This is a genomic window from Magnetospirillum molischianum DSM 120 (assembly GCF_000294655.1).
Classification (GTDB): Bacteria; Pseudomonadota; Alphaproteobacteria; order Rhodospirillales; family Magnetospirillaceae; genus Phaeospirillum; species Phaeospirillum molischianum.
This window is the reverse complement of sequence record NZ_CAHP01000021.1, coordinates 1-113,075: the sequence shown is the minus strand read 5'-3', so window position 1 is coordinate 113,075 and position 113,075 is coordinate 1. Positions and strand designations below refer to the sequence as shown.

General features: G+C 62.5%; 104 protein-coding genes, 1 tRNA gene and 1 rRNA gene (1 of these 106 running past the window's edge). 58 read left to right on the top strand and 48 right to left on the bottom strand.

The window, feature by feature from the left end; translation table 11 throughout:
- From PHAMO_RS09510 to ddpX, 7 genes are all read right to left on the bottom strand, one after another.
- On the bottom strand, positions 1-488 hold the 5' portion of the coding sequence (locus tag PHAMO_RS09510) for a hypothetical protein (RefSeq protein WP_002728793.1). 271 nt of this gene lie to the left of the window's left edge; the window shows 488 of its 759 coding nt (coding positions 1-488); its start codon is at positions 486-488; its stop codon lies beyond the left edge, outside the window.
- A 96-nt stretch (positions 489-584) separates the two neighbouring features.
- A complete protein-coding gene (locus PHAMO_RS09505) occupies positions 585-1,805 on the bottom strand; it encodes a tyrosine-type recombinase/integrase (RefSeq protein WP_155801658.1) in 1,221 nt (406 codons plus the stop codon).
- A 302-nt stretch (positions 1,806-2,107) separates the two neighbouring features.
- Complete coding sequence (ybaK, locus tag PHAMO_RS09500; protein WP_002728789.1) at positions 2,108-2,584, bottom strand: Cys-tRNA(Pro) deacylase; 477 nt, start codon at positions 2,582-2,584, stop codon at positions 2,108-2,110.
- Positions 2,585-2,651: 67 nt separating this feature from the next.
- On the bottom strand, positions 2,652-3,341 hold the full coding sequence (locus PHAMO_RS09495; RefSeq protein WP_002728787.1) for a DUF7168 domain-containing protein: 690 nt from the start codon (positions 3,339-3,341) through the stop codon (positions 2,652-2,654).
- A 52-nt stretch (positions 3,342-3,393) separates the two neighbouring features.
- A complete protein-coding gene (locus PHAMO_RS09490) occupies positions 3,394-3,891 on the bottom strand; it encodes a MucR family transcriptional regulator (protein ID WP_002728786.1) in 498 nt (165 codons plus the stop codon).
- Positions 3,892-4,198: 307 nt separating this feature from the next.
- Positions 4,199-4,273 (bottom strand) — tRNA-Gly (locus PHAMO_RS09485).
- A gap of 128 nt (positions 4,274-4,401) precedes the next feature.
- The gene (ddpX, locus tag PHAMO_RS09480; protein ID WP_002728784.1) at positions 4,402-4,971 is read right to left on the bottom strand and encodes a D-alanyl-D-alanine dipeptidase; all 570 of its coding nucleotides are present in this window, start codon (positions 4,969-4,971) and stop codon (positions 4,402-4,404) included.
- Here ddpX and tsaB point away from each other — a divergent pair.
- A complete protein-coding gene (gene tsaB, locus PHAMO_RS09475) occupies positions 4,952-5,677 on the top strand; it encodes a tRNA (adenosine(37)-N6)-threonylcarbamoyltransferase complex dimerization subunit type 1 TsaB (protein WP_235720824.1) in 726 nt (241 codons plus the stop codon). The genes ddpX and tsaB overlap by 20 nt on opposite strands.
- A complete protein-coding gene (locus PHAMO_RS09470) occupies positions 5,674-6,183 on the top strand; it encodes a GNAT family N-acetyltransferase (RefSeq protein ID WP_002728780.1) in 510 nt (169 codons plus the stop codon). The genes tsaB and PHAMO_RS09470 overlap by 4 nt, the downstream gene beginning before the upstream one ends.
- A gap of 1 nt (position 6,184) precedes the next feature.
- Here PHAMO_RS09470 and PHAMO_RS09465 read toward each other — a convergent pair whose 3' ends face one another.
- Complete coding sequence (locus PHAMO_RS09465; RefSeq protein ID WP_040566614.1) at positions 6,185-6,433, bottom strand: sulfurtransferase TusA family protein; 249 nt, start codon at positions 6,431-6,433, stop codon at positions 6,185-6,187.
- Between the two features lie 99 nt (positions 6,434-6,532).
- On the opposite strand from PHAMO_RS09465, the gene PHAMO_RS09460 reads away from it, so the two are divergent.
- The 5 genes from PHAMO_RS09460 to PHAMO_RS09440 all read left to right on the top strand — a co-directional run bounded on the left by PHAMO_RS09460 (position 6,533) and on the right by PHAMO_RS09440 (position 11,675).
- Complete coding sequence (locus tag PHAMO_RS09460) at positions 6,533-6,952, top strand: MucR family transcriptional regulator (RefSeq protein WP_002728776.1); 420 nt, start codon at positions 6,533-6,535, stop codon at positions 6,950-6,952.
- Positions 6,953-7,047: 95 nt separating this feature from the next.
- The gene (locus PHAMO_RS09455; protein WP_002728774.1) at positions 7,048-7,479 is read left to right on the top strand and encodes a Fur family transcriptional regulator; all 432 of its coding nucleotides are present in this window, start codon (positions 7,048-7,050) and stop codon (positions 7,477-7,479) included.
- Between the two features lie 43 nt (positions 7,480-7,522).
- Positions 7,523-8,332, top strand: coding sequence for a GNAT family N-acetyltransferase (locus PHAMO_RS09450; RefSeq protein ID WP_002728772.1), 810 nt, complete (start codon positions 7,523-7,525; stop codon positions 8,330-8,332).
- A complete protein-coding gene (locus PHAMO_RS09445) occupies positions 8,310-9,137 on the top strand; it encodes a lysophospholipid acyltransferase family protein (RefSeq protein ID WP_235720823.1) in 828 nt (275 codons plus the stop codon). The genes PHAMO_RS09450 and PHAMO_RS09445 overlap by 23 nt, the downstream gene beginning before the upstream one ends.
- A gap of 66 nt (positions 9,138-9,203) precedes the next feature.
- Positions 9,204-11,675, top strand: coding sequence for a PBP1A family penicillin-binding protein (locus tag PHAMO_RS09440; protein ID WP_002728769.1), 2,472 nt, complete (start codon positions 9,204-9,206; stop codon positions 11,673-11,675).
- A 41-nt stretch (positions 11,676-11,716) separates the two neighbouring features.
- On the opposite strand, the gene PHAMO_RS09435 is transcribed toward PHAMO_RS09440, so the two are convergent.
- The 3 genes from PHAMO_RS09435 to PHAMO_RS09425 form a co-directional block, all read right to left on the bottom strand.
- A complete protein-coding gene (locus PHAMO_RS09435; RefSeq protein WP_002728767.1) occupies positions 11,717-11,947 on the bottom strand; it encodes a helix-turn-helix domain-containing protein in 231 nt (76 codons plus the stop codon).
- Between the two features lie 114 nt (positions 11,948-12,061).
- Complete coding sequence (locus tag PHAMO_RS09430) at positions 12,062-13,375, bottom strand: methyl-accepting chemotaxis protein (protein ID WP_002728765.1); 1,314 nt, start codon at positions 13,373-13,375, stop codon at positions 12,062-12,064.
- Positions 13,350-13,874 (bottom strand): PAS domain-containing protein, encoded by a 525-nt coding sequence (locus tag PHAMO_RS09425; RefSeq protein WP_002728763.1) that lies wholly within the window; start codon positions 13,872-13,874, stop codon positions 13,350-13,352. The genes PHAMO_RS09430 and PHAMO_RS09425 overlap by 26 nt, the downstream gene beginning before the upstream one ends.
- Positions 13,875-14,023: 149 nt before the next feature.
- Between PHAMO_RS09425 and PHAMO_RS09420 the strand changes: the two genes are divergently transcribed.
- Positions 14,024-14,875, top strand: a complete 852-nt coding sequence (locus PHAMO_RS09420) for a 23S rRNA (adenine(2030)-N(6))-methyltransferase RlmJ (protein WP_002728760.1) — start codon at positions 14,024-14,026, stop codon at positions 14,873-14,875.
- A gap of 24 nt (positions 14,876-14,899) precedes the next feature.
- Here the strand turns inward: PHAMO_RS09420 and cobS are convergent, their stop codons facing one another.
- Positions 14,900-15,685: an adenosylcobinamide-GDP ribazoletransferase gene (gene cobS / locus PHAMO_RS09415; protein ID WP_002728758.1), complete on the bottom strand. Its 786-nt coding sequence runs from the start codon at positions 15,683-15,685 to the stop codon at positions 14,900-14,902.
- Between the two features lie 77 nt (positions 15,686-15,762).
- Between cobS and cobT the strand changes: the two genes are divergently transcribed.
- The 5 genes from cobT (at position 15,763) to PHAMO_RS09390 (ending at position 19,190) form a co-directional block, all read left to right on the top strand.
- Positions 15,763-16,755, top strand: a complete 993-nt coding sequence (cobT, locus tag PHAMO_RS09410) for a nicotinate-nucleotide--dimethylbenzimidazole phosphoribosyltransferase (protein ID WP_051002410.1) — start codon at positions 15,763-15,765, stop codon at positions 16,753-16,755.
- 103 nt (positions 16,756-16,858) lie between these two features.
- Positions 16,859-17,125, top strand: coding sequence for an accessory factor UbiK family protein (locus PHAMO_RS09405; RefSeq protein ID WP_002728754.1), 267 nt, complete (start codon positions 16,859-16,861; stop codon positions 17,123-17,125).
- A 165-nt stretch (positions 17,126-17,290) separates the two neighbouring features.
- A complete protein-coding gene (locus PHAMO_RS09400; protein ID WP_002728752.1) occupies positions 17,291-17,797 on the top strand; it encodes a type III secretion system chaperone family protein in 507 nt (168 codons plus the stop codon).
- A gap of 21 nt (positions 17,798-17,818) precedes the next feature.
- On the top strand, positions 17,819-18,613 hold the full coding sequence (proC, locus tag PHAMO_RS09395; RefSeq protein WP_002728750.1) for a pyrroline-5-carboxylate reductase: 795 nt from the start codon (positions 17,819-17,821) through the stop codon (positions 18,611-18,613).
- Positions 18,614-18,749: 136 nt separating this feature from the next.
- On the top strand, positions 18,750-19,190 hold the full coding sequence (locus PHAMO_RS09390) for a phasin family protein (RefSeq protein WP_002728748.1): 441 nt from the start codon (positions 18,750-18,752) through the stop codon (positions 19,188-19,190).
- 39 nt (positions 19,191-19,229) lie between these two features.
- Here PHAMO_RS09390 and PHAMO_RS09385 read toward each other — a convergent pair whose 3' ends face one another.
- From PHAMO_RS09385 to PHAMO_RS09375, 3 genes are all read right to left on the bottom strand, one after another.
- Entirely contained in the window at positions 19,230-19,838 is a 609-nt protein-coding gene (locus tag PHAMO_RS09385) for a TetR/AcrR family transcriptional regulator (protein ID WP_002728741.1), read from the bottom strand.
- Between the two features lie 78 nt (positions 19,839-19,916).
- The gene (locus PHAMO_RS09380; RefSeq protein WP_002728738.1) at positions 19,917-20,567 is read right to left on the bottom strand and encodes an MlaC/ttg2D family ABC transporter substrate-binding protein; all 651 of its coding nucleotides are present in this window, start codon (positions 20,565-20,567) and stop codon (positions 19,917-19,919) included.
- Positions 20,564-21,358: an MlaA family lipoprotein gene (locus PHAMO_RS09375; protein WP_002728736.1), complete on the bottom strand. Its 795-nt coding sequence runs from the start codon at positions 21,356-21,358 to the stop codon at positions 20,564-20,566. Before PHAMO_RS09375 ends, PHAMO_RS09380 begins: the two co-directional genes overlap by 4 nt.
- A gap of 206 nt (positions 21,359-21,564) precedes the next feature.
- Here PHAMO_RS09375 and PHAMO_RS09370 point away from each other — a divergent pair, with 206 nt between their 5' ends.
- Complete coding sequence (locus PHAMO_RS09370) at positions 21,565-22,041, top strand: bacteriohemerythrin (RefSeq protein WP_002728734.1); 477 nt, start codon at positions 21,565-21,567, stop codon at positions 22,039-22,041.
- Here PHAMO_RS09370 and ccmB read toward each other — a convergent pair whose 3' ends face one another.
- Together ccmB and ccmA are read right to left on the bottom strand one after the other, a co-directional pair.
- Positions 22,042-22,707 carry a heme exporter protein CcmB gene (ccmB, locus tag PHAMO_RS09365; protein ID WP_002728732.1) on the bottom strand — a complete coding sequence of 222 codons (666 nt, stop codon included), beginning with the start codon at positions 22,705-22,707 and terminating at the stop codon, positions 22,042-22,044.
- Positions 22,704-23,381 (bottom strand): heme ABC exporter ATP-binding protein CcmA, encoded by a 678-nt coding sequence (ccmA, locus tag PHAMO_RS09360; protein ID WP_002728730.1) that lies wholly within the window; start codon positions 23,379-23,381, stop codon positions 22,704-22,706. Before ccmA ends, ccmB begins: the two co-directional genes overlap by 4 nt.
- A gap of 147 nt (positions 23,382-23,528) precedes the next feature.
- Between ccmA and PHAMO_RS09355 the strand changes: the two genes are divergently transcribed.
- A complete protein-coding gene (locus tag PHAMO_RS09355; RefSeq protein WP_002728729.1) occupies positions 23,529-23,831 on the top strand; it encodes a hypothetical protein in 303 nt (100 codons plus the stop codon).
- Positions 23,832-23,877: 46 nt separating this feature from the next.
- On the opposite strand, the gene PHAMO_RS09350 is transcribed toward PHAMO_RS09355, so the two are convergent.
- Both PHAMO_RS09350 and PHAMO_RS09345 read right to left on the bottom strand, forming a co-directional pair.
- Positions 23,878-24,372 (bottom strand): bactofilin family protein, encoded by a 495-nt coding sequence (locus PHAMO_RS09350; RefSeq protein ID WP_040566610.1) that lies wholly within the window; start codon positions 24,370-24,372, stop codon positions 23,878-23,880.
- Positions 24,353-25,549 carry a M23 family metallopeptidase gene (locus PHAMO_RS09345; protein ID WP_002728726.1) on the bottom strand — a complete coding sequence of 399 codons (1,197 nt, stop codon included), beginning with the start codon at positions 25,547-25,549 and terminating at the stop codon, positions 24,353-24,355. The genes PHAMO_RS09350 and PHAMO_RS09345 overlap by 20 nt, the downstream gene beginning before the upstream one ends.
- Positions 25,550-25,814: 265 nt before the next feature.
- Here PHAMO_RS09345 and PHAMO_RS09340 point away from each other — a divergent pair, with 265 nt between their 5' ends.
- The 4 genes from PHAMO_RS09340 (at position 25,815) to PHAMO_RS09325 (ending at position 30,901) form a co-directional block, all read left to right on the top strand.
- Entirely contained in the window at positions 25,815-27,398 is a 1,584-nt protein-coding gene (locus PHAMO_RS09340) for a lysine--tRNA ligase (protein WP_002728724.1), read from the top strand.
- A 94-nt stretch (positions 27,399-27,492) separates the two neighbouring features.
- Positions 27,493-29,070 carry a hypothetical protein gene (locus PHAMO_RS09335; RefSeq protein ID WP_002728722.1) on the top strand — a complete coding sequence of 526 codons (1,578 nt, stop codon included), beginning with the start codon at positions 27,493-27,495 and terminating at the stop codon, positions 29,068-29,070.
- Positions 29,071-29,073: 3 nt separating this feature from the next.
- Positions 29,074-30,360 carry an RsmB/NOP family class I SAM-dependent RNA methyltransferase gene (locus PHAMO_RS09330; protein ID WP_002728720.1) on the top strand — a complete coding sequence of 429 codons (1,287 nt, stop codon included), beginning with the start codon at positions 29,074-29,076 and terminating at the stop codon, positions 30,358-30,360.
- Positions 30,326-30,901, top strand: coding sequence for a D-glycero-alpha-D-manno-heptose-1,7-bisphosphate 7-phosphatase (locus PHAMO_RS09325; RefSeq protein ID WP_002728718.1), 576 nt, complete (start codon positions 30,326-30,328; stop codon positions 30,899-30,901). The genes PHAMO_RS09330 and PHAMO_RS09325 overlap by 35 nt, the downstream gene beginning before the upstream one ends.
- A gap of 19 nt (positions 30,902-30,920) precedes the next feature.
- Here PHAMO_RS09325 and PHAMO_RS09320 read toward each other — a convergent pair whose 3' ends face one another.
- The 8 genes from PHAMO_RS09320 to PHAMO_RS09285 all read right to left on the bottom strand — a co-directional run bounded on the left by PHAMO_RS09320 (position 30,921) and on the right by PHAMO_RS09285 (position 39,621).
- Complete coding sequence (locus PHAMO_RS09320) at positions 30,921-31,544, bottom strand: NMCC_0638 family (lipo)protein (protein WP_002728716.1); 624 nt, start codon at positions 31,542-31,544, stop codon at positions 30,921-30,923.
- The gene (locus PHAMO_RS09315; protein ID WP_002728714.1) at positions 31,541-32,137 is read right to left on the bottom strand and encodes an NMCC_0638 family (lipo)protein; all 597 of its coding nucleotides are present in this window, start codon (positions 32,135-32,137) and stop codon (positions 31,541-31,543) included. The genes PHAMO_RS09320 and PHAMO_RS09315 overlap by 4 nt, the downstream gene beginning before the upstream one ends.
- Positions 32,138-32,268: 131 nt before the next feature.
- Positions 32,269-32,670, bottom strand: coding sequence for an ATP synthase F1 subunit epsilon (atpC, locus tag PHAMO_RS09310; RefSeq protein ID WP_002728713.1), 402 nt, complete (start codon positions 32,668-32,670; stop codon positions 32,269-32,271).
- Between the two features lie 17 nt (positions 32,671-32,687).
- Positions 32,688-34,112 carry a F0F1 ATP synthase subunit beta gene (atpD, locus tag PHAMO_RS09305; RefSeq protein WP_002728712.1) on the bottom strand — a complete coding sequence of 475 codons (1,425 nt, stop codon included), beginning with the start codon at positions 34,110-34,112 and terminating at the stop codon, positions 32,688-32,690.
- Positions 34,113-34,132: 20 nt separating this feature from the next.
- A complete protein-coding gene (locus PHAMO_RS09300; RefSeq protein WP_002728711.1) occupies positions 34,133-35,017 on the bottom strand; it encodes a F0F1 ATP synthase subunit gamma in 885 nt (294 codons plus the stop codon).
- A gap of 147 nt (positions 35,018-35,164) precedes the next feature.
- Positions 35,165-36,694, bottom strand: coding sequence for a F0F1 ATP synthase subunit alpha (atpA, locus tag PHAMO_RS09295; protein WP_002728709.1), 1,530 nt, complete (start codon positions 36,692-36,694; stop codon positions 35,165-35,167).
- The gene (locus PHAMO_RS09290) at positions 36,694-37,248 is read right to left on the bottom strand and encodes a F0F1 ATP synthase subunit delta (protein WP_002728708.1); all 555 of its coding nucleotides are present in this window, start codon (positions 37,246-37,248) and stop codon (positions 36,694-36,696) included. Before PHAMO_RS09290 ends, atpA begins: the two co-directional genes overlap by 1 nt.
- A gap of 168 nt (positions 37,249-37,416) precedes the next feature.
- Positions 37,417-39,621, bottom strand: a complete 2,205-nt coding sequence (locus PHAMO_RS09285) for a primosomal protein N' (protein ID WP_002728707.1) — start codon at positions 39,619-39,621, stop codon at positions 37,417-37,419.
- 99 nt (positions 39,622-39,720) lie between these two features.
- Here PHAMO_RS09285 and PHAMO_RS09280 point away from each other — a divergent pair, with 99 nt between their 5' ends.
- Positions 39,721-40,434: a DUF484 family protein gene (locus PHAMO_RS09280; RefSeq protein ID WP_002728705.1), complete on the top strand. Its 714-nt coding sequence runs from the start codon at positions 39,721-39,723 to the stop codon at positions 40,432-40,434.
- Between the two features lie 31 nt (positions 40,435-40,465).
- Here PHAMO_RS09280 and PHAMO_RS09275 read toward each other — a convergent pair whose 3' ends face one another.
- Positions 40,466-41,224 (bottom strand): FCD domain-containing protein, encoded by a 759-nt coding sequence (locus PHAMO_RS09275; protein ID WP_002728703.1) that lies wholly within the window; start codon positions 41,222-41,224, stop codon positions 40,466-40,468.
- A 149-nt stretch (positions 41,225-41,373) separates the two neighbouring features.
- Between PHAMO_RS09275 and PHAMO_RS09270 the strand changes: the two genes are divergently transcribed.
- The 7 genes from PHAMO_RS09270 (at position 41,374) to PHAMO_RS09240 (ending at position 51,546) form a co-directional block, all read left to right on the top strand.
- Positions 41,374-44,835: a pyruvate carboxylase gene (locus PHAMO_RS09270; protein WP_002728701.1), complete on the top strand. Its 3,462-nt coding sequence runs from the start codon at positions 41,374-41,376 to the stop codon at positions 44,833-44,835.
- Between the two features lie 386 nt (positions 44,836-45,221).
- Positions 45,222-46,682, top strand: a complete 1,461-nt coding sequence (locus PHAMO_RS09265) for a hypothetical protein (RefSeq protein WP_002728699.1) — start codon at positions 45,222-45,224, stop codon at positions 46,680-46,682.
- Between the two features lie 132 nt (positions 46,683-46,814).
- Complete coding sequence (gene rpmI, locus PHAMO_RS09260) at positions 46,815-47,018, top strand: 50S ribosomal protein L35 (protein WP_002728697.1); 204 nt, start codon at positions 46,815-46,817, stop codon at positions 47,016-47,018.
- A gap of 3 nt (positions 47,019-47,021) precedes the next feature.
- Entirely contained in the window at positions 47,022-47,378 is a 357-nt protein-coding gene (gene rplT, locus PHAMO_RS09255; RefSeq protein ID WP_002728693.1) for a 50S ribosomal protein L20, read from the top strand.
- A 93-nt stretch (positions 47,379-47,471) separates the two neighbouring features.
- A complete protein-coding gene (gene pheS / locus PHAMO_RS09250) occupies positions 47,472-48,548 on the top strand; it encodes a phenylalanine--tRNA ligase subunit alpha (protein ID WP_002728690.1) in 1,077 nt (358 codons plus the stop codon).
- Positions 48,545-50,941 carry a phenylalanine--tRNA ligase subunit beta gene (gene pheT, locus PHAMO_RS09245; RefSeq protein ID WP_002728688.1) on the top strand — a complete coding sequence of 799 codons (2,397 nt, stop codon included), beginning with the start codon at positions 48,545-48,547 and terminating at the stop codon, positions 50,939-50,941. Before pheS ends, pheT begins: the two co-directional genes overlap by 4 nt.
- Positions 50,938-51,546, top strand: a complete 609-nt coding sequence (locus PHAMO_RS09240; RefSeq protein ID WP_002728687.1) for a histidine phosphatase family protein — start codon at positions 50,938-50,940, stop codon at positions 51,544-51,546. Before pheT ends, PHAMO_RS09240 begins: the two co-directional genes overlap by 4 nt.
- A 60-nt stretch (positions 51,547-51,606) precedes the next feature.
- Here the strand turns inward: PHAMO_RS09240 and PHAMO_RS09235 are convergent, their stop codons facing one another.
- The 6 genes from PHAMO_RS09235 to PHAMO_RS09210 all read right to left on the bottom strand — a co-directional run bounded on the left by PHAMO_RS09235 (position 51,607) and on the right by PHAMO_RS09210 (position 58,243).
- Positions 51,607-52,089, bottom strand: a complete 483-nt coding sequence (locus PHAMO_RS09235; RefSeq protein WP_002728685.1) for an RNA pyrophosphohydrolase — start codon at positions 52,087-52,089, stop codon at positions 51,607-51,609.
- Positions 52,090-52,111: 22 nt separating this feature from the next.
- Positions 52,112-53,503, bottom strand: a complete 1,392-nt coding sequence (locus PHAMO_RS09230; protein ID WP_002728683.1) for a divergent polysaccharide deacetylase family protein — start codon at positions 53,501-53,503, stop codon at positions 52,112-52,114.
- Positions 53,504-53,524: 21 nt separating this feature from the next.
- The gene (locus PHAMO_RS09225; RefSeq protein WP_002728681.1) at positions 53,525-54,907 is read right to left on the bottom strand and encodes a S41 family peptidase; all 1,383 of its coding nucleotides are present in this window, start codon (positions 54,905-54,907) and stop codon (positions 53,525-53,527) included.
- On the bottom strand, positions 54,904-56,406 hold the full coding sequence (locus PHAMO_RS09220; protein WP_002728679.1) for a murein hydrolase activator EnvC family protein: 1,503 nt from the start codon (positions 56,404-56,406) through the stop codon (positions 54,904-54,906). The genes PHAMO_RS09225 and PHAMO_RS09220 overlap by 4 nt, the downstream gene beginning before the upstream one ends.
- A 16-nt stretch (positions 56,407-56,422) precedes the next feature.
- The gene (gpmI, locus tag PHAMO_RS09215) at positions 56,423-57,970 is read right to left on the bottom strand and encodes a 2,3-bisphosphoglycerate-independent phosphoglycerate mutase (RefSeq protein ID WP_002728678.1); all 1,548 of its coding nucleotides are present in this window, start codon (positions 57,968-57,970) and stop codon (positions 56,423-56,425) included.
- A gap of 93 nt (positions 57,971-58,063) precedes the next feature.
- Positions 58,064-58,243, bottom strand: coding sequence for a hypothetical protein (locus PHAMO_RS09210; RefSeq protein WP_002728677.1), 180 nt, complete (start codon positions 58,241-58,243; stop codon positions 58,064-58,066).
- 196 nt (positions 58,244-58,439) lie between these two features.
- Between PHAMO_RS09210 and PHAMO_RS09205 the strand changes: the two genes are divergently transcribed.
- The gene (locus tag PHAMO_RS09205; RefSeq protein WP_002728676.1) at positions 58,440-58,925 is read left to right on the top strand and encodes a YajQ family cyclic di-GMP-binding protein; all 486 of its coding nucleotides are present in this window, start codon (positions 58,440-58,442) and stop codon (positions 58,923-58,925) included.
- A gap of 46 nt (positions 58,926-58,971) precedes the next feature.
- Here the strand turns inward: PHAMO_RS09205 and PHAMO_RS09200 are convergent, their stop codons facing one another.
- Positions 58,972-59,559 carry a glutathione peroxidase gene (locus PHAMO_RS09200; protein ID WP_002728675.1) on the bottom strand — a complete coding sequence of 196 codons (588 nt, stop codon included), beginning with the start codon at positions 59,557-59,559 and terminating at the stop codon, positions 58,972-58,974.
- Positions 59,560-59,741: 182 nt separating this feature from the next.
- On the opposite strand from PHAMO_RS09200, the gene PHAMO_RS09195 reads away from it, so the two are divergent.
- The 9 genes from PHAMO_RS09195 to grpE all read left to right on the top strand — a co-directional run bounded on the left by PHAMO_RS09195 (position 59,742) and on the right by grpE (position 70,810).
- Positions 59,742-60,521, top strand: coding sequence for an SDR family oxidoreductase (locus PHAMO_RS09195; protein WP_002728674.1), 780 nt, complete (start codon positions 59,742-59,744; stop codon positions 60,519-60,521).
- A 1,019-nt stretch (positions 60,522-61,540) separates the two neighbouring features.
- Positions 61,541-63,439, top strand: coding sequence for an excinuclease ABC subunit UvrC (uvrC, locus tag PHAMO_RS09190; RefSeq protein WP_040566663.1), 1,899 nt, complete (start codon positions 61,541-61,543; stop codon positions 63,437-63,439).
- Positions 63,440-63,529: 90 nt separating this feature from the next.
- Positions 63,530-64,117: a CDP-diacylglycerol--glycerol-3-phosphate 3-phosphatidyltransferase gene (gene pgsA, locus PHAMO_RS09185; protein WP_002728671.1), complete on the top strand. Its 588-nt coding sequence runs from the start codon at positions 63,530-63,532 to the stop codon at positions 64,115-64,117.
- A 152-nt stretch (positions 64,118-64,269) separates the two neighbouring features.
- Positions 64,270-64,800, top strand: coding sequence for a DUF3576 domain-containing protein (locus tag PHAMO_RS09180; RefSeq protein ID WP_002728669.1), 531 nt, complete (start codon positions 64,270-64,272; stop codon positions 64,798-64,800).
- A 40-nt stretch (positions 64,801-64,840) separates the two neighbouring features.
- Positions 64,841-67,435: a leucine--tRNA ligase gene (gene leuS, locus PHAMO_RS09175; RefSeq protein ID WP_002728667.1), complete on the top strand. Its 2,595-nt coding sequence runs from the start codon at positions 64,841-64,843 to the stop codon at positions 67,433-67,435.
- Positions 67,422-68,012, top strand: coding sequence for an LPS assembly lipoprotein LptE (gene lptE, locus PHAMO_RS09170; protein ID WP_002728666.1), 591 nt, complete (start codon positions 67,422-67,424; stop codon positions 68,010-68,012). Before leuS ends, lptE begins: the two co-directional genes overlap by 14 nt.
- The gene (gene holA / locus PHAMO_RS09165; protein ID WP_002728665.1) at positions 68,009-69,031 is read left to right on the top strand and encodes a DNA polymerase III subunit delta; all 1,023 of its coding nucleotides are present in this window, start codon (positions 68,009-68,011) and stop codon (positions 69,029-69,031) included. Before lptE ends, holA begins: the two co-directional genes overlap by 4 nt.
- A gap of 86 nt (positions 69,032-69,117) precedes the next feature.
- Positions 69,118-70,179, top strand: a complete 1,062-nt coding sequence (gene hrcA / locus PHAMO_RS09160; RefSeq protein ID WP_002728664.1) for a heat-inducible transcriptional repressor HrcA — start codon at positions 69,118-69,120, stop codon at positions 70,177-70,179.
- A 16-nt stretch (positions 70,180-70,195) separates the two neighbouring features.
- Positions 70,196-70,810 carry a nucleotide exchange factor GrpE gene (grpE, locus tag PHAMO_RS09155; protein ID WP_002728663.1) on the top strand — a complete coding sequence of 205 codons (615 nt, stop codon included), beginning with the start codon at positions 70,196-70,198 and terminating at the stop codon, positions 70,808-70,810.
- Between the two features lie 93 nt (positions 70,811-70,903).
- Here grpE and clpB read toward each other — a convergent pair whose 3' ends face one another.
- On the bottom strand, positions 70,904-73,492 hold the full coding sequence (clpB, locus tag PHAMO_RS09150; protein ID WP_002728662.1) for an ATP-dependent chaperone ClpB: 2,589 nt from the start codon (positions 73,490-73,492) through the stop codon (positions 70,904-70,906).
- 215 nt (positions 73,493-73,707) lie between these two features.
- The gene (locus PHAMO_RS09145) at positions 73,708-74,619 is read right to left on the bottom strand and encodes a hypothetical protein (RefSeq protein ID WP_235720822.1); all 912 of its coding nucleotides are present in this window, start codon (positions 74,617-74,619) and stop codon (positions 73,708-73,710) included.
- Between the two features lie 276 nt (positions 74,620-74,895).
- On the opposite strand from PHAMO_RS09145, the gene PHAMO_RS09140 reads away from it, so the two are divergent.
- The 11 genes from PHAMO_RS09140 (at position 74,896) to PHAMO_RS09090 (ending at position 86,768) form a co-directional block, all read left to right on the top strand.
- A complete protein-coding gene (locus tag PHAMO_RS09140) occupies positions 74,896-75,927 on the top strand; it encodes an HlyD family secretion protein (protein WP_002728660.1) in 1,032 nt (343 codons plus the stop codon).
- Positions 75,924-77,498 (top strand): DHA2 family efflux MFS transporter permease subunit, encoded by a 1,575-nt coding sequence (locus PHAMO_RS09135; RefSeq protein WP_002728659.1) that lies wholly within the window; start codon positions 75,924-75,926, stop codon positions 77,496-77,498. The genes PHAMO_RS09140 and PHAMO_RS09135 overlap by 4 nt, the downstream gene beginning before the upstream one ends.
- A gap of 92 nt (positions 77,499-77,590) precedes the next feature.
- Complete coding sequence (gene miaB, locus PHAMO_RS09130; RefSeq protein WP_040566598.1) at positions 77,591-78,907, top strand: tRNA (N6-isopentenyl adenosine(37)-C2)-methylthiotransferase MiaB; 1,317 nt, start codon at positions 77,591-77,593, stop codon at positions 78,905-78,907.
- 17 nt (positions 78,908-78,924) lie between these two features.
- A complete protein-coding gene (locus PHAMO_RS09125) occupies positions 78,925-79,875 on the top strand; it encodes a PhoH family protein (protein ID WP_040566596.1) in 951 nt (316 codons plus the stop codon).
- Positions 79,872-80,387: an rRNA maturation RNase YbeY gene (ybeY, locus tag PHAMO_RS09120; protein ID WP_002728652.1), complete on the top strand. Its 516-nt coding sequence runs from the start codon at positions 79,872-79,874 to the stop codon at positions 80,385-80,387. Before PHAMO_RS09125 ends, ybeY begins: the two co-directional genes overlap by 4 nt.
- On the top strand, positions 80,384-81,295 hold the full coding sequence (locus PHAMO_RS09115; protein WP_002728651.1) for a hemolysin family protein: 912 nt from the start codon (positions 80,384-80,386) through the stop codon (positions 81,293-81,295). The genes ybeY and PHAMO_RS09115 overlap by 4 nt, the downstream gene beginning before the upstream one ends.
- Before the next feature lie 22 nt (positions 81,296-81,317).
- Complete coding sequence (gene lnt / locus PHAMO_RS09110; RefSeq protein WP_002728650.1) at positions 81,318-82,886, top strand: apolipoprotein N-acyltransferase; 1,569 nt, start codon at positions 81,318-81,320, stop codon at positions 82,884-82,886.
- Between the two features lie 116 nt (positions 82,887-83,002).
- Complete coding sequence (locus PHAMO_RS09105) at positions 83,003-83,512, top strand: helix-turn-helix domain-containing protein (RefSeq protein WP_002728648.1); 510 nt, start codon at positions 83,003-83,005, stop codon at positions 83,510-83,512.
- A 163-nt stretch (positions 83,513-83,675) separates the two neighbouring features.
- The gene (purH, locus tag PHAMO_RS09100; protein ID WP_002728646.1) at positions 83,676-85,256 is read left to right on the top strand and encodes a bifunctional phosphoribosylaminoimidazolecarboxamide formyltransferase/IMP cyclohydrolase; all 1,581 of its coding nucleotides are present in this window, start codon (positions 83,676-83,678) and stop codon (positions 85,254-85,256) included.
- Between the two features lie 86 nt (positions 85,257-85,342).
- The gene (locus PHAMO_RS09095) at positions 85,343-86,155 is read left to right on the top strand and encodes a hypothetical protein (protein WP_002728644.1); all 813 of its coding nucleotides are present in this window, start codon (positions 85,343-85,345) and stop codon (positions 86,153-86,155) included.
- Positions 86,156-86,180: 25 nt separating this feature from the next.
- Positions 86,181-86,768, top strand: a complete 588-nt coding sequence (locus PHAMO_RS09090; protein ID WP_002728642.1) for a Smr/MutS family protein — start codon at positions 86,181-86,183, stop codon at positions 86,766-86,768.
- Between the two features lie 42 nt (positions 86,769-86,810).
- Here PHAMO_RS09090 and PHAMO_RS09085 read toward each other — a convergent pair whose 3' ends face one another.
- The gene (locus PHAMO_RS09085; RefSeq protein ID WP_002728640.1) at positions 86,811-87,578 is read right to left on the bottom strand and encodes an NAD kinase; all 768 of its coding nucleotides are present in this window, start codon (positions 87,576-87,578) and stop codon (positions 86,811-86,813) included.
- Positions 87,579-87,659: 81 nt separating this feature from the next.
- Between PHAMO_RS09085 and budA the strand changes: the two genes are divergently transcribed.
- The 3 genes from budA to PHAMO_RS09070 are packed head-to-tail and all read left to right on the top strand — an operon-like array spanning position 87,660 to position 89,796.
- Entirely contained in the window at positions 87,660-88,424 is a 765-nt protein-coding gene (budA, locus tag PHAMO_RS09080) for an acetolactate decarboxylase (protein ID WP_002728638.1), read from the top strand.
- On the top strand, positions 88,421-89,119 hold the full coding sequence (locus tag PHAMO_RS09075; RefSeq protein ID WP_002728636.1) for a cyclic nucleotide-binding domain-containing protein: 699 nt from the start codon (positions 88,421-88,423) through the stop codon (positions 89,117-89,119). The genes budA and PHAMO_RS09075 overlap by 4 nt, the downstream gene beginning before the upstream one ends.
- A complete protein-coding gene (locus tag PHAMO_RS09070) occupies positions 89,116-89,796 on the top strand; it encodes a helix-turn-helix domain-containing protein (RefSeq protein WP_002728634.1) in 681 nt (226 codons plus the stop codon). Before PHAMO_RS09075 ends, PHAMO_RS09070 begins: the two co-directional genes overlap by 4 nt.
- An 87-nt stretch (positions 89,797-89,883) precedes the next feature.
- Here the strand turns inward: PHAMO_RS09070 and PHAMO_RS09065 are convergent, their stop codons facing one another.
- On the bottom strand, positions 89,884-90,246 hold the full coding sequence (locus PHAMO_RS09065; RefSeq protein WP_002728632.1) for a hypothetical protein: 363 nt from the start codon (positions 90,244-90,246) through the stop codon (positions 89,884-89,886).
- A 186-nt stretch (positions 90,247-90,432) separates the two neighbouring features.
- Here PHAMO_RS09065 and purU point away from each other — a divergent pair, with 186 nt between their 5' ends.
- Positions 90,433-91,293, top strand: coding sequence for a formyltetrahydrofolate deformylase (purU, locus tag PHAMO_RS09060; RefSeq protein WP_002728631.1), 861 nt, complete (start codon positions 90,433-90,435; stop codon positions 91,291-91,293).
- Between the two features lie 41 nt (positions 91,294-91,334).
- Here the strand turns inward: purU and PHAMO_RS09055 are convergent, their stop codons facing one another.
- From PHAMO_RS09055 to lsrF, 3 genes are all read right to left on the bottom strand, one after another.
- Positions 91,335-92,357: an SGNH/GDSL hydrolase family protein gene (locus tag PHAMO_RS09055; protein ID WP_155801654.1), complete on the bottom strand. Its 1,023-nt coding sequence runs from the start codon at positions 92,355-92,357 to the stop codon at positions 91,335-91,337.
- Between the two features lie 72 nt (positions 92,358-92,429).
- Positions 92,430-93,644 carry an argininosuccinate synthase gene (locus tag PHAMO_RS09050; RefSeq protein WP_002728629.1) on the bottom strand — a complete coding sequence of 405 codons (1,215 nt, stop codon included), beginning with the start codon at positions 93,642-93,644 and terminating at the stop codon, positions 92,430-92,432.
- A 155-nt stretch (positions 93,645-93,799) separates the two neighbouring features.
- Positions 93,800-94,681, bottom strand: coding sequence for a 3-hydroxy-5-phosphonooxypentane-2,4-dione thiolase (gene lsrF, locus PHAMO_RS09045; protein ID WP_002728627.1), 882 nt, complete (start codon positions 94,679-94,681; stop codon positions 93,800-93,802).
- Between the two features lie 128 nt (positions 94,682-94,809).
- Between lsrF and PHAMO_RS09040 the strand changes: the two genes are divergently transcribed.
- A complete protein-coding gene (locus tag PHAMO_RS09040) occupies positions 94,810-95,496 on the top strand; it encodes a phosphoribosylanthranilate isomerase (protein ID WP_051002412.1) in 687 nt (228 codons plus the stop codon).
- 73 nt (positions 95,497-95,569) lie between these two features.
- On the opposite strand, the gene PHAMO_RS09035 is transcribed toward PHAMO_RS09040, so the two are convergent.
- Together PHAMO_RS09035 and metH are read right to left on the bottom strand one after the other, a co-directional pair.
- Positions 95,570-96,478, bottom strand: coding sequence for a SphA family protein (locus tag PHAMO_RS09035; protein ID WP_002728625.1), 909 nt, complete (start codon positions 96,476-96,478; stop codon positions 95,570-95,572).
- A gap of 200 nt (positions 96,479-96,678) precedes the next feature.
- Positions 96,679-100,146: a methionine synthase gene (gene metH / locus PHAMO_RS09030; protein WP_002728624.1), complete on the bottom strand. Its 3,468-nt coding sequence runs from the start codon at positions 100,144-100,146 to the stop codon at positions 96,679-96,681.
- Between the two features lie 292 nt (positions 100,147-100,438).
- On the opposite strand from metH, the gene PHAMO_RS09025 reads away from it, so the two are divergent.
- Positions 100,439-101,638, top strand: coding sequence for a hypothetical protein (locus PHAMO_RS09025; protein ID WP_002728623.1), 1,200 nt, complete (start codon positions 100,439-100,441; stop codon positions 101,636-101,638).
- 199 nt (positions 101,639-101,837) lie between these two features.
- On the opposite strand, the gene PHAMO_RS19410 is transcribed toward PHAMO_RS09025, so the two are convergent.
- A complete protein-coding gene (locus PHAMO_RS19410) occupies positions 101,838-101,975 on the bottom strand; it encodes a hypothetical protein (protein WP_002728622.1) in 138 nt (45 codons plus the stop codon).
- Between the two features lie 366 nt (positions 101,976-102,341).
- On the opposite strand from PHAMO_RS19410, the gene PHAMO_RS18990 reads away from it, so the two are divergent.
- Positions 102,342-102,575, top strand: coding sequence for a TraR/DksA C4-type zinc finger protein (locus PHAMO_RS18990; RefSeq protein WP_002728618.1), 234 nt, complete (start codon positions 102,342-102,344; stop codon positions 102,573-102,575).
- A gap of 117 nt (positions 102,576-102,692) precedes the next feature.
- Here the strand turns inward: PHAMO_RS18990 and PHAMO_RS09020 are convergent, their stop codons facing one another.
- Positions 102,693-104,399 carry a methyl-accepting chemotaxis protein gene (locus tag PHAMO_RS09020; protein WP_040566593.1) on the bottom strand — a complete coding sequence of 569 codons (1,707 nt, stop codon included), beginning with the start codon at positions 104,397-104,399 and terminating at the stop codon, positions 102,693-102,695.
- A gap of 487 nt (positions 104,400-104,886) precedes the next feature.
- On the opposite strand from PHAMO_RS09020, the gene PHAMO_RS09015 reads away from it, so the two are divergent.
- Together PHAMO_RS09015 and PHAMO_RS09010 are read left to right on the top strand one after the other, a co-directional pair.
- The gene (locus PHAMO_RS09015) at positions 104,887-105,573 is read left to right on the top strand and encodes a response regulator (protein ID WP_002728616.1); all 687 of its coding nucleotides are present in this window, start codon (positions 104,887-104,889) and stop codon (positions 105,571-105,573) included.
- 78 nt (positions 105,574-105,651) lie between these two features.
- Complete coding sequence (locus PHAMO_RS09010; protein WP_002728612.1) at positions 105,652-106,986, top strand: ATP-binding protein; 1,335 nt, start codon at positions 105,652-105,654, stop codon at positions 106,984-106,986.
- Here PHAMO_RS09010 and PHAMO_RS09005 read toward each other — a convergent pair.
- Together PHAMO_RS09005 and PHAMO_RS09000 are read right to left on the bottom strand one after the other, a co-directional pair.
- Entirely contained in the window at positions 106,928-110,290 is a 3,363-nt protein-coding gene (locus PHAMO_RS09005; protein ID WP_002728611.1) for a PAS domain S-box protein, read from the bottom strand. The two genes, PHAMO_RS09010 and PHAMO_RS09005, sit on opposite strands and share 59 nt — an antisense overlap.
- A gap of 136 nt (positions 110,291-110,426) precedes the next feature.
- Positions 110,427-111,809: a M23 family metallopeptidase gene (locus tag PHAMO_RS09000; RefSeq protein WP_002728610.1), complete on the bottom strand. Its 1,383-nt coding sequence runs from the start codon at positions 111,807-111,809 to the stop codon at positions 110,427-110,429.
- A gap of 641 nt (positions 111,810-112,450) precedes the next feature.
- Between PHAMO_RS09000 and PHAMO_RS08995 the strand changes: the two genes are divergently transcribed.
- Positions 112,451-113,075: ribosomal RNA gene (locus tag PHAMO_RS08995) — 16S ribosomal RNA — on the top strand; the annotation flags it as partial.

Sequence of the window (113,075 nt, the reverse complement as noted above, 5' to 3'; positions counted from 1 at the left end):
ACAGCCTTCAGCATGTCCTCGCGGACATAGACCCAGCCGACAGATATTCCTAGTCCGGGAGGAATACGACCGCTCGTGAGGACTATTGTTCCATCCCGTGAAGCCCATAGACTCCGGTTTAATTTATATTCATCACCAGTTTTTTCGTCGATGACGATAGAGGCGTCATTGAGCGAGTGCAGAAGCTGTCTTGTCCATTTGACTGCCTCTTTGATCATTTCATTGTGAATAGGGTCAAGGCTTGGGGTCGGTTTATGTTGTCCCATCCCCACAGATCCCAATCCGCCAAGTAAAATTTTTGGGGAACTCTCTGATGGAGTGCTTATAGGCTTCGTGATGTCGGGCCAAGCTGCACCGAAGATGTGACGTCCTTCATGGTCAATTACGTCCGTCAGGCACAGCATTCCGACCGGAATAAACGACGGACGAATGAAGACGGGCCAAGACCACTCTTTTCCCGCGCCTCTGATTTCAGGAATCATAACCATCTGCACCCTCCGTGGTGCCTCCGAAGTGGTCGGTGGAGAAACCCGGTCGGAGTTCCGGGCTTGTCAGGCCGTCGCCCTATCCCCACCGATTGGTATTTACGCCCCCCTGGTGAGGGGCGTCACATTGGTACCGGGCGTTGCCAGCCGCTCAAGGTAGTCGGCCCATTGCTGGAGTGCGGCGCGGCGCTCGTCCATGCGGTCGTGCTGGTCATAAACCTTCACGATCCCTTGGGGGACATGGCCGATCACCAATTCGGCGGTGGTCTCATCCACACCGAGACGGGCGAGGCCGGTTCGCAGGGTGCGGCGGATATCGTGAAGGGTGAAGTCGCCCTTGCCGCCGACAATCTCCCGCAGCCGACGAAGCGCGCTCAGAGTGCCGTTGAATGGTTTTCCATCGGTCCGTCCGAGCAGCACCGGGCCGGTTGCTCCTTCGGCCCACCGCGCCCTGAGAATTGTCATTACCTGGGACGACAGCGGAACGGCCTGGGGGATGCGCGTCTTGTATTTGGTGGCGGGGATCGTCCAGACGGCAGCGGCAAGATCAACCTCTGACCAGTCTATCAAGCGCACCTCGTCGCGGCGCTGGCCGGTCAGCATCAGCAGCCGGATGTAATCCCGCGACAAGTCGCCCATGTCGGCGGTTCCGATCCATGCGGCGGTAAGCTCGGCTTCGGTCAATGTCCGGCGGCGGGCCTGTTCCTGGGCCGTTCCCGCCACCTTGTGCATGTCTTTCTTTCGCGCGGATGGCACTCCGTCGAGATAGTCCTTCTGTTCGCACCAGCGCAGCAGGGCCATCAATTCCGAATAGACCCGGTTGGCCTGGACCGGAAAGCCCTTGGCGGTGACAGCGGCAACCACCTCGATCAGGTCGGCTTTGCGGATGGTCCCGATCATCCGCTTGCCCAGGGCGGGGGCGACGTGATCGCGAAACATCGATTCCTTCAGATTGATCGTGCTGGCGCGCAGAGCCGGGCGCATGGCGTCAAGATACTCGGTATGGGCTCCGGATACGGTCAGCGTTTCAGCGCGGCGGCGGGCGTCGAGTTCGGCGGGGGAAGCCCCGGCTCTTGCCTCAGCGGCATAATCCCGCGCCCGATCCCGAGCTTCGGTCAGCGACATCGCCGGATAGGCCCCCAGGGTGTGGCGCACCCGTCGCCCATGGATAGTGACTTTGATTGCCCAGACTTTCTCGCCGGTCGGAGAGATTCTCAGCCGTAGCCCTCGGCAGCCCCCGTCAGATACTTCGCGCCAGTCGGTCGCGTCACGTTCCGGCTTGAGGGTCCGCACAACGCTGTCGGTGAGGGCTTTTGTCATGGCGCTGAATTCCATGGGCCGTTCTTGGGCCGTTTTTATCCGGCTGATAGCGCATCATCGCGAACGATGGCAAACGGCATCATGGGCCAGTCCGGCCAAATTTCCAATGAATATCAGTGGAGTGATGGTTTCGCCTGTGTGCGCCTGCGGTCGTCATTGTTCACGAAAAAGCCTAACATTTCCAGTCTCCTAGACGTGAAGCCTCCCTGTTTGACTTTGCCCCGGAAACCGAGTGTTTCCGGGGTTTTTTTATCGAAAAGTCGGTCGTCCTTGAGGGGGCTTACGTCATTGAGGCAGCAGGATTATTTTGTTGCGATTGAAGCCACAATCGCCCCGGTTGCTTCGATCAGATCGAGCGGGGCAGCCTTGATCTGAAGTCCGCGCTGGCCGCCATTGACGACGATGAAGGGCAGGAGCAGGGCGCTCTGGTCAAAGGTCGTGCGCAGACGCTTTTTCTGGCCCAGGGGCGAGATCCCGCCGACTTTGTAGCCAGACAGGCGCTCGGCATCGTGTACCGCCATCATCTGCACCGATTTCTTATCGGTGGCATGGGCCAGTGCCTTTAGGTTCAACTCGTGGTCCGATGGCACCACCGCGATCATCGCTTCGTCCCCGGCGGTGACCATCAAGGTCTTGAATACCTGCGACGGCGGCAGCCCCATTGATTGGGCCGCGTGCAGCCCGATCGAGGCGGCGTTGGGATCGTACTGATATTCCAACAGCTCGAACGGCTTTTTGGCCTTATCCATCGCGGATGTGGCGGGGGTGCGTTTACTCATATCGTTCGTCCCGAAATGGAAATGTCGTTAGTACGTCAAAACGACAGGTCGAAAATCGGTGCGGAGGTCAACCGGCGATGCCGGGGCGAATCGTCACCGCATGGCCTGCGGTCTGTCCAGCCTCGAAGGCGGCGGCGGCGACTTTCTTTCCCGATGCCCGGCCCCGCCGCAGCGACAGGTCAAGTTTGGCGAATTCACTCTCGACGATGGCCTGACGGACGACAACAAGGTCGCGACCGCTGGTGCGACGGTTTGATTCGTCGCGTTCGGCCTTCATCGCGCCAAGCTTCTCGGCAATCGATACCGCCATGCCGAACAGGAACGATCCCCGTTCGTCATGGCCATAGCGGATGAAGCGTTGGTCGCGCGCATAGGCCTCCCAGGCGGTCTGCATCGCGGTCGCGATCACGTCATGAACGTAGCGGGCCATCTCAAGGCTGGGCCGCAAGCCAAAAAAGACGTAGCGGATTTTTCCAGCTTCGTCTTTCTCGCGCCAGACCTTGCAATCGCAATACTCGGCAATGGCGGGGATGCAGGCCGAGATCGGCTGACGCTGCTTGCGATTGGTTTCAAGCGCGGCCTGTTCGCACAATTCTTCGCGCAGGTCGAGATCGCTGAGAGACAGATCGTGCCGGTCCAGCAGTTCGGCGACCTTTGCCGCCGCCGCGAGTGCTTCGTCCTCGGTGCAGCCGTTGGCCGTGGTTTTCGCCCGCAACGCCTGAAGTCGTGATTTGAGCTTGTCGAGATCGCTCGCCATAGGCCCCATCCTTCCTTATTCGGTTGGCGTCGGCTACGACGTCCCTATTCCCTTAGCCGACCGGCTTCGACCAGCGCGAGGCGGGGTAGCGGTGCTGCGGCTGGGATTCGGGCGTTGCCGCTTCCACTGGTTCTACCGTTTCGGCCTGTTCGGCGGCTGATTGGGCGCGGTCCTGTCTCGGTTTGGTGCCGAGGCCGATCGACTTGGCCAGTTCCGAGCGGCGAGCGGCATAGGTCGAGGCAACCATCGGATAATCGGTCGGCAGCGACCATTTGGCGCGGTATGCGTCCACCGACAGATTGTGAGCGGTCTGAAGGTGTCGTTTCAGCATCTTCTGAGGCTTGCCGCACTCCAGACAGTACACCGCATCCGGTGTCACCGATTTACGAACCGGCACGGCGGGCTGCTGCCGTTCCTGCGCTTCGACGGCGGGGCTGTCGATATTGGTCAGCGTTGCGTGAGTGCTGCGGATCAGTTCGGGAAGATCGGCCGTCGCGACGACGTTGTTCCGAAGGAAGGCGGCCACAATTTTCGATGTCAGGCGGATCATACAGACAGACTCCAATCAGGCGGTCACGGCGCATTGCGTACCGTGAATTTCGCGGCTGGGCTGGCGGGAAAGGCATCGACGCCAAGTCCGGGCCTCTGCTCCTGAAGACTCAAATGTTCCGCGCGTCAGGAATCGCCGCATCAGTACAGTCATGTACATGACTTATTTCTGTAGTTAATTACAAGGCTTACCGACACCTTGGTGCGTTCTCCGGCGTCAGAGCCAAGCACACGAGCGGGAAGACAGCAAAAAGGCCGGACCCACAAGGTCCAGCCTTTTGATGATGCTCTCACTTTCGTGAGAGACTTGGAGCGGGCGAAGGGATTCGAACCCTCGACCCCAACCTTGGCAAGGTTGTGCTCTACCCCTGAGCTACGCCCGCTCTGTCTTGCGCCCGGTGCCGGAAAGTCCCGGCGTCCGGAGGTCCGCATATTACGAAAAGATTCGATGGGCGCAAGCACTTTTTTCATTTTTTTGCGAAGAGTCTCACGGATCTCCTAATCGGGGAGATTACGGCATCATCGATCGATCCCCGAGAACGGTATCGGAGAGTAACGGATAGAAAGAACGGGCGTCGTCTATCTGATAGTGCCACCATTCAGAGTGATAATGGCCCCAACCGGCGGCGGTCATGACTCCAAGCAGGAGCGCGCGGTGACGTTGCGCCTCGGGCGGGATGTCGAGGCGACCGTGATGAGAGAGCGGGGTGAAAGCGTCGAACCCGGTTCCCATGTCGAGAGGCAGACCGCTGACGATATCGATCAGATCGACATCGACCGCGACGCCCATTGAATGGGTCGATCCCTGATGTGGATCAGCCAGAAATTCAGGATCGGGGCAGATGCTCCACAACGCCCATTGCGCTTCGGCCGGGCGGAATGCATCGCGGATGCGCAGTCGTAATCCCAGCGGATGGGCCAGCGCTGCCGCCTGGGTCAGCAATGGGGCGGCGTCGGCATGAAGCCAGCAATCGGCATCGGTGCGATAGACCGGGTTGCCGGTGAAATTATTGGCGGTGGCATAGGCCAGGGCCAACTCGATATTGAAGGCGGATGGGGAAATGGGTACCAGAGGCGACATCTTAGGTCTTTCCTTGATTGGCCGGGCGCAGTATAGCCGCCTGATGAATGTTCTTGCCATCGACACCTCGACCTCTGCCTGTTCGGCGGCGCTGCTGCTGCGCGATGGGCGGGTGGCCGCCCATCGCCTGACCGTGATGGCTCGCGGCCAAAGCGAAGCCCTGATGCCGATGGTGAAGGCCGTGCTGGATGAAGCCGGTCTAACCATCGCCGAACTCGATCTGTTGGCCGTGACGGTCGGGCCGGGAGCGTTTACCGGCCTGCGTATCGGTCTGGCTGCCGCGCGTGGCTTCGCCCTGGCTTCTGGCCTCCCCCTGGCCGGAGTGCCGACGCCGCTGGCGGTCGCAGCGGCCATTCCCGAAGCGGAACGAGTCGGTCGTACCGTAGTGGTTGCGCTCGATTCGAAGCGGGACCATCCTTGGATTCAGTTTTTTCGCTCCGACCTGACCCCGTTAGGCGCGGTCGAGGCGTTGGCCCCAGACGAGGTTTCGGCTCGGCTGACCGGCCCGGTTCTGGTCGCTGGCGATGCTGGGGCGCGGCTGCTGGCGGTGTTGCCCGATGCGGTGGCGGCCTCGTCGCCCGGATGGCCGGATGCCGTTTTCGTCGCCCGGTTGGGGGCGGAACTCTGGCGCGAGGGGCGAGCCTGGCCGCCCGAACCTTTGTATCTCCGTGCCCCGGACGTTACCCTTCCCGGATCGAAGTCATGATCGAACTGGTGCCGGCGGCGATGCTTCATGCCGAATTGCTGGCCGGTATGCATGCGATCTGTTTTGTCGAATCGTGGAGTGCCCGCTCGATGGCCGAGGTGCTGGTGATGCCCGGCTCCAGCGCTCTGATTGCCGTCGATGGAGGCCAGTTGCAGCCCAGCACGACCCCGCCGGGACCGGCCGGGTTGGTGATGTGGCGGCGCACGTTTGACGAAGCCGAGATTCTGACCCTGGCCGTGTTGCCGCCCTGGCGGTGTCAGGGGGTTGGGGGGCGGCTGCTTGAGGCGGCGATGGCGGACTCGGCGGCGCAAGGGGCGGCGACGATGTTTCTGGAGGTTGCCGACGACAATCTGGCCGGTCAGGCGCTCTATCGCCGCCACGGATTTGCTCAGGTCGGACGACGTAAGGGATATTACGGAGGTGTTGATGCATTGACCATGCGTCGGACACTGGATCAATCTCAATTTAGAGAGCTGTCCTCTGAGTATCCCGGCAAGACTACCTAAACTATTTCTTGCATATCAAAAGGCGATGTAGCCCAAGCGGGTCATTGTCAGCGATCCGAGTCATATTCAGAATTTCGTGCCCCAGTTCCCGGATCGATCTCGGCACATTTTCGATAGGTTCCCAGCCTTTTAGCCATATTTCGGCTGTTTCGCCGGGAGCCATCCGTTCGATCAGCAACTTGGCCTTAACGAAGGTCATCGGGCAGACCTCCGCTGTGATGTCAAGGCAGTAGTTCGGGTTTTCAGTCATGTGATTCCAGTCGTCTTGCTTTGTCATATTGGTTATTGCTTCCCCCGATTTAAGGAATTATATAGAGCCAATCGTTAGGAAATGGGAGGGGTGCTCTAAATGTCGGAGCGTTCGAGTAACAATGAACTTCTTGCGCTCACCACCGAGATCGTGTCGGCGCATGTCGGCAATAACAGTGTGGCGATCGGAGAGCTGCCCCACCTGATCCAGGAGGTCTATCGTACCCTGTCGTCGGTTGGGACGACTCCGGCAGTTCCCGAGCGGCCCCAGCCCGCGGTTCCGGTGCGTAAGTCGGTGACTCCCGACTACATCATCTGCCTCGAAGACGGCAAGAAACTGAAAATGTTGAAACGGCACCTCAAGACCGCTTACAACATGACCCCTGAGGAATATCGCGAGCGTTGGGGCCTGCCTGCCGATTACCCGATGGTGGCTCCGAATTATGCTCAGCATCGGTCCAGCCTGGCCAAGAAGATCGGCCTCGGGACCAAGCCGCGGACGCGCAAGCGGGCGGTCTGAGCGAACGCAAGTGGTATTCGGGCGCCGGCGATCAAGGTGCGGCGGCGCCCGCTTGTGGGTAACAGGCGCCCCCGTCGCCGGTCAACGGATACGCCATGGTCTCGCGCATCGAACAGCGCTGTATCGACAAGGGAATGAAGATGACCGAGCAGCGGCGGGTGATTGCCCGTGTGCTGTCGGATTCGGCTGACCATCCCGATGTCGAGGAAGTCTACCGTCGCTCGACCCACATCGATCCGAACATCAGTATCGCGACGGTTTATCGGACCGTGCGCCTCTTCGAAGAGGCGGCGATCCTTGAGCGCCACGACTTTGGCGATGGCCGGGCTCGCTATGAAGAAGCGGCCGGGGATCATCACGACCACCTGATCGATATGCAATCGGGCGCGGTCATTGAGTTCACCAGTAGCGAAATCGAAACGCTTCAGCGCGAGATCGCTCGCCGTTATGGCTTTCGACTGGTGGGTCACCGACTGGAACTGTACGGAGTTCCGTTGACTTCCGACGACGAACGGGCAGAAAAATAGACGGCGCGGCCCATCCGCGCGTCCCGACGGACTCAGAGGAATCATGCCATCCGCTCTTTCGGCAGATGAACCTACCGACCGCCTCGACGTCAGGCTTGCCGAAGGCCCGGATGAAATAGCCGCCGCCCAGGCTCTGCGCTATCGCGTCTTCTACGAAGAGATGGGAGCCCATCCCACCGATACGACCCGCGACCGTCGTCGTGACATCGACGATTTTGATGCCGTTTGCGACCATTTGCTGGTGATCGACCGTGCCCGCGGCACGGGTGCGGCGGGAGTGGTTGGAACCTATCGCCTGATGCCCCGTGCGGCGGGAGAGGCGTTCGGTCGGTTCTATACCGCCGGTGAATACGACATTTCATCGATTTTGGCTGACGGTTGCCGGTTCATGGAACTGGGACGGTCCTGTGTCGATGCCGGCTATCGCAACGGCGCGACAATGAAGAAGCTGTGGGACGGCATCGCCGCCTATGTCTTCGAACACAATATCGAACTGATGTTCGGCTGCGCCAGCCTGCCGGGAACCGATCCCGGACGTTTGGCCGGGCATCTCGGTTATCTCTATCACTACCATCTGGCGCCCGAACGCCTGCGCCCCCGTGCCTTGCCTCACCTCTATGTCGATATGGATCTGATGGCAAAGGAAAGCCTGAACCCCCGCCGCGCCCTGGCCGAGTTGCCACCGTTGATCAAGGGGTATCTGCGCCTGGGCGGCTTTGTCGGCGATGGCGCGGTGATCGATCACCAATTCAACACCACCGACATCTGTGTCCTGGTCAAGACCGACCTGATCACCGACAAGTATCGCAGCCACTACGGACGCAACGTGCGTGACGCCACCTCTGAAGTCTGAGACCGTGATGGTCTCGCCAGTCCTTGCCCTGGCGCGTTTCGCGGCCTTCAGTGTGTGGACACTGCTGCTGGTCCCCCCCTATCTGATGATGCGTCTGGTATCGCATCGGGTGGCCGGTCGGGTTGTCCTGTTCTACTGGCAGGGCGTAATGCGCCTGATTGGCTTTACGGTGGTGGCGCGCGGTACTCCCGATGTGGGAGCCGGGCCGGCCCTGTTTGTCTCCAATCATGCCAGCTATCTCGATATCATCGTTCTGGGCAGTCTGATCCCCGCCTGCTTCATCGCCAAGGCCGAGGTGGCGGGATGGCCCGGCTTTGGATTGCTGGCCCGTCTGGCTCGTACCGTGTTCGTCGATCGCCGCCCGTCGGCGACGGCGCGCGAGCGTGATAGCGTTCGTCATCGGCTTGAAAGCGGCGATTCTCTGATTCTGTTCGCCGAGGGCACCAGCAACGACGGCAATCAGGTTCTGCCGTTCAAAAGCGCGTTGCTGTCGGTTGCCGAAACAGGTTTTTCCGGGGCAGACGGTACCATCCGGCCTTTGCCGGTCCAGCCGGTGTCGCTTGCCTATACCCGGCTCGACGGATTGCCGATCACGCGGGCGATGCGTCCGTTTCTCGCCTGGTACGGCGATATGACGCTGGTCGGTCACCTGCTGGGCGCGCTGGGGCTGGGCCGGGTTACTGTCGAGGTGACGTTCCATCCGGCGACTTCCCTGGCGTCGTTTCCGTCGCGCAAGGAGTTGACGGTGCATTGCCACGACCTTATCGCCAACGGTGTCGCCACGCTGTTGGCTGGCCGAGCCTGACGCCCGGCGGACGCCAAGACCGATCGCTCCCTTTCCTCCGTGTCCGGGACATGTTCTAGAACAGCCATGGCCGCTCCCTCTTCTCCCCGAGTCGTGTCCGAGACCAGCTCTCGCGCCGTGACGCCGCCAGCGCCGCTGTCGGTCGATCCATCCGACCGCCTGATGTCGAGCGAAGCCGACGCGCCGCCGAAGCCCTATCCTGCTTTGGCGCGCGATCCTCAACGGGAGCCGCGCTTTTATCGCGAGGCGCAGCAGCAGCCTCGTCAGCCGATTCCGCCATCGGCCCCTGTGCGGCCCGAGCCGGAAGCCGTCCGTGAACCGCGTCTCTCGCGGCCCAAGTCGGAGGCCGACCGCGAGCCGCGCCTCTCGCGGCCCAAGTCGGAGGCCGACCGCGAGCCGCGCCTCTCGCGGCCCGAGCCGGAAGCCGTCCGTGAACCGCGTCTCTCGCGGCCCGAGCCGGAGGCCGTCCGTGAACCGCGCCTCTCGCGGCCCGAGCCGGAAGCCGTCCGTGAACCGCGTCTCTCGCGGCGATCGGCGGCGAAACCTCAGGAAGGACGGTTGCGGCCCGAGCCGCTTCCTCCCGCTCCGCCTCGACTACCTAAGGAACCCCGACGCCGTTCGGGCGGCGGTGGCGGTGGCTGGGCGAAGCGGCTGCTGATCTGGGGGTTGACCCTGGCGATCTGGGTCGGGGTCGCCATCGGCGGTGTCGTGGCCTATTACGCCATCGATTTGCCCGATATCGACAAGATGACCGCGACGACCAGACGGCCGAGCGTGGTGTTTCAGTCGGTCGAGGGCGAGGTATTTGCCGCATTCGGCGATTTGTACGGCGAGGCGCTGACCCTGCCGGAAATCTCGCCCTATCTGGTTCAGGCGGTGCTGGCGACCGAGGATCGGCGCTTCTTCAGCCATTTCGGAATCGATCTGTTCGGTCTGGCCCGTGCGTTTTATACCAATATCCGCGCCGGACATGTGGTTCAGGGCGGCTCGACCGTTACACAGCAGCTTGCCAAGAACCTATTTCTGACGCCCGACCGGACGATGAAGCGCAAGATGCAGGAAGTGCTGATGGCGCTGTGGCTGGAGCGGCGTTTCAGCAAGGAGCAGATTCTCGCGCTCTATCTCAACCGGGTCTATCTTGGTTCCGGCACGTTCGGTGTTGATGCTGCGGCGCGGCGCTATTTCGACGTTTCCGCCCGTAAGATCGGGCTGTATCAGTCGGCTGTGATTGCCGGTCTGCTGAAGGCTCCGTCGCGTTACAGTCCGATCAACGATCCCGAGGCATCGCGGCGTCGTACTTCCAATGTTGTGCAGAACATGGTCGAGGCCGGGTATATCGACCAGAAAACCGCTGATGCCGCCGAAATCACCGGCGCGGCGCAGCTGGTTCACCGCGCTCCGGCTGCCGGGCGCTATTTCGCCGACTGGATGATGAGCCATCTCGACCAGTATCGCGAAGTCGCCGGTCGCGACATCGTGATCCAGACCACAATCGATCTTGGGCTGCAACGTAAGGTCGAGGCCGAGTTAAAGGCGCTGCTGACCGGGCCGGGGGCCAAGGCCAATGTCAGCCAGGGCGCGGTGGTGGTGATGACCCCCGACGGCGCGGTGCGGGCCATGGTTGGCGGCCGTGACTACGACGAAAGCCAGTTTAACCGGGCGGCTCAGGGGCTGCGCCAGCCTGGGTCATCGTTCAAGCCGTTTGTCTATCTCACCGCGATGGAACGGGGCTACACCCCGGACGACACCATCGAGGATGCACCGATCACGTTGGGCAATTGGAGTCCGGGAAACTATACCGGCCGTTATCTCGGGATGATCACCTTGCGTCAGGCGCTGGCCGAATCGGTCAATACCGTGGCGGTGCGGTTGGTCGAGGCGGTCGGTCCCAAACGAGTGATCGCGACTGCTCGCCGCCTGGGGATTTCATCCGATCTGCGCAAGGACGCCACCCTGGCCTTGGGGACTAGCGAGGTCACTCTGCTGGAAATGACCAATGCTTTTGCCGCCTTCGCCAATGGCGGTCAGGGCGTTACCGCCTATGGCGTCGCCCAGATCACCGATCCATCCGGCCAGGTCCTGTTCAAGCGCCAAGGCGGAGGATTCGGGCAGGTGATTTCGCCCGTCGCCTTGGATCGGATGTTGGACATGATGACCGCCGTGGTCCAAAACGGTTCGGGTCGTGCGGCCCGACTTGATCGCCCCGTGGCGGGAAAGACCGGGACCACTCAGGATTACCGTGACGCCTGGTTCATGGGCTTTACCGCCGATTACGTCACCGGCGTTTGGCTCGGCAATGACGATTACCGCAACGAGATGAAAAAGGTGACTGGCGGTGGCCTGCCAGCCCAGTTGTGGAAGAAGGTCATGGTCGCTGCGCACCAGGGACTGCCGCCTCATCCGCTGACGATGCCCGCGATGGAATCAACGGTTCCGGCTGAATCCCCCGGCGATTCTACCGGGTCCAGTCCCCAGGATTCCGGTGGTAGTCTGGGCAATACGATCGACGATCTGCTGAAGGGAATTTTCGGGCAGTGAGCGGATGCGCCCGCCCGGCGAGGGGCACGGTTAATTCGGAATTACAGCCGTGCCGCCTTGCGGGTGAGGTCGATGCGGAGATCGTCGGGAAGGGTTTCGAGCAGGCGGAGCAGGGCACCAATCCCGATAGGAACGCGCGATCGGCCATCGGCCCAGCGCCAGACAGTGGTTGGAGCGGGTTGGCGTTCCCCCAAATCGTCGAGCAAACGAGCAAAAGCCGCCTGGGACAGTCCCAGGCGGGCGAGTGTTTCGGTGAATTCAGTTTCGGTCATGATTCGGCCCCAAGCCCCAACCAGGGCGCGAACAGCACAAATTCGAAAAGTGCTCTCGCGACGGGGTTGCTGTCAATTACAGGACGGTGGAAGCGGTTAAATCAGCCGATAGCCCTATTTCTGGCGTAGACCGGAGCAAACACGAGTGACGAAAGCCTCGATGTCGTCATTCATCGAAACGGTTCGTCCCGCCAAATCCCCGGCGGCGATCAAGACCTGACCGGCGGCATCGGTGGCGGTGCCTGCGGTGTCGGCAACCTGACCGATTGTGTCGGCGACGGTTTGGACATCGCTGGCGACGTTGCGAATCGAGGAACTCATTTCGGCAACGGCAGAGCTTTGTTGTTCGGTCGAGACGGCGATTCCGATGGCGTCGTCATTGATTTCGCGAATCTTGCCGGCGATCGTGCGGACAGCGGAAACGGCGTTCTGGGTCGCTTCGCGCATGCTGCCGATCTGGGTCGAAATCTCTTCGGTGGCCCGCGCGGTCTGGTTGGCGAGGTGCTTGACCTCGTTGGCGACGACGGCAAAGCCCTTTCCGGCCTCTCCGGCGCGGGCGGCTTCAATCGTGGCATTGAGGGCGAGAAGGTTGGTCTGGCTGGCGATTTCGGTGATCAGATTGACCACCTCGCCGATTTTTTGGGCCGCTTCGTTGAGGCCGTTGATGGCGGAATCGGTGGAAACGGCGACATGCATCGTTTCTTGCGCCATATGGGCGGAGCGCTGGATGCGGCTGGCGACCTCGCGGATGCCTGCCGAGACCTGCTCGGCGGCGGAGGCAACCTGTTCGACATGCACCGAGGCATTTCCGGCCGCGGTGGCGACCCGGCTCGATTGATCGCTGGTCTGGGTGGCGATCAACGACATCTGCTGGGCGGTTGCCTCTAACTCGGTGGCGGTCGAGGCGACGACGCTAGTGACATGCTTGATGGTGTTGCCGACGCCGGTTGCCTCGACCGTGAACTCGCGTGAGCGGCGCTCCATTTCGGTTAAGGCCCGGTTGATCAAGCGGGCGTGATCGGCGAATTCGCCGACCATGCCTTCGGTGCGGATATGGCGGAAATAGCGGCCCTCGGAGGTCAGAGCCATCGCGGCGTCGGCTTCCTTGGTGAACACTTCGGTCAGATCGAGCAGGCGGTTGATCGAGTGTTCAAGTGCTCCGATCTGACCGCGTTCGGTGATGCGGATCACCCGAGAATCAAGACGCCCCCCCGCCGCTGCGTTCAGGATCGCAGTGGCGCGGTTGATCTCTTTGTTGGCGCGCATCAACAATAGGACCGCAACCAGACCACAGGCCATTGATGACGATGTGATGGCGCTGTCGATGATTTGACCGTGGCTCATGGTCAGTACAACGTCGATCGCGCCGATCGCCGAGGCCAGAGCGGCAGCGAAGAGAGCCTTAGAGAGTGAAGACGAATTCATCATAGGGAATTCCCGCCGCTTGCAGTTTGGAGACCATGGCTTGGAGAGCGGCATCCATTCCGGCCTTACGGTCGGAGTGGGCCTGTTCGATGGCCAATAACTCGCGATACAGCGCATCGGCCTTGATCACCGCTTCGCGTCGTGGTGAGCGGCGGTTCGAGTGGTAGCTGACAATCTTGCCAGTTCCATCAAAAGTAGGCGTTACGTGGGCAAGAACCCAATAGTGGTCGCCATTTTTTGCACGATTTAAAACGTAGGCGAAAATTTCTTTGCCGGATTCAATCGTGTCCCACAGCAGCTTGAACACGCAGCGGGGCATGTCGGGATGCCGGATGATGCTGTGGGGAGCGCCAAGAACCTCATCTTCAGTATAGCTGGCGATATTCAGAAATACTTCGTTTGCGTAAATAATCCGTCCCTTAGGATCGGTTTTGCTGACGATAATTTCGTCGCGGCCGAAAGTACGCTCGACGCCAGTCAGGTGAACATCCTGCTTGCTCATGTCGCACACTCGTTAAAAAAGAAGAAGATAGACCGATATTCGCCACCGAAAACGATCGGACACACGGATGCCTTCTAAAGAGTATACGAAATACGGCATTAAGGTCTATGACATCATACTATAAACGATACCGAAAACACGGAAGAGCTATGAATTACCGCCACGCCTATCATGCCGGAAATTTCGCCGATGTCGTAAAACACGCTGTTTTGGCGATGGTTGTGACCGCATTAAAGCGTAAGGAAACGCCATTTTTCGCGTTGGACACCCATGCTGGGATCGGCGCTTACAACCTGGAAGCGGACGAGGCACAGCGAACCGGAGAATTCAAAGGCGGGATTGCCCGGCTGTTGGAGGCCGCGATGCCGCCATCGGCGCTCGATCCCTATCTGGCGGCGGTTCGGGCGGTCAATCCCGCCGGCGGCTGCACCTGCTATCCCGGATCGCCCGAACTGGTGCGGGGAATGATGCGCGCAACCGACCGACTGGCGCTGGTCGAACTGCACCCCGAGGATGTGGATGTGCTGCGCCATCGTTTTGCCGCTGACCGCCGTGTCGGTATTCACCACATGGACGGGTATGTGGCGGTCAAGGCGTTGTTGCCGCCGCCGGAACGGCGCGGTCTGGTGCTGATCGATCCACCCTTCGAGGTCAAGGACGAGCACGAGCGTTTGCTGGTGGCGCTACGCCGGATCCGGCGGCGCTGGGCCAACGCCATTACGCTGGTGTGGTATCCGATCAAGGGAATGGAGCCGGTCGAGCGGCTATACGGTGCTCTGCGTTCCGAAGGCGGGGTAGAGACCCTGGCGGTCGAATTGATGCTGCGTCCCCCGGTCGATCCGTTCCGGCTGAACGGCAGCGGGCTGGTCGTCGTAAACCCGCCCTGGGGACTCGACCGCGATCTGGCGGCGTTATTGCCGTGGCTGACGTCGGTTCTGGCTCCCGAGGGCGGCTTTTATCGGCAGGAGGTTCTGGTCGCCGAGGCCGACCTGCGTGGATGACGATGAACCGTGTAGGGTAGGCGTTTATCCGGCGATCACTGCGGCCGCGCCGAGTAAGAAGGCGATCTCCGACGCCTGGGCAACGGCACCCAAGACATCGCCGGTATAACCGCCGAGGCGGCGGCGGGCCAATTCGGCGACGCCCAGCCCCGCCACGGCGGCGCAGGCAATGGCGGGGATCGCGGACAGCCCCAGCCCCAGTCCGGCGATCACCGCGCCGATGCCAATGGCGGTTGCCGCGCACCTCGTCCCCGGCCGACCGGCCAGCGCTGCCAGCCCATCGGGCCGGGCCGGAGAGAGGCGGCGCATCGCCACCGGAATCATGGCGCGTGACAGCGCTGCTGCCGCGACCAGGGCGCCGATCTTTACCCCCACTCCCGGCAGAGCCGCGAGTGCGGCGGCACGAAGAGCAACCGAAAACACCAGCGCCAGAACGCCGAAGGTGCCGTTGCGGGAATCGTGCATCACTTCCAGTCGCCGCTCCGGCCCGCCACGAGCGCCCAGCCCGTCGGCGAAATCGGCCAGCCCGTCTTCGTGCAACGCGCCTGTGGCGAGCACCAGGATCAGCACGGCCAGAAGCGCCGTCGCCAGTGGCGGCAACAGGGACGAGGTTGCGACCACGATCAGCCCGGCACTCAGCCCCAGCCCGGCACCGACCAGCGGGAAGCAGCGCATCGCCGCCGCCAGTCCGCCCGGCGGCACCGTGCCCGGATCGGGCAGGGGGATGCGGGTCAGAAAGGTGGCGGCAAGGTGAAGATCGGCGAGCCAGCCGCGGGGCGGGTTCGCGGGAATGAGGGGTGACTCGGCCATGATGGTTCGGTTATAGGTCGAACCTCTTTTAACAGCAACAGCTTGGGGACAAGATCGTGACCCTGACGATTTCCGGCATGGACGACGTTTCCGCATTGTTGGCGCGGCTGCCTGATGGCGATGCCGCTGCCGCTGCGGCGTGGGCCGCGCGCGAACCGCGCCTGACCAAGCCGGCCGGGTCACTGGGCCGTCTGGAAGATCTGTCGGGCTGGCTATCGACCTGGCAGGGACGCCACCCGCCTCGGCTCGATGCGCCTTGCGCCCGGATCTTCGCCGGGAATCACGGTGTCGCCGCCTTGGGTGTTTCCGCATTCCCCGCCGAAGTGACGGTGCAGATGGTCGCCAATTTCCAGCACGGTGGTGCCGCGATCAATCAATTGTGCCGGACGTTCGGGGTCGCCCTCGATGTCGTCTCGATCGACCTCGACCGCCCGACGGCCGACTTCACGCAAGGACCGGCTCTGTCCGAAGCCGAGTTCGCCGCTGCGTTCCAGGCCGGAATTGACGCCGTGCCCGAAGGGGCCGATCTGCTGGTGCTGGGCGAGATGGGAATCGGTAACACCACGCCTGCGGCGGCGCTGGCCTGTGCTCTGTATGGCGGAGAGGCAGCCGATTGGACCGGGCGCGGCACCGGCGTCGAAGGTGGCGCGCTGGCCCGCAAAATCGAAGTGGTCGCGGCTGGCGTTGCCCGTCATCGTGGTCTGCCGCCGCTGGAAATCCTGCGGGCGCTGGGGGGACGCGAATTGGTTGCGCTGGCCGGGGCGACGGTTGCGGCGCGGATGCACCGGGTGCCGGTGCTGCTCGACGGCTATGTCGTGACCGCCGCGGTGGCAGCACTCAAGGCGGTGCGGCCGGACGCGCTCGATCATTGCCGGGTCGCCCACGTTTCCGCTGAGCCGGGGCATCGCCGCCTTCTCGCGGCGCTGGGAACCGAACCGTTGCTTGACCTCGGGCTGCGGTTGGGCGAAGGATCGGGGGCGGCGCTTGCCGTCGGCTTGCTCCGGGGGGCGCTGGCCTGCCACAATGGCATGGCGACTTTCGATGAGGCGGGTGTCAGCGATAAGGGCTGACATTGCATCGGGGCAGGGGTGAGGAAACAAGCCATCAACAGGCTGGCGCTTCGGCGCTGGCCTGTACATAATGTCGCCGCAATTTTCCAGCCCAGGAATCATCATGTCCATCCATAATCCGCTTCTCAACGATTTCGGCCGCGTCGCCAATGGCGCCCTGGGAGCGCTGTCGGGTCTGCGCGGCGAGGTCGAAACCCGGCTTCGTGAACATTTCGAGCGCTTCACCGCCGGTCTCGATCTGGTCACCCGCGAAGAGTTCGAGGTGGTCAGCGCCATCGCCCGTAAGGCGCGGCAGGAACAGGAAACTCTGGAAGCCCGCATTCGGGTTCTCGAAGCGCGTCTGGCCGAAGCGACCGATACCCGACTGTAATCGGTCGGTTATCCACAAAAATTCACATGCTTTGACCGAGGATTGCCTTGCGTCCTCGGAAATCGTGTGCTTAGGCTAGCCTTTGTCGGGAAGAAACTGTCCGGATACAATAATTTGATTCCGGGCAGGTTTCCCGCATGGAGCCATGCCAAGGAGGACGCAGGCATGACGTTGACCGCTGCTTGTCAAGACGACGAGCCTCAGGCCAACCCGGTCGATCTGGTCGAACAATTCGTCGCCGCCAACGACTGGGCCTTCGACCGGCGCAGCGACGAGGAATTGGCCGCCGAGGTTCCGGGGAAATGGTGCAATTACTCGCTCTACTTCGCGTGGCGCGAAGATATGGGCGCGATCCATTTCACCTGCGCATTCGATATGAAAGTCCCCGAAGCCAAGCGGACGCCGATTTGCGACCTGCTTGCTATCGTTAATGAAAAGCTGTGGCTTGGCCATTTCGGTCTGTGGGAGGACGAGGCGGTGCCGATGTTCCGCCACACCTCGCTGTTGCGGGGGGGAACCGCCCTGTCGCAGGAGCAGGTCGAGGATCTGGTCGATATCGCCGTCAGCGAGTGCGAACGCTTTTATCCTGCGTTTCAGTTTGTAATCTGGGGCGGCAAAAGCGCCCGTGATGCGGTTGCCGCGTCGATGCTGGAAACGGCGGGCGAGGCCTAATTATTTCGGGGACGAATTGACATGACCAAGGTGCTTCTGGTCGGATGTGGCCGGATGGGGTCCGCTTTGTTGTCCGGTTGGCTTGATCGCGGTATCGCTGCCGCCGATCTGGTGGTGGTCGATCCCACTCGCCCCACTGTCGGCCCGGTGACCGTGGTGGCCGATGCCGATTCGATTCCTCCCGGCTTTGTTCCCGATGTCGTCGTTCTGGCGGTGAAGCCGCAGATGATGGATGCGGCTTTGCCGCCCTATCGTCGTTTTGTCGCCACCGCCTTGTTTCTGTCGATTGCCGCGGGCAAGCCGACCGCCTATTTCCGCCGCGCGTTCGGCGATGATCTGGCGATCGTCCGGGCGATGCCCAACACCCCGGCGGCGGTGCGTCGAGGCATCACGGTCTGTTTTGCTGACGAAACAGTCTCCGCCGACCGCCGTGCCTTAGCCGCGTCGTTGCTGGAGGCCGTGGGCGAGGTCGGTTGGATCTCCGACGAATCCCAGATGGATGCTGTGACGGCTTTGTCCGGTTCTGGGCCGGCTTATGTTTTCCTGCTGGCCGAGGCGATGGCCGAAGCCGGTGTGGCGTTGGGGCTGGATCTCGATCTGGCGGTGCGGCTGGCCCGAGCCACCGTTGCCGGGTCCGGTGAGTTGTTGCGCCTGTCCGCCGACTCCGCTGGCGATCTGCGCCGGGCCGTAACCAGTCCGGCCGGAACCACTGCCGCCGCCCTGGCGGTGCTGATGGACGAGACGGCCGGGTTTGGCCCCTTGTTGCGTGATGCAATCGCCGCCGCCGAGCACCGCAGCCGTGAATTGGCTGGATAGGCGGAGCTACAACCTCTAATAATTTAAAAATGATTAGGGAAATGTACGCAGCGGGGTGACATTTGTTGACTCGGCCGTACAGGTTTGGCACTCTTCGCTGCACTGCAATATCGTGCAGCGGATGGAGGGTGACAGCATGGCCGCGAAGCAGTCCGAAAACATTTTTGATTTTGACGTCAGCAAATATCTCGGCGACTTCAAAGTTCCCGGTGTCGATGTCGAAACCATCGTTGCCAGCCAGCGCAAGAATATCGAGGCGCTGACCCAGGCCAACAAGCTGGCCTTCGAAGGGCTTCAGAACGTCGTTAAGCGTCAGGTCGAAATTCTTCGGCAGGCCATCGACGAAGTTACCCACCTCTCCAAGGATATCGTCGAACCAGGGGCTCCGCACGAAAAGGCGGCCCGTCAGGCTGAGCTGGCTAAGGATGCGTTCGAACGCACTCTGGTCAATGCCCGCGAACTGGCCGAACTGATCACCAAGGCCAATTCCGACGCTTTCGATCTGCTCAACAAGCGGTTCAGCCAGAGCCTGGATGAAGCCCGCGAGGCCTTCACGAAGGCATCGCCCAAGGCTTAGCCGGCAAAACCTGCCCCACCCCCCGTCTTGGACGGGGGGTTAAGGTCCAAAGGCCCGCAGCATCGTTTCGACAGCGGCAGAAACCGCTTGATCGACGGTGCGCTCTTTGGTTTGGGGCAAGCCGAGTAACGTGCGCATGAACAAGTCGGTGCGCAGCATGCCGATGAACAGGTCGGCCATCTGCCACGCATCATCGACGTTCAGCAGGCCGCGCCGCCCCAGATCGGATATCGCCTGTGCGATCTGGGTCTTGCTGGTGCCGGGGCCGGATTCATAGAACGCACGGGCCAGATCGGGCTGACGCGGGGCTTCGGCGGTCACCAGCCGATACATCGATAACGAATCGGGTTGCAGCAGTAGATTCAGAAACCGCTGGCCGATTACGGTCAGGGTGTCGCGTGCGTCGAGCGCGCTATCGACCGAGGTCAGGTTCAGGTTGCGATCGCAGCGCATGCGAATGACAGCGCCGAACAGATCATCCTTGTCGTTGAAATGGGCGTAAATCGTCGCCTTGGACACACTTGCGCGGTTGGCAACGCTGTCCATGCTGGCAGCGGCATACCCGACTTCTAAAAACACGGCACAGGCGGCGTCAAGAATGGCGTCGCGCTTGGCCGATGGTCGGGGACAGCGAATCGACTCGGTCATTGTTCCTCCATATACCTTCCCAAAACTAAACCATACGGTTCAGTATTGGGAAGGGGAGAAACCGGGGATCGTGCGAGATCAGTTGCGCGGCGCGGCGGCGCCGGACTGAAGATCGGCGACCTTGGAGCGCAGGGCATTCAGCAACCCGTCGATCCGGTCGCCGTTGGCCCGGATCACCGAGGCATATTCCGACTGATATGTGACGGCCATCGACGAGCCTTCGACGATCAGATCGACGACGCGGAACCCGCCCTCGGTCCGCTTCAGCCGCCATTGCAGCATGATCGGCTGCTGATGGTCGCGTTCGACCCGCGAGGTGACCGTCAGGCCACGATCGCCATCATCGACGAAACCAACGACGGCATGGCGCAAGTCGCCGCCGTAATCCTTGAAGCGGGTTGACCAGGTGAGGACGACGATATCCTCGAACAGGCGCAAGAAGTCCTGCTGCTGCTCTGGACTGGCGGTACGCCAGTAGCGGCCCAGGACCCGGCGGCCAATCTCGACCAGATCGACGTCGGTGGTGAACAGGGTGCGGAAGCGGGACGCCCGCTCCTGATCCGGAACGCCCTTGCCGACCATCGTTTGCATGGCCGTATCGGCCAGACGGTTGATGAAGGCGACGGCCGGATCAGCCGGAGGAGCTTCGGCGGCAGCGAGACGAAGCGGTGAGACCAACAGGGAGACGCCTCCCAGAGCGGCCAGCAAAAACGGACGGCGGGAGATCATCGCGACGACGCTCCCGAAGTGGAGGTGGTGCTCAACCGGGTCTGGTTACGGCCGTTGGCGATTTCGGCGGTACGGTGTTGGCGGTAGAGCGAGCGCAACGAGGCGTAATAATCGAGCGAGGTGCGCTTGATGTCATCCAGCGTATCGATCAGCCGTTCCCGCTTGTCGAGGCCGGAAATCCCGCTGCGGGTCCACGTCGCCCAATCATACCCCATGTTGAGCAGAACGAGATCGACCGGATCACCGTACCATTCGACAGCGGTGCCGAAGGCATCACGCGGATTCGACGGACCGAACAGGGGAAGAACCAGATACGGCCCTTCTTCAATGCCCCACACCGCCAGGGTTTGGCCGAAATCCTCTTCATGAGCGGGGATACCGGCTTCGGTGGCGATATCGACGAAGCCCAGCAGGCCGAAGGTGGTGTTGAACGCGGCGCGGAAGAAGGTCTGAACGGCGCGATCCGTCTCGCCCTGCAACAGGTCGTTGGCGAACACCAGCGGCGATTTCAGATTTTCAAGGGCGTCGTGCAGCCGGTCGCGGCCGAATTGCGGCACGACATTGCGGTAGCCCTCGGCGGCCGGCCGGATCGCATAGGTGTCGAGAAATTCGTTGAACGCGAAGATCTCGCGGTTCATCGGCTCCAGCGGGTCGTTGACTTGCTCCCACTCGGCCAGGGCTTCCGGGTCGGACTCCGGCGGCGGGGTGGCGCATCCGGCCAGAAGGCCCAATGCGATGATTGAGCCAGCAATGCGAGCAGCGGTGCTTTGGCTGGAGCGGCGCGCGGTCATCGTTGGTAAACCCCTAGAGTCATGGCGGAAGGAACCGGAAATCCGATGGAGAAATCGGAATATATACGAAACTCTATTATTATCACCCATCACAATCCAGATGGAAAGGCCCGCGACCCGGACCCATCACTATCGAGCTTCCCAGGGGAGGGCATGACGCGCTATGGTAACAAAGTAGGCGTAAACGTATCGGTCGGGAGGAAACGATGTCGATCGCCTGGGATGATTCGTTTGCGATTGGCGACGAAGAGATTGATGCCGATCATCGTGCGATGATGGCGTTGATCGGTAGACTGCAAACAGTCACGTCCGGCCTGAGTGATGGCGAAGCCATTGTCTCGGCCATTTCCCAGCTCCGCGATCTTTGTTTCGGTCATTTCGTTCGGGAAGAGGCGTTGCAAGGTCGCATCGGTTTTCCTGACATCGAGGCTCACCGCCTTGGTCATCAGATGCTGCTGAAGCGTCTGGATGCCGTGCTCAAGCATTTCGCCGATGGAAGCGACCAAATCCGCTTTGGCATCCTGCGCACCCTGGGCGACTCGCTTGCCACCTGGATGATTTTCCACATCACGCGGGGCGATAGCGAGATGCGCCCCTATGTCGAGGCCATCAACCACAAGCGCCGCAGGTATTCTTCCCGCCGCCGCGACGGTGCCGATCATCGGCCCCGCCTCGGCCCCTGATCACTCGACCGCCTGACGCAGTGCCGCGGCGGCAACCCAGGGCGACAGCGCCAGGGCGGCGATCATAACGCCACCGAGGATCAGAAGGTGCGGTCCCGCGTCCAGCCCCTGGATCGCGGCGTCGATCGCGCCAACCGAGAAAATCAGCACCGGAATATAAAGCGGCAAAATCAGCAGCGACAGCAGAACGCCACCGCGCCGTGCCCCCAGCACCAGAGCCGCGCCAATGCCGCCGATCAGGGACAGGACCGGGGTGCCGAGCGCCATCGCCGCCAGCAGGGGGGCAAAGCCGTCGGCGGGCAGGTGCAGTAGGACCGCGAGAACCGGCGCGACGACGATCAAGGGTAGGCCGGTGGTCAGCCAGTGAGCCAGCATCTTGGCTGCGACCGCCAGTTCCAGCGGCATTGGCGACATCGCCAGTAATTCCAGCGATCCGTCTTCGTAATCAGCCTGGAACAGCCGGTCGAGCGACAGCATCGAGGCCAGCAGGGCGGTGACCATCAGGACGCCGGGGGACACCCGCTCCAGCAGGTTGGTTTCCGGCCCCAGACCGAAGGGGAACAGAATCACCGTCAGGATGAAGAACGTCACCACCATCACGCTGTCCGATCCCTGGCGCAGCGCCAGACGCAGATCGCGGTGAACCACTTCGAAGAAACGGGTCATGACAGGCCTTCGGGAGCGGGGGCGAAGCGGTCGAGAGTCAAAACCTCGGCATCCGGCAGAACGATGTCGGCATGAGTTGAGAGCACAACCATTCCTCCCGTGGCGCGATGTTCGGCCAGAACCGTCTCCAACACCGCGATTGAAGCGCGGTCAAGTGCGGTCGTCGGCTCGTCCATCAGCCAAAGCGGGCAGGGCGCGGCCAGCAATCGGGCCAGATTGACCCGCCGCTTCTGTCCCGCCGACAACATCCGCCCCGGCATGTCGGCAAGATGACCCAGGCCAAAGCGCTCGATTGCCGCGTCGGCGGCGCGATCGGCCTGGGCGGATTCGGTTCGGTGCAGTCTGGCCCAGAATCTAACGGTCTCGGCGACGCTCAAGACCGGCTTGATCGCGTCGTGATGCCCCAGATAGTGGGTTCTGGCGGCATGTGCTTCGGGATCGTCGGCCAGGGTCTGCCCGTTCCATTCCAGCCGCCCTTCGGAGGGGCGCAGCAGCCCGGCCAGCACGCGCAGCAGGCTCGATTTGCCCGAACCGTTGGGGCCGAGCAGCAAAAGCGCGCCCCCGTGTTCAAGCGTGAAATCGAGACGGGAAAACACCAGCCGTCCGCCGCGTCGGCAGGCCAGTTTGCAACCGCGAAAAAGGGGAAATTCGGGGGCGTTCATGGTCGGCACCATGGCAAAATTCCGTCGCCTTGGCGAGAGGCGATTACACCCGTACATTACGCATGCGTAATGCCCTGGAAAAGGTGTTGAAATTGTCTCCGGGTCGGAGCAAACCTCAGGCATCACGATAATATGATTCGATTTGCCCAGGGGGAAATCATGCTCTTCGGACGTGTGACGGGGTGGCTGCTGGTCGGTCTCGCCGTCATCATGGCATCGGCCGATGCGGTCATGGCCTTAGGCCCGGCCGATTATGTCGGGCTGATCACCGCCGATTTTGTTTTGCTGCTTTCCGGTCATGCCCCCGACACCGCCGAAACCGGTCGTACCCTTTTCGATACGGTTCAGGCAATGGTCCTCGACCTGCCTGCCTGGGTTGTGGTCGGCACCATGGGCGTGACCCTGTCTTTGGTCTGCCGCCACCGTCCGCGCCGTTGGCGTCGCTCGGCTTTCCGCCGCTAGATCCATCCACCTTCGTCTGCGGGATTTGTTCGCTCCGCTATGCCGCTCACGCGGTGCTGGCGGCGGCGGACAGATCCCCGTTGGCGGCTTTGTCCTTTTCCTTGCGGGGAGGGGCCAGCCGGGCCGGTTCGGAGGCCGTCGCCAAGGCGGGAGCGGGCTGGGTCTGGTGATGCCCTGACTTGCGGATCAGCCGACCTTCTAATTGCGCTCCGGCCTCGATTTCGATGCTGTCATGGATAATGTCGCCGGTAATGCGTCCGGCTCGTGCGATCACCACCGCTCCGGCGGTGATCTTGCCGATGACCTCACCGTGAACCTGGGTGGTTTCGGCGGTGATTTCGCCGGTGATACGACCGGATTCGCCGATCAGCAGCCGACTACAGGCGATGTCGCCCTCAAGCTGGCCGTCGATCTGGATTTCGCCTTCGGTTGTGATGTTGCCGACGATGCGAACATCGGTTCCGATTAGCGAAAGTGTATCTTTACCTGACGACTTGCGTGCCGACGATCCGTTGCCGCCTTTACCAAATCTTGAGAGCATGGTCACCTGCCGCGATGAATTTGAGGGGGTCCCGCGGGACTTCTGACAGACGGACCTCGTAATGGAGATGGGGGCCGGTCGAGCGGCCGGTATTGCCGAGCAGTCCGATCACGGTCGAGCGACTGACGTGCTGACCTTCGCGGACCAGGATACGGGACAAGTGAGCATAGCGGGTGGTGACTCCGCCGCCATGATCGATCTCGATAGCCAGACCGTAGCGGTCCCATGGCCCGGCGAACAGAACCTGTCCCTCGCCGGTCGCGTGAACCGGGGTGCCGAACGGCGCGGTGAGATCGACGCCTTCGTGAACGCCGGTGCGACGGTTGAGCGGATCGTTGCGGCGGCCGAAGGGTGAGCTGACCTCATACTCGGCCGGAAGCGGATCGCCCAGCGGCATCGTCTGCATCGCCGCCTTGACCCCGCTCCAGCGGTCGAGCCGGTCGAGCAGGTTGTTGAGGCCGGGTTCGCTCGTCGCCATGGTGTTGATCGGCACGAACGGCCCGCCGCGCCCCCGCTCGGGGCGATGGGGTTGAATGACCCGTCCGGGATCGATTCCCAGCCGGACCAGGGAATGTTCGGCATCGGCAATCCGGGCGGTGGCGGCATCGCTGGTGCTCTGTACCGCCTGGGCATAGGCCAGACGCAGCCGTTCCAGCGAGGTTTCCAGCCGCCGGACCTGATCGCGCACGGCACGGACCTCGGATTCGGCGGGCGGGTCGTCGATTTGTGCCCGATCGGTAACCGGCGCGGGGAGCGGAGCGTGTCTTTGCGTCTCAGGTGCGCCCTTGACCAGGGCTGCGTTGGATTCGGCCAGAGCCATCAGGCTGGACTGGACCAGATCGACTTCGCGGGTGATGTCGGCCACCATCTTCTGCGAGGCGATCAGCCGCTGCTGCGCTGTATGGGTGGCGGAGAGCATTTCCTCCAGCCGCTGTTCGCGCTGGATCAGTTCTTCGGGCTGACGCATCAGCATCAGAGTGGCCGTGGTGGTCCATAGCGCGCAGGCCACCACGGCAGCGCCAAGCGCGGCCAGTCGTCCCCGTCCCAAGGCGATCTGTACCGCCGTGCCATCGGCGCGGCGAATCAGGACTCGGGACTCGGGCACGGTGGCGACGAAGGCGCGACGAACCGCCTTAAAGCGCTGTCCGACCGCCCGGATCGCTCGCTGGTCCCCCACCTTGATCAGCCCCCCTTGTTACAGTCCGGGCCGCCGACCGCCAGTTGGCAACGCCGATCCGACTTTGGGAAAGTGCAGTGTAGTCAGCCTTCCAATGCTAACCTATAGGTAAGAACTCCTGATCCGGGCAAGTCGAATGTTTTCTTCGTTATATCGATCGGTGTCAGAATAGGACGGTGCCACCGATTTCGGGGCTGACGATTGACGTGACCGCCCGGCGGGAATATCGTCTCCGGCTTTATCCGTCTTCTGGAAGTTCTAGAAAATGCCCGATCTACGCGACCTTGCCCGTACCGCCGCCGCCTGGCCGTTCCAGGAAGCCCGCGCTCTGTTGGACGGACGGTTGCAGGGAAAAAAACCGGATAAAGGCTATGTTTTGTTCGAGACGGGTTACGGCCCGTCGGGTCTGCCTCATATCGGCACATTCGGCGAAGTGGTGCGCACCACCATGGTCCGGCGTGCGTTTTCCCTGCTGGCCCCCGAGATTCCCACCCGTTTGTTCGCCTTCTCGGACGATATGGACGGCCTGCGCAAAGTGCCCGACAACATCCCGAACAAGGAAATGGTGCGCAGCCATCTCGGCAAGCCGCTGACCTCTATTCCCGATCCGTTCGGCACTCACGAAAGCTTTGGCCATCATAACAACGCCCGGTTGCGGTCGTTCCTCGACGCATTCGGCTTCGAGTACGAATTCCAGTCGGCGACCGACTGGTATAAGTCCGGGCGCTACGATCAGGCGCTGCTCGGCGTGCTGCGTCATTATGACGAGGTGATCAACGTCGTTCTGCCGACGCTGGGCGAGGAACGCCGCGCTACCTATTCGCCGTTCCTGCCGGTCTGTCCCAAGACCGGGATCGTGTTGCAGGTGCCGGTGGTCGAAACCCGGCCCGACGACGGCACCATCATCTACCGCGATACGGACGGAACCCTGGTCGAAACCCCGGTGACCGGCGGCAAGTGCAAGCTGCAATGGAAGGCCGACTGGGGTATGCGCTGGGTCGCGCTCGGTGTCGATTACGAGATGAGCGGCAAGGATCTGATTCCCTCGGTCGAACTGTCAACTCGGATCGCCCGCATTCTCGGTGGCCAGCCGCCGCAGACCCTGACCTACGAACTGTTCCTTGACGATAAGGGGCAGAAGATTTCGAAGTCGAAGGGCAACGGCCTCGCGGTCGAGGATTGGCTGAAATACGCTCCGCCGGAAAGCCTGGCTTTGTTCATGTTCCAGAAGCCCAAGGCGGCGAAGCGGCTGTATTTCGATGCCATTCCGCGCGCGGTTGACGATTACCTGACCTTCCTGGGCAAGTTCCCGGCCGAGGATGAGGCCAAACGGCTGGAAAACCCGGTTTGGCACATTCATAACGGCCAGCCGCCGAGCGAGGCCGCCCACCTGACCTTTGGCATTCTGCTGAACCTCGCCAGCGTCTGCCATTCCGAGGATCCCTCGGTTTTGTGGGGCTTCATTCGCCGCTACGTCCCCGGCGCCAGCCCGGAAACAGCGCCGATCCTCGATTCGCTGGTCGGCTATGCGATCGCCTATTACCGCGATTTCGTCAAACCGTCGCTTCGCTATCGCGCCGCGACGGCGGACGAGGCCGCAGCCTTTGCCGCACTGAAGGCCGGGCTGGAGGCCTTGCTTGCCGATGCGTCGGCCGAAGATCTTCAGGCCCTGGTCTATGAGATCGGCAAGCGCCCGTGTTTTGCCGATCTCAAGGCGTGGTTCCGAGCGTGCTACGAGGTTCTGCTGGGGGCCGAGCAGGGGCCGCGCCTGGGCAGCTTTATCCGTCTCTACGGTGTTCCCGAGACCATTGCCTTGTTGGACAAGGCAATCAACGGTGAAGCCATCTAAGCCTCACTGCGGCGGGGCGGTCGCCGATGGCGATCGCCCTGTTTTGAGCCGGGCCGGTTGCCCCCACCGCGCCGGTGCCGTATAGGGTAGCGCCATGGTCAATGAGGATGACGGCGACAAACGGGCTGAACGGCTGAAGCGGGCGCGTGCGCTGGCGGGACAGACCGGCGGCAGTGCGCCCGCCGCTTCCGCTCCCGCGCGCCCCGAGTCGGCTCGTCCCGAGTCCAGTGCCAGCCCTCCGCCGCTGGCGACCTCCGCGCCGACCGATCTGACCCGGACGCTGCGGCAAAGCCTGTTGGAAATGCTGACCGGTTTGCTGCGGCCCAAATCTCCCGCAGTGGCCCAGCCCACGGTGCCGCAGCCCGATCCTCCCGTTCTGACCGTTCTCGTCGCGGCGTTGGGCAACGATGCCGATGGATCGGGAGCCTCCCGACTCAACCAGGCCCTGGCGGCGCGAACCGCGTTGAAGGTTCAGGCGCTGCCAAAGCTGTTTCAGCTCGATGGGCTGGAAGATCCGGGGCTGGTCGCGGCGGTGACGATGAACACTCGCCACGCTGTCGTTGAAGAGGATGCCGACCTGCTGCTGTGGGGCGACCTGACCAAGGACGGTTATCGTCTGCGGCTGGCCACCGCCGCCAGCGACGAGGAGCGGTTCGGTCCCGCCACCCGCATCGAGTTGCCCCTTGATCTGTCCGAGCCGGTGGTCAATTTACTCTTTGCCGCGCTGCTCGCCGCCACCGATCCGGGAAGCGAGCCGCGCCGTTCGGCGTTACGCCGTTTGTTGCTGCCCGCCGCCGTTGCCGCCGAACCGATGGCCGCCAAGCCGTCGGTACAGATGACAATGCCGCAGCAGCGTTCGGTGCAGATGCTGTTTGGCCATATTGCTGCCGCCGCCGCCGCGATTGCTCCGGCGGAGCAGGCTGTCACGTGGGCCGACAAGGCGGCCAACGCCTATCGTCAGGCCGAGCGACGGCTGGGTCGTACCGATGCGGGGTGGGAAGGCGGGCTGATCCATCGCCACATCGCCGCCGTTGTTGCCGCTAAGGCCGACCGGTCCAAGGAACCTGTGCCTTTGCTGGAAGAGGCGATTCGCGAATGGCGCTCGGCGGCGGAAACATTGCCTCGCGCCGTGATGCCGCAGGAGTGGGCCGCGACGCAGATGCGGCTGGGGACGGCTCTGTACCGGCTCGATCTGATGACCGGACAGACCGAGTTGTTGCGCGAGGCGCTTCAGGCGCTCCAGGCGACGCTTCAGGTCTATACCCGTACCGAGACTCCGGGGCGTTGGGCCGACGTGATGCATACCGTTGCCCAGGTGTTGGAAGTCTATGGCGATCAGCTCCGCAATACCGAGGTCTTGCAGCGAGCGGTCGATGCCTGCAATTCTGTGTTGGAGATCCGCAGCCGCGACCGTACCCCGCTGGCCTGGGCGGCAACGCAGAACACCCTGGGTTCGGCTCTGTTCCTGCTCGACCGCCATTCCGAGGGGGGCGGTCATTTGGTCGAGGCCGAGATGGCCCTGTCCTCCGCGCTGGAGGTCTTTCACACCCATGGCGCGAAGCGCCCGGCCAAGGTTGCGGCGCGCAACCTTGCCCATGTCCGTAAACTGGCCGAAAGCCGCAAGACCCGTTCGGTGGTCGAGCCGCATTGGCTTGACGATCGAAAAAGGTAATCCATGGCGCCCAAGCCGACTCCCCGTGCCCTTGCTCTTGAACTTTTTTCCGCCGTCCTCGATCGTGATCGTCTGCTGGACGAAATGCTCGAAGATCGTCGCCTGTCGGATCTGGAGGAGCGCGACCGCGCTTTCGTTCGGATGCTGCTTGCCACCACGTTGCGCCGTCTGGGCCAGATCGACGCGCTGATCGCGCTGTGTCTCGATCGTCCGCTTGGACCGCGCGCCGTTCTGGCCTGCCACGCCCTTCGGTTGGGTGTCTGCCAATTGCTGTTCCTCGATCTGCCGCCGCATGCGGCGATCTCGACGACTGTCGATCTGGTCAAGCACACTCCGATGGCCGGGTTCACCGGGTTGATCAACGCGGTGTTGCGCCGTTTGTCGCGTGAAGGAGCCGAGATGATCGCGGCGCAGGATGCCCCTCGTCTCGACACGCCGGATTGGCTGTGGCGGTCGTGGTCGGCGACCTATGGCGACGAGACCGCTCACGCCATCGCTGCCGCCCATCTGACCGAGGCTCCGGTCGATATCACCGTTGCCGCCGATCCCGAGGGCTGGGCCGTTCGGCTGGAGGCTGAAATCCTCCCCACCGGATCGCTGCGGCGTACCGGCGGCGGTGCCGTGTCCCGCTTGGCCGGGTTCGATGAGGGCGGGTGGTGGATTCAAGATGCCGCCGCCGCCCTGCCGGCGCGGCTGTTCGGCGATGTGCGGGGAAAGCGCGTTGTCGATCTATGCGCCGCACCGGGGGGGAAAGCGCTGCAACTGGCCTCGGCCGGGGCGGTGGTGACCGCGCTTGACCGCTCGGCTCCCCGACTGGCGCGATTGTCCGACAATCTGGCCCGGCTGGGGCTGTCCGCCACCATCGTTACCGCCGATGCCGCCACCTGGAGTCCGGGCGAGACCTTCGATGCGGTGCTGCTCGACGCCCCTTGTTCCGCTACCGGAACATTGCGTCGCCATCCCGATGTCGCCCGCCATAAAAGCCCGGCCGACGTCACCAAACTGTCTGCGGCCCAGGCTCGTTTGTTCGATGCGGCGACCGCGTTGCTCGCGCCCGGCGGGGTGCTGATCTATTGCGTTTGCTCGTTGGAACCGCAGGAAGGGATCGATCAGGTCGAACGGGCGCTGGCCGCCGGGGCACCGCTGGTGCGTGATCCGATCCGTCCCGATGAGGTTGGCGGGCTGGGTGAGCTGATCACTCCCGCAGGCGATCTGCGCACGCTGCCCTGTCATTTGGGAGAGAAGGGGGGCATGGATGCCTTCTTCGCCGCCCGTCTGCGCCGGGTCTAAGACGATGGGCCGCCGCTTCGTTCTGATCGACCGCGATGGAACCCTCAACGTCGAAAAGCATTATCTGTCCGATCCCGATCAACTCGAACTGTATCCCGGCGCGGCGGTGGCGGTGCGACGGCTCAACGAGCTTGGGCTGGGAGTGGTGGTGGTCACCAACCAGTCGGGTATCGCGCGGGGCTATTTCGATCTAACCCGGCTGGCGGAGATACACCGCCGCCTTGATGCCTTGTTGGCAGCCGAAGGCGCGCATATCGACGGGCTTTATCTTTGCCCGCACGGTCCCAATGAGGCGTGCGATTGCCGCAAGCCCCGCCCCGGAATGATCCGTCAGGCGGTTGCCGACCATTGCTTCGATCCCGCCCAGGCTTTCGTGATCGGCGACAAGGAAGTCGATATCGAACTGGGCCATGGCGTCGGTGCCATCAGCTTTCTTGTCCGCACCGGCCATGGCATGTCTGCGGTCGAGACGACGCGCGCCGATTATGTCGTCGCTGATCTTCCGGCAGCGGTGGCGGAGATCGAACGGCTGATCGGGTAGAGCAGGGGACGGTTCCAGCCTATTTCGTGTCGCGTGACAGTCGAACCGACAAAACCGCTTCCATCGCGGCGCGGCCGGGCGGTGAGACCAGGGTTACCAGCGCCACCGGGGCGCTGCCGTCGGTGCCGAAGCGCTTCGCCAGGATTTTGGCGAACCATCCCGTTGGATTGAAGACGTAATCGGTAAGGGTCATCCCCTCCATCTCGCGGGTATCGAGCGGGAGCAATGACCCGCCATCCTTCAGTCCGCCGCGCTCGATCATCGCGTCCAGATGCCGCCGCAGGGCGGCGGCATCGGCGAATTCAGCCATCACCGAGCATTGGCCGTCCTGGGGGATCACCACCGAGATAACACCCAATCCGGCCCGGCGCAGCACCCGGACATTTCCATTGCGTTCGCCGAGCAGCGCCTTGGCGACGTCGGGCGGTGCTTCGATAAAGCCGAATTCTCCCCCCGGCGCGGCCGCGGCCAGGGCAGCGGCGGTATCACCGATATTGAGCAGACAGATCTGCCCCAGAACCGCCGTGGCCAGACGGCTGGTCTGATCGCGGACGATAGCGGGATCGAGAACGGGGGCGGTCTGAGCCAAAGCCGGGGCGGAGCACAGCAGCGCCAGCAGCGTCACAACGAGTTTCTGCCTCATGGGGACCTCGTTCCGAGGGTGATGATGGCCTGAAGATTTGGATTCGCGGTCTCGGAGGTGGTGAGAACCACCCGCATTCCGGCCGGTTCGGTCGTATAGAGCTTGATCAGGTCTTCGCGATAAGACCCGGACGGGATCAGATCGATGAAACGAGACCGCATCGCTCCCTTGGTCTCCTCTCCGGCGGTGCGGACCGTAAAGGATTTGCTGAGGCTTGATCGCAGGCCGGTTTCGAGGCGGCGGAACAGCGCCTCGGTCGAGACCTTGCGCACGAACACAACGCAAGTCTCGTCGGGTTTCAGCAGCGCCAGGGTGACTCCGGCGTCGGGCCGGGCCCAGACCGTTCCTTCGCGTCCCTGTAGGAAGGGGACGGCATCGGTGGGAGAAAGCTCGGGCAGATACATGTCTTGCCCTGGCCGCAGATGGTCGCGCAGTTTGGCGTAATCGCCAGCATAGGCGACGCAGCCGAGCAAGAAGGTTCGCGCCGCGACATCGCCGCTGTCCGATGCTGGTGTTGGTGCCGCCTGAGTTTGACCCGTCAGGAGCAGCAGCGCGGCCAGTCCGGCCGTGGTGGCTCTGTGAAGTTTTCTCATGGGGCAAAGCAGACCACAGCCCGCCGTCCGGTTCAAGTCCGGGCCGATCCGGGGGAGGGGTGCCGAAAAGCAACGGGGCCGCTCTCCCAGGAGAGCGGCCCCGCGCCATATCAGTCGATGCTGGCGGACAATCAGCGCAAAGCGATGACCATCGCTTCGGCAATCGCCACCTGACGGGCAGCCCGGCTGCGATCCAGGTCGGTCTGCGCATCGGAGACGGCGAGGTCGGCGGCGGCTCGACGTTCAGCCGCCATCTCGCTGGTCAGTTCCTCCAGCGGAAATGCTTCTTCCGCCAGAACGGTGACCCGCTCGCCGGTGACTTCGGCGAAGCCGCCAGCGATGAAGATCCGGTTGGTGACCTTGCCGTTGTTATGGATGTCGATGACACCGGGCCGCACGGTGGAAATCAACGGAGCGTGCAGGGGAAGGGCGCCGAAATCGCCGTCCTCACCCGGAACCACCACCATTTCCACCGGCTCTGACAACAAGAGCTTTGCCGGCGACACCAATTCGAACTGGATCTTCTCGGCCATGCCGATGTTCCTTTACGTCAGGCGGCTTCGGCGGCCATCTTCTTGGCCTTCTCGATCGCCTCGTCGATACCGCCGACCATGTAGAAGGCGGATTCCGGCAGGTGATCGTACTCGCCAGCGATGATCGCCTTGAAGCCCTTGATGGTCTCTTCCAGCGACACCAGCTTACCCGGCGAGCCGGTGAAGACTTCGGCGACGTGGAAGGGCTGCGACAGGAAGCGCTGGATCTTACGGGCGCGGGCGACGATCAGCTTATCCTCTTCCGACAGTTCATCCATGCCAAGGATGGCAATGATGTCCTGAAGCGACTTGTAGGTCTGAAGGATGCGCTGCACTTCGCGGGCGGTCTCGTAATGCTCCTTGCCGACGACGCGGGGGTCGAGCACGCGCGAGGTCGAGTCGAGCGGATCGACCGCCGGGTAAATACCCAGTTCGGCGATCTGACGCGACAGCACGGTGGTGGCGTCCAAGTGGGCGAACGACGTGGCCGGAGCCGGATCGGTGAGATCGTCAGCCGGGACGTAAATGGCCTGGACCGAGGTGATCGATCCCTTCTTGGTCGAGGTGATCCGCTCCTGCAACGCGCCCATGTCGGTGGCGAGAGTGGGCTGATAGCCCACCGCCGACGGGATGCGGCCCAGCAGAGCCGACACTTCGGAACCGGCCTGGGTGAAGCGGAAGATGTTATCGACGAAGAACAGCACGTCCTGAGCCTCGACGTCGCGGAAATATTCCGCCACGGTCAGACCGGACAGGGCAACGCGGGCGCGGGCACCCGGCGGCTCGTTCATCTGGCCGTACACCAGAGCCACCTTCGAACCGGGGCCGTCCAGCTTAATGACGTTCGACTCGATCATCTCGTGATAGAGGTCGTTACCCTCACGGGTACGCTCGCCGACACCGGCGAACACCGAGTAACCACCGTGCGCCTTGGCGATGTTGTTGATCAATTCCATGATCAAAACCGTCTTGCCGACGCCCGCGCCGCCGAACAGGCCGACCTTGCCGCCCTTGGCGTAGGGAGCCAGCAAATCGATGACCTTAATGCCGGTGACGAGAATTTCAGTCTCGGTCGACTGCTCGATGAATTCCGGCGCGTTGGCGTGGATCGGCGCGCTCGCCTTGGCGTTGATCGGGCCACGCTCGTCGATCGGCTCGCCGATGACGTTCATGATGCGGCCCAGGGTCTCGGGGCCAACGGGAACGCGGATCGCGGTTCCGGTATCGACCGCCTTAGCGCCACGGGTCAGACCGTCGGTCGAGTCCATGGCGATGGTGCGCACGGTGGACTCGCCCAGATGCTGGGCGACTTCCAGCACCAGCTTCCGGCCCTGATGTTCCAGCTCGAGCGCGTTCAGAATGGCCGGCAGCGGGCCTTCGAAGCGCACGTCCACGACCGCGCCCAGGACCTGGGTGATCGTGCCGACATTGTTGATTGCCATGGTGTGCTCCTCGTCTTCCGTCACAGCGCTTCGGCGCCGGAGATGATTTCGATCAGTTCCTTGGTGATCTGGGCCTGGCGCGACCGGTTGTACTTGATCGCCAAGGCGTTGATCATGTCGCCCGCGTTCCGAGTGGCATTATCCATCGCGGTCATCCGTGCGCCCTGCTCCGACGCCTGGCTTTCCAGCAGGGAACGGAACAACTGGGTGGCCAGATTGCGCGGAAGGATCTCGGCCAGGATCTCGGCTTCGCCCGGTTCGAACTCATAGACGGCCCGCGCGGACGCATCGACCGGATCGGTCTCGGCCGGAACCGGGAACGGGATCAATTGCTGGCGGGTGACGTTCTGCGAGATCGCCGATATAAAACGGTTGTAAACGACGGTACAGACATCGAACTCGCCGTTGGCGAACATCTGGGTCACGCGGGTGGCAACCTGATCGGCTTCGGGGAAGGTGATCCCCTTACGACCAAGATTGTCGAACCCCTCGATCATCAGATGACCGTAATCGCGGCGCAACGCCTCGCGGCCCTTGCGACCGACCGGCAGGATGATGACCTTTTTGCCCTGCTTCAGCAGGTCGGCGGCCAACAACCGGGTCGCCCGGGTGATGCTCGAATTGAAACCGCCGCACAGGCCGCGGTCAGCGGTCACCGGGACGATCAGGTGAACCTGATCCGATCCGGTACCAGTCAGCATCGCCGGCGCACCAGCCTGACCGGCCATTGCGCCCGCCAGGGTGCCCAGCATCCGCTCCATGCGTTCGGCGAAGGGCCGGGCCGCTTCCGCCGCGGTCTGGGCCCGGCGAAGCTTGGAGGCCGCGACCATTTTCATGGCCGAGGTGATCTTGCGCGTCGATTTGACGCTGGTGATCCTCAGCCTTAGGTCCTTGAGGCTCGGCATGAACTCCTACACTCCCTTGCGTGACGATTTCTCCGGGGCGGCGGGCGCTTGCCTGCTCTCGGAGGATCGCCCTCGCGACCCTTGGGTGACGAAGCGACGTCCCGCTCCCGATCGGTTGACCGATTCGGGAGCGGAACGTCGCGGCGATCAGGCGAAGGTTTTGGCGAAAGCGACGATGGCCGCCTTCAGCTTCTCTTCGGTCTCGGCCTTAATCTGCTTGTCGGCGGCGATCGAGGTCAAAATCTCCGGCGACTTCGCCTTGATTTCGGCCAGCAGACCGGCTTCGAAGCGGCCAACCTGACGGACGTCGATCTTGTCGAGATAGCCCTTCACACCGGCATAGATCGACACGACTTCTTCTTCGGTCGAAAGCGGCGAGAACTGGGGCTGCTTCAACAGCTCGGTCAGACGGGCGCCGCGATTGAGCAGCTTCTGGGTCGCCGGATCGAGATCCGACGCGAACTGAGCAAAGGCCGCCATTTCGCGATACTGCGCCAGTTCCAGCTTAATCGAGCCGGCAACCTGCTTCATCGCCTTGATCTGCGCGGCCGAACCGACACGGGACACCGACAGGCCGACGTTCACGGCCGGACGAATGCCCTTATAGAACAGTTCGGTTTCGAGGAAGATCTGACCGTCGGTGATCGAAATCACGTTGGTCGGGATATAGGCGGACACGTCGTTGGCCTGGGTCTCGATCACCGGCAGAGCGGTCAGCGAGCCGTTACCGGCGGCGTCGCCCATCTTGGCGGCGCGCTCAAGCAGACGCGAATGGAGATAGAACACGTCGCCCGGATAGGCTTCACGTCCCGGCGGACGACGGAGCAGCAGCGACATCTGACGATAGGCAACCGCCTGCTTCGACAGATCGTCGTAAATGATCAGGGCATGCATGCCGTTGTCGCGGAAATACTCGCCCATCGCACAGCCGGCATAGGGAGCCAGGAACTGAAGCGGAGCGGGTTCGGACGCGGTGGCGGCAACGACGATGGTGTATTCCATCGCGCCGTAATCGGTCAGCGTCTTGACGATCTGGGCGACGGTCGAACGCTTCTGGCCGACGGCGACGTAGATGCAGAACAGCTTGGCCGATTCGTCGGTGCCGCTGTGCCAGCGCTTCTGATTGATGATGGTGTCGATCAGGATCGCGGTCTTGCCGGTCTGACGGTCGCCGATCACCAGTTCGCGCTGTCCACGCCCGATCGGGATCAGGGTATCGATCGCCTTGATGCCGGTCGACATCGGCTCATGCACCGACTTACGCGGAATAATGCCGGGAGCCTTGACGTCGACTCGGGCGCGGCCAGCGGCTTCGATCGGACCCTTGCCGTCGATCGGATTGCCGAGCGCATCAACGACGCGGCCGAGCAGACCCTTGCCCACCGGCACATCGACGATCGCGCCGGTGCGCTTGACGACATCGCCTTCCTTGATCGAGCGGTCGTTGCCGAAAATCACGATGCCGACATTATCGACTTCGAGATTCAGCGCCATCCCCTTGATGCCGCCGGGGAATTCGACCATCTCGCCGGCCTGGACCTTATCAAGGCCATGCACGCGGGCGATACCGTCTCCGACCGACAGGACCTGACCGACCTCGGCAACTTCCGCCTCGGTTCCGAAGCTGGCGATCTGTTGCTTGAGGATTGCGGAGATTTCCGCGGCGCGGATTTCCATTATCCAACCCCTTTCATAGCGAGCTTGAGATGCTGCAGCTTCGTCTTGAGCGAGCTGTCAACCATTTGGGAGCCGACCTTGACCACCAGACCGCCGAGCAGGCCGGGATCGACCTTTACTTCGACGGCGACGGAGCCGCCGAAGGCCGTGCGGAGAGCGGTGGACAAGGCGTCTTGCTGGTCTTGCGACAGCGGAACGGCAGAGACCACTTCGGCCGTCCGTTCTCCGCGACGCGCGGCCAGCCGGCCGAGATAGGAATTGATCGCCGCATCCATCAGGAACAATCGACGGCTTTTGGCCGCCAGTCCCAGGAAGCGGGTGGTAAGGTCGGTGAAGCCTGCGGCCTTGGCCAGGGCGACAATCGCCCGGCCTTGTTCGGCCCGGCTCAACACCGGACTTCCCACCAAGCGGCGGAGGTCGGCACTGTTGTGCAGCATGGCCTTCAACGTCCGGAGATCACCGGCGACGTCGTCAAGGCCGTTTTGAGCCTCTGCCAGCTCGAACAGGGCGCCGGCATAGCGGTCGGCGATCACGCCAATAGTTTCGGATGGCACCTGGGCAAGTCCTTAGGGATCGAGGTTCGAAGCGGCGGCCGCAACATGCTGATCAAGCAAAAACATTCCGTCGCCGACAGGGTTAAGGCCCCTTTAAGCGCGCCGGTTAACTAACACATCGAGTGATGCCTTGCAAGCCCCGAACCTGCCCGTTCGGGGGAGGCGGTGTTATTGGAACCCGGTTGGATCGACGTCTACTTGTACCCTGATCCCCCCTGTCGGCGCTACCCGTCCCAGCCAGTCGCGCAGCCAGGCCTGAAGTGGCACGCCGCGTTCGGCTTTGATGAGGAAGCGGCGGCGGTGCCGACCGCGCAGGAGCGCCAGCGGTGCCGGGGCTGGTCCCAATACGTCGATCCCCGCCGCGGGTGGGGCGGCGCGGCCCAGCCGCCGTGCGAAATCATCGAGTGGATCGGGCTCGGGACCAGACAGGATCAGGGCAGCCAACCGCCCGAACGGAGGCATCAACGCGGCGCGGCGCATCTCGGCTTCACGCTCCATGAACCCGTCGCGGTCGCCTGCAACCAACGCCCGCATCACCGGATGTTCGGGCTGCCAGGTCTGAAGCAGCACCCGGCCCGGCCGTTCGGCGCGTCCGGCACGCCCCGCCACCTGGGATAAAAGTTGAAAGGTGCGTTCGGCGGCGCGCAGATCACCGCCTTCCAGCCCCAGATCGGCATCGATGACGCCGACCAGGGTCAGACGGGGAAAGTGATAGCCTTTGGCGACGATTTGGGTACCGACCAGAAGATCGAGGCGACCTTCGGCCATCGCCCCGACGAGAGCGGCGGCGGCGGCCGGACCGCCGCAGGTGTCCGAGGTCATCACCGCCTGACGCAGATCGGGGAACAACAGGGCGGCCTCTTCGGCAACCCGCTCGACTCCGGGGCCACAGGCGGTGAACCCCTCCTCGGAGCCGCATTCCGGGCAGGATTCCGGCCGCCGAACCGCATAGCCGCAATGGTGGCAGATGAGTCGCCCGGCTCCGCGATGCTCGACCAGCCAGGCAGTGCAGTTGGGGCAGCGCAACCGGAAGCCGCACACCCGGCATAGCGTCAGGGGCGCATAGCCGCGTCGGTTCAGATAAAGCATCGCCTGTTCGCCCGCGGCGGCGGTCTCGGTCAGCGCCGCGACCAGATCGGGGCCAAGCCAGCGGCCGCGCGGCGGTGGGTTGCGACGTAAATCGACCGAGGCAATCGTCGGCAATGCCGCTCCGGCGTGACGATCAGGCAGAACCAGCTTGCGATACCGTCCGGCCTGGACATTGGCGACTGTCTCCAATGCCGGGGTAGCCGAGGCCAAGACCACCGGAATCGCGCCCAGTCGTGCCCGCACCACCGCCATGTCGCGTGCGTGGTAGCTGACGCCATCTTCCTGCTTGAATGCGCCGTCATGCTCTTCATCGACGATGATCAGGCCCAGATCGGAAAAGGGCAGGAACAGGGCCGAGCGAGCTCCTACAACCACCTTGGCCCGTCCTGTCGCCACCGCTCGCCATGTGTCGCGGCGGCGGGTGTCGCCCAGTTCGGAGTGCCATTCGGAGGGGGGGCAGCCGAATCGGCTGGCGAAGCGGTGCAGCCATTGTGTGGACAGCGCGATTTCGGGCAGCAGCACCAGAACTTGTCGGCCAGCGGCCAGAGTCGCCGCCACGGCCTCGAAATAGACCTCGGTTTTTCCCGATCCGGTTACGCCGTCGAGCAGGGTGACCGAAAACCCTCGATCGAGGGAATCGGCCAGTGCCGTTGCCGCTCTGGCCTGATCCGGCGACAGTCGCGGTCCCGGCCAAGCTGCATCGGGCTCGGCGATCGCGGGCGGCAGGCCGGACTCTTCGATCCTCAACGCTCCGGCCTTGATCAGTCCGCGCACCACTCCGGGGCCGACGCCGGCTTCGCGGGCGAGATCGGTGACGGTGAGCGGCGGCAGACGCGCCGCGCAGGCGAGAACCTGGGTGCGGGCGGTGCTGGATCGCAGGTCGGGCTGTGGTTCGACCAGATGGCAGAGCAGGGGGCCGCGCACCGGCTCCAGTGCCGCCGGAACGCTCATTGCCATTTTCAAGACCGCACCAGGGGGGGCCAGGGTATAGGCGGCAACCCAATCGACCAGGGCGCGGAGTGCGTCCGGCATTGGTGGAGCGGCCTCCATCCGTCCGGTGATCGCGCGCAGCCGGGTTTCAGGGATGTCGCCGTCACCCGGTCCCCACGCTACCCCGACCGCCTCGCGATTGCCCAACGGAACCCGAACAAAATCGCCCACCGCGACCGACTCGTGGCCAACGCGATAATCGTAAGGACCGGCCAGCGGAAGTGGTAGCAGCACCGCAATACGACTGCCGGGCGAAAATTCGGGGCGGGGGGGGGTGGCGGAGGCGGCAGGCATGGAGTAGAGTCTATCCGATCAAGGCTCTGGACGACAGATGTTGGAGCCGTCAATGTCTGTGCCTTTATCGTTCCCATAGGTCGAGAAGGGGTTTTCGGAATGGCGCGCAAGCGCGACGATGCGATCGCCGATGTGGCGCTGCCTGACGAGCGGCAGGTCGATGCGTTCCTGAGAGCTCATCCCGACTATCTGATCCGTCACCCCGATCTTCTGCTGGCTTTGTCGCCGCCGTCGCGCTGGCCCAGGGAGAACGGTGTCCTCGATATGCAGATGTTCATGATCGACCGTCTGCACGATGAGCTTGACCGCGTACGCGGTGCCGCCGAACACCTGATCCACACCAGCCGCAGCAACATGTCGATCCAGACCCGTACCCATCGTGCGGTTCTGGCGATTATTGCCGCCGACGATATGGCCGGTCTGGCCGAGGCGGTCAGCGACGATCTGCCCGCCCTTCTTGACGTTGATGTCGCCACTCTCTGTTTCGAGCCGCCTTCGGCCCCGATTCTCGCCCTGACCGCGCCCGGCTTGCTGACGTTGGCCCCCGGTACGGTCGTGCGGATGATGGGGGGCAGCGATCGGGACTGTGCCTTGACGGAAGACATGCCGGGCGATCCCGCTCTGTTCGGCGACGGGGCCGGGCTGGTCCAATCCTCGGCGGTGGTTCGCATCTCTCCCGGCGGAGCCTGTCCAGACGGAATGATGGCTTTGGGCTCGCGCCACAGTCACACCTTCCATGCCGGTCAGGCAACCGAATTGGTCACCTTCCTCGCCCGCGTGCTGGAAGTCTGCGTGCTACGCCTGACGGTGTGATCCTGCCGCTTTCGTCTTTCTTTTTCGTCGGTTAGACGGCGCGGCCGATTCGTGACAGCGAGGCGTCGAGCCGGGCGTCAGCTTCGGCGATCTGGCGGAGTGCGTCACGGGTGAAATCGATATGGGTCTCGGCGGCGGTGCGTGCGGCGGCTTCGTCCCCGGCCAGGACCGCTTCGAGGATGGCGCGATGCTGGTCGAGTAGCAAGTCGCGCACGGCCTGACGTCGGTACAGCATCGCCCGGCTGTAGAACACGTCGTGACAGAGCAGGTCCGACAGCGCCCGCATCACATGCAACATCACCAGATTGTGCGACGCCTCATAGATGGCGAGGTGGAACTCGGCCCCGGCTTCGGCTTCGGCGGCGTGATTGGCGGCGGCATTGGCCGTTTCCATCGCTTCGAACCATCGCTTCAGGCAGGCATGATCGATCTCGGTGGCCCGTAACGCCGCCAGCCCGGTGGCGGCCCCTTCGACCAGACGGCGGAATTCGAGGTAATCCAGAACTGTCTCGGGTCGGGTGTTGAGCAGATCGCGGATCGGCCCGGTAAAGGTCTCGCCCAGCAAGGGCGCGACTCGGGTGGCACCGCCACGTTCGGAAACCAGCAGACCGCGTGCTTCCAGCTTGTCCAGCGCTTCGCGTAGAGAGGGGCGGGAGACATCGAAGCGTGTGGCCAGTTCGCGTTCCGGCAACAATCTCTCTCCCGGACGCAGACTTCCCTCAAGGATCAACCGTTCAAGATGGTGGGCGATGCTGTCCGCCAGTTTTGGAGGTCTGATCCGCTCTGTCATGCCAGCCTTTGATGTGCCATGTCCTGCCGAAATTGGCCGAATGGTCTAGGTACGCCAAAAGACGTTCGTTAGGCAAGTGCAAGAACCCTGTTTACAAGTTCGGTAAAGAGTTTTATCCGTCTTGTCACTTTCGTTCAAAAGGATGACCCATGACCGTCGCCATCCCCTGCCGCCTTCCGCTCCGCAAGCTGCTCGTCGCCAATCGCGGCGAGATCGCGATCCGTATCTGCCGGGCCGCAACCGAGCTGGGGATGTCCACCGTTGCTATCTATTCGACCGAGGATCGCTTCGCGCTGCATCGGTTCAAAGCCGACGAGTCCTATCTGATCGGTAAGGGCAAGGGGCCGATCGAAGCCTATCTCGCCATCGACGAGATCGTGCGAGTGGCGCTCGAGTCCGGCTGTGACGCCGTTCATCCCGGTTATGGCTTCCTGGCGGAAAATCCCGAATTCGCCGATGCGGTGCGTGATGCCGGGCTGGTGTTCGTCGGCCCGTCTTCCGAGGTGATGCGTCTGTTGGGCAATAAGGTTGCCGCCCGCAACCTTGCCATTTCCGCTGGTGTGTCGGTGATGCCCGCGACGGGGCCGCTGCCCGCCGATACCGAGGAATGCCGTCGGCAGGCCGCCGCGATCGGTTATCCGTTGATGCTGAAAGCCAGTTGGGGCGGCGGCGGGCGCGGGATGCGGGTGGTCGAAGGACCGGACGAACTGCCCGAACTGGTCGCGGTGGCTCGGCGCGAGGCCAAGGCCGCGTTCGGCAATGACGAGGTTTATCTTGAAAAGCTGGTCCGCCGCGCCCGCCATGTCGAGGTCCAGATTCTGGGCGATGCCGCGGGCAACCTGATCCATCTGTTCGAGCGCGATTGTTCGGTCCAGCGTCGGAATCAGAAGGTGGTCGAGCGTGCTCCCGCCCCCTATCTCGACGAGACGCAGCGCGCCGCCTTGTGCGGCTCGGCGCTGACGCTGGCGCGGGCGGCTGGGTATAGCAACGCCGGGACCGTCGAGTTCCTGATGGATGTCGATAGCGGTGCCTTCTACTTCATTGAGGTCAATCCTCGGGTTCAGGTCGAACACACCGTTACGGAAGTCGTTACCGGGGTCGATATCGTCAAGGCTCAGATTCGTGTCGCCGCCGGGGCGGTGATCGGTGATCCCTGCGCCGAACTGCCGCACCAGGATGAAGTGCGGTTGAACGGTCACGCCATCCAGTGCCGTATCACCACCGAAGATCCCTCCAATGCGTTCATTCCCGATTACGGCCGGATCACCGCATATCGTGGCGCGGCCGGGTTCGGTATCCGGTTGGACGGCGGAACCGCGTTCTCCGGCGCCCTGATTACCCGCCACTATGATTCGTTGCTGGAGAAGGTCACGGCCTGGGCTCCGACTCCGGACGAGGCGATTGCCCGGATGGACCGCGCCCTGCGTGAGTTCCGTATTCGCGGCGTCGCCACCAACCTGACGTTCCTGGAATCGGTCATCAGCCATCCCAGCTTCGTCGCCTGCGAGTACACCACCCGCTTCATCGACGAGACCCCCGAACTGTTCGCCCGCCAGGAACGGCGCGACCGTGCCAGCCGTCTGCTCCGCTTTGTCGGCGAGGTGATGGTCAATGGCAATCCCGAGGTTGCCGGTTTGGGGCGGCCGAAGGTGATCGCGATGCCCGTCGCGCCCTCCTATCCGCCGATCGCGCCGCCGGAGGGGTCGAAGCAATTGCTCGACCGTCTGGGTGCCGAGGGGCTGGCGGCATGGATGCGCGAGCAGCAGCGGGTGCTGATCACCGACACCACGTTCCGCGACGCCCACCAATCGCTGATCGCGACCCGGATGCGGACTTACGATCTGGCCGCGGCGGCTCCGGCCTATGCCCGTCGTTTGCCCGGCCTGTTCTCGGTCGAGTGCTGGGGAGGAGCGACCTTTGACGTCGCGATGCGTTTCCTCAAGGAAGATCCGTGGGAACGGCTGCGTCTGTTCCGGCGCGAGATGCCCAACCTGCTGCTTCAGATGTTGCTGCGCTCCGCCAACGCCGTCGGCTACACCAATTATCCCGATAATGTGGTGCGCCAGTTCGTCCAGCAGGCGGCATCGAATGGTGTCGATATCTTCCGGGTGTTCGACTCGCTGAACTGGGTCGATAACATGCGGGTCGCCATCGACGCGGTGCGCGAGACCGGTGCGGTGTGCGAAGGCACCATCTGCTATACCGGCGATATCGACGATCCGGCGCGGTCGAAATATGACCTTAAATACTATGTCGCGATGGCTCGGGAGCTGGAAGCGGCCGGAAGCCATATCCTGGGGATCAAGGACATGGCCGGTCTGGCCCGGCCCAAGGCAATTGCCCGGCTGGTCACGGCGCTAAAGCAGGAAGTCGGTCTGCCGATCCATTTCCATACCCACGACACGTCGGGCCTGTCGGCGGCGAGCGTGCTGGCTGCGGTCGATGCCGGCGTCGATGCCGTCGATGCGGCGATGGACGCAATGAGCGGCCTGACCTCTCAGCCGCCGTTGGGGTCGATCTGTGCCGCTCTGGCGCATCACCCTCGCGATCCCGGCTTGGATCATGGCGCGCTGAACGATCTGTCGCGCTATTGGGAAGGGGTGCGGGCGCTGTATTCGCCGTTCGAGGCCGATATTCGTTCGGGCACCGCCGATGTCTATCGCCACGAGATGCCGGGCGGTCAGTATACCAACCTGCGCGCCCAGGCCCGGTCGTTGGGGGTCGAACAGCATTGGGATTGGGTTGCTCAGGCCTATGCCGACGTCAATCTGATGTTCGGCGACGTGGTTAAGGTCACCCCCACCAGCAAGGTGGTCGGCGACATGGCGCTGATGATGGTCACCAGCAATCTGACCCCGGCCGATGTGCTCGACCCGGACAAGGAAATCGCTTTCCCCGAGTCGGTGGTGTCGTTCTTCCGGGGCGATCTGGGCCAGCCGGTCGGCGGCTTTCCCGAGGCGTTGCAGAAAAAAGTGTTGGGGGGAATCGAGCCGATCCGGGTCCGTCCCGGCGCGGTGCTGCCGCCCGCCGATCTTGCCGCCGAGCGTGTCGCGGCCGAAGCCAAGGCCGGGCGGTCGATCAGCGACGCCGAACTGGCGTCATATCTGATGTATCCGAAAGTGTTCACCGATTACGCCGTGCACGAGCGCAGCTTCGGCGATGTCTCGGCGTTGCCGACCGATGTCTTCTTCTACGGCATGACTCCGGGGCAGGAGATCGCGATCGATCTGGAGCGGGGTAAAAGCCTGATCGTCCGCTTCCTCGCCATCGGCGAGGCCGATGAGGATGGCGAGCGCAAGGTATTCTTCGAACTGAACGGCCAGCCGCGCATCGTCCGTATCGACGACAGCAAGGTTGCTCACGTCCGCGTCGCCCGTCCCAAGGCCGAGCCGGGCAACTCTGCCCATGTCGGCGCGCCGATGCCGGGTTTGGTGGTCAGCGTTGCCGTCCGTCCCGGTCAAGCGGTGGAAAAGGGCGATCTGCTGGTTGCGATCGAGGCGATGAAAATGGAAACGGCGGTGCGGGCCGATCGCGCTGGGACTGTCGCCCAGGTGGCGATCACCCCCGGTACCCAGGTCGAGGCCAAGGATCTGTTGGTCGTGTTGGAGTAAGGGAGGGGCGCGGGGGGCACGCGCCCGGAGAGGTGCGGCCCCCGCCCAGGACATGACAGGGACAAGAGCGGGCTTTCGGGCCCGCCCCGACCGGGGCCGGAAAAGCCCCGGCTCTCCCCCCCGGCGTTTCCGGGAGGCTTTAGCCGGGGGGGAGACTCGATTCAGATCGCCTCTTCCCCATCTCCATATGAATCTGACCGCCCCGCAATCCCTCACGGGGGCACGCCTCCGTAAGGTTGCCAATGGCGTCGGGGCATGAGAGTGTCTCGGCGTGAATTGCCGTGACCCGAAGTTGCTGTCGGCAATTTTTATTGTTTAAGAGTTTTCCGATCGGCGTTCGATAGATCGGTCATTCTCTACAAGAAAAATATTCAAGGAATATAGAATTGATTTCAAGATCTTATGGGGGCTTGTTTCATAAACATTATATGTTTTATCTCTTTTTGTTTTTATTCTTTATTAAGATTTATCTATTGATTACGATCGGGCCGGCGATCCTGCCCGATTCAAACTCTTATATCAATATTGCCCAGATGATTTTAGACGATCCGACGCTTTGGCGGCAGGTCGAGTGGGTCGGAGAGTATAGCCCGGAGAAGCTCTTTCGTCCCTATGGGTACCCGCTTCTGATCGCGGGCGCCAAGCTTCTCTCTGCATCGAATTTTCAATGGGTACTCATAACAACCCAGACTGTCGTCAGTTTGTTGGTTCTAATGTTCATTTCATGGTTCTCTGTCAGATTCATTGAAAATAAAAGAATTCTTATCAGTCTTATAATCATGGCGGCATTGTCAGGTTTTTTGCTGATTGATTTAGCAATTCTGACGGATAGTTTTTACGGTTCTGTGTTTATCGTTGTTTTTTTAACTATTTCTGCTCAGATCCTGGGCTATATGCAGCCGCACCCTGGTCTTTCGTTCCTTCTCGGGCTGGCATGGGTCGCCTCCATCACCCTGCGTGATGTCGGACTCATGCATACGTTTCTGCCCCTGTCGGGACTTGTCCTGGCCGGGTATTGCCGCCGTCTTGGGTGGGGGCGAACCCTGTTCAATGCGATGCTGTTTCTGATTCCTGTCGCCGTTCTTTTCTTTGGCGTCACATATTGGAATCACGTCCGAACTGGGCATGCCTTTTTCAGCATAACCGGGGGGATCAACTGGCTTTGGCCCAGCATCAACATGCTGGACCGAGGGTTGGGCAATCCATTCACCTGCGACGATCTGATCTGCCAGGTTGCCCGGACCATTGATATCGGTAAGGGAATGAATGGGGTTTTCGGCCTTGCCGCCGCTGTCGAGAACCAGCTCCATCTGGACCCGATCGATTTTGGCCACCTTACCTTGTCGCATTTTCTCGGCACCGTAAAAGCCCATCCGCTGGCTTTTCTTGCGACGGTCTTCAGCAATATTCAGTTCGGACATTTTGCCGATCAGGTCTTTAATCCGGTGTCCAATTTCAACGAACTGGCCCGATTGCATTCGGAAATCGGCCAGCGGATCATTCCGGGCACACGTGAAATGTGGATTGCCGTGCGGCATGGTTCGTTTGAATTCGTGGTGCCGCTTCTGGTGATCGGCCTGTTGAGTGTGATGTCGTTCTGCTGCCTGATCGTTGCCGTCGTCGGCCCGCCCCTGTTGTTTTTCAAGAGATTCCGCCAGGGCGACACAAAGACCATCGCCGCCCTGTATCTCTGGTGTGTGGTTGCCGTTTTCATTGGGAGTTACGCCCTGATCCATATGGAGATGCGGCATGCGCTTCCCTGCGTTCCGCTCGTTCTGATGGTGTTTGGCTTCACCGTCGAGGCGTGGCGATCCGGGCGGCAGAGTCCTGTGTCCGATCAGCTCTGATCGCTCCGGCGGCGATGCTTGCAATCGACCGGGGGCGGCGGTATAAGCGTCCCCTTCTCCGCGCGGACAAGGCCGTTAGGGCTGCCTTGCCGTGCGCTTATCTATAAACGCTTTAGATCAAGGAAAGCGAAAATGCCCAAGATGAAGACCAAGAGTGCGGCCAAGAAGCGGTTCCGCATCACCGGCAGTGGCAAGGTAAAGGGCAACGTCGCCTTCAAGCGGCACTGCCTTTCCGCCAAGTCCCAGAAGATGAAGCGCCAGGCGCGCGGCACCTTCGTCCTGTTCAAGACGGACGGGGACAATGTTAAGAAGTTCTACCTGCCGAACGGAGTCTAACCCATGGCGCACGTCAAGAGAGGCGTGACGACCCACGCCCGTCACCGCAAGATTCTGAAGCTCGCCAAGGGCTATCGTGGCCGCGCCAGCACCTGCTTCCGCGTTGCGATTGAAAAGGTCGAGAAGGCGCTGCGTTACGCCTACCGCGACCGTCGCGCCAAGAAGCGCAATTTCCGCGCTTTGTGGATCCAGCGTATCAACGCCGGTTCGCGCGCCTATGGTCTGCCCTATTCCCGCTTCATGGATGGGCTGAAGAAGGCTGGCATCGCCCTTGACCGCAAGGTGTTGTCGGACATCGCCATCCGTGAGCCCGAGGCGTTCCGCTCGCTGGTGGAAAAGGCTCAGGCCGCCCTCCGGTAGGGTTCCCCCCTTAAAGGGGAGCGATGGTTTGGAGAGGGGCCCGCCCGGTGGGGTGCGGCCCCTCTTCGCGTCTTAAGCAGAGGAAACGGACCGATGCACGATCTGGATCGACTGCGCGCCGAGGCGCTTGCCGCCATCGCGGCGGCAACGAGCCTGGAGCAGCTTGAAGCCGCCCGCGTCGCGGCGCTGGGCAAGAAAGGCAGCATTTCCGGGCTGATGAAGTCGTTGGGCGCAATGAGTCCCGACGAGCGTAAGACTGCCGGCGCGGTGCTCAATGTCGCCCGCGACGAGGTTGCCGTCGCCCTGGACTCCGCCCGCGCCGCCCTTGAGGCCAAGGCGCTGGACGAACGGCTGGCGCGGGAACGGATCGACGTCACCCTGCCGCCGCGCCCCGAGACCCAGGGCCGCGTTCACCCGATCAGCCAGACGATCGAGGAAATCACCCAGATCTTCGCCCAGATGGGCTTTGCGATCGCCGAAGGTCCGGACATCGAGGACGATTTCCACAATTTCACCGCGCTCAACATCCCGCCGGAGCATCCCGCCCGGCAGATGCACGACACCTTTTATTTTGGCGAGCGCGCCGATGGCGGACGCCATCTGTTGCGCACCCATACTTCGCCGGTGCAGATCCGCACCATGTTGAGCGAGAAGCCCCCGATCCGCGTCATCGTTCCCGGCCGCACCTATCGATGCGATTCCGATATGACCCATACCCCGATGTTCCATCAGGTCGAGGGGCTGGTGATCGATAAGACGACCCATATGGGGCATCTGAAGGGCTGCCTGATCGAATTCGTCCGCGCCTTCTTCGAGGTTGACGACGTTCCGGTTCGTTTCCGCCCCAGCTTCTTCCCCTTCACCGAGCCGTCGGCCGAGGTCGATATCGGTTGCTCGCGCGAGGGTGGTGAGCTGCGGATCGGCCCCGGTGCGGGCTGGTTGGAAGTCTTGGGCAGCGGGATGGTTCATCCAAACGTGCTGCGCAATTGCGGGATCGATCCAGACGAGTATCAGGGTTTTGCCTTCGGCATGGGCGTCGAGCGGCTGGCGATGCTGAAATACGGCATTCCCGATCTGCGTACTTTCTTTGATTCCGACCTGCGCTGGTTGCGCCATTACGGCTTCGTGCCGCTCGACGTTCCCACGCTTTCGGGGGGGCTTACCCGATGAAATTCTCGCTGTCCTGGCTGAAGTCTCATCTCGACACCGACGCGACCCTGGACGAGATCGTTTCGGCGCTGACTTCGATCGGCCTTGAGGTCGAAGACGTCGAAGATCCCGCCCGCCGCCTGTCCGGCTTTATCGTCGGCCACATCCTGTCGGCCGAGCGCCATCCCAATGCCGACCGGCTTCAGGTCTGTACTGTTGCCACCGGCGAGACGACGATCCAGGTGGTTTGCGGTGCCCCCAACGCCCGCGCCGGACTGAAGGTCATCCTGGCCCGTCCCGGTGTCGTGATTCCGGTCACGGGCGAAGCGCTGAAGAAGGGGAATGTTCGCGGCGTTGAAAGCCAGGGGATGATGTGCTCGTGGCGCGAACTTGCCCTGGGCGAGGACCATGACGGGATTGCCGAGCTGGATGTGGCAACCGAGGTCGGCGCGGCGCTGCTCGACGTGGTTTCCTTCGATCCGGTGATCGATATCTCCGTTACTCCCAACCGGGCTGATTGCCTGGGCGTTCGCGGCATCGCCCGCGATCTTGCCGCTGCCGGTCTGGGGCGGCTGGTGCCGCTGTCGGTCGAGCCGGTGCCGGGAACGTTTGCCAGCCCGATTGAGGTCACTCTCGACTTCCCCCCGGAGGCCGCCGGAGCTTGCCCGCTGTTCGCAGGCCGCTTCATTCGCGGTGTAAAGAACGGCGAAAGCCCTCAATGGCTGAAGGATCGTCTTGCCTCGATCGGTTTGCGGCCGATTTCGGCTCTGGTCGATATCACCAATCTCTTCACGTATGACCTCAATCGGCCGCTGCATGTCTTCGACGCCGACCGGGTCAAGGGCGATATCACGGCTCGTCTGGCCCAGCCGGGGGAAACCCTGGCGGCGCTGAACGGCAAGAGCTACGCTCTGGACGAGTCGATGACGGTGATCGCCGACGAGACCGGCCCGCTGGGACTGGCCGGAGTGATCGGCGGCGAATCCTCAGGATGTTCCGAGACCACCACCTCTGTCTTCCTGGAGACGGCGTGGTTCGATCCGGCTCGCACCGCCACCACCGGCCGTCGGCTGGAGATTCTTTCCGACGCCCGCTTCCGCTTTGAACGCGGCGTCGATCCCGCCTTCGTCGTGCCGGCGATGGAATTAGCCACCCGGATGATCCTCGACCTGTGCGGTGGCGAGGTGTCCGAGCCGGTGATCGCCGGGACCGAGCCCGACTGGCAGAAATCGATTGTGCTGCGCCCCGGCCGCGTCGCTGCCTTGGGGGGTGTCGAGGTTCCGGTCGGGCAGCAGGAGGCGATCCTGCATACGCTGGGCTGCGCCGTCGCCGAGCATGGCGAGGGGTTGCTGGTTAATCCGCCGTCCTGGCGGGCTGATATCGGCGGTGAGCAGGATCTGGTCGAGGAAATCGTCCGTATCATCGGCTTTGATGCCATTCCGGCGGTGTCGTTGCCGCGCAATCCGATGCCGAAACCGATCCTGACGGCCTCGCAGCGCCGGGTTGGCTGGGTGCGGCGTCAACTGGCCTCGCGCGGACTGGTCGAGACGGTCACGTGGTCGTTCCTGCCCCAGGCCCAGGCCGCCTTGTTCGGTGGCGGTGCCGATGCGCTGCAACTGGCCAATCCGATTTCTGCCGATCTCGACGCGATGCGTCCTTCGGTGTTGCCCAATTTGGTCGCGGCTGTTGGTCGCAATGTCGATCGCGGCATTCGCGATTTCGGCCTGTTCGAGATCGGGCCGCAATTCGATGGGCCGGAGCCGGGGCAGCAGCGTCTGGTCGCCGCCGGTCTGCGGTTCGGTAAGAGTGCGGCCCGTCACTGGACCGGCGCGTCGCGTCCGGTCGATGCTTTCGACGCCAAGGCCGATCTGCTGGCGGCGATTGCCGCGACTGGTCTCAGCCCCGACGGCTTCCAGACCGTGGCCGAAGCACCGTCCTGGTACCACCCCGGTCGCGCGGGAACGTTGCGCCTTGGCAACAAGCCGGTCGGATTTTTCGGCGAGTTGCATCCGGCGGTGCTGGCCAAGCTTGATATCAAAGGCCCATTGGCTGGTTTCGAACTGTTCCTCGAAGCGTTGCCGCCAGCCAAGACCAAGCCCAGCCGGGCGCGGCCTTTGCTGAAGGCTTCGGCGTTCCAGCCGCTCGACCGTGACTTTGCTTTCATCCTCGACAGCAAAGTTGCGGCTGAACAGGTGGTTCGTGCCGCCCGCAATGCCGATAAGGCTCTGGTCAGCGACGTTGTTGTGTTCGATTTGTATGAGGGCACGCACCTTCCTGAGGGCAAGAAGTCGCTGGCGATCAGCGTCACCTTGCAGCCAACCGAGCGGACCTTGACCGACGATGAGATCGAGGCGGTTTCGTCCCGTATCGTCCAGGCCGTTATCAAGGCCACTGGCGGAGAGTTGCGCGGATGAGTCACGCGGCGGGGCCGACCATCCTGCTGATCCGTCACGGCGAGACCCTCTCTAACCGTGAGGGTCGGGTTCAGGGGCATCGCGATTCGCCCCTGACCCCGAACGGGGTCGAACAGGCCCGCCGCGCCGGTCGCACCGTTGCCCGTCTGATCGGCGACGGTACCGGCTGGCGGGTGACATCCAGCCCGCTTGGGCGGTGCGTGCGGACGACCGGCATCATCAGCGAGATCGCCGGACTCGATTTCCGCACGATCTCCTTCGATCCTCGCTTGGCCGAGATCGATACTGGAACGTTTTCCGGCCGGACCAAGGCGGAATTGACCGCCAGCGATCCCGATCTAACCCGAGGCCGTGGTCTCGATCACTGGGCCTTCAAGGCACCGGGCGGCGAAACCCATGCCGCTCTTTCGGCTCGCCTTGCCGATTGGTTGGCATCTTTTGGTCCCGATGACAAAGTGGTGGCGATCAGTCACGGTATCGCTGGTCGTGTTCTGCGCGGGCTTTATCTCGGCCAGGACCCGGATGAGGCGATGCAGGCCGAATCCCCTCAAAACGCCTTGTTCCGCTTAAGCAACGGAACCGTCGAGCGGATTTCCTGCGGGTAAGGATAAGACCGGCCACCCGGTTGCTATGGAACGGCGCCAAGGACCCCAATTGTTTAAAGATTACGCCGGAACCGCCAACGGCAAGAACTCGGCCACCACTTGATCGTACAGCGGACGCTTGAACGGGACGATCAGGTCAGGGACTTCGGCCAGGGGAATCCAGCGCCAGGCGTCGAATTCCGGGTGTTCGGTGGCAAGGTCGATCTCGGCGTCTGTGCCGGTGAAGCGAGCACAGAACCAGATCTGTTTCTGGCCGCGATACTTGCCCTTCCAGCAGCGGTCGGCGAGTTCAACCGGCAGATCGTAGCTGACCCATCCGGCGGTCCGGCCGATGATCCGGGCGGCATCGGTGCCAATTTCCTCTTTCATCTCACGCAGAGTGGTGACTTCGGGGGCTTCGCCCTCATCAATGCCGCCCTGGGGAAACTGCCATGAATCCGGGGTGTCGAGCCTGCGGGCGACAAACGCCAGCCCGGCCGGGTTCAACAGCACCAGTCCGATGCCGGGACGGTAGGGGCGGTCGTGGTAGGGGAGCGGCGTCATCGGTCGGTCTCTTCCGTTTCGATCAGGGCTTGGCGGGAGGCGGTGGCGCAACCAGGGCAGAAACCGGAGTCAGCACGACACCGTTGGTGGTAAGGGTGCCGATCCATCCGACCACTCGCTCGAACGACAGCGGCCGGGGCTGGACCACGGCAACCGCGCGGCCTTGGACGCGGGCGGTCACGGCAATCTGATTGAGGCGGAGGTCGATTGCTTCGCGGTATAGATCGCGATCGATGATTGCGGTGACACGGGCCAGCGCCGGGGTCCGGGCGGGCGCGGCGGCACCGGGACCGACGAATAGCAGCCCGTGTTCGCGCACGGTCGCCTGCACGCCCGATATTTGCGGTGAGGCGGCGAAGGACTCGCCCAGCAGAACCAGACCGGCGGCTCCCGGTCCTCGCGCCATCACCGTTTCGAGGCGGGTCTGATTGGCCTCGGGGGTGGCCGAGGAGATCAGGCCATACGGGCCGGGATCTGGTGCATTCGGGCCTTCTGACTCGGAGGGAACCACCATCAGAACTTCATGGCCGTGATCGCGCGCCTTTCTGATCCACTTTTCGAGATTGGCGGCGTAGGGGCTGAAGGCGAGGGTGACTTCAGGCGGCAGGCGGGAAATCGCCGCCTCGGTGGCAACCCGGTCGAGGCCGAGATCAATCACCACCACCGCGACCTTGCCCCGGTTGGCCGGATCACCCCAGGGGCGGGCATAGACCTGCCAGGGCTGTCGCCCATCGGCGCTGGGGGTGGGGAGCATCTCGCCGGTCTGACTCTTGCGCAGCATCTCCCGCAACGGTGCCGAGGGTAGCGGCTTCAGGTCGCCTTTGATCTCCGGCAACGCATCGAAGCTGGGAGGCTTGTCGGCGGTGCGGGGGGTGGGTTGGGGTGGACTTGCGATGGGATCGGTTTTGGCCGCGCTTCGGGCGGCGGTTGTCGGTGCGGCCACGGGGGCGGGTGCCGCAGTGGGGGCCGCCGACGGGGAGGGAAGGGGTGTCGTCGTCGAAGGGGCTATTGCCGACTGGGCGACAGGCGGCGTTGCGGCGGCGAGTTCTTCGGGCGGCGTCTGAGATTGAAGAAGTTCGTCCTTGCCGGGAGCGGGGCCGCCAGGCGGGGTGAGTAAACCGCCATTGGCCGGGTTGGAGCGGGACGATTCGCTCACGCCGGGCAATTGCAGCGACAGGCGCGGGCCGTCATCACCGATATCAAGCAGACCGATCAGGGCGCGGGCATCGTAGGAGGTCAGGACGTAAATACCCGCCCCCAACCCGCCGCCCAGCCCCAGAACCAGGAGGCCGGTCAGCAGCGGTCGGAAATTAAACCGCTGTCGCGGCGGCGGTGGAGCCGCGACCTGGATGGAGGCGGGGAGTTCCTCCTCGTAATCCTCGTCATCCAGGTCGTCATAGTTACGTTTGGCCATTCTCGGGTTCGATCCGTGCGCTTAACGCGCCGGCGGACGGTAGACCGACAGACCACGCAGCAGGTCGAGCGCACGGGACAATTGGTAATCCTGGGTCGGGTCACCCAGTTTGACCGGAGCCGGCGGCGTTTCGGGCTTGGCGTCGGGCTTCGCATCCTGCTTGACGTCGGGCTTCGCCGTCGGCGTGGATTTGGCGTCCTTGTCCTTATCCTTGTCTTTTTCCTTATCCGGCGACGGGGTGCCGTTCGGATTGGGCAGAGCCTTGCGCAGTGACGCTTCGCTGCGGCGGTCGCGCTCGACACCGCCGATCGGTTCAACCTTAGAGGGATAAACCTTGATATCGGGTTCGATGCCGACCGCCTGGATCGAGCGGCCGGATGGCGTGTAATAGCGGGCGGTGGTCAGACGAATCGAGCCATGGCCCGGCAGCGGGATCAGGGTCTGAACCGATCCCTTGCCGAACGAGCGGGTGCCGAGAATCACCGCGCGCTTGTGATCCTGCAACGCGCCGGCAACGATTTCCGAAGCCGAGGCCGAACCGTCGTTGATGAGCACCACCAGCGGCAGGCCATCGGTGATGTCGCCGCTACGGGCGTTATAGCGCTGGGTATCCTCGGGACGGCGCGAGCGGGTCGAGACGATTTCACCCTGTTCGAGGAAGTCGTCGGAGACCGCCACCGCCTGATCGAGCAGACCGCCCGGATTGTTGCGCAGATCGATCACGAAACCAGTTGCGGGCTTGCCGATCTCCTTTCTGACCTGGGTCAGAACCCGGCGCAGATCGGTTTCGGTGGTCGCGCTGAATTGCGAAACACGGATATAGCCGATTTCACCGAAGGCTTGCCCTTTGACGGTCTGGACCTTGATGACGGCACGGGTCAGCTTGACGTCGAACGGTTCCATTCCGGTGCGACGGATGGTGACTTTGATGTCGGTGCCGGGCGGGCCGCGCATCCGGTCAACCGCGTCGGTCAGCGACAGCCCCTGGACCGGCTCGCCATCGAGATGGGTCAGGAAATCGCCTGGCTGCAACCCAGCGCGGAAGGCCGGGGTGTCGTCGATCGGCGACACCACCTTGACCCAGCCGTTTTCCATCGTCACTTCCAGCCCCAGCCCGCCGAACTCGCCGCGGGTCTGGATGTCCATGTCCTTTGAGTTCTTCGGATTGAGATAGCCGGAATGCGGGTCGAGCGACGACAGCATCCCGTTCAGTGCCGCCTCGATCAGTTCTTCGTCATTGACCGGTTCAACGTATTCGGTGCGAACCTTGTCGAACACTTCGGCGAACAGGTCGAGAAGACGATACGTCTCCTTGCGTTCTGCCGCATTGGCGGCTACCGGAACCAGAGCGGTCGAGGACAGCAGGGCGACGGTCCCCGCCGCCACCAGAATCTTGCGAATCATCCACTAGCCTTATTATTTCGTGCCATGAGCCAAGGCAACGGGTTGACCGGCTGGCCATGGTGGCGCAGCTCGAGATAGAGGGCGGGTTTGGCGTCGTCCTGTCCCATCACGCCGACGGGTTCGCCTGCGGTCAGTCGCTGGCCGACCGTAGAGTCAACCCGAGCCATTCCCGCAAGCAAGGTATGATAGCCTTCGCTGTGTTCAAGGATCAAGAGCAGGCCATAGCCGCGAAACGGTCCAGCGAACACAACCTGCCCATCGTGAGGGGCGATCACCTGAGCTCCCTTACGGGTTTGGATCGAAATGCCCTTGGTTTGATGGCCGACATCGTTGGTCTGGCCAAAGGACTCGACAACCCGTCCGCGTGCCGGGAACGGCAAATGCCCCTGCATCTGGCTGAACGGCTTGCCGGTGCGGGTCAGGCGGGTCGCGTCGGCCTCACGCGCGGCCTGTTCGGCTTCTTCGGTCGCCTTCTGTGCCGCCAATTGCTTTTCCCGCGCTTCGGCTTGGGCGGCGATTTCGGCCTCGCGTGCGGCGCGGGCCTGGGCTTTCTCGCGTTCCCGTGCTTCGGCGGCGGCCTGTTGTTCGGCTTTTTGCGCGGCCAGCTCGGCGTTGCGCGCAGCTTTCTGTGCCGCGAGTTCGGCGTTGCGTGCGGCTTTCTGCGCGGCTAGCTCGGCTTCGCGCGCGGCTTTTTGTGCGGCCAGTTCGGCTTCGCGTGCGGCTTTCTGTGCGGCCAGTTCGGCTTCGCGTGCGGCCTTTTCAGCGGCGGCTTTCGCGGCGGCTTCGGCGATGCGGCGTTCGCGCTCTTGTTCCAGTCGAGCCAGCAGGTCACGCAAATCCTCGGCCTGGGTGGCCAGATCTTGCATTCGGATTTCTACCGAGCGGCGTTCTTCCTCGGTTTCGCGCTGGACTCGGCTTTTCCGATCAACCATGTCCTTCAGCCGGTCGTGCTCTTGCTCCAGCCGGGTGGCGGTGGCGGCGATTCGCTTCTTCTGCTCGCCGATCTCGACGCGAAGCCGGGTGACGGAATCGATCTCACCGCGCAGATCGTGGGCCGATTGCTCAATTTGTGGCACGGCGGCGCGCAGTAGAATCGCCGAGCGGACGGTATCGGCCGGGCTTTGCGGCTGGGCGATCAACGCCTCGGTCGGGCGCCAAGCCAGCCGTTGTAACGCCGTCAGCACGCCGACCATCTGCTGCGAGCGTCGTTTCAGTGCCTCGGAGCGGCTTTCCTCACGCTCGCGCAGTCCGTCGAGCTGGAATTCCAGCTCGGACAGCAGATCCTCGCTTTCCTGAGCGGCACGGGCGGCTTTAACCATGTCGGCGCGCAACCGTCCGGTCTCCGCGGCCAGACCGGCGGCCTTGGAGCGGATTTCATCATGGGCGGCGCGGGAACGGTCCAACTCGGCCTCTAACTCGCGCAGGCGTTGGTTGGGGTTAGCGGGAGGAAGACTCTGCGCCAATGCCGCTCCCGCTCCGGTCAGGAGCAAAAGCAGCACGGGCGAAACGAGAGATCTAGGCCGAAACAAGCAACGAATGCCCGGTCATTTCGGGCGGACGCGGCAAGCCCAGCAGGGCCAGCAGGGTCGGCGCGACGTCAGCCAGCCGTCCATCGGCGAGGCCGGTGATTCCGGCGGGCGGGGCAACCAGCACCACCGGTACCGGCCCGGTGGTGTGGGCGGTGTGGGGTTCGCCGGTGATGGGATCCTTCATCTGTTCGGCGTTGCCGTGGTCAGCGGTGACCAGCAGGGCGCCGCCAGCGGCCTCGATTGCTTTTTCCAGCCGTCCCAGGCAGACATCGACCGCCTCGACCGCATGGATCGTGGCGTCGAGGAAGCCGGTATGTCCAACCATGTCGCCATTGGCGAAATTGATGACGATCAGATCGAAGCGGCCGCTGCCAATTGCCTCGACGGCGTGGTCGGCGACACCGACAGCCGACATCTCGGGCTTCAGGTCGTAGGTGGCGACCTTGGGGCTGGGAACCAGGGTCCGCTCCTCGCCGGGGAAGACCAATTCACGCCCGCCATTGAAGAAGAAGGTGACGTGGGCGTACTTCTCGGTCTCGGCCAGCCGTAACTGCTTCATTCCCGCCGCCGACACCACTTCACCCAGAATGCCGGTCAGCGTCTCGGGCGGGAATAGCGGGGTCAGGAAGGGAGACAGATCAGTCGAATATTCGACCATCCCCAGCCGGGCGGAAAAAGCGATCTGCCGCGACCGGACAAAGCCGTCAAACGCCGGATCGACCAGGGTCGTCAGAATCTCGCGGGCGCGGTCCGAGCGGAAATTGCCCATCAGCAGGGCATCGCCATCCTTCATTCCACCATAGCCGTCGATGATTGTGGGCAGGACGAATTCATCGGTCTTGCCAGCGGCATACGAGGCATCGACTGCCGCCAGCGCGTCGGTGGCGGCTTCACCCTTTGCTTCGACCAGGGCGTTCCAGGCCAGGGTGACCCGTTCCCATCGTTTGTCGCGATCCATCGCGTAATAGCGTCCCGACACCGTGGCGATCGAGACGTTCAGTCCGGCGACGGCATCCTGGAAGCGGGTAAGGTATCCCCGCGCGCTTGACGGCGGAGTATCGCGGCCATCGAGGAAGGCATGGACCGCGACCGGAACCCCGGCATTGGCGACGGTTCGGGCCAGCGCGGCCAGATGATCCTGATGCGAATGGACGCCGCCGGGACTCATCAGCCCCATCAGGTGGCAGGTGCCGCCATTGGCCTTTAGCCCGGCGATCATCGCGGTCAGAGCCGGATTGGCGGCCAGGGAGCCGTCGGCGATGGCGGTGTCGATGCGGGGGAGTTCCTGCATCACCACCCGACCGGCACCGAGATTCATATGACCGACCTCGGAATTGCCCATCTGCCCATCGGGCAGACCGACCTCGAGTCCCGAGCTTTTCAGCAGCGCATGCGGATAACGGTCGAGGAAACGGGTCCAGTTGGGCAGGGCAGCCTGGGCGATGGCGTTATCTGGAGTCTTTTCGCGCCAGCCCCAGCCATCAAGGATGCACAGGACAACCGGGCGAGGACGATGCGTCGATACGGATGGCATGGAATTCAAGCCTATGGGACAAGACGGGAAAGAACAGGCGAACACTATACGTAATCGGTCGCCGCCGCTAGTTCCAGTGCCCTAAGACTCTTGTCAATGTCCCATTGTTCGCTCGACCACCGGAAAGAGCTGGTCGGCGATGATCCGTGCCGTCGCTGGCCGCAGGGTGGGGTCGCGGGCCAGCAACGCCAACTGAATTGCGTCGTGCGTTTCGCGCGCTCCCAACCCTTGTCGTCGCGCTGCGGAACAGGCATCTGCGATGATCTGAATCAAACTTATATCCACGGTGCCAGCTTTCCGTGCGGGGGGAGACGGCGGCTTTATATCCGTAATGATAGCAAAACTATGCGGACGAGGCCATGTTAAAGATGGTGTCGGGTTGATCCCGAGGCGATGCGGTGGCTTGGGTGGCGGCGGTGGCTGTGCTACAAACCGGCCGCAACAAAGCCACAGCAGAGGAGAGGCTGCGATGCCGTCCTTCGACGTCGTTTCCAAGACCGATCTGGCCGAAATCGATAATGCCCTGGCCGGAGTCACGCGCGAAATCGCCCAGCGTTTCGATTTCAAGGGAGCGAAATGCTCGGTCGAACGCAAAGACAAGACCATCACTGTGCTCGCCGACGATGATCCCAAACTGAAGCAGATGCACGAGTTGCTGAAGGTCTACTTCACGCGGCGCAACGTCGATCCCAAGGTGATGGAGTTCAAGACGGTCGAAAAGGCCTCGGGCAATACCGTCCGCCAGCAGATCGACATCAAGGAAGGGATCGACAAGGATCTCGCCAAGCTTTTGGTCAAGTCGATCAAGGACAGCAAGATCAAGGTCCAGGCCGCGATTCAGGGCGAGGAATTGCGCATCACCGGCAAGAAGCGTGACGAGTTGCAGGAAACGATCGCGCTGTTGCGCAAGGTCGAGTCCGACCGCCCGCTTCAGTACGTTAATTTCCGCGACTGAGTCGGTCACAGCCCTTGTATCTGGTCCAGATACAAGGGGCATGGCTTTATTTTGCTGGAAGAGTAAGCGCCCGGTCGATCGCCGAGCGCAACCGCGTCGAATCCGGTCCGGTGACGCTGGAAAACCAGTCGATCAGCCGTCCGTCGCGGCTGATCAGGATTTTATGGAAGTTCCAGCGCGGAACGCCCAACGGCCCGGTGCGCTCGGCAGCCCAGCGATAGAATGGGTGCGCGCCGGAGCCGGATACCGTTTGCTTCGACAGCAGCGGGAAATCGACTCCATAATTGATCTCGCAGAACGAGGCGACCTCGGCATCGTTGCCGGGTTCCTGACTGCCGAAATCGTTCGAGGGAACTCCCAGCACGATCAGGCCGCGCTCGCGGAATTCGCGCCACAGCGCCTCCAGACCGGCATATTGGGGGGTAAATCCGCATTTCGAAGCTGTGTTGACGACCAGAACCACCTTGCCGGTCAGGGTGGCTGGGTCGATCACGCCGCCATCGATCGCGGGCAGCGGCAAGGCCCCCCATTCGATCCGGGTTGAGGCGGGGGACTCGTCGGCCGAGGCGTGCCCGGCCAGCCCAACAGCGGCAGCAGCGGCGGCAAGAACTGTCTTGAGCGAATCACGTAGCATGGGGGGAACTCCTTATCGCTACGTCTGTAGGTTGGGGCGACGATGCCGGATCGCAAGAGGGGCGGTCCCGGCAGACAGCAATGGGTGAACCGCGCTAGACTTGGCCGGAAGCCTGCGATGACGACCCAGGCGGAGCATCAATGGACTGTCCCGATCTCCCCCGCAGCCCCGGAGTTTCCGCCATGATTACCGAATCTCTTTCTCCCGCTTTGCCCCACGTCGCCTTGGTTACCGGCGCGGCGCGGCGGATCGGTCGGGCGATCGCGCTCGATCTGGCCCGAGCCGGCTTCGCCGTTGCGGTGCATCATTCCCGCTCGGCCGCCGAGGCCGAAGCCGTGGTCGCCTCGATCTCGGCGCAGGGGGGGCGGGCAATCTCGGTCGCCGCCGACCTCTCTCGTGAGGACGAGGTGGCCGCATTACTGGGCCGCGTTGCCGCCCAACTGGGGCCGGTGGGGGTTTTGGTCAACAACGCCTCGACCTTCGAGCGCGACGACGCGTTGGACGCCACCCGCGAAAGCTGGGATCTGCATATGGAGGTTAATCTCCGTGCCCCCTTCGTGCTGACCCAATCCCTGGCCCATCATCTGCCCGCGACGGCCGAGGCGGTGGTGGTCAATCTGATCGATCAACGGGTCTGGAACCTTACCCCGCATTTCACCACCTATACCCTCAGCAAGGCCGGTCTGTGGACCTTGACCCGAACGCTGGCGCTGGCGCTGGCTCCGCGCATCCGTGTTGTCGCGATCGGTCCCGGTCCGGCTCTGCCCTCGGCTCGGCAGAGTGAGGAATCCTTCGCCGCTCAGGTGTCGTCTCTGCCGCTCAACCGCGGCACCGGCCCCGACGAAATCTGCGCCGTGTTGCGGTTTCTGCTGTCCACGCCATCGATCACCGGCCAGATGATCGCGTTGGATGGCGGCCAGCATCTCGGCTGGGGTGTCGGTGGAGATAGTTTTGTCGAGTGATCTCCAATCGGGCGTGCGAGTACTTGTGCACAGGTGCTATTCCCACAGCAACGCGTCATAAAATTGCCGCATTTATTGAGAATCCAACAATTCGCGTAATTTTGTTTCTCTCGGCTTGATGCTAAGTGTATGAAATATAATGGTATATGCGTCATGCTCACAAATGGGGCAAACCGTAGAATCCAAGGGACTCCCTGGAGCTGCGGACTTCATTCAGGGGTTTCCAACAGACTTATCCATAGAGTCCGTGGATATTTTCCAGGACAGGGCGAAAAACCACAATCGATCAAGGGTCTATCCGATAAGAAGGGGGCGGGGCGATCGGTCGGGACTGGGGTCTGTGTGGAGAGAGAAGAGGAAACCGTTAAGTTGTGCACACTGCCGAATCCGCTCCGCTCTCGGCTCTGACAAGGCATCCGGTCGGAAAATATCCGGCATGTTCTGGTTCGAATTGAGGCAGATTCACGCTAAGGCGTTGGAAAAAATGGATTCCCATTCCATGCCTAGAAAACGGGCACAGACCAGAACTCTAGGGAGTCCCTCGCTGCCCCCAGCCTCCCCACAACTTTTCAACAAACTTATCCACAGAGTCCGTGGATATTGTGGCATGAGATGGGGACGACGGCTTCGCTTCGAGACTGTCGGCTCGGGGAGGAAGCTTCCCTCGGCGTCACGATTGCTCAAAAGGCAGAAATTGTTGCCGCCATGCCGCACCGCACCGCGTCTTGAGAGTTGTGCACAGGTGGCGTTTGTCGTCCCCTCGGTCATGAAATTGCCGCATTTCCGCGAAAAACCTGGACATGACGGAGCAGGGAAAAGCTAATCTGTTGAAAATAAACATTTTCATGTGCGTGCTTACAAAACAGGCAAACAGGTAAACTCCAGGAAGAACCTCGGTGCCCCCAGACGATCGCGAACTTTCCAACAAACTTATCCACAAGAGTCGTGGATATCCCGAACAGCAAGAGGAAAAAGTGAACCCATACCAAGGGGATGGTGTGGATGTGGCGGACGAAACGCTGGACGACTCGGAACCGTCGCTTTCGGCGCGTCCGCTTGCCGCCGGGGTGTCGGTGATCCAATGCTTTCTTGCGACCCTGGGCGACAGTCCCGGTGTTTATCGGATGTTAAGCGGGCGCGGCGACGTTCTGTATGTCGGCAAGGCCAAGAATCTGAAAAAGCGGGTGGTGGCTTATACTCGGCCAGAGCGCCAGCCCCTGCGCATTCAGCGGATGATCTCCGAGACGGCCGGGATGGAGGTGGTGACTACCCGCACCGAGGTCGAGGCGCTTTTGTTGGAAAGCACCCTGATCAAATCGCTGGGGCCGCGCTACAACATCCTGCTGAAGGACGACAAGACCTTTCCCCACATTCTGATCACCGCGGGCCATGACTGGCCGCAAGTGGTCAAGCATCGCGGTGCTCGTACCCGCCAGGGGGAATATTTCGGGCCGTTCGCCTCGGCCGGGGCGGTCAATCAGACCCTGGCGGCATTGCAGCGGGCCTTTCTGCTGCGCTCCTGTACCGATTCAGTGTTTTCTGCCCGCACCCGTCCCTGCTTGCTCTATCAGATCAAGCGGTGCAGCGCGCCCTGCGCCGACCGCATTAGCGCCGAAGCCTATCGCGAACTGGTCGAAGGAGCCCGCTCGTTCCTGTCCGGGCAAAGTCAGCGTATCCGGCACGATTTGACGGCGCGGATGGAGGCGGCGAGCGACGCGCTGGAATTCGAGGAAGCGGCGATGTACCGCGACCGGCTGCGGGCGCTGGCGCGGGTACAGGCCAGTCCCGAGAGCGGGGCGGAAGGACTCGAAAACGCCGACGTGGTGGCGCTGCATCAGGCGGGCGGCTCTACTTCGGTCCAGGTGTTCTTCTTCCGCGCCGGGTGCCATTGCGGCAACCGGGCCTATTTTCCGAGCCATGGGCGCGATGCCGAGCCAGCCGAAATCATGGCCGCCTTCCTGGGGCAGTTCTACGCCGACCGGCCGCCGCCATCGGAGATTTTGCTCAACCTCGTCCCCGCCGAGGCGGCGATCGTCGCGGAAGCGTTGAGCGAGAAGGCGAAGCACAAGGTTACCCTGCTTTTCCCCAAGCGGGGTGACCGCAAGCGCCTGATCGATCACGTTGCCGACAACGCCCGCGATGCCCTGGCGCGGCGGATGGCGGAAAGCGGAGCCTGGCGTCAATTGCTTGAGGGGGTCGCGACCGCGTTGGGGCTGGAGGCGGCCCCGCAGCGAATCGAGGTCTACGATAACAGCCACATTCAGGGCAGCGATGCTGTCGGCGCGATGATCGTTGCCGGGCCGGAGGGGTTGCTGAAATCGGCATGGCGTAAGTTCAACATCCGCTCGACCACGCTGACTCCCGGCGACGATTTCGGGATGATGCGCGAGGTGCTGACCCGACGCCTTGGCCGCGCTCAGAAGGAAGACCCCGACCGCGACCGGGGGCACTGGCCCGGTTTGATCTTGGTCGATGGTGGTCAAGGGCAGTTGACCAGCGCTTTGGCGGTGCTGGAGGAACTGGGGATCGACGACCTTGCGATCGTCGGTATCGCCAAGGGGCCGGATCGCGATGCGGGACGGGAGCGGTTTTTTATCCCCGGCCGCGAGCCGTTCATGCTGCCGTTGCGCGACCCGGTTCTGTATTTCCTTCAGCGACTGCGCGACGAGGCGCATCGGTTCGCGATCGGCACTCACCGCGCCCGCCGTTCCCAGGGGTTGGTGCGCTCGACGCTGGACGAGGTGACGGGCATTGGTGCCCGGCGCAAGAAGGCGTTGCTGACCCATTTCGGTTCGGCCCGCGCCGTTGCCGAGGCCGCGCTGTCGGAATTGGAGGCGGTCGAGGGAATCAGCCGGACCATGGCCAGGAAACTACACGACCATTTTCATCCCGAAGAGAGGGAAATTCGCACGGAATAACCGTTGCCGGGATCGTGACAGGGTGATGAATCCAGTCTAGTATCGGCCCCGCCGCGCCCCGGCCCGGGGGGCGCCTGACGGACGTGAACGATGGTGACCAGCCTTCCCAATCTTTTGACTTTGTCGCGTATCGTGGTGATTCCGGTGATGGTCGCCCTGTTCTACGTTGACGGCCCGAACGCTCGCTGGGCCGCTTGTGGCCTGTTCGTCGCGGCGGCGATCACCGATTGGTTCGACGGTTATGTTGCCCGTTCGCGTAATCAGGTCTCGACCTTCGGACGCTTCCTCGACCCGATCGCCGACAAGTTGCTGGTCGTTTCGGTGCTGTTCATGCTGGTGGCGTTCAACCGGGTCGGCCAATTGTCGATCCTGTCGGCGCTGATCATCGTCCTGCGCGAGATCATGGTTTCGGGTCTGCGTGAATTTCTCGCCGAGGTCCGGGTCGGTCTGCCGGTCAGTCGGTTGGCCAAGTGGAAGACCGGCATCCAGATGGTGGCGATCCCGGTGCTGCTGGTTGGCAATGCGTTGCCGATCCTGCCGACTCAGGAGATTGGCGAGGTCGGCCTGTCGGTGGCGGCGGCGCTGACCCTGGTCACCGGCTGGGATTACCTCCAGTCTGGGTTGCGGCATATCCGGGCCAACCCGGTCCCGGTCGATCCGTCCTCGCCTCGGGACTGATCGCGGCCGCAAGCCCGCCTTTTCGCCCTTGCCGCGCGGGCTGCTCTCGTTGCATGCTCGGGGCCGCTCTCGGCCCCGGCGCGTCCGGCGGCCAGTGTTTTGGTTTGCCAACAGGCCGCACGGCCCTTCGTGCGGCGGAATGAAGGCGCGACATGATTAGATACAGATACGCGGTTCGCTTCGCCGTTCCGGTCGCTTTTCTTGCCGGCCTGCTGCTGACCGCCTGCGAAAATTCTCAGGCGGTCTATCCGACTCGCGACAAGGGAGACAGCGCGCCGCGCATGTCCAACGAGAAGCAGGAAACCATCTTTGGCCCCGAAGGGATGTTCGGCAAGAGCAAGCCCGACAATTCCGGGGCGGGGATCGGCGTCAACGCCTTTCTGTGGCGGGCTTCGCTCGATACCATCTCATTCATGCCGATCACCACCGCCGACGCCTTTGGCGGGACCATCTTCACCGATTGGTACCAGCTTCCCGAGACGCCGAACGAGCGTTACAAGGTCAATGTCTTCATCCTCGACCGGACCTTGCGGGCCGACGGAGTCAAGGTGTCGCTGTTCAAGCAGACCCGCGACCTGTCCGGCACTTGGGTCGATGCCCGCGTCGATCCGAAGATGGCGACCGATCTTGAGAATTCGATCCTGACCCGAGCGCGCCAACTGCGCCTCGTCTCGCAGGATTGATCGTAACTTTTAAGCCGCAGCTAGAAAGACAGACGACGAAATGTCGCGCCCCGACCCCATCATTGCCGATCGCTATAACGTCAAGGACACCGAAGCCCGGTGGCAGAAGGTCTGGGAAGACCGTGGCTGCTTCATCGCGCGCGAGGAATCCGACCGTCCGAAATATTACGTGCTTGAGATGTTTCCCTATCCGTCGGGACGCATCCACATGGGCCACGTCCGCAATTACACGCTGGGCGATGTCGTGGCCCGCTACAAGCGCGCTCGCGGCCACAACGTGCTGCATCCGATGGGGTGGGACGCCTTTGGCCTGCCAGCGGAGAACGCGGCGATCCAGCACGGGGTTCATCCGGCGAAATGGACCCGCGAGAACATCGCGGCGATGCGCGAGCAGCTGAAATCGATGGGTTTGTCCTACGATTGGTCGCGTGAGATCGCGACCTGCGAACCCGAATATTATCGCCACGAACAGAAGATGTTCCTGGATTTCCTCAAGGCCGGGTTGGTCTATCGCAAGGAATCCTGGGTCAATTGGGATCCGGTCGAGAACACCGTGCTCGCCAACGAGCAGGTGATCGACGGGCGCGGCTGGCGCTCGGGCGCACTGGTCGAGAAGCGGCTGTTGTCGCAATGGTTCCTCAAGATCACCGCGTTCGCTCAGGATTTGCTCGACAGCCTGAAGACGCTGGAGCGTTGGCCCGAGCGGGTGCGGCTGATGCAGGAGAACTGGATCGGACGGTCCGAGGGCGCCCGGTTGGTGTTCCAGGTCGAAGGCCGCGAGACTGGTCTGGAGATTTTCACCACCCGTCCCGACACTTTGTTTGGTGCCCGCTTCATCGCCATTGCCGCCAACCACCCGCTGGCTGCCGAACTGGCGGTGGGCAATCCGGCGCTGACGGAGTTCATTGCCGAGTGCAATCGGATGGGCACGTCCGAGGCGGCGATCGAGACGGCGGAGAAAAAGGGCTTCGACACCGGGTTGAAGGCGGTTCATCCGTTCGACCCGTCGTGCACTCTGCCGATCCATGTCGCGAATTTCGTGCTGATGGATTACGGCACCGGCGCGATTTTCGGCTGCCCGGCGCATGACCAGCGTGATCTTGATTTCGCCAACAAATACAACCTGGGCTATACTCAGGTGGTCGAGCCGGCCGCCGACCGCGAGGCGGTGGCGGCTCAGATCGCCGCTGGAACCGCTTATACCGGCGACGGCGCTCTGATTAATTCCGGCTTCCTGGATGGTCTGACGGTCGAAGCGGCAAAAGCCACCGCGATCGACCGGGTGGAGTCGCAGGGTCTGGGGGCGCGCACCGTCAATTTCCGTTTGCGCGATTGGGGCGTGTCGCGTCAGCGCTATTGGGGTTGCCCGATCCCGATCATCCATTGCGAGTCGTGTGGAGCGGTTCCGGTGCCGGAATCCGAGCTGCCGGTGCAGTTGCCCGAGGATGTCCGCTTTGACACTCCCGGCAATCCGCTGGCGCATCATCCGACCTGGAAGCATGTCGCTTGCCCGGTTTGCGGCAAGCCCGCGCGGCGCGAGACCGACACCTTCGACACCTTCTTCGAATCTTCGTGGTATTTCGCCCGCTACACCTCGCCCAACAGCACCGATACCGGCTTTACCCGTGCCGCCGCCGATTACTGGATGCCGGTCGATCAGTATATCGGTGGGATCGAGCATGCCGTTCTGCATCTGCTCTATTCGCGCTTTTTTACGCGGGCGCTGCGCCAGTGCGGTTATCTGAACGTCGCCGAGCCGTTCGCCGGTCTGCTGACCCAGGGAATGATCTGCCACGAGACCTATAAGGATGCCGACGGGGCTTGGCTGTTCCCGACGGATGTCACCGACGCCGCCGATGGCAGCCCGGTTCATGCCGTCACCGGCGCACCCGTGACGGTCGGCCGCTCGGAGAAGATGAGCAAGTCGAAGAAGAACGTCGTCGATCCCGCCGGGATCATCGACGGCTACGGTGCCGACACCGCCCGGCTATTCATGCTGTCGGACAGCCCGCCTGACCGCGATCTCGATTGGACCGAGGCGGGGATCGATGGCGCTTGGCGTTATGTCAACCGGCTGTGGCGTATGGCCGTCACCGCCGATCTGCCCGCGATCGGTTGCCCGATGCCGGAATTGGGAACCGAAGCGGCCAAGCTGCGCCGTCTGGTTCACAAGACCGTCGCGCTGGTCGGTGACGATCTCGACCGCTTCCAGTTCAATAAGGCGGTGGCCCATATCCGCGAGATGACCAACGCTTTGGCCGAAGTGGGGACACCTGCCGTCGAAAGCGATGCCGCTTGGGTTCTGCGCGAGGGACTGGAAGCCGCCGCCCGCCTGATCGGTCCGATGATGCCGCATCTTGCCGAAGAGATGTGGTCCGCCCTGGGCCGCGACGGCTTGATTGCCGAGACGGCGTGGCCCGAGGCCGATCCCGCTTTGTTGGTCGAGGACAGCGTTACCGTGGCGGTGCAGGTCAACGGTAAGCTGCGCGCCACGATCGAATTGCCCAAGAACGCGGAAGCGGCCCTGGCCGAGCGCACCGCCCTTGAGCAGCCGCAGGTGATTGCCGCTTTGGCGGGCAAGCCGCCGCGCAAAGTGGTGGTCGTGCCCAACAGGATCGTCAATGTTGTGGCCTAGACTCCTTCTGGTTGCCGTGCTGGCGGGGCTTGGCCCCGTCGGCTGCGGCTTCCATGCGATCCACGCCACCTCCAGCGGCGCTGTCGATGACAGTCCGGTGGGGACTGAGTTGGCGCGTGTCCGGGTCGATCCGATTTCCAATCGGGTCGGGCAGCAGGTCCGCAACGCTCTGGTCGAGCGTCTCAGCCCGCGTGGCGAACCGGCCGATCCGCTTTATACCCTCAAGATCGTTCTGACCGAATCCACCGCGGATGTCGGGTATCGCAGGGACAATTACGCGACACTTGGTAATTTGAGCCTGAGTGCGACGATTCAGTTGCGGCGCGAGGGTCTGACATTGCTGAACGAGACCGCTTCGACGGTTGCCAGTTTCGATTATCTGGGACCGCGCTATGCCAGCGTGGTGATGGAGCGCGATGCACGCGAGCGGGCGGCGACCCAGATTGCCGACGACATTCGCGGTCGTGTCGCCGCCGCGATTGAACGCTACCAATCGAACCCCAACGATCCGCGCTATCGCCGCCGGGACATGACGATCTGGCCGGACGATTCGACGGCGGCCCCGATTATACCGTGAAGATCCCCCCGGCGCGGATCGAGGCATTCCTGCGTCAGCCCGATCCGGCAGTTCGCGCTGTTCTGGTGTTCGGTCCCGACCAGGGGCTGGTGCGCGAACGGGTCGAACGGTTGATGCGTTCGGTGGTGACGGATCTGAACGATCCATTCCGAGTCGCCGAAGTCCGATCCTCACAGCTTAAGGAAAGCCCGGCGGCGCTGGCCGACGAAGCCGCCGCCATCGCGATGGGAGGGGGGCGCCGGGTGGTGGTGGTGCGCGAGGCCGCCGATGGCCAAAGTGCGCCGCTGGCTTCCTTCCTGGCCAATCCGTGCGGCGATTCCCTGGTCGTGATCGAAGGGGGAGAACTCGGGCCGCGTTCCTCGCTGCGCAAGCTGGTCGAAGGGGCCGACAATGCTGCGGCACTGGCCTGTTACGGTGACGAGGCCGGGACGCTGGAAACAGTGATCCAGGCTGAATTGAAGGCTTCGGGGTTGATGGCCGAGCCAGAGGCGATGGCCTATCTGGTCGAGCATCTGGGAAGCGACCGTCGCCTGACCCGCTCGGAACTGACCAAGCTGGCGCTTTATATGGGCGGTCCCGGTCGGGTGCGGCTTGAGGATGCGGCGGCCTGTGTCGGCGATAGCGCCGCGCGGGGTCTGGACGATTTGGCGCTGTCCACCGCCGACGGTGACCATGCCGGAGCGCAACGGGTTCTCGACAAGCTGCTGAACGAAGGGGCGCAGCCAGTCGCGATGTTGCGGTCGGTGTCGCGCCATTTTCTGCGGCTTCATCTCGTTGCCGGGCTGATCGCCCAGGGCAAGTCGGTCGATCAGGCGATGGCGGCGTTGAAGCCACCAGTGATCTTCAAAATGGCGGATCGTTTTCGCCGCCAAGTCTCGCGCTGGCCGGTGGACCGGCTGGGCCGGGCGCTGGAGCTGCTGACCGAGGCCGAACTGGATTGCAAGACCACCGGCCTGCCCGCGCCTGAGATTACCGCGCGGGCGCTGATGATGATTGCCCGTGCCGCTTCCCGGCGCTGACCCCTGTCTTCCGGCCGGGCGGCGATTGACGGGGAGGGCAGGCGACACTAGATTTTCGCAGCATAGAATGAAGGTCACCAGGACGGATGGTACGCGGCACCGGGCCAGTCATCACCGAACTTAACGAGCGCTCGCGGGAAATTTTCCGCCGCGTCGTCGAGTCTTATGTCGAAACCGGAGAGCCGGTTGGTTCGCGTACTTTGTCGCGCCTGCCGAACCTGTCGCTGTCGGCGGCGACGATCCGCAATGTGATGGCCGATCTGGAAGAGTGCGGGTTGCTGTATGCGCCTCACACCTCGGCCGGACGGCTGCCGACCCAGGCGGGGATGCGGTTGTTCGTCAACGGTCTGCTGGAAGTCGGCCGTATCGCCGATGACGAGCGGACTCATATCGATCTGCAATGCCGCGCCTCGGGCCGCAGTGTCGAACAATTGCTGTCCGAAGCACTGACCACCCTGTCGGGGCTGTCGCGCTGCGCCGGAATGGTCGTGGCCCCGCAGATTCAGCGCTCGTTGAAGCATGTCGAGTTCGTTTGGCTGGGGCCGCGCCGCGCTCTGGTGGTGTTGGTCACCGAAGACGGTCTGGTCGAAAACCGTATCCTCGACCTTCCCGAGGGGGTTGACCGTTCCACTTTGGTCGAAGCCGGGAATTATCTTACCGCTCGCCTGTCTGGCCGTTCGCTCGACGCGATGCGCGAAGAGATCACGGCCGAACTGGAACAGCAGCGGACCACTCTCGATTCGCTGACGCGCCGTGTCATCGAAGCCGGTCTGGCGACCTGGGCGGGCGGCGAAAGCCCGGCTCCGCTGATCGTGCGCGGCCAGTCGCATCTGCTCGAAGACGTTACCGCCGTCGAAGATCTCGAACGCATCCGCGCTTTGTTCGAGGCGCTGGAGACCTCGGAACAGTTTCTCCGGCTGGTCGATCTGACCCGCGAAGCCGACGGCGTTCAAATTTTCATCGGCGCGGAAAACGAGCTGTTCGGAGTTACCGGCTGCTCGATGATCGTCGCCCCCTATCGCGATTCGCGTGAATGCATCGTGGGCGCCATCGGTGTGATCGGCCCCCAACGGATCAATTACGCCCGGATTATCCCCATGGTCGATTACACTGCAAAGGTAATCGGCCGCCTTATCGGACAACCTTGAGGATTGAGGACAGAGCATGACCCAGGACCAGACCAGCGAACAGCCGGTTGATACCAGCCCGGTTGACGGAGCCGAAGCGGCTCCGGCCGAGGCCCCGGTCGCCGAGGCCGCTGAGCCGGCTCCCGCCGACCGAATCGCCGAACTCGAAGCCCAGGTGGCGAAGCTGAAGAACGATGTTCTTTACGCCCGCGCCGACACCGAGAATGTGCGCCGACGCCTGGAACAGCAAGCCGAGGATCGCGGCAAGTATGCGGTGTCCAACTTGGCCAAGGACGTTCTTTCGGTTGCCGACAATCTGCGCCGTGCCCTCGACGCCGTGCCCGCCGGTGCGCGCGAGGCGGACGAGGCGGTCAATTCCCTGACCGTTGGTGTCGAGATGACCGAGCGTGAACTGATTACCACGTTCGAACGCTATGGTATCCGCAGGGTTGCCGCTCTGGGTGAGCGTTTCGATCCCAATCTGCATCAGGCGATGATGGAAATCGAAGACGCCGCCAAGCTGGAAGGCACCGTGGTGTTGGAAATGCAGTCGGGTTACACCCTGCACGACCGTCTGCTGCGTCCGGCTCTGGTCGGTATCGCCAAGGGCGGGCCGAAGTCCGGCGGCGGCAATCTCGACACTTCGGCTTAAGGACGCTCCTCCCTCTCCCTCCGTGCCGGAGAGGGAGTTCTAAGAACCGCACCCTCTCCCACGCCGTGGGAGAGGGTGGCCGGAACCCTAATTTTAAACCAGATCGGCCCCGACCGAGCGGCCGTTGATCAGCAGTCCGCCCTCGGCCGCGGCGACGCGAACGGTATCGCCATCCTTGATCGCCCCTTCGAGGATCAATCCGGCCAGCGGGGTTTGCAGCGTGCGCTGGATCACCCGTTTCAGCGGCCGGGCACCATAGACCGGATCATAGCCGCGTTCGGCCAGCCAGACCTGAGCGGTCGGGTCAAGGTCGAGCGTGACGTGGCGGTCGTTCAGCAGCTTGCGCAGACGGGCCAGCTGGATATCGACGATGCCGGTCATGTCGGCCCGGCCCAGGCGACGGAACAGCAGAATCTCATCAAGGCGATTGAGGAATTCCGGGCGGAAGGCGCTACGGACGATTTCCATCACCGCTCCGCGCACGGCTTCGGTTTCCTGCCCTTCGTCCTGATTGGCAAGGATATCCGCGCCAAGATTCGAGGTCAGCACGATCAGGGTATTGCGGAAATCGACGACGCGCCCCTGGCCGTCGGTCAAACGCCCGTCGTCGAGCACCTGGAGCAGGACATTGAAGACATCGGGATGGGCTTTTTCGATCTCGTCGAACAGGATCACCTGATAGGGCCGCCGCCGGACCGCTTCGGTCAAGGCTCCGCCTTCTTCATAGCCGACATAGCCCGGAGGCGCTCCGATCAGGCGGGCGACCGAATGCTTTTCCATGTATTCCGACATGTCGATCCGCAACAGCGCGGATTCGTCATCGAACAGGAATTCGGCCAAAGCCTTGGTCAGCTCTGTCTTGCCGACGCCGGTCGGCCCCAGGAACAGGAACGAGCCGATCGGCCGTGACGGATCCTGTAATCCGGCCCGCGCCCGGCGCACCGCGTCGGACACCGCCTTGAGGGCTTCGTCCTGACCGACGACACGGGTCTTCAACCGCTCTTCCATCGCCAGCAGCTTGTCGCGCTCGCCCGCCAGCATCTTCTCGACCGGAATGCCGGTCCAGCGCGACACCACCTGGGCGATATGTTCTTCGGTGACGGATTCGGTCACCATCCGCGTTCCCTCTCCACCGCCATCGATCTGGCGCTCAAGCTGAGGGATTACGCCGAATTTCAGTTCTCCGGCCCGGCCCCAATCGGCGGCGCGCTCGGCATTGGCCAGTTCGATCCGGGCTTCCTCCAGCCGTTCCTTAACCTTTGTCGAAGAGGCAAGCTGATCTTTTTCAGCCCGCCACTGTTCGGTCAGGTCGAAAGACTGACGCTCCAGCTTGGGCAGATCGTCTTCCAGTTTGACGAGGCGTTCCCGCGACGCGATATCGGTTTCCTTGCGCAGCGCCTCGCGCTCGATCTTGAGCTGGATGATACGGCGGTCGATCTCATCCAGTGTTTCGGGCTTGGAATCGATCTGCATCCGAAGCCGCGATCCGGCCTCGTCAACCAAGTCGATTGCCTTGTCGGGCAGGAAGCGGTCGGTGATGTAGCGGTTTGACAATGTTGCCGCCGCCACCAGCGCACTGTCGGCGATGCGGACGCCGTGGTGCAGTTCGTACTTCTCTTTCAAGCCGCGCAGGATCGACACCGTATCCTCGACCCCTGGCTCCGAGACGAAGACCGGCTGGAACCGCCGCGCCAAGGCGGCATCCTTTTCGACGTGCTTTCTGTATTCGTTCAGCGTGGTGGCACCGACGCAATGCAATTCGCCCCGCGCCAGGGCGGGTTTCAACAAGTTCGAGGCGTCCATCGATCCTTCCGCCGCGCCCGCGCCGATCAGCGTGTGCATCTCGTCGATGAACAGGATCACTTCGCCGTTGGCGGCGGTCATTTCGGCCAGAACCGCCTTCAGCCGTTCCTCGAACTCACCGCGGAATTTTGCCCCCGCGACCAGCGCACCAAGGTCCAGCGCCATCAGACGCTTGTTCTTCAGCGCCTCGGGGACGTCGCCGTTGACAATGCGGGTGGCCAAACCTTCGACGATCGCGGTCTTGCCGACGCCGGGTTCGCCAATCAGCACGGGGTTGTTCTTGGTCCGGCGCGACAGCACCTGAATCGTGCGGCGGATTTCCTCATCCCGCCCGATCACCGGGTCCAGCTTGCCATCCCGCGCCGCCTGAGTCAGGTCGCGGGCGTATTTTTTCAGTGCGTCATAACCGTCTTCGGCGGCCGGGCTTTCGGCCTTGCGGCCTTTTCGGATCTGTTCGATGGCGTGGTTCAGACCCTGCGGGGTCAGTCCAGCTTCGGCCAGCGCCTTGGCTGTCGGAGACCCGGTGGCCAGCGTCAGCGCCAGCAGCAGACGCTCGGCGGTGACATAGCTGTCCCCGGCCTTGTCGGCCAATTGGACTGCCTGATCGAGCAGCCGGGCCAACTCGTTTGACAGGTGCATTCCGGCCCCGGAGCCGGCGACTTTGGGCAGCTTGCCCAACGCCTCCTCGATCCCGCGCAACGCCTTGGCCGGATCGCCACCGGCGGCCCGGATCAGGTTGGCGGCCAATCCTTCCTTGTCGGCCAACAGAACCTGGGCCAGATGTTCGGGGGTAAGGAATTGGTGATTGGATCGCAGGGCCAGCGTCTGTGCGGACTGGATGAAGCCTTTGCACCGTTCAGTGAATTTCTCGAAATCCATGGATGTTCTCCGATTCGACCGGAGATCCCGCCCCGGATGCGGCAGCAGGGACTCTCCTTCGCTTAACCGGAAAGATATGGAGGGTATTTCCGCGCCTCGCAAGGCGAGGACAATTACGCTCCCCATGGCCCGAACAGAATCCTATCCGCCGGGCCGGGTGCCCGTGACGCTCTACATCCAGACCTGAGCGACGGGAAACATCGGTGCCGGGGATGTTACCAGCGCATTTGTCCGCCGATCGGCTTGGCCTTCAGCGTCCCCCGGCGGGTCACCAGAACCCAGTCGTTGAACTGCATGTAGCGGGGGGCCAGGAATTGGTAAATGTCGCGGATTTTATTGGTGTTTTCGTCTGAGCGGACGACGAAGACCGTCTTCCAGACCTGGATGAAGTCCTCCCACGGCAGCAGACGACAATGAAGGGCATCGCGGACCTGACGGATATAGCCGATCTGATTGTCGATATTTTTCAGCATCGACAGGATTTCGCCGGTCTGGGCATCAATTTGGTCGAAGTAATCGCTGAACAACTTGATCGCTCGCCGCGATAAACGGGCAACCTGATCGACGGTTTCGATCATCGACCGGTCGGCCCCATAGAGGCGGCGTAGAGCCTGAAGCTTCTCATCGATCCGTTCGACTTCGGCGAAGGTATCGCGGAGTGCCTCGATATAGGCCAGTTCATGGGCCAAGCTTTCGATATATTGTACCACCTCGTCGCGACGCTCGCGCCCCAGGCCCAGTTCCTCCGCCGCTTCGGTAAAGGCGAGCTGGACGTTCTTCTTAACCTGGGGGTCGTCGGCGACCTGGGCGAGTTCGGTGATATTGCTGATAACGTTTTCGTTGCCGGTCAGCCAAGTGACGAGCTGCATCGTCAGGCGCTGATAGGCGATGCGGCGGTGACGATCCTGCGGTTCCCACGACGCCTCGCGCGAGGTGACTTCCTTGGGGAGGCGGTCGCCTGGGCGCAACCCTCGGACGAATTGTAGTCCTTCGGCGACCCGATCAAGCATACGGAAATCGCGACTGTCATCCTTCAGCATGAATTCGCGTTTCAACCCATCAAAAGACAGGACTGCTTCGTTGCTGGCGAGCTTGAGGACCGCAACGGCTTCACCGGAATCGGTCATCCGGAAATACAAGTCTTCAAAAGAGGTAAAAAATTTATGGTCGAAACCAATCTCATCGTCGTTTTCAGATGCGTTATCGTTCTTATCTGCTGCCATGTTCGTTCGCCCGACCATATTGTATAAGCCGAAGGTAACCAATTCATTATGCCGGGGCGTGACGCGCCCGACAAGCGTTGGGTCGTGTCTTCTCGTGACGCATTGGTTTGACTCGTTTTAAGCCTCACGGTAGAAACTAAACCGTTCAGTATAATCGACCCCCCATCCCCCCGGATCGCAATGAAAAAGCCCGCAATCATTACTCTTGCCCTGATCGCCGCTGCTACCGGGAGCTGGGCCGCCTATTCCTGGGCTGTCGATTGGCGTTGGATCGAGACAACCGACGACGCCTATGTCGAAGGTGACATCACCCCGATTCAGCCCAAGGTACCGGGTCATGTGGTTCTCCTGAACGCCGAAGACAACCGCTCCGTCGCCAAAGGCGACATTCTCATTCGGATCGATGATCGCGATTATCGTGCTCGGGTCGAGCAGGCTCGCGCCGTTCTCGTGGCGAGACGGGCCAGTCTGATCCAACTTGATCAGAAGATCGCGGTGCAGGAAGCGGTGATTGTTCAGTCTGGAGCCTCGGTTGCTTCGGCCCGCGCCGAAGTTGCCCGCGCCCGCGCTGATCACGAGCGGACCTCTCGATTGGTGCGCGAGGATTTCGTCAGCCGCCAGCGATTCGATACGACCCAGGCCGACGCGGCCAAGGCCGAAGCCGGACTGGCCGGGTCGGGAGCCCAGGCTCAGGCAGCGCGGCGGCAATTGGCGGTGCTGGTGAGCGAACGGGCCATCGCCGAGGCCGAGGCCGATCAGGCTCAGGCGGCGCTTGATCTTGCCGAGATCGATCTGGAGGCGACGGTGATTCGCGCCTCGGTCGATGGCATGGTCGGGAACCGCGCCGTGCGCGAAGGCCAGTATGTCCGTACCGGGCAGACTTTGCTGGCGGTAGTGCCGCTGGCTTCGGTGTGGGTTGACGCCAATTATAAAGAAACCCAGTTGAGCCATATCCGGCCGGGGCAAAGGGCCACGATCAACGTCGATGCCTATGGCGGGCGGGAGATCGAGGGGCGGGTTGACAGCATTGCTCCGGCGTCGGGGGCGCGGTTCAGTCTGTTGCCGCCCGAGAATGCAACCGGTAACTTCACCAAAGTGGTGCAGCGGGTTCCAGTCCGCCTTCGTTTCGCCACGGATAACTCACTGGCCGGGCTGCTGCGTCCCGGTCTGTCCGTGACCGCCCGTATCGACACCCGCGAGCCGCCACGGTGAGCTCCGCCGCCGTGGACGAGGTTCGGCCCGAGGATCGCACGGTCTCGGTCCGCGACTGGATCGGCTTCATGGCGATGGTGGTCGGGATGTTCATGGCGATTCTGGATATCCAGATCGTCGCCAGTTCGATCGCCCAGATTCAGTCGGGTATCGCGGCCTCGGCCGACGAAGCGACGTGGGTTCAGACCTCTTATCTTGTCGCCGAAGTGGTGATGATTCCGCTGTCGGGCTGGCTGTCCCGCGTGTTCAGTACCCGGTGGCTGTTCTTTGTGTCGGCGTCGTCGTTCACCCTGGCCAGCGCGCTGTGCGCGATGTCGTGGAGCATCGAATCGATGATCGTGTTCCGCGCCATCCAGGGCTTTCTGGGTGGTGCGATGATCCCCACCGTGTTCACCACCTCCTTCACCTTGTTTCCGCCCAAGCGCCAACCTTCGGTGTCGGTGCTGATCGGACTGGTGGCGACGATGGCCCCGACCCTGGGGCCGACCCTCGGCGGCTGGCTGACCGAGACCGCCAGCTGGCACTGGTTGTTCCTGGTCAATATCGTGCCGGGAGCGCTGGTTGCCGTTCTGGTTTTGATGTTCGCCCGTCCCGGACCGTTTCGCCGCGATATGCTGAAGGGCTTTGACCTGTCCGGGGTCATGCTGGTGGCGGTGTTTCTAGGGACGTTGCAGTACGTGCTGGAGGAGGGCAACCGGAACGACTGGCTCAACGACCGCACGATCTTTTTTCTGACGATTGTGACGAGTGTCGCCGGAGTGGGCTTTCTGTGGCGTGAACTGACCGCCAAGCATCCGGTGGTCGATCTGCGCGCCTTCACGGACAGCAATTTCGCCGTCGGCTGTTTCTATAGTTTTGTCATCGGCGTCGGTCTTTACGGATCGGTCTATGTCGTGCCGCTGTTTCTGGGGCAGGTGCGGGGCTATTCAGCGTTGGAGATCGGCACCACCATGATGGTGACCGGGGCGTTCCAGTTCCTGTCGGCTCCGCTGGCCGGAAATCTGATCCGCTTTCTCGATCCCCGGATGATGCTGGGGATTGGGCTGGCTTTGTTCGGTGGTGGATTGTGGCTGAATAGCGCGTTGACCTCGGATTGGGGCTATTGGGAAATGTTTCTGCCCCAGGCGGTACGGGGGCTGTCGCTGATGTTCTGCTTCGTGCCGATCAATGCGGTGGCGCTGGGCCATCTGCCGCCAGAGCGGGTGCCTAACGCCTCGGGCCTTTACAATCTGATGCGTAATCTGGGCGGCGCGGTCGGTCTGGCGGCGATCAATACCGCTTTGACCCATCGTCTCGACCACCACATGTTGCGGCTGTCGGAGCGGCTGACGGAGGCGCGCGGTTCGGCGACCGCGATGCTGGAGGGGTTGACCAGCCGGTTCGATCCGGCTTTGGGCAGCGGTTCCGATCTGGCTGCGCTGAAGACGCTGTGGCATCTGACCCGGCGCGAGGCGTTGACCTTGGCTTTCTCCGACGTACTGATGCTGATGGCTGGTGTGTTTGCCCTCAGCCTGCTGCTTTTGCCGCTGCTCCAGCCTGTCGCACGCGGGGGTGGGGGCGGTGAACATTGAGTGTCATCCGCTCCCGGTCCTTGACTTCAATGGCATCGGTGTCCTAGCCTTCCCCCTTGTATGATTGGCGGATCCCCCGCCCGCGAACGACCGTGGCAAAACGACTTTTCATCAAAACTTTCGGCTGCCAGATGAACGTCTACGATTCCGCCCGCATGGCGGATGTCTTGGCGCCTCTGGGGTATGGCCCGACCGATCGGCCCGACGAGGCCGATATGGTGATCCTCAACACCTGTCACATCCGCGAAAAGGCGGCCGAGAAAGTGTTCTCGGAACTGGGGCGGCTGCGTCGGATTAAGGACGCGCGTGCCGCGCAGGGTCTGCCGATGGTGCTGGCCGTGGCCGGATGCGTCGCCCAGGCCGAAGGCGAGGAGGTGCTGCGTCGCGCGCCCTTCGTCGATATCGTGCTGGGGCCGCAGACCTATCATCGTCTGCCCGAGATGGTGGCTCAGGCGGCGCGGGCTGGTGGTGCGGTGCTCGACACCGAATTCCCCACCGAGCCGAAATTCGACTTCCTGCCCGAGGCCCGTGCCGAGGGGACCAACGCTTTTCTGGCGATTCAGGAAGGGTGCGATCGATTCTGCACCTTCTGCGTCGTCCCTTATACCCGTGGCGCGGAATATTCCCGCCCGGCGGCGGCAGTGCTGGCCGAGGCGGCCTCTCTGGCGGCGCAAGGGGTGCGCGAGATCACCGTGATCGGCCAGAACGTCAACGCCTGGCACGGCGAACCGGGCTGGGATCTGGGGAGCCTGCTGACCGCGTTGGCCCGGATCGATGGGATCGAGCGGCTGCGCTATACCACGTCGCATCCCCGTGACATGAGCGATTCGCTGATCGCCGCTCATCGCGATCTGCCCGAACTGATGCCGTTCCTGCATCTGCCGATTCAGTCGGGATCAAACCGCATTCTGGCGGCAATGAATCGCGGTCATGACCGCGACCAGTACCGCAGGCTGACTGACCGGCTGCGTGCGGCCCGTCCCGATCTGGCGCTGTCGTCGGATTTTATCGTCGGCTTCCCCGGCGAGACCGATGCCGATTTCGCCGATACCTTGGCCCTGGTGGCCGATATCGGTTTCGTCCAGACCTATTCCTTCAAATACAGCCCCCGTCCGGGCACTCCCGCCGCCGCGATGGGCGACCAGATCCCCGAAGCGGTCAAGGAGGCGCGGCTGGCCGAGCTTCAGGCTCTGCTGCAACGTCAGACCGAGGCGTTCAACCAATCCTGTGTCGGGCGTGAAATGTCGGTTCTGCTGGATCGGCCCGGCCGTTATGAGGATCAGTTGTTGGGGCGTAGCCCCTACATGCAGCCGGTTCATGTTCGCGCCCCCGGCCAGCGGATCGGCGACGTGGTGCGGCTGCGCATCGCGGCCGTTCATCCCAACAGCCTGGAAGCGGTCCTGGCGTGAGCGAGCCTTCTCCGGGGATGACCGTCCTGGTCCGCGAATTTCCCGACAACGCCCTGGCCCGCATATTGTTCGGCCCGCATAACGAACATCTCAATCGAATCGAGGCGGGGATGGGGGTCGGACTCAATCCGCTCGGCAACACCGTTACTCTGACGGGTGGGGCCGGGCCGGTGGCCGAAACGGCCGCGGTGCTGGACGGGCTTTACGATCTGGCCCGACGCCAGGGATATGTCGAATCCGCCGATATCGATACCGCGATGCGGATGGTCGGCTCCGGCCCCACTGCACCCGAGATGGTGATCCGTACCCGCAAACGGACGATCTCGCCGCGCACACCGACTCAGGCCGAGTATATTCTGGCGCTGGATCAGGTGCCGTTGACCTTTGGGCTGGGTCCGGCCGGAACCGGCAAGACCTATCTGGCCGTGGCCAAAGCAGTGGCGATGATGAGCGCGGGTGAGGTTGACCGCATCATTCTGTCCCGTCCGGCGGTCGAGGCCGGCGAGCGGCTGGGATTTCTGCCCGGCGATCTGAAAGACAAGGTCGATCCCTATCTGCGCCCGCTCTACGATGCGCTGTACGATATGTTGCCCGGCGATCTGGTGGCGAAGAAGCTGTTGGCTGGGGAGATCGAGGTCGCCCCGCTGGCCTTCATGCGCGGCCGGACCCTGGCCAATTCCTTCGTCATTCTCGACGAGGCCCAGAACACGACGCCAATGCAGATGAAGATGTTCCTGACCCGGATGGGGGAACATTCGCGTATGGCGATCACCGGCGATCCGAGCCAGACCGACTTGCCGTCGGGCGTGCGCTCGGGTTTGACCGACGCCCTGTCCGTGCTGACTGGCCTGGACGGCGTTCGTTTTGTCCGTTTCACCGACCGCGACGTGGTTCGCCACGATCTGGTCTCTCGCATCGTCCGCGCCTATGACCGGGCCGGGCGGGCCGATAAGGAAGCCGTACCATGACCGCCCCCGTTGCCGAGATTGCCGTCAGCCTCGACTGCCCAGCCTGGGTCGAGGCTTTGCCCGACATCGAGGCACGCGTGCAAAGTCTGGCCATTCTTGCCCTGTCCGGCTCTCCTGAGGATGTTCCCGAAGGGCCGTTAGAATTATCGGTGGTGCTGGCTGACGACAAGACGGTGCAGGCGCTCAACCGCGACTGGCGCGGCAAGGACGCTCCCACCAACGTATTGTCTTTCGCCGCTCTTGACGACGAGGACGCGCCGCTGGTCGAGGGTGCACCGCTGCTGTTGGGCGACGTTATCCTTGCCTGGGAAACGGTGTCTGCCGAGGCCGAGGCGAGCGGACGCCCGTTGGCCGACCATTTTTCTCATCTGGTGATCCACGGAGTGCTCCATCTTCTGGGCTTCGACCATCTGGACGAGGAGGAAGCTGCCGAAATGGAGGGGCTGGAAACCCGCCTGCTGGCGACGCTGGGCATCTCCGATCCCTATCAGGACGAGGATGACCAGCAATGAACGACCCTGGTGGCAGTCCTAGCCAGCGCGAGTCCGAGCCCCGGGATTCGTTGCTGCGGTCAGTTCGGGGCTGGTTGGGTCTGAAGCGTCGGGCGCGGAGCGGTGAAACCGTCCGCGAGGCGTTGGAGGAACTGATCGAGGATCGTGACGATTCCGAGAGTCCGATTGACGCTCACGAGCGTCAGTTGCTCGGTAATATTCTGCATTTGCGCGGCGTAACCGCTGCCGACGTCAAGGTTCCCCGCGCCGACATCGTTGCGGTCGAATCCCGGACCACTCAGGAAGAACTGATCCGGCTGTTCATCGCTTGCGGTCATTCGCGCCTGCCGGTCTATCGCCGAACTCTCGATGACGTCATCGGTATGGTCCACATCAAGGATCTGCTGGAAATCCTGGGGCAGGGTAAGCCGTTCAGCCTGCCCCGAATGATGCGCCGGGTTCAGTTTGTCGCTCCCAGCATGCGTGCGACCGACCTGCTGCTGGAAATGCGGTTGCGCCGCAACCACCTTGCTCTGGTGGTTGACGAATATGGCGGCATCGACGGGTTGGTGACGATCGAGGATCTGGTCGAACAGATTGTTGGCGATATCGCCGACGAGCACGATCATATCGAGGATGCCGATATGGTCGAACTGGCCGACGGTACCCTGGAAGCCGATGCCCGCACCGCGATCGAGGATTTCGAGGAGCGGATGGGCGAGGTTCTGACCGATGAGGAACGCGAGGAGGTCGAGACCCTGGGCGGGCTGGTCTCGTTCGTGGCCGGGCGGGTGCCGGGCCGGGGGGAACTGATCAATCATTCCACCGGTTTGGAATTCGAGGTGATGGACGCCGATCCGCGTCGGGTCAAGCGGGTGAGGGTGCGACGGGTGCCGTTGGACCGGACCGCGAGTCCCCAGCCGGACTGACATTTTCCCAAGGAAGCCATTGATGAGCACTGCCGCCCGCGTCTTTGCCACTGCTCGCGCCTTGGCCGACCGTTTCGCCGCCCTGTCCGGTTGGCGGCGGCGGCTAACCCTGGTCGGGCTGGGCGCGTTTGGCGCGTTGGCCTTGCCGCCGGTCTCCCTGCTGCCTGTTTTGCTGCTGTCGCTGCCTGCGCTGGTGTGGCTGTTTGACGCCGCCGCGACCCGTCGCGCCGCTTTTGGTGTCGGCTGGTGGTGGGGCTGGGGCTGGTTCATCGTTGGGCTGTACTGGGTTTCCTATGCCCTGCTGACGGACCCGGCCAAATTCGGCTGGATGATTCCGTTCGCGGTGTTTGGCCTGTCCGGCTTGCTGGCGGTGTTTCTTGGCCTCGCGACTCTGACGGCGCGTTTGGTTGGGGCGCGAGGCACGGGGCGGATCGCGGTCCTGGCCGCTGCGTGGACTGTGGCGGAGTGGCTGCGCTCGTGGGCTTTGACCGGGTTCCCATGGAACTCGCTGGGGTCGGTGTGGGATGTCAGTCTTCCGGTGCTGCAATTCGGGGCGTTGGCCGGATTGTGGGGGCTTAGTCTGCTCACCGCCCTGGCGGCAATGGCTCCGGCGCTGCTGGCCGATTCGCCTTCGCCCCGGCGGGCCGTGCTGATCGGCTTGCTGACAATCGGATTGCCGCTGGCAGCCTGGGGAGGCGGCTCGTGGCGATTGGCGTTGGTGCCGCCTGCCGAGACCGGGCTGACCCTGCGTGTGGTTCAACCCCACATCCCCCAAGGCACCAAATGGCTGGAAGAGCGCCGCGAGAGTCATTTGTTCGACGCGGTAACATTGTCGCGGGGGACGTCGTTGGATACGGTCGCCGCCGTGATCTGGCCCGAGGCTGCGGCTCCGTTCTTTCTTAATCTCGACGATCAGCATCGGGCGTATGCCGCGCTGGCGGCCCCGCCCAGTGGGCTGTTGCTGACCGGAGCCTTGCGGATTACGCCGCGCGGCGAAAATCCGTTCCGCTTGTGGAACAGTCTCTATGCCATCGCTCCCGGCGGTGCGACGGTTGCGGTGTTCGACAAGGCCCATCTGGTGCCCTTTGGTGAGTACGTGCCGCTGCGCCAGTTGCTGCCGATCACCAAGATCACCAACGGTTCGACCGATTTCACCCCCGGACCGGGACCGCGCACGCTTACTCTCCCCGGTTTGCCGCCGGTCGCACCGCTAGTCTGCTACGAGGCCATCTTCCCCGGACAGGTGGTCGGGCACGATCAGCCTCGGCCGGATTGGATTCTCAACATAACCGACGATGGCTGGTTTGGCTTGTCGGCGGGGCCGTACCAGCATCTGGCGGCGGCCCGGTTGCGTGCGGTCGAAGAAGGGCTGCCCCTGGTTCGCGCCGCCAATACCGGGATTTCGGCGGTGTTCGATCCGTTGGGCCGCGAGGTGGCGCGGCTGGGCCTGGGCGAGCGCGGTAGTTTTGACGCCGTGTTGCCCCGTCCCCTCGCCGTCACCCCTTATGGCCGCTTCGGCGATTCGCTCCCTCTGGCACTCGCGCTGGCCTGTTTTGCCGTTGGATTGGCCTGCGGGAAGAAGCGGCCTTAGGACCGACCTGTGATCTGGTGGTTTTCCAATCTCACCCGCAAGACGTGTTGACTCCTCTCGGGTCATCGCCCTAATCTGAGTTCCCTACGACCTTGCATCACCCATTGGGACTGATAATGGCCCCCCCCAAGCGCCGCGACGATTCAACCGGCCAGCCTCCTCCGCGCCGTAAGGCCAATCGGGGCCGTACCGAAGAAGGCGATCCGAATCCAGTCGATATTCACGTCGGCGCGCGGGTTCGTCTGCGTCGTACTTTGTTGGGGATGAGCCAGGAAAAGCTGGGGTCCGCGATTGGTCTGACCTTCCAGCAGGTGCAGAAGTACGAACGTGGCGCCAACCGGATCGGTGCCTCGCGGTTGTTCGATCTGTCTCAGGTGCTCGACGTGCCGGTGTCGTTCTTTTACGACGATATGCCCGAGGATTTGGCTCATGCCGGTCCGGCGGAATATTCCAGCCGCATCACCGGCTTGGCTGAGGAGCCGAGCGGATTCGATTCAGATCTTCTCGGTCGTCACGAGACGATTAACCTGATCCGTGCCTATTTCGCCATTCCCGACCCGCATGTGCGCAAGCGGGTCTACGAACTGGCCAAGGCGCTGGCCGCGACGGGGGACGGACAGGACTGATCCCGGTCTGTCGCGTTTGCGGATCGTGTGCCGCAAGGCATCGCCCCAGAGTGGGATGACATCCCCGGTTCGGTCAAAATCCTCCTCTCCAGAGCGACGTGCTGTGCTATACAGCGCGGATCACATGCCCTTTTGCCCATTCCGCCCCGGAGGTCCTTGACCCATGTCCGCTTCGCTTCCCATTCGCCGCGCCCTGATCTCGGTCTCGGACAAGACAGGGTTGCTTGATTTCGCCCGATTCCTTACCGATCATGGCGTTGACATCCTGTCAACCGGCGGCTCGGCCAAGGCGATGCGTGATGCGGGGCTGAAGGTCACCGAGGTCGCCGACCATACCGGCTTCCCCGAGATGCTCGATGGACGAGTCAAGACTCTGCACCCCAAGATTCATGGCGGTTTGCTCGGCATTCGCGGCAATGCCGCGCACGAAGCGGCGATGGCCGAACACGAGATCGCGCCGATCGATCTTCTGGTGGTCAATCTCTACCCCTTCGAGGAGACGGTGGCTCGCGGTGCCGATTTCGAGACCTGTGTCGAGAACATCGATATCGGTGGCCCGGCGCTGATCCGTGGCGCGGCAAAGAACCATGACGGCGTTACCGTGTTGGTTGACGTCGCCGATTACGCCGCCGTTAAGCTTGAGATGGAGGCCAATAACGGAGCCACCACGCTGGAACTGCGCCGTCGTCTCGCCGCGACCGCCTATGCGCGGACCGGGGCCTATGACGCCGCGATCTCGCGCTGGTTCGCCGGTCAGGTCGGCGAGACCTTCCCGCGTCGCGTCGTTGTCGCGGGCGAACTGCGCCAGGGTCTGCGTTATGGCGAGAATCCGCACCAGAAAGCGGCATTCTATGTCGGCGGCCCGGCCCGGCCCGGTATCGCCACTGCCCGTCAGATTCAGGGCAAGGAACTGAGCTACAACAATCTTAACGATACTGACGCCGCTTTCGAACTGGCCGCCGAGTTCGACCGCCCGGCCGTAGCGATCATTAAGCACGCTAATCCCTGTGGCGTGTCGGTCGGTGACGATCTGGTATCGGCCTATCGTGCCGCCCTGGCCTGCGATCCTGTGTCGGCGTTCGGTGGCATCGTCGCCGTCAACCGCCGCCTTGACGGCGTGACCGCCGCCGAAATCGCCCACCTGTTCACCGAAGTGGTGATCGCCCCCGAGGCCGATGACGACGCCATTGCCGCCTTCGCCGCGAAGAAAAATCTGCGTCTGTTGCTGACCGGGGCGATGCCCGATCCGTCGGCGACCGGCTTCACCCTGCGCACTGTCGCCGGGGGGCAGTTGTTCCAGACCCGCGATAATGGCCGGATCACCCTTGCCGATCTGAAAGTCGTCACCAAGCGGACTCCGACCGAGGCTGAACTGGCCGATTTGTTGTTCGCCTTCCGCGTCTGCAAGCACGTCAAGTCGAACGCGATCGTTTACGCCAAGGGTGGTGCCACAGTGGGGATCGGCGCCGGCCAGATGAGCAGGGTCGATTCGTCCCGGATTGCCGCCTGGAAAGCGCGTGAAGCCGCCGAAGCCGCCGGTTTGGCCGAGTCCGCGACGGTGGGATCGGTGGTGGCGTCCGATGCCTTCTTCCCCTTCGCCGATGGATTGCTGGCCGCTGCTGCTGCCGGAGCCACGGCGGTGATCCAGCCGGGTGGTTCGGTTCGCGACGCCGAAGTGATTGCCGCCGCCGACGAGGCCGGTTTGGCGATGGTGTTTACCGGAATGCGTCACTTCCGGCATTGAGGCGAAGAGGGGCGGCGCACGCCGCCCCTTGCCTTTGTCGTCCGCCTTGGCCATCCTCGGTTACAGGCGGCGGGGATTAGAGAAACATGAGCCGACGGATCGACGAAGACGGGCACGGACGCAAAGAGCGTGAGGACGAAGGTCTGCACGAGAAATTGCGTAGCGGTTTAACCGGCGGTCGCATCCAGCTTTTCACCGATCCCCGCATGATCGACTTCGACGGGTCGCCGGTTCATTGCCACTGGGACCATCTGTTGCCGCTGACCGGGCTGATGACCCTGGCGCTGGGGATTCTGCTGGCGGGCGGTATCGTCGTCGGCATTATTGCGATGACCTTGTTCGTGATGGTCTATCTGCTCGGCAATCGCTATTACGTTGCCTGGCGGCTGCGGACCCGGACGGTCGAGTATCTTTGCTGTGACGTTGCTCATGTCCAGGCGCTCTGGCGACTGGGCGGTATCGCCTTGGTGGTGCCGGGTACGGGAGAGGCACCGTGTGTCGCGCCCAAGGGCGATTGGCGCAAATTTATCCGTCGCCATTTTGGCGAATCGGTTCAGCCGCCCGAGCCGATGGTCAACGCTCCGGTGCCTGTTGTGCCGCCGATCTTCGTGTCTGAGCCAGAGCCAGAGACCGAAATCGCGCCGCCGCCGCCGCCGATCTTCACGCCCGAACCTGAGATTGAGCCACCACCACCACCTCCTCCTCCGCCGGTTCAGCCTGCGCCGGTGATCGAAATGGCTCCGCCGCGCACCGCGCCACCGCGTGCCGCACCACCGATGGCGGTGCCGCCGCTGACCGATGTGATCGAGCCGGAGGTCGTCGTTTCGCCGCAGCCCGGTGATCGGTGGGATTCGATTCTGGACGAGGAAAAATTACCGCGCGATGAGGTGCTGCCGTGACGGTGGATAAGAGCCGAGCCGCGTTGTGAAGCTGGTCGAACCGCGCCAACCGCGCCGCCGTCCGGTAACGACGGACGAAGTTCATTTGTGGCAGGCGGTTGTCGGTGATGTTCGACCTTTACCCGGTCGTGCCCGTCCCGATCCTGCGACCGCCGCTACGGGGCCAACTCCGATTGCCTCCGCGCCCCCTCCGCCCGGTGTGGCTCCGGCGCGGCCATCGAACCCGCCGCCGTCGCCCCGCCGCCCGTCCGGCGGTCTTCCCGCGCTCGATCACGGTCATGCCCCCGGACTTGACCGCCGTACCGCCGAGCGGATGAAACGGGGAGAGCTGGCGATCGAGGCGGTGCTCGATCTGCATGGCCACGTCCAGGATCGCGCCCACGCCGAACTGCACGGGTTCATTGAGCGAGCCTGGGCCTCGGGACGCCGCCTCGTCCTGGTGGTCACCGGAAAAGGGCAGGGTGGAGACGGTGTTCTGCGGCGGCAGGTGCCGCGGTGGCTCAACCAGAGTCCGTTGCGTGAGCGGGTTATCGGCTTCAGCCATGCCCGCCAGCATCATGGCGGTGAAGGAGCACTCTACGTTCTGGTCCGCCGTCACCGCGATCCGCGCTGATGGTTTTTTATGCCAACCGGCCAAATCGAGGGTTGGCCGGTATTACGGCATGAATTGCTCGGCCAGAATGCGCTCTTCCAGATTGTGCTCGGGATCGAACAGCAGTTCGAGATCGGTGTCGCGGTCCTGACGGACTTCGACTTCGATCACGTCGCGGACCTCGGTATAGTCGGCGACAGCGCTGACCGGGCGCTTGTCGGTCTCCAGAATCTCGAACAGCACGCTGGCCGATTGGGGCAGTAAAGCCCCGCGCCAGCGCCGTGGACGGAAAGCCGAGATCGGAGTCAGCGCGTTGATCCCGGCCCCCAGCGGCAGAATCGGGCCGTGTGCCGACAGATTATAGGCCGTGCTGCCGGCGGGAGTCGAAATCAGCACACCGTCACAGACCAGTTCGTCGAGCCGAACCTTGCCATCGATGCGGATTCGCAGCTTGGCGGCCTGACGGGTCTGACGCAGCAGCGACACCTCGTTCATTGCCAATGCCTCGGACAGGCCACCATCGGCGGTGCGGGCACGCATTTTCAGCGGATTGAGTACGACCGGCTGGGCACGGTCCAGCCGCATCCTCAGGTTGGCCTCGCTATAAGTGTTCATCAGAAAGCCGACGCTGCCACGGTTCATCCCGAAAATCGGCACCCGCCGGACACGAAAACGGTGCAGCGTTTCCAGCATGAAGCCATCGCCGCCAAGGGCGACGATCACGTCGGCCTCGTCGGGCGGTACATGGGGGTAAAGGCGGCTCAACCGGGCCATGGCCGCCATTGCGGCCTCGGATTCGGCAGCGACAAAGGCGATCGAGGAAAAGCTCATCTGTGGTTTCTGGCTCCAACTCTAAGGACAGTATAAGCTTGGGGCCAGGGGTATCGCCACCATTGGGAGGACCGTTCGATCATGAAGCGTATTCTTGCTGCCATCTTTGCTGTCTGGATGACAAACACCACTCCTGCCGGAGCCGGTGAGCTGTATCAGGTCTCTTTGCTGAATGCGCTGATGCTGGGCGTCTATGACGGCGAGGTCACCATTGGCGAATTGTCGCGCCACGGCGATCTTGGTCTTGGCACCGTCAACGGCCTTGACGGCGAGATGGTGGCAATTGACGGCCGTTTCTTCCGTGTCGGCACCGATGGGCGGGCGGTCGCGCTTGCTCCTGACGCGGCGACTCCCTTCGCGATGGTTACCGCCTTCGCTCCGACCGTGACCGCGCCGATTCCGGCTGGGCTTGACTTGCCCGCGCTTGAATCCTGGCTGACCCAGCTTCTTCCCCCAGCCAATCATGCCCAGGCGATTCGCATTGACGGGACGTTCTCCGCTCTGACCCTGCGCTCGGTGCCGCGTCAGACGCCGCCCTATCAGCCCCTGACGGAGGCGCTGAAGAATCAGGTGACCTTCACCCATCAGGATATGACCGGCACCTTGCTTGGCTTCCGTATCCCCGGCTATGCCAAGGGAATGAACGCTCCGGGGTTTCACTTCCACTTCATCGACGCCACGCGGAGCCAGGGCGGCCATGTGCTGAGGCTGGTCACCGGCTCGGGTCGCGCCGCCATCGCGGATCTCGATCGGGTCGTGGTGACGTTGCCCGGCGATGCCGCCTTTGCCGCCGCCGCCTTGGGGTCGGAAGGACGTGGCGGTGCTAACGCGGTCGAGGGTCAATGACCCTGCCGCTGCGAACCGAATTACTGCGGCGGGTGCAGCGGGTGCCGCTGTTCGCCGAGTTGGACCGCGCCGATCTGGCCGGTTTACTCGACGGCGCGGCGCTGCTGCGCCTGCCGCATCGCCACACCTTGTTCCGTCCCGATCAGACCGCCGACACCCTGCATATCGTTCTTGACGGCCATGTCGAGCTATCGCGCCAGACTGGTGGCCGCCGCTCGGTGGTCGAAGTCGCGGGTCCAGATGCTTTGTTGGGCGACGAAGCGGTGTTCGGCGACGGCCGACACGGCACCGGAGCGCGGGTATTGGCCGGGGCGACCGTGCTTGCGATTCCGGCGGGACCGTTTCGGACTCGACTGGCCGACCGTCCCGACCTGATGCGCCAGTTGCTGGCAACGATGTCGTTGCGGCTGCGGGCGATGCTGCGTCAGATCGCCGAACTGAAGCTGAAGACCACGGCACAGCGTTTGGGAGGCTTTTTGCTGACCCTGACCGCCGACGAGGATGGCGCGGCGCTGCTGCGTCTGCCCTATGACAAGCGCTTGGTGGCGGAACAATTGGGGATGCAGCCGGAAAGTCTGTCCCGTGCGCTGACCCGGCTCGGCGCGGTGGGGGTCACCGCGACCACCGATGGACTTCTGGTCGTCGAGGATTTGGTCCGGCTGCGCACCTTCTGTGCCGAAGAGGACGAGCCATGAGTCCAGACGATCTGGCCCTGTGCGCCCGTGCGCCGCTCCTGATGGGATTGAGCGGCGAGGATCTGGCCCTGTTGCTTGATGGTGCCCGCGTCGTGTCCTATCCCGATGCCGCGCCGCTGTTTACTCAGGGCGATCCCGCCGATCGATTTTTCATCGTGCTGGCGGGGCGGGCAACGCTGTTCATTCTGACCGAAACCGGTGAGAAATCGGTGATCGAGCTGTTCGACCCGATTTGCTCGTTTGCCGAGGCGGCGATCCTGTCGTCCGGCTTGTTTCCGCTGCATTGTGAGGTGGCTACCGGGTCGCGGCTGGTCCATATCCCGGCGGCATTGTTCCTGCGGCGGTTGGAAGAGCGTCCGGCGCTGGGGCTGACCCTGCTGTCCGGTCTGGCGCGTTGGCGCTGGCGGCTGGCCGACGAGATCGCCGGACTGAAAAGCCGTTCGCCTGCACAACGGCTGGCCGCATTCCTGCTGGGACTGGCTCCGGCGGGAGAGGCGGAAGGACGGGTACGGCTGCCGCTTAGTAAAACGGTTCTGGCAAGCCGGATCGGTATCGCCCCGGAAAGCCTGTCTCGCGCTCTGGTGCGGCTCCGCTCTCATGGGGTCGAAGCGCGTGGGCGCGAGATAATCTTGGCCGACATTGCCGCTTTGCGGCGGTTTTCCAGCGGTGAAGGCTAGGGTCTTCCGCGATCACCACAGGGCATCCGCCCGAACCCTGGTTGGATTCCCAAAAATCCGGGTTCGGGGCGGCAGCCTCGGTCGATTTTATTTTTCCGCGTCTTCTTCCTCATCGTCGCCGAGCGCATCGGCGGGAAGAACGGTGACGCCCGAACCATCCTCTTCCTCGATCAGAACGATATCGCCCTCGATGCGATCATCGCCTTCGGCGAGATGGTTGAAATAGTGCCAGATGTACGAGACGGCGATCGTTTGATCGATCTCGTCCTCTTCGTCCATCTCATCTTCGTCCATCGCTGAAATATCGCGGAGAATTTCCAGCGAATCGTCGAACATTTCCGTCAGGTCGGGATTGTCCTCAAGCACGTTCTTGATGATGTAGTCGTGTTCCGACTCTTCAAGCTCATACTTCCATTGGGCGTCGCCCGATTTGTAATAGACAGTAATCATCGGGCTGTATCCTCGCCAAAGTCCGGGGCCGAAGCGTGGCCGGACCCACACGGACGTCGGTGCCGACCACGTCGGACCTTGTGCGATTTGGGAAAAAAACGCAAGGGGCCGATTGCCGTCTTGGCGTGCCTCTTCTGGTCGGATAAGACCATCGTCGAATCGCAAGGGCACGCGGAGGATTCGATCATGGCCGAGAAAAAAGCCTGGGTGTTGACCATTACCTGCCCGGACACGGTGGGGATCGTCTCCACCGTCGCCGGTTTCCTCAGCCAGTACGATTGCTTCATCACCGAGGCATCGCAATATGGCGACCCGCTGTCACGGCGGTTCTTTTTGCGCATCGTGTTCCAGACCGGGGCGATGACGCCGCACATTCCGGAACTGAGAAAGCTGTTCACCCTGGTCGCCTCGCGCTTCCAGATGATCTGGCAGATTCACGATGCCAGCCGCAAGGCCAAGGTGGTGATCCTGGTATCGAAGTTCGGTCACTGCCTCCATGACCTGCTCCACCGTTACCACGCCGGGTCGTTGCCGATCCAAATTCCGGCGGTGATCTCGAACCACCCGGATATGCAGGGTATTGTCGAGTGGCACGGCATCCCCTACCATTATTTCCCCTTGGACAAAAACGATAAGCCCGCTCAGGAAGCCAAGGTGCTGGAGGTCATCGATTCTGCCGGGGCCGATCTGGTGGTGCTGGCCCGCTATATGCAGATCCTGTCCACCGAGATGTGCGTAAGTTTGCAGGGCAGGGCGATCAACATCCACCATTCCTTCCTGCCCAGCTTCAAGGGGGCCAAGCCCTACCATCAGGCCCACGCTCGCGGCGTCAAGATCATCGGAGCCACCGCCCACTACGTCACCGCCGACCTCGACGAAGGGCCGATTATCGAACAGGGGGTCGAGCGGGTCGATCATACCCACACCCCCGAGGAATTGGTGGCGATGGGCCGCGATATCGAAAGTGTGGTTCTGGCCCGCGCGGTACGCTGGCATACCGAACACCGCGTTCTGCTGAACGGTTCGCGGACGGTGGTGTTCCGGTAAGATATCGGGCCTTGGGGCGTCTGCCCCAAGGCCCGCCGAGTTCAGGGACTCGTCGGCGTAAGTGCCTGCGCCACGGCTTCACCGGCCAGACGATGGCCCTGCGCCGACCAGCGGCCGTCATGCCGGAAGTAAACCTTGCCTTCACCCGCAGCCGCCAGCGCCTCGAACGGATCGGCCACGGCGATCCCCTGCATCTTCAGCCGTTCGGTTAAGCCTAGCCGCAATGCACGATATTCGGCGTTGTCGTTCCGGAGTTCGTCCCGCGCCGGGATCACCAGCACCACGAACGGGGCTTCTGCGGGCACCATCGCACGGATCTGCCCGATTTTGGCAAGGCTGGACTCGAGAATTGCCGCGATCCGATTGTCATCGACGGTTCGGGGCGCGACGGCAACCGGCGCATCGTTCGATCCGTTGACGCGGACGATTACCTGAGCAACCAGGGTACAGAGCGCCGACTGCTTCGCCGCGTTCTTTAGCCGGGTCGTGGCGGTGTGGGGTGGCGTGGTGGCGATTTCGGGAGGATGCTCGTAATCGCGCAGATCGGTCTCGACCGACAGGCCCAGCACGACCGCGCGGGGATGGACCGTGGACGGCATCCGCGCCAGCAGCGCCTGACCTCCGATCAAATCCGCCATCGGGCTGGCGACATTGTAGAAGGGCATCCCGAGAGCACGGGCCGCGATCGCGCCGAACGATTCCTCAGTCTCGACGCCCCAGCCAAAAGCGAAGGATTCGCCCAGTGCCCACAGGCGCCCATCGGCGGCCTCGGCCGGTTCGTTGTCCCGCCATCCTGCCGCGTTGATACGGACATGGGCTCGGAAATCGCCGTTACTCTGGGCGACCCAGCCGTCAAAGCCCGCCCGGCCGACCGCAACTGGGCCATGTCCGGCGACATCGACCGTGGTCTGAACCCGCTCGGCGTTGAATTCTTTCCATCGCGGGAAGGCAAGCCGGGCCGCGCCTTCGGCAACGAGTCCCGCCAGAACCATCCCAAGCAGGCCCATCGCCAGACCGCCCGTCCACCGTCCCCCGGTGGACTGCCCACGACCTCTCCGTCTCATTCCGTCCCCCCCGCCCTCAAACTGTGCCCGGCCGGAACGGGGTCGCCCATCCCGGCCGGGACTTAAGTCTTTTTAGCCGCGCGCCATCTTGGCCAAACGCATCCGCAGTGCGTTCAGTTTGATGAAGCCTTGAGCATCCCGCTGGTCATAGACGCTATCTTCTTCGAAGGTAACGTAGTCCATGCGATAGAGCGACTTCGGCGACTTGCGGCCAACCACGCTGACGGACCCCTTGTAGAGCTTCAGACGGACGGTGCCGCAGACGTTTTCGGACACTTTGTCGATCATCGTCTGAATCGCGACCCGCTCGGGCGCGAACCAGAATCCGTTATAGATCAGCTCGGCGTAGCGCGGCATCAGGTCGTCCTTCAGATGCGCTTCGCCGCGATCGAGGGTCAGGCTTTCGATGCCGCGATGAGCGACGATCAGGATCGAGCCGCCGGGCGTTTCGTAGACGCCGCGTGACTTCATCCCGACGAAACGGTTCTCGACCAGATCGAGGCGACCGATACCGTTGGCACCGCCGAGTGCATTCAGCCGGGTCAGCAACGTCGCCGGGGAAAGACGTTCGCCATCGATGGCGACGGCATCGCCCTTTTCGAACTCGATCTCGACATAGGTGGGCTTGTCCGGGGCCATTTCCGGGCTGACCGAGCGGGTGAACATGTCGTCGAACGGCTCGACCCACGGATCTTCCAGCGCCTTCCCCTCATAGGAGATGTGCAGCAGGTTGGCGTCGGTCGAATAGGGCGCTTCGCCGCGCTTGTCCTTCGCAATCGGAATCTGGTGCTTTTCCGCGAAGTCGAGCAGACGGGTGCGGCTGGTCAGATCCCACAGACGCCACGGCGCGATGACCTTGATGTCGGGCTTCAGGGCGTAATAGCCCAGTTCGAAGCGAACCTGATCGTTGCCCTTGCCGGTCGCGCCATGAGCGACGGCATCGGCGCCGACCTGATTGGCGATCTCGATCTGGCGCTTGGAGATCAGCGGCCGGGCAATCGAGGTGCCGAGCAGATAAACGCCTTCGTACAGCGCGTTGGCGCGGAACATCGGGAAGACGAAATCGCGGACGAATTCCTCGCGCAGGTCGTCGATGAAGATGTTCTCGGGCTTGATGCCCATCAACAGAGCCTTCTGGCGGGCAGGCTCCAGTTCTTCGCCCTGGCCGAGATCGGCGGTGAAGGTCACCACCTCGCAGCCATACTGATCCTGCAACCAGCGCAGAATAATCGAGGTGTCGAGGCCGCCGGAATAGGCCAGCACCACCTTCTTGACTTCGCCCTTCATGGCAACGCCTCTCCGTGATGGGGGGGATGAAACGGTGGCGCAGTATAAAGGGATTTTTCCCGCTGTCACGAAGCGCGGGGCCGGATCGGGCGATTTGCCCGGCCATGAAAAAAACCCTCCCCCACTGGGTGGGAGAGGGTTGATCCGCTTCGACCTCAGGCGGCGGTTTCCGCCTTGATGGTCCGGTACAGGTCGAACGCCTGGGCCGGGGGCATGTTCTGATGGATCACGGCGTTGATTGCCGCCATCATTCCCCGTGGGCAATCCGACTGGAAAATGTTGCGGCCCATATCGACGCCGGCCGCGCCCTGCTGGACTGCGTTATAGGCCATGGTCAGGGCGTCAAGCTCGGGCAGCTTCTTGCCGCCAGCCATCACGATCGGCACCGGGCAGCACGAGGTGATCGTCTCGAAGCCCTCGGCGACGTAGTAGGTCTTGACGTACTGCGCACCCAGTTCGGCGATCATCCGGCAGGCAAGGCGGAAATACTTGGCGTCGCGCACCATGTCCTTACCGACGGCGGTGACGCCCATCACCGGAATCCCGACGCGCAGGCCGGCATCGACCAGCCGGGTCATGTTGTGGATCGAACGGGTTTCGTTCTCGCCACCGACAAAGACCTGGACGCCGACGCCCGCCGCGTTGAGGCGCACCGCGTCGTCCATGTCCATCGCGATTTGCTCGTCCGACAGCTCCTTGAGGATGCTGGGGCCGCCGCTGGCGCGCAGCACCATCGGCTTGTGCGATGCTGCCGGCACCATCGAGCGCAGCACGCCGCGGGTACAGAACAGCGCATCGCATTCCGGCAGCAGCGGAAGGATGTTGAGGTCGATCCGCTCCAGCCCGGTGGTCGGGCCCTGGAAATAGCCGTGATCGATCGCCAGCATCACCGTCCGGCCAGAGGCCGGGTTGAAGACGCGGGCAAGGCGGTTCTTCATGCCCCAATCGTACTGGCTGGCACCCTTGACGAAATAGTCAGGGGCGATCTGGGGCTGGTCGGCTTGGAATCTGGTGCCTTCGATATCGGCTTCCGCCATGGTTCTGGTCTCGATCTCAAGGGGTTGACACTCGGCCCGGCTTCCCGTTGGATCGGCGGGCAATTCGGCGCAAGAATGCACATTTCAGCGGCCTTGGACAAGGTACCCGCGATATTCTGGCGGCGGAAATGACGAACTTGCGCGTCTCAACAGGCAATCGAAAGGAACGGCTCGTGACGGTCGAGGTCAAGATCTGCGGGATCACCGACGAAGAGGCGATGGAGGCGGCGATCGAGGCCGGCGTCGATCATGTCGGACTGGTGTTCTATCCGAAAAGTCCGCGCGCGGTGACTCCCGAGCAAGCGACCGAACTGCTCTCCTATCTGGAGCGTCCGGTGTCGCGGGTCGGCCTGCTGGTCGATCCCGACGACGCTCTGCTCGATGCTGTCGTCGGCGGCGTGAGGCTCGATCTGTTGCAGCTTCACGGCAATGAAAGCCCCGAGCGGGTCGAGGCAATCCGCCTCGAATACGGTGTGCCGGTGATGAAGATGATTCCGCTGGCCGGACCCGACGATCTGGCCGCTGCCGAAGCCTATATTGGAGTCGCCGACCGGCTGTTGTTCGACGCTCGCCCCCCCAAGACCGCGACTCTGCCCGGTGGAAATGCCGTCAGTTTCGATTGGACCCTGTTGACCGGGCGACGCTGGCCGTTGCCGTGGTTCCTGGCCGGTGGTCTGACTCCCGCCAATGTCGCCGAGGCGATTCGCGTCTCAGGGGCCAAGGCGGTCGATGTGTCGTCCGGGGTCGAAACCGCTCCAGGACGGAAATCTCCTGAACTGATCCGCGCCTTCATCGCGGCGGCGCGCGGCGCATAGCCTCAACGGGTCCAAGTCTGTTTCTCGCCCCACGCTTTTCCCAAAGGAAGCCGCGTGGGGCGAAGACCCGGTTTTAATACAGCGGCGCGACGACGCGGACGTTCAGCACATTGTCGCCGACGTCGTTATGGGTCAGCAGATAGTGGTTGTAAGTGGCTTGAAGGCTGACCGGGCCGAAATCGTAGCCGACGATCGGACCGAGGCCATAGGATTGCGAGACGCTGCCCGACAGCTTGGTTCCGTTCCGGGCCGTGTCCTTTTCCAACTGGTTGAGCTGGAAGGCTCCCATGCCGACGGTCCATTGATCGATGGTCTTGGTGAAGGTGTAATCGACCGCGATCTGGTCGCCCGACTGATAGCCGGTTTTGTCGTTCCGGGTGCTGGTGTCGTAATAGATCTGGGCGCTGACGTTCCAGCCGTCATGCAGCCAGCTGATCCCCAGTCCGGGTTCGAAGGTGGTGAAGCCGTTGCCCGCGCCGACGCCGCCGCGCGACGGTTCATGTCCGGGCGATGAGCTGGCATTGTCGAGCCAGACCCCGAAGCTGCCTTTGACATGCAGGTCATAAGGCAGCGACCAGGACAGGATCACCGGGACGAGATACGTGTTGAACCGGCCCCAATGGCCGTTTCCGTCGATCGCGTTGTTGCCCGCGATTGAGATTTCGGTGTGGTCGAATGGCTGGGCGATGGCGACGGCATAATCGGCACCAAGCACCTTAAGCCCGGTGTTCCACAGTAGAATCGGCACCTCGACAATCGCGTCGAGCTTCATGCCACTTTTGGAATTGCTCGGCTGGTATTGTTTGAAGCTGGCGAAGTAGTTGTTGAGGATGAAATAGACCCCTTCGGGCGGCAGCGCCCCAGCGGCCAGGCCGCTTTCAACCCCGCGCAGATGCGGATCCCATAATTCGGTCGCACTCGCCGAACCGGACGCCACGGCGACCCCCATCGCCACCAGCGCCGAAAATAGCTTCGTCTTCATCGATGATCCCCCTTGCATCGGCCCCCCCCTTAGGACATTGCGACCGGTTCGGGTGTTCTTCGTCCCCACGAAGCACACACTCCCAAACCGATCACAAAATCTTGTACGGGGCGATGTAAGGAGAATCCACCACTATAGTACGTATATATACGTAATCACACCTCGCTGTCACATTTGCGCAACAGATTGGCGGGATGTCTCTAAAGCACGAAATATTTGGCCTGGGGATGCAGGCTGACGATGGCCGAGGTCGATTGCTCTGGCTCCAACTGGAATTCGTCGGACAAGCTAATTCCGATCCGTTCGGCCCCCAGCAGCGACAGGATCATCGACTGGTCTTCGATGTTGGGGCAGGCCGGATAACCGAACGAGAAGCGCGAGCCGCGATAGCCCTGCTTCAACAACTGATCGGTCTCGGCGGCGTCCAGGGCGGCAAAGCCAAGTTCGGCTCGGACCCGCTTGTGAACGTATTCGGCCAGCGCTTCGGCGATCTCGACCGACAGGCCGTGCAGATAGAGATAATCCTGGTACTTGTCGGCTTCGAACCACTGACGCGCGGTGTCACTGGCATTGCGTCCGACCGTCACCGCCTGGAGACCGATGACGTCGCGGATCGGGTCTGAGGTCGGGCGGAAGAAGTCAGCGATCGACAACCCGCCTTCCTTCGCCTGACGGGGGAAGGCGAAACGGGCGACTTCAGTGATGCCGTCTTCGGCAAACAGCACGACGTTATCGCCCTCGCTGGCTGCTTTCCAATAGCCATAGACGGCCTGGGGCAGCAGGATTTTTTCGTCCGCGCAGCGTTTGAGCATCGACAGCGCCACCGGGCGCAGCTCCTTGTGCGCCCAGGCGCGGAACTCGTCGATGGTGCGGCCCTGTTTGCGATAGCCCCAATGGAATTGGTAGAGGGTCGTTTCATTGAGGAAGGGAATCAGATTTTGCAGCGGCACCGACTCAATCACCCGTGCGCCCCAGAACGGCGGAGTCGCGGGGGTGATGTCGCGATGCAACTCGGTCTGGCGCAGGGTAATCGCCTCCCAATCGACCGGGCGGGTGGCGGGCAGCATCTCGCCCGATTTCGGCAGGGCCGGGCCGGGGCGGTGAGGGGCGTCGAGTCGGGCTTTAACGTGATTGTCGAACGTGCTCTCGACCACCTTCGCCATCAGGTTCAGGCCATCGAAGGCATCGCGGGCATATGCGACCCGGCCGCTGTCATAGGCTTCGTGACAGGCTTCCTCGACATATTTGCGGGTCAGCGCGGCTCCACCCAACAGAACCGGGAGGTCCAAGCCCTCGCGGCTCATCTCTTCGAGATTTTCGCGCATGATGACTGTTGATTTGACCAACAGACCGGACATGCCAACGGCATCGGCCTTGTGCTCGCGGGCCGCCTTGATGATCTCGGCGACCGGCTGCTTGATCCCCAGATTGACGACGCGATAGCCGTTGTTGGTCAAAATGATATCGACCAGGTTCTTGCCGATGTCGTGGACGTCGCCCTTGACGGTGGCCAGCACAATGGTCGCCTTTTGCTGACCGTCGGCTTTTTCCATCCGGGGTTCCAGGAACGCGACGGCGGCCTTCATCGTTTCCGCCGATTGCAGCACGAAGGGAAGCTGCATCTTCCCCGAGCCGAACAACTCGCCCACCACCTTCATGCCATCGAGCAGAAGCTGATTGATGATATCGAGCGGCTGCCAGCCCGCTTCGATCGCGGCGAGCAGATCGTCGTCCAGTCCGGTACGGTCGCCGTCGATGATCCGTTGTTTCAGACGCTCTTCAGGGGTGGCCGCGCGCTCTTTCTTGACTTCGGCAACGGTGCGGTCGCCGAACAAGGCAATGAAGCGGGACAAGGCCTCGGGGTCGCGGTCGAGGATCAAATCCTCGGCGGCCTGGACCTCGTTGGTGGGCAGGGTGTGCAGCGGCAGAATCTTCGAGACGTGGACGATGGCCCCGGTCATGCCGCGCTTGATCGCCAGATCGATGAATACCGAGTTCAGCACTTGACGGGCCGCGGGCTTCAATCCGAACGAGACGTTCGACAATCCCAGGATGATGCCGCAATCGGGCATTTCGGCGGCGATGCGCTCGATGGCGTCCAGGGTCTCGATCGCCAGCTTGCGGTCATCGATGACGCCGGTGCAGATGGTGAAGGTCAGCGGATCGAACAGCAGATCCGAGGCGGGCAGGCCATGCTGGTTGACCGCGAAATCGTAAAGTCGCCGGGCGATCCGTAGCTTCGATTCCGCATCCTTGGCCATTCCCGCTTCGTCGATGGTCAGCGCGACGACGGCAGAACCGAAGGTGCGGGCCAGTTTCAGCCGGGCCGCCGCATCCTCTTCGCCGTTCTCGAAATTGATCGAGTTCAGGATTGCCTTGCCGCCATACAGCTTAAGCCCGGCTTCGAGCACCGGCAGTTCAGTCGAATCGATCACCAGGGGCGTGGTAACGGCACCGCGCAGGCGCGAGACGACTTCAGTCATGTCGCGGATTTCGTCGCGGCCGACGAAGGCGGTGCAAACGTCCAGCGTGTGGCTGCCTTCCTTGACCTGTTCGCGAGCGGTGGCGGTAATGCCGTCCCAGTCCTCGGCGTCTTGCAGATCGCGGAATTTCTTCGAGCCGTTGGCGTTGCAACGCTCGCCGATCGACAGGAAGGCGTTTTCTTGCCGCAACGGAACCTGGGTATACAAAGACGCAACCGACGGCACCCAATGGACCAGCCGTTTGACCGGAGCCGGACGGCTGCCCGCGCCGATCCGCCGCAACATCGCGTCGGTGGCACCGATATGGTCGGGCGTGGTGCCACAGCAGCCGCCGACCAAATTGGCCCCCATGCCGACAAAGCGTTCATGCCAAACCGCCAGTTCGTCGGGCAGCAGCGGATAATGGGTGCGGCCGTCGATCAGTTCGGGCAGACCGGCATTGGGCTGGATCGACAAGAAGCCGGGCCAGTTATCGACCAGCCATTTGAAATGCTCCGCCATTTCCTGCGGCCCGGCGGCGCAGTTCATCCCGATCAGCGGGACGCCAAGCGACTGGATCACCGTCGCGGCGGCGGCGATATCGGCCCCGACCAGCAGGGTGCCGGTGGTTTCGACCGTTACCTGGACAAAGATCGGCGCGGTGCCGCCGGTCTCGGCCAGCGCCCGCTTGCAGCCGTTGACGGCCGCCTTGATCTGTAACGGGTCCTGGCAGGTTTCAATCAGAAAGGCATCGACATTGCCGGCGATCATACCCCGCGCCTGGATCAGATAGGCGGCTTCGAGGGGGTCATAGCCGATATGCCCCAAGGACGGCAGTTTCGTTCCCGGCCCGATCGCGCCCAGGACATAGCGCCGCCGCCCGTCGGCGAATTGTTCCGCCGCTTCGTGGGCCAGTTCGATCGCCCGCTTGTTGAGGTCGAAGGCGCGATCGGCGATGCCGAATTCGGCCAGGGTGATCGGGCTGGCCCCAAAGGTGTTGGCCTCAACCATGTCCGCCCCGGCGGAGAAATAGCGGGCGTGAATGCCGCGAATGACGTCGGGACGGGATTCGACCAGGATTTCTGTGCAGTTCTCCAGTCCCAGGAAATCCTTATCGACCGAAAGATTCATGGCTTGGACCAGGGCGCCGGTACCGCCGTCGCAGAGAAGAACGGCCTGGGACAGATGGTCGAGAATGCTGCTCATCGGCAAGAAATTCCTTTGGGACGTGTGGACTGGTTTTAGCCTGAAAACGCCCTCCTGTCACGATGGGTGCAACGGGTGGTGACGATCTCTGCGTGTATGGTCTAGGGCTGATCTTGGGCCAAAAGAACGAATTGAAACAATTTTATATAATTGTGAATTTAATTATAAAATAACACCGGCCGATACGGGGCGATCGATATTAGTAAGGCCTTACAACATCTCTATTGTCCGTAAGTAAAGATGAGCGGATAATCCGTTCCCGATAGAGTCGGTTTGGGTTCAGGAGGATGTCATGGTTCTGGGATCGGCCTCCGGTGCTGCTTCTCGTCGCGGACTGGAGCTCGGGAAATCCTCCGATCCGTCCATCGCGGCGGTGAAAGCCGGGATTGAAGGCGAGGTGATCGAGGTGATGTGGCGCGAGATTCCTAATCTGCGCTCCCTGCCGCGTGGCTCCGCCTATGATGTGGTGATGAACGATCCCCGGATGCTCGACGAGTGCCTCCGCCTGTTCCGCTCTCGCCCCGACCTGTTTCGCGATATCGTCACCGACGCCAACCATCAACCCGTGACCTCGGATCAGACGATCCTGTCGTGCGGACGAAGCCTGGGCGATGCCATCGCGCTGGTGGTGCGGGCTTCGGCGCGGCGACACTTTCGCCAGCGGCTGGACGGGCGGGTTCGTATGGGGCCGCCGGTCCCTCAGCCATCGGCGCTGAAGCGTATGGCGATCGCCTTCGGACTGGCCAGCGCTCCGGTGGCAAAGACCGCGCCGCGCGCGCCGTCCCGGTCTGATGTCTTGTATCGTGCGATCAGATCCTATCTGCGTTTCGATTGGCAGGTTCCCCTGATCCCGCATTACGCCCCGATGACGCCTGCTTTGGTTGCCGATCTCGGCGCCCGTCTGCTTGATGTTCGCGAAGTTGCGGAATTGCGCGCCTTGTCGGCACCGGGGGTTACCCCCCGCGATGGTCGTCCACCGCTGTTGCTCGACAATGCCCGCCGTCTGCTGCTCCAGGGGCGCGACGCTATCGACGCCGAAATTCTGTGGCGAGTGGTGCAGCAGATGCACCTCGCGCGTTTGTTCCCGGATGCCGAGAGCGACAGCATCCGCCGTGTCGTTGCCCAGGTCTCCGCCGTTCATTCCGAAGTGATCCGGGCGTTGTTGCCGGTTCTGGGAAACGATATCCGCCGTTTCACCGTGTTCTTGATGGTTGCGTTCGTCACGTTGGGCGAACAGCGCTTCAAACAGGATTTCTGCCATGAGGGGCGTGGCTATGCCGTGCGAAAGCTGGGTGAACGCCTCGATCTTCTGCCGCCGCCGCCGCCGACCTTGGACGAGATGAGCCGGGTTTATAAAGCGGTCCTTGCCACGGCCTATGTCGGCGGTGTCGAAGCCAAGGGAGAGAGCTTGCTAAAAGCTCATCCGGAACTGGTCCGGGCATTGGATGCGATGGGAAATTCGCGTTCGGCTCCCGCCGCGATTACCGGATAAGACGAGGCATGAGGGGATTTGAAGGGGGGCACCCTGACCGATGGGGATGGGGGAGTCCCGTGTCGGTCAGGGGCCACATGGGCGAGGCGGCGATCGGTGTTTGTAACGGTCGGGTTTCGGGGGGGAACAACCCGAGTAATCGCCTGGAGGGGAGGGCGATCCGTTATCGGCACCGTAGGGGAGAGCCGCCCGCGCCGCTTTAAAGGGCTCGGGTGCTGAAGCCGGAGACGCGGCTGTGAAGCTCGGCGGAGACGGTTTCGAGTTCCAAGATGTAGGCGGAAATGCAGGCCATCTTCTGGGCGAACTCGGCGCGGAAGTGAGCGAGATTGAAGGTCATGATCGTCTCCCCTGGCTAGCCATCCGGCCGCATACTTTTGAACTGTTAAGTAATATAGACTAAAGATATGAACGCTGTTCCGTAGCCGTATGAACGGATATTAAACAGAATAAAAAAGTTGTAGATCCCGATGGAAAGAACATCCGAATGGATCGTGCCTTAAGCGGATGGATGATGCCAAAGGCACCATGCCGCGGCCGGGTTGGGTGGCTGGGGATGTGCCGTCAGAGCGTGGATGCTCCCTTATAAAGAAGACGACGTGAGACGCGAGACAGTCTCTCTGAAAAAACGCAATCAACTCTTCATTTTATTCCGGGCGTCCGACCTGACAACAATGAGCTATCCGCGTGACGAGGAGGGCCTGTCTTGGACGACATTGATTGCGCCACCGAACGCTCTGAGGTTTTTACCGGGGCGGCATTAAAAGCCGTGCTGGGACGGATGGCCGGGCCACTATCATCCGGCGTTTGTCAATCCTGTCAGGATACGATCGAACCCGAGCGCCTGCGCGCCAATCCCCACGCTCGTTTGTGTGCTGGATGCGCCGCAGAAGAAGAAGCCAGCCGCGTCCGCCGTCGCCGGTGCGGCCCACTGGACTGATCGCTGGGGACGGTCTTATCCGGGGGCAGCCACTCAAAGACGACAACCAAAAAAAACCGCCGCCGGGCTGTCCCGGCGGCGGTCGTCGTGTCTGACAATCAGCTTCGAATGTTGAGGTCAGACCTCGGTGATCGAGGCGAGGAAGCGGTCAACCTCGGCCCGCAGGACGGTCGATTGGCGTTGCAGTGCCTCGACTGCATCCAGGACGTCTTTGGCGGCGCGGTCGGTTTCGTGGATCGTTTGCGACACCGCGCCGATTGTTTCGGAAACGAAATTTGTTCCCGAGGCGGCATGATCGATGTTGCGGGCGATTTCCTGGGTGGCTGCTCCCTGTTCCTCGATGGCGGCGGCGATGGTGGTGGTGATGCCGTCCATTGAGGAGATCGTGGTGGTGATGCCGCGGATGGCGCGGACGGTTTTGTCGGTTTCCTGTTGGATCGTGGTGACCTGAGCCGAGATGTCCTCGGTGGCGCCGACGGTCTGGCGGGCGAGGTTCTTGACTTCGGAAGCGACGACGGCAAAGCCCTTTCCGGCTTCTCCGGCGCGGGCGGCCTCGACGGTGGCGTTGAGCGCCAACAGGTTGGTCTGTTCGGCGATTCCGGTGATCATCTCGATGATCTCGCCGATTTTTTCGGCTGCGCCGGCCAGCCCTTGGACCCGTCCATTGACGTCGCCAGCCTCCTGGGTCGCCGAGGCGGCGACCTTGTTTGACATGCCGACTTGCTGGGCGATCTCGCGGATAGAGGCAGACAATTCCTCGGCGGCCGAGGCGACCATCCGAACATTCTGATTGGCGTCGATCGCCTGACCGGCGGCGGCGTTGGCGCTGCTTAGGGCACGGTCGGCCGATGCCACCATGCCTCGGGCCGAGGCGGTCATTCGTTGTGCCGCGTTCGATACGGAATCGAGAACGGCAGTGACGGCTTTGTCGAAATTGGCGATCAGGGTTTCCAGACGCCGCATCCGTTCTTCGCGGGCGCGGGCCAGTTTCTGGGCGTCCTCCTCCATCTGCTGCTTGGCGATGGCGTTGTCCTTGAACACCTGGACGGCGCGGGCGATGTCGCCTACTTCGTCGAGACGGTCCAAGGCGGGAATCTTGATCGAGACGTCGCCCTTGGCCAGAGTATTCATCCTCGAGGTCATATCCTCGATCGGGTTGGCGATGATGCTGTTGAGAATCCAGCGCACCCCGATCACGGCGACGACGGTAGCGGCGATACCGCCCAGAACCAGCCAGATCAGGATTTGACGCAGACGAGCATCGGAATCGGCGGTGGAGAGCGAACTGGACAGGACCGCGATCACTTCGCCATCAACGATTCCCATGCCGCCGTGACAGGAGTGACAGACTTCCTGATTGGCGCCATCGGTGACGCCGAGGACAATCGGAAAAGAATAGCGGTAGAAACCATCGACAAAGCGTCCCACCGGAACCTTGGTTTCGAACGCTTCCCGATCGACGGAATCGCGCGGCAATTTGGGGGCGCGGTTGGGTTCGACATCCTTCATATAGGCAACGACCTTGGGGCCCCAGGCACTCCAGACCTTGCCGGGGTAATGGACGTTGCGGCTGTCGAACCAATTGTTGAAGACGGTGATGCCGATATTTTCGGAATCGTCGGGCCGTTTCGCCATGACGTTGACGATCAACGCATGAAGCGAGGTCATCTCGTTGGCCGATAGCATATGTAATTCGCGTTGAGTCTCGGAAGACTCGAATCGTGCGATTGTTAACACGATGCCAACGATCAAAATGGCGACGCCGAATCCGACGATCACCATGAAACGGCTTGAAAGCCGAAGATTACGCCAAATATTGGCCACGAAGATTCCACCCCTTCCGCCTCAGGTGAACGGCCCAAGGCAACGCCATAGTTATTTTCCCGAAAATTCTATTCCGAACGGCGAGAAAAGGAAATACCGGCGAGCCAAAGCCTGGGGGGATGGCTCTGGCATCAGCTGCGGGCACCGGATCGGGAGCATCAGGTGCGGACAAGCTCTCCCTAGTTATGACTCAATCGACGGATCACATCCACTGGCGTGAACATCGATTAGATGATTTCACGCTCTGGTGAGACTTCGATGGCGGTGCCGGTCTGAACGCATTCACTGGCCTTGGCCATCGACTCAGGCGTGGTTTGCCATTTCGATCACGCTAATCCTGGGGCGAGCGCATCACCGTCAGCGATCTTCTCGACATCCTGCGTCTCACCAAGCAAAGTCTCGTGCGGGTGCTGCCGGGGGTGATCCAGGACAGCGATGAGGGCTGCTTTACTTGGCGGCCGACGGTGAATGGAGGCGGTTGACGGCGATGGATGGCGGACATGTCCTGGTGGTCGATGACGACCGCCGCCTGCGCGAGCTTTTGGGAAAATATCTGACAGAGAATGGCTATCTGGTGGTTACCGCCGCCGATGCCGCCGAGGCTCGTGCCCGGATGGCCGGGCTGGCCTTCGACTTGATCGTTCTTGACGTGATGATGCCGGGCGAGGACGGGATGAGCCTGACTCGTTCCCTGCGTGCGGTCGGCGATCGGGTGCCGATCCTGCTGCTGACGGCGCGCGGCGAAGTTGACGACCGCATCCGGGGCTTGGAAGCTGGTGCCGACGATTATTTGTCAAAGCCGTTCGAACCGCGTGAGTTGCTGCTTCGGGTCGGTTCGATCCTGCGGCGCGCGCCTCGCGACGAAGCCGAGCCTGTCGTCACCACTCTGCGGCTTGGTCCTTTCACCTGGGATATCGAACGGGCCGAACTGCGCCGGGGCGATCAGCCGGTCCACCTGACTCAGGCCGAGCGCGATCTGTTGGCGGTGCTGGCCGAGACAGCCGGGCAGGGCGTGTCACGCGACGAACTGGCGGCGCGCACCGGCAGCGCGGCCACTCCCCGCGCCGTCGATGTCCAGGTTACCCGACTGCGCAAGAAGATCGAGGACGATCCGCGTCTGCCCCGTTATCTCCAGACGGTGCGCGGTACTGGCTATATGCTGCGGCCCGACTGATACCAACCGGCCAACGAGGCAAATCGAGGGTTGGCCGCTATGACAGGGCCTCTATATATAAAGAGAGGAAAAGACGCGATGATGCGGCCCGGCATTTGGTTGAAGGAGGCGCTGCCTCACGGTTTGCTGGGGCGGTCTCTGCTGATCATCGTCATGCCGCTGGTCGTGCTGCAACTGGTGTCGGCCTATGTCTTTTACGCCAGCCATTGGGAAACGGTGGCTCGGCGGCTGGCGAAAGGGCTGGCTGGGGACATTGGTGCGGTGATCGAATCGATCCGGGCCTTTCCCGATCCCGAATCCCGTCGGATTGTGCTGTCGATTGCCGCCGAGAAAATGGATTTGGATATCCGTTTTACCGCCGCTGGCATTCTGCCGAACCTGCCCTCGTCCAAACCGACCAGCTTTCTCGAACGGGCGATGGAAGAAGCGATGCGGGAGCGGGTCCAACGTCCTTATCGGATCGACACCGACGCGCTGGAGCGCGAAGTCGTGATCCTGGTCCAGCTTTCCGATGGACTTCTGGAGGTCTATGCCCCCAAGAAGCGCCTGTTCACCTCGACTACCTATGTCTTCATCCTGTGGATGCTGGGAACGGCGATGCTGCTGTTCGGTATCGCCACGGTGTTCATGCGCAATCAGGTTCGCAGTGTTCGCAAACTGGCGGTTGCCGCCGACCGCTTCGGCAAAGGTCTGGACGTCGTTGCCTTCAAGCCCGAAGGCGCTACCGAGGTCCGTCAGGCCGCCCAGGCGTTCAACCTGATGCGCGAGCGGATACAACGCCAGATTCAACAGCGGACCGAGATGCTGGCCGGGGTATCGCACGATTTACGCACGCCATTGACGCGGATGAAGCTGCAACTGGCGATGATGGGTGAATTCGATGGCCGTGCCGATCTGGATGAGGATCTGGCCGAGATGGAGCGGATGATCGAGGGATATCTGGCCTTTGCTCGTGGCGAAGGGACCGAGGTTCCGGTCGAAACCGACGTGCCGGCTTTGGTCGAGGACGTCGCCGGGCGTTTCCGCCGCCAGGGGGCCGTCATCGATCTGCACAGCGAGGGCGATCTGACCATGCCGCTCCGTCCGGTCGCACTCAGCCGAGTGTTGGCCAACCTGATCGGAAACGCTATTCGCCATGGTCGTGTGGGAGGCCATGTCTGGCTCCGGGTCGGTCGCCGCCAGGGTGCCGCCGAGATTTTAGTCGATGATGACGGTCCCGGTATCCCGCCCGAATGCCGCGACGACATGTTCCGTCCCTTTACCCGGCTCGACTCTCCGCGCGCCGCTGCTGGCGGTGGTGTCGGATTGGGGTTGAGCATCGCTCGCGATATCGTTCGTGCTCATGGTGGCGAGATCAAGCTGGAGGAATCGCCGCTGGGCGGTCTGCGGGTCCGGCTTCGTCTGCCGTTATAAGGGCGCGGACAGTTTCCAGCAGCAGCGGGATATCGATTGGCTTCGTCAGATAAGCGTCGAAGCCCGCCTCGCGGCCACGCTCGATGTCACGAGCCATCGCCAGCGCAGTGACCGCCGCCACGGGGATCGCACGGGTTAGCGGATCGGCGCGCAGCCGGGCCAAAACCTCATGCCCGTCCATTCCGGGCAGGTTGATATCGAGCAGGATCAGGTCGGGTCGGCGCAGGCGGGCGAGGTCAAGCCCCAGTCCCGGCGCGGGTGCGGTGATCAGGCGCAACTGGGCCAGGGTCGAGAAGACCTGTTCGATCAGCTTCAGATTGACCGGATCGTCGTCAATATACAGCACGGTGGCGGTAATCTGGCTCTCGTCGTGGAGGTTAGCCTCCGGTGTCGGCACGGTTTCGGTCGAGTCGGCGCGGGCAGGTTCCGCGCGCAATTCTGTCCAGAATACGCTGCCCCGGCCTGGTTCGCTTTCAACGCCGACCGTGCCGCTCATCGCCTCGACGATACGGCGGGTTAGAGCAAGGCCGATGCCGGTGCCCTCGGTATCGGTATATTCGGCGCCCAGCCGGTTGAACGGGATGAACAACTCGGCAAGCCGCTCGGGGGCGATGCCCTGGCCCGTATCGGCGACATCGATCTGCAAAGTTTCGGGTCCGCTCCGGCGGGCGATTAACCGGACGGTGCCGTTGGGGCGGTTATACTTGATCGCGTTGGACAGTAGGTTCACCAACACCTGCTTCAAGCGCAGGGGGTCGGCGCGGGCGATCAGCCCCGGTCCGGGCGAGGTGAGGATGATGGCGATGCCGCGCTCCTGCGCCAGCGGCGCGATCAGGTCGAGGCAGTCGCGCAGCACCGGCTCTACTGGGACGCTCTCGATCGACAGATCGATCCGTCCGGCCTCGATACGGGCGAGATCAAGAATCTCGTTGATAAGGTCAAGCAGGTGACGGCCTGCTTTATAAATCGTCATGACGCTGTCTCGATGGGAATCGGACAGGTTGGGGTCCATATCGAGGAATTGAGAGAAGCCGAGAATGGCGTTCATCGGCGTCCGTAATTCGTGGCTCATATTGGCAAGGAAAGCGGACTTAGCCTGACTGGCGGCTTCGGCGGCATCGCGGGCGTTGCATAATTCGCGCTCCCGCTCGATCTCGGTGGTGTAGTCGCTGAAGATCGTGAACAGGTACTGAGCCCGTCCGCGTGCGTCGAGCACCACTCCGACATTACATAGAGACGTGAACTCGGTTCCATCGGCCCGGCGAATGTCGAGCAATCCAGACCAACTGCGTCTCTCGGCATAGGCGCGGGCGACGTCGGCGGCGGCTTCGGCTTCGGGGGCGGCGATGAAATCGGTATAGGTCCGACCTTCGACCGCTTCGCGAGTGAATCCGGTCAGAGACAGGAACGCCTTGTTGACGAACATGATGCGTCCGTTTGGTTCGGAGATTCGAATCGCTTGTCCGGCGTCATCGACAAGGCGGCGGAACAGGTCGCGATTGGCGTTGGCCTTCTCCCGCTCCGTGACATCAAGGATGGTGCCGACCAATCGATCAGCGCGCCCATCCGGTTCGGAAACAAGCCGGGTGCGGGCCAGGACATGGCGGACTTCGCCATCGGGGCGGACAATGCGGATCAGCAATTCTTCGTTGTTGGAAAAATCGCGGCGGCGGTGTGTATCCTCGAATATCGCCCGGTCGTCCGGGTGGATTGCCGCGAAGAAGGCGCCGAGACTGGGGGTGAAAGTCGCGGGATTGTGTCCGAAGATCGTGAACGTGGTCTCGGACCAACTGAGGATGCCGCTGGTGGGGTCGTAGTCCCAGCTTCCCAGTCCGGCCAGACTCTGCGCCTCGTCGAGGCGGCGGCGGTTTTCCTCGGCTTCGAGTTCGGCGGCCTTGCGGGCTCCGATATCTTCGGACAGGCACAGGAAGTGGGTGATCCGTCCGTCCTGATTTTTGACCGGCGCGATCGAGGCGGCGACCCAGACCAATGAGCCGTTCTTGCGTCTGTTATGGAATTCGCCATGCCAGGTCTCGCCTGACAGAATGGTGTTCCACAGCGCCTTGTATGTCGCGAGTGGCTTGTCGTCGGATTTGAAGAGGCGCGGGGTCTGCCCGATCATTTCATCCAGTCGGTACCCATAGGTCCGCAGCAGGGTGGCATTCGCGTATTCAATGGCACCACCCGGATCGGTGATCAGGACCGAAGCCGGGCTTTGCTCGACCGCGACCGAGAGCTTGCGCAGGCTTTCCTCCGCCATTTTGCGCCGATGGATATCCTGGGTTATCCCCAGCATCCGGGCGGGGCGGCCATTGCGGTCGCAGACCACGGCACCTTGTTCGTATAGCCAGCGCTCGCTGCCATCGGCCAGAACGACGCGGTGTTCGACTTCATAGGGCCGCTTTTCACGCATCGCCCGGCTGAAGGCTCGTAGTGCCGTGGCGCGGTCGTCGGGATGCAACGCCCGGACGAAGACGTCATACGTGATCTTCGTCTCACCGATCCCCAGCCCCAGCAGCATGGGCAGCCGTTCGGAATGGTGGATGTCACGAGACCGGATATCGAATTCCCACGAGGCGATGTTGGCGAAGGTTTGGGCCAGCCTTAGCCGTCTTATATTCAGCGATAGACGGCCGAGTTTTTTTTCCAGCATCTCCGTGCGGGATTCCGCTATGCGCCGTGCTTCGAGTGCGTTGTGGCGGGGCGGTTCGCCGCCGCCTTCGGTCGGGGGGGGCACGGACAAAGGACGACGGCCCAGCCATAGTCCGATCAGCCCCAGAACCAGCGCCGTCAGGGCGCCGCCGATGATCGTCAGCGCTACACCCTGCTCCAGCATTTCCTGCCGGGCCTCGATTACCGGAAGAAGGTCGAGGCCGAAATGAAGCCGTCCCAATGTTCCATCGGAACCAACGATGTCACGAACGACGTCGTAGCGACGCTGATCGGCGAGTCCGGTCAGCACCAAAGACGGGGAGGCCGGTGGAAGTGGCATCGCCTCTGGCCAACCGCTCGACGCGACAATCTCCCCGTGGCGATCCAGGACGACCAGATAGAGCATCGCGCGGGCGGTGCGGCTTTCATCGAGCACGGCCCGCAGCATGCCGACATCGTGCAGACGGAGCGGTGCGGCGATGGCGGAGCTAAGAACAGGAGTCAGCAGTGCGGCGTCGTCCTCGATCTGGCGCAACAACCTTGTCTCTGTTTGGCGTATGTCGTTGCCGACGGCCAGGGCCAGTATCAAGACCTCGATACCGATCGCCGCCACCAGAATTCGTCCCAGAACCGGGCGCCAGGGGAAACTCATCGATCTCAACTCTCCGCGAGAAGATTCCGGGATCGGGAGCGTGTCGCCGTCCGGTCGTGACATCGGCCACGGCGCAGAATAGTCCCGGCCGAATTGCGGCGCCAGCGAGAGCGATCTTTCTATTGAAGGGGGCTCGTTAGTTTCCCAGGCGGCCCAGGCGTGCCGCACCGACTCCGATATGAGTGGCCGATGGAATCGACGACATCAACTGATCCATCTGGCGGCGATGGCTCAGATAGCGTTCAAGCTCGCGCCCGGCAAGGCGGATGCCGGTCGGAACCTTGATGCTCATCGGGTTGACCTGGGTATTCCCGACCAATAGCTCGTAATGGAGGTGGGGGCCGGTGGCGCGGCCGGTCGAACCGACATAGCCGATGATCTGCCCCTGAGATACATGGCGGCCGGTATGGATGCCCTGAGCGATGCGGCTCATATGGGCATAGGCGGTGCCATAGCCGTTTCCATGGCGTAGGCGGACGTAATTGCCATAAGCTCCGAACGGTCCCGCCATTTCGACGCTACCGTCACCAGCCGCCTGAATCGGGGTGCCGGGGGGGACGCCGAAATCGATCCCTTTATGCATCTTGCTGTAGCCAAGGATCGGGTGGTTGCGCATTCCAAAGCCCGAGGTGATCTTTGCGCCGTCAACCGGGGTCTTTAGCAGCGCCTTCTTTACGTTCTCGCCGTTGGCGGTGAAATAGTCGCTTTGGCCCTGGGGATCCTCATAGCGATACAGGCTGATCTGGGTTCCAGACAGTTCGAGACCGGCATGAAGAAGATCGCCCGCGCGCACCAGCTTGCCCTTGGTGTCGTACCAGCCCTCGAACAGGACGTCGAACGTATCACCGGGCTGGATGTCGCGCTGAAAGTCCACGTCATAGCTGAGGGTCTTGATCATCGCCAGGATAACCGGCACCGGAACGCCAGCATTGCCCGCCGATTCATAGAGGCTCGATTTGATCGTGCCCGAATAATGGGCCACCTGGCGGGTAACCTGACGCCGCGTCTCGACGGACTCGAAGTCCGAGCCGGTCCAACGAGCGGCGACGTCGCGCACCGGGTCGGCGGCTAGACTGACCTGACGGAAGGGGCCGCGGCCAAAGCCATAAGGAGAGGGGGCGAAGGTGATGGTGACCTTCTGCCCTGCTTTAAGTGTACGCGGATCGATCCGGGTAAATATAGCCTCAGCCGCCTGGGCTGCCTCTCCGCTGGCAATCCCGGCTCGGGACAGCAGTTCGGTCAGCATCTCGCCCGAACCGATCTGCAACACCGACTCGACCGGGCGGTGCGCGATATCTTCAAGCTCGCCGTCGCCGCTCTCGGGGGTGGATGGGGCGCGGTCCTCGGCTTCGAGATCGATATAGGCGGGGGGCGTGGTGTCCAAAGGGCCGCTGTCATTACCGAACGGAACGAACGGAACAAACGGACGGGCCAGGAAAACCGCGACAGCCCCCACCAGCCCGACAACCGCGAAAGCCTTTAGGCTGCGTTTCAGTTTGGCAGTGACATGGCCGGCCAAGGGATGGGATCGCTTTTGCCGTTTATAGAACTGTGGCGGGTTATCGCAGCCCCATAGCCTACAAGGCAACCCTAAATGGCCCGATTTTCCGCTTGACTGTGCTATGGACGCACGGAAATCGGCTGAAAATCATATAATGTCGGAAAAATGCACATCGCCGTCGAATTTAGGTTGACGGTTATGTTTGATGGGCTTAGAAAGCGCGCCTCGCCGGGACGAACCGATTTGGTTTGAAGCGGCGGGGGTCGGCGGGTTGACTGGTTGTGCCGCGAGGCAGAAAAAAAGCAGTTGACACGATGATCTGGTCGGGATAGAAACCGCCCCTCGCTGCGACGGACCGAAAGGTTCTGAAGCGGCGGCGAAGACCGAAAACGGAAATCGCCGCGAAGCGAAAAAAAGAGATTGACACGGCCGGCCGGGCCGATTATAAACCGGCCTCCCCGCTGCGGTGGGGCCCGCGGTGAAGCGGGACGGAAGTTGGGAACGACTTCCTGCTGTTTGACAAGTGAAGAGACAGGAAGGGATGCGCAGGCGGCGCCGGGTCTGGAAAGACCGGAACCGGCCAAAGTCTAGTGCATCTTGCAAATGCGTGATGTAAATTGCTTTGGACGAGCTCTGTTCCGTGCCTTGGGCACGGAAGTCAACTTGAGAGTTTGATCCTGGCTCAGAACGAACGCTGGCGGCAGGCTTAACACATGCAAGTCGAACGAAGGCTTCGGCCTTAGTGGCGCACGGGTGAGTAACACGTGGGAATATACCTCTCGGTGGGGAATAACGTCGGGAAACTGACGCTAATACCGCATACGCCCTTAGGGGGAAAGATTTATCGCCGAGAGATTAGCCCGCGTCCGATTAGCTAGTTGGTGAGGTAAAAGCTCACCAAGGCGACGATCGGTAGCTGGTCTGAGAGGATGATCAGCCACACTGGGACTGAGACACGGCCCAGACTCCTACGGGAGGCAGCAGTGGGGAATATTGGACAATGGGCGCAAGCCTGATCCAGCCATGCCGCGTGAGTGATGAAGGCCTTAGGGTTGTAAAGCTCTTTCGACGGGGACGATGATGACGGTACCCGTAGAAGAAGCCCCGGCTAACTTCGTGCCAGCAGCCGCGGTAATACGAAGGGGGCAAGCGTTGTTCGGAATTACTGGGCGTAAAGCGCACGCAGGCGGCGATCCAAGTCAGAAGTGAAAGCCCTGGGCTCAACCCGGGAACTGCTTTTGATACTGGGTTGCTAGAATCACGGAGAGGGTAGGGGAATTCCGA

Excerpts from the sequence above, each read along its gene's own strand:
- PHAMO_RS09380 (WP_002728738.1), bottom strand. The coding sequence starts at position 20,567 with ATGATCTCCCGCCGTCCGTTTTTGCTGGCCGCTCTGGGAGGCGTCTCC.
- PHAMO_RS09375 (WP_002728736.1), bottom strand. The coding sequence starts at position 21,358 with ATGACCGCGCGCCGCTCCAGCCAAAGCACCGCTGCTCGCATTGCTGGC.
- pgsA (WP_002728671.1), top strand. The coding sequence starts at position 63,530 with ATGGTGACCAGCCTTCCCAATCTTTTGACTTTGTCGCGTATCGTGGTG.
- PHAMO_RS09200 (WP_002728675.1), bottom strand. The coding sequence starts at position 59,559 with ATGCTACGTGATTCGCTCAAGACAGTTCTTGCCGCCGCTGCTGCCGCT.
- PHAMO_RS09425 (WP_002728763.1), bottom strand. The coding sequence starts at position 13,874 with ATGAGCAAGCAGGATGTTCACCTGACTGGCGTCGAGCGTACTTTCGGC.
- PHAMO_RS09460 (WP_002728776.1), top strand. The coding sequence starts at position 6,533 with ATGTCGGAGCGTTCGAGTAACAATGAACTTCTTGCGCTCACCACCGAG.
- PHAMO_RS09465 (WP_040566614.1), bottom strand. The coding sequence starts at position 6,433 with ATGACTGAAAACCCGAACTACTGCCTTGACATCACAGCGGAGGTCTGC.
- PHAMO_RS09180 (WP_002728669.1), top strand. The coding sequence starts at position 64,270 with ATGATTAGATACAGATACGCGGTTCGCTTCGCCGTTCCGGTCGCTTTT.
- ccmB (WP_002728732.1), bottom strand. The coding sequence starts at position 22,707 with ATGACCCGTTTCTTCGAAGTGGTTCACCGCGATCTGCGTCTGGCGCTG.
- PHAMO_RS09065 (WP_002728632.1), bottom strand. The coding sequence starts at position 90,246 with ATGATTACTGTCTATTACAAATCGGGCGACGCCCAATGGAAGTATGAG.
- atpA (WP_002728709.1), bottom strand. The coding sequence starts at position 36,694 with ATGGAAATCCGCGCCGCGGAAATCTCCGCAATCCTCAAGCAACAGATC.
- PHAMO_RS09035 (WP_002728625.1), bottom strand. The coding sequence starts at position 96,478 with ATGAAGACGAAGCTATTTTCGGCGCTGGTGGCGATGGGGGTCGCCGTG.
- ddpX (WP_002728784.1), bottom strand. The coding sequence starts at position 4,971 with ATGTCGCCTCTGGTACCCATTTCCCCATCCGCCTTCAATATCGAGTTG.
- PHAMO_RS09145 (WP_235720822.1), bottom strand. The coding sequence starts at position 74,619 with ATGACCGATTCCGGTGAAGCCGTTGCGGTCCTCAAGCTCGCCAGCAAC.
- PHAMO_RS09280 (WP_002728705.1), top strand. The coding sequence starts at position 39,721 with ATGGCGCGCAAGCGCGACGATGCGATCGCCGATGTGGCGCTGCCTGAC.
- rpmI (WP_002728697.1), top strand. The coding sequence starts at position 46,815 with ATGCCCAAGATGAAGACCAAGAGTGCGGCCAAGAAGCGGTTCCGCATC.
- ybeY (WP_002728652.1), top strand. The coding sequence starts at position 79,872 with ATGACCGCCCCCGTTGCCGAGATTGCCGTCAGCCTCGACTGCCCAGCC.
- PHAMO_RS09495 (WP_002728787.1), bottom strand. The coding sequence starts at position 3,341 with ATGGCGAGCGATCTCGACAAGCTCAAATCACGACTTCAGGCGTTGCGG.
- PHAMO_RS09010 (WP_002728612.1), top strand. The coding sequence starts at position 105,652 with ATGATGCGGCCCGGCATTTGGTTGAAGGAGGCGCTGCCTCACGGTTTG.
- PHAMO_RS09025 (WP_002728623.1), top strand. The coding sequence starts at position 100,439 with ATGGTTCTGGGATCGGCCTCCGGTGCTGCTTCTCGTCGCGGACTGGAG.
- leuS (WP_002728667.1), top strand. The coding sequence starts at position 64,841 with ATGTCGCGCCCCGACCCCATCATTGCCGATCGCTATAACGTCAAGGAC.
- PHAMO_RS09015 (WP_002728616.1), top strand. The coding sequence starts at position 104,887 with ATGGATGGCGGACATGTCCTGGTGGTCGATGACGACCGCCGCCTGCGC.
- PHAMO_RS09125 (WP_040566596.1), top strand. The coding sequence starts at position 78,925 with ATGACCGTCCTGGTCCGCGAATTTCCCGACAACGCCCTGGCCCGCATA.
- PHAMO_RS09195 (WP_002728674.1), top strand. The coding sequence starts at position 59,742 with ATGATTACCGAATCTCTTTCTCCCGCTTTGCCCCACGTCGCCTTGGTT.
- PHAMO_RS09315 (WP_002728714.1), bottom strand. The coding sequence starts at position 32,137 with ATGAGAAAACTTCACAGAGCCACCACGGCCGGACTGGCCGCGCTGCTG.
- cobS (WP_002728758.1), bottom strand. The coding sequence starts at position 15,685 with ATGGCCGAGTCACCCCTCATTCCCGCGAACCCGCCCCGCGGCTGGCTC.
- PHAMO_RS09140 (WP_002728660.1), top strand. The coding sequence starts at position 74,896 with ATGAAAAAGCCCGCAATCATTACTCTTGCCCTGATCGCCGCTGCTACC.
- PHAMO_RS09490 (WP_002728786.1), bottom strand. The coding sequence starts at position 3,891 with ATGATCCGCCTGACATCGAAAATTGTGGCCGCCTTCCTTCGGAACAAC.
- PHAMO_RS09085 (WP_002728640.1), bottom strand. The coding sequence starts at position 87,578 with ATGAGCTTTTCCTCGATCGCCTTTGTCGCTGCCGAATCCGAGGCCGCA.
- PHAMO_RS09325 (WP_002728718.1), top strand. The coding sequence starts at position 30,326 with ATGCCTTCTTCGCCGCCCGTCTGCGCCGGGTCTAAGACGATGGGCCGC.
- PHAMO_RS09350 (WP_040566610.1), bottom strand. The coding sequence starts at position 24,372 with ATGCTCTCAAGATTTGGTAAAGGCGGCAACGGATCGTCGGCACGCAAG.
- rplT (WP_002728693.1), top strand. The coding sequence starts at position 47,022 with ATGGCGCACGTCAAGAGAGGCGTGACGACCCACGCCCGTCACCGCAAG.
- PHAMO_RS09335 (WP_002728722.1), top strand. The coding sequence starts at position 27,493 with ATGGTCAATGAGGATGACGGCGACAAACGGGCTGAACGGCTGAAGCGG.
- PHAMO_RS09240 (WP_002728687.1), top strand. The coding sequence starts at position 50,938 with ATGAGTCACGCGGCGGGGCCGACCATCCTGCTGATCCGTCACGGCGAG.
- budA (WP_002728638.1), top strand. The coding sequence starts at position 87,660 with ATGAAGCGTATTCTTGCTGCCATCTTTGCTGTCTGGATGACAAACACC.
- PHAMO_RS09385 (WP_002728741.1), bottom strand. The coding sequence starts at position 19,838 with ATGACCGAGTCGATTCGCTGTCCCCGACCATCGGCCAAGCGCGACGCC.
- purH (WP_002728646.1), top strand. The coding sequence starts at position 83,676 with ATGTCCGCTTCGCTTCCCATTCGCCGCGCCCTGATCTCGGTCTCGGAC.
- proC (WP_002728750.1), top strand. The coding sequence starts at position 17,819 with ATGACCAAGGTGCTTCTGGTCGGATGTGGCCGGATGGGGTCCGCTTTG.
- PHAMO_RS09400 (WP_002728752.1), top strand. The coding sequence starts at position 17,291 with ATGACGTTGACCGCTGCTTGTCAAGACGACGAGCCTCAGGCCAACCCG.
- PHAMO_RS09225 (WP_002728681.1), bottom strand. The coding sequence starts at position 54,907 with ATGATTCGCAAGATTCTGGTGGCGGCGGGGACCGTCGCCCTGCTGTCC.
- ybaK (WP_002728789.1), bottom strand. The coding sequence starts at position 2,584 with ATGAGTAAACGCACCCCCGCCACATCCGCGATGGATAAGGCCAAAAAG.
- PHAMO_RS09230 (WP_002728683.1), bottom strand. The coding sequence starts at position 53,503 with ATGGCCAAACGTAACTATGACGACCTGGATGACGAGGATTACGAGGAG.
- PHAMO_RS09320 (WP_002728716.1), bottom strand. The coding sequence starts at position 31,544 with ATGAGGCAGAAACTCGTTGTGACGCTGCTGGCGCTGCTGTGCTCCGCC.
- PHAMO_RS09505 (WP_155801658.1), bottom strand. The coding sequence starts at position 1,805 with ATGACAAAAGCCCTCACCGACAGCGTTGTGCGGACCCTCAAGCCGGAA.
- PHAMO_RS09470 (WP_002728780.1), top strand. The coding sequence starts at position 5,674 with ATGATCGAACTGGTGCCGGCGGCGATGCTTCATGCCGAATTGCTGGCC.
- PHAMO_RS09405 (WP_002728754.1), top strand. The coding sequence starts at position 16,859 with ATGTCCATCCATAATCCGCTTCTCAACGATTTCGGCCGCGTCGCCAAT.
- PHAMO_RS19410 (WP_002728622.1), bottom strand. The coding sequence starts at position 101,975 with ATGACCTTCAATCTCGCTCACTTCCGCGCCGAGTTCGCCCAGAAGATG.
- PHAMO_RS09390 (WP_002728748.1), top strand. The coding sequence starts at position 18,750 with ATGGCCGCGAAGCAGTCCGAAAACATTTTTGATTTTGACGTCAGCAAA.
- PHAMO_RS09070 (WP_002728634.1), top strand. The coding sequence starts at position 89,116 with ATGAGTCCAGACGATCTGGCCCTGTGCGCCCGTGCGCCGCTCCTGATG.
- PHAMO_RS09105 (WP_002728648.1), top strand. The coding sequence starts at position 83,003 with ATGGCCCCCCCCAAGCGCCGCGACGATTCAACCGGCCAGCCTCCTCCG.
- clpB (WP_002728662.1), bottom strand. The coding sequence starts at position 73,492 with ATGGATTTCGAGAAATTCACTGAACGGTGCAAAGGCTTCATCCAGTCC.
- PHAMO_RS09005 (WP_002728611.1), bottom strand. The coding sequence starts at position 110,290 with ATGAGTTTCCCCTGGCGCCCGGTTCTGGGACGAATTCTGGTGGCGGCG.
- tsaB (WP_235720824.1), top strand. The coding sequence starts at position 4,952 with ATGGGTACCAGAGGCGACATCTTAGGTCTTTCCTTGATTGGCCGGGCG.
- PHAMO_RS09270 (WP_002728701.1), top strand. The coding sequence starts at position 41,374 with ATGACCGTCGCCATCCCCTGCCGCCTTCCGCTCCGCAAGCTGCTCGTC.
- PHAMO_RS09430 (WP_002728765.1), bottom strand. The coding sequence starts at position 13,375 with ATGATGAATTCGTCTTCACTCTCTAAGGCTCTCTTCGCTGCCGCTCTG.
- PHAMO_RS09355 (WP_002728729.1), top strand. The coding sequence starts at position 23,529 with ATGCTCTTCGGACGTGTGACGGGGTGGCTGCTGGTCGGTCTCGCCGTC.
- PHAMO_RS09370 (WP_002728734.1), top strand. The coding sequence starts at position 21,565 with ATGTCGATCGCCTGGGATGATTCGTTTGCGATTGGCGACGAAGAGATT.
- PHAMO_RS09420 (WP_002728760.1), top strand. The coding sequence starts at position 14,024 with ATGAATTACCGCCACGCCTATCATGCCGGAAATTTCGCCGATGTCGTA.
- PHAMO_RS09235 (WP_002728685.1), bottom strand. The coding sequence starts at position 52,089 with ATGACGCCGCTCCCCTACCACGACCGCCCCTACCGTCCCGGCATCGGA.
- hrcA (WP_002728664.1), top strand. The coding sequence starts at position 69,118 with ATGGTACGCGGCACCGGGCCAGTCATCACCGAACTTAACGAGCGCTCG.
- lnt (WP_002728650.1), top strand. The coding sequence starts at position 81,318 with ATGAGCACTGCCGCCCGCGTCTTTGCCACTGCTCGCGCCTTGGCCGAC.
- lsrF (WP_002728627.1), bottom strand. The coding sequence starts at position 94,681 with ATGGCGGAAGCCGATATCGAAGGCACCAGATTCCAAGCCGACCAGCCC.
- PHAMO_RS09075 (WP_002728636.1), top strand. The coding sequence starts at position 88,421 with ATGACCCTGCCGCTGCGAACCGAATTACTGCGGCGGGTGCAGCGGGTG.
- PHAMO_RS09450 (WP_002728772.1), top strand. The coding sequence starts at position 7,523 with ATGCCATCCGCTCTTTCGGCAGATGAACCTACCGACCGCCTCGACGTC.
- PHAMO_RS09340 (WP_002728724.1), top strand. The coding sequence starts at position 25,815 with ATGCCCGATCTACGCGACCTTGCCCGTACCGCCGCCGCCTGGCCGTTC.
- PHAMO_RS09455 (WP_002728774.1), top strand. The coding sequence starts at position 7,048 with ATGGTCTCGCGCATCGAACAGCGCTGTATCGACAAGGGAATGAAGATG.
- pheT (WP_002728688.1), top strand. The coding sequence starts at position 48,545 with ATGAAATTCTCGCTGTCCTGGCTGAAGTCTCATCTCGACACCGACGCG.
- PHAMO_RS09115 (WP_002728651.1), top strand. The coding sequence starts at position 80,384 with ATGAACGACCCTGGTGGCAGTCCTAGCCAGCGCGAGTCCGAGCCCCGG.
- cobT (WP_051002410.1), top strand. The coding sequence starts at position 15,763 with ATGGACGACGTTTCCGCATTGTTGGCGCGGCTGCCTGATGGCGATGCC.
- atpC (WP_002728713.1), bottom strand. The coding sequence starts at position 32,670 with ATGGCCGAGAAGATCCAGTTCGAATTGGTGTCGCCGGCAAAGCTCTTG.
- ccmA (WP_002728730.1), bottom strand. The coding sequence starts at position 23,381 with ATGGTGCCGACCATGAACGCCCCCGAATTTCCCCTTTTTCGCGGTTGC.
- grpE (WP_002728663.1), top strand. The coding sequence starts at position 70,196 with ATGACCCAGGACCAGACCAGCGAACAGCCGGTTGATACCAGCCCGGTT.
- PHAMO_RS09040 (WP_051002412.1), top strand. The coding sequence starts at position 94,810 with ATGACGAACTTGCGCGTCTCAACAGGCAATCGAAAGGAACGGCTCGTG.
- PHAMO_RS09205 (WP_002728676.1), top strand. The coding sequence starts at position 58,440 with ATGCCGTCCTTCGACGTCGTTTCCAAGACCGATCTGGCCGAAATCGAT.
- atpD (WP_002728712.1), bottom strand. The coding sequence starts at position 34,112 with ATGGCAATCAACAATGTCGGCACGATCACCCAGGTCCTGGGCGCGGTC.
- purU (WP_002728631.1), top strand. The coding sequence starts at position 90,433 with ATGGCCGAGAAAAAAGCCTGGGTGTTGACCATTACCTGCCCGGACACG.
- PHAMO_RS09095 (WP_002728644.1), top strand. The coding sequence starts at position 85,343 with ATGAGCCGACGGATCGACGAAGACGGGCACGGACGCAAAGAGCGTGAG.
- lptE (WP_002728666.1), top strand. The coding sequence starts at position 67,422 with ATGTTGTGGCCTAGACTCCTTCTGGTTGCCGTGCTGGCGGGGCTTGGC.
- PHAMO_RS09050 (WP_002728629.1), bottom strand. The coding sequence starts at position 93,644 with ATGAAGGGCGAAGTCAAGAAGGTGGTGCTGGCCTATTCCGGCGGCCTC.
- PHAMO_RS09055 (WP_155801654.1), bottom strand. The coding sequence starts at position 92,357 with ATGAGACGGAGAGGTCGTGGGCAGTCCACCGGGGGACGGTGGACGGGC.
- PHAMO_RS09285 (WP_002728707.1), bottom strand. The coding sequence starts at position 39,621 with ATGCCTGCCGCCTCCGCCACCCCCCCCCGCCCCGAATTTTCGCCCGGC.
- PHAMO_RS09435 (WP_002728767.1), bottom strand. The coding sequence starts at position 11,947 with ATGACCGAAACTGAATTCACCGAAACACTCGCCCGCCTGGGACTGTCC.
- metH (WP_002728624.1), bottom strand. The coding sequence starts at position 100,146 with ATGAGCAGCATTCTCGACCATCTGTCCCAGGCCGTTCTTCTCTGCGAC.
- PHAMO_RS09330 (WP_002728720.1), top strand. The coding sequence starts at position 29,074 with ATGGCGCCCAAGCCGACTCCCCGTGCCCTTGCTCTTGAACTTTTTTCC.
- PHAMO_RS09275 (WP_002728703.1), bottom strand. The coding sequence starts at position 41,224 with ATGACAGAGCGGATCAGACCTCCAAAACTGGCGGACAGCATCGCCCAC.
- gpmI (WP_002728678.1), bottom strand. The coding sequence starts at position 57,970 with ATGCCATCCGTATCGACGCATCGTCCTCGCCCGGTTGTCCTGTGCATC.
- PHAMO_RS09440 (WP_002728769.1), top strand. The coding sequence starts at position 9,204 with ATGGCCGCTCCCTCTTCTCCCCGAGTCGTGTCCGAGACCAGCTCTCGC.
- PHAMO_RS09300 (WP_002728711.1), bottom strand. The coding sequence starts at position 35,017 with ATGCCGAGCCTCAAGGACCTAAGGCTGAGGATCACCAGCGTCAAATCG.
- pheS (WP_002728690.1), top strand. The coding sequence starts at position 47,472 with ATGCACGATCTGGATCGACTGCGCGCCGAGGCGCTTGCCGCCATCGCG.